The organism is Streptomyces sp. NPDC087215 (genome assembly GCF_044744885.1).
Lineage (GTDB): Bacteria > Actinomycetota > Actinomycetes > Streptomycetales > Streptomycetaceae > Streptomyces.
Map to the genome: position 1 here is coordinate 115,343 of NZ_JBIUZD010000002.1, position 108,651 is coordinate 223,993.

Genomic DNA, 108,651 nt, shown 5'->3' on the forward strand with positions numbered 1-108,651 from the left:
CTGGCGCCCTTGGCGTACGTGATCCCGTCGAAGTTGACGAGCACGTCCTCCAGGTCGTTGATCTCGGCCATGATCGGGTGCGTGGACGGCAGCTGGTCCTGGCGGTAGGCCCAGGTCTTCTCCGCGTTGGCGAAGGTGGTCCAGGCGTTCGGCCAGCGGGTGCCGGGCACCGACGCCTGGCAGGCGACGGAGGTGTAGGTGGCGAACGACTCGTTCAGCCACAGGTCGTTCCACCACTCCATGGTCACGAGGTCGCCGAACCACATGTGGGCCAGCTCGTGCAGGATGGTCTCGGCCCGCCGCTCGTACGCCGCGTCCGTCACCTTCGAGCGGAAGACGTACTGGTCGCGGATGGTGACCGCGCCCGCGTTCTCCATCGCGCCCGCGTTGAACTCGGGCACGAAGAGCTGGTCGTACTTGGCGAACGGGTAGTCGTACGCGAACTTCTCCTGGAACCAGTCGAAGCCCTGCCGGGTGACGTCGAAGATGTGGTCGGCGTCCAGGAACTCGGCGAGCGAGGGACGGCAGTAGATGCCGAGCGGGACGCTCTGGCCGTCCTTCTCGTACGAGGAGTGGACCGAGTGGTACGGGCCGACGATCAGCGCGGTGATGTACGTGGAGATGCGCGGGGTCGGCTCGAAGACCCACACGTCGTCCTTGGGCTCCGGCGTGGGCGAGTTGGAGACGACCGACCAGCCGCTCGGCGCCTTCACGGTGAACTGGAAGGTCGCCTTCAGGTCGGGCTGCTCGAAGGAGGCGAAGACGCGGCGGGCGTCCGGCACCTCGAACTGGGTGTAGAGGTACGCCTGGTCGTCGACCGGGTCGACGAAGCGGTGCAGACCCTCTCCGGTGTTCGTGTACGCGCAGTCGGCGACGATCCGCAGCTCGTTCGGCCCCTGGCGCAGATGATCGAGGGCGATCCGGGAGTCGCGGAAGACGGCGGCGACGTCGAGCGCGTGGCCGTTGAGGACGGCCTCGTGGACGGCGGGTGCGACGAGGTCGATGAAGGTCGAGGCATGGGCCTCGGCGGAATCGAAGCGGACGGTGGTGACGGACCTGTAGGTGCCGCCCTCCTGCGCGCCGGAGAGGTCGAGTTCGACCTCGTACGCGTCCACGGTCAGCAGCGCGGCGCGCTTCTGGGCCTCTTCGCGGGTCAGGTTTGTGCCAGGCACCCGGTCATCTCCTCGGTTTCGTGACGTTTGGGCCATCCTTCCACGCCCCGGTGCGGGGGCGCACGGCACATTTCGGCGTCCCCGCCCCGGTCAGCGGACGCCGGAGGGGCGGCCGTCCGGGTCCGGACGGCCGCCCCTCCGGGGACGTACGGTTCAGCCCTTGAGCTCGGCCGCGACCAGCTCCGCGATCTGCACGGCGTTCAGCGCCGCGCCCTTGCGCAGGTTGTCGTTGGAGACGAAGAGCGCGAGGCCGTTCTCGACGGTCTCGTCGACCCGGACGCGGCCCACGAAGGAGGCGTCCTTGCCCGCGGCCTGGAGCGGGGTCGGGATCTCGGACAGCTCGACGCCCTCGGCGTCGCCGAGCAGCTCCAGGGCGCGCTCGACGCCGATCGGGCGCTCGAAGCGCGCGTTGATCTGGAGGGAGTGGCCGGAGAAGACCGGGACGCGGACGCAGGTGCCGGAGACCTTCAGCTCCGGGATCTCCAGGATCTTGCGGGACTCGTTGCGGAGCTTCTGCTCCTCGTCGGTCTCGAAGGAGCCGTCGTCGACGATCGACCCGGCCAGCGGCAGCACGTTGAAGGCGATCGGACGCTTGTAGACGCCGGGCTCGGGGAAGTCCACGGCCCCGCCGTCGTGGGCGAGGGCGGCGGCGCCCTCGGCGACCGCCTTGATCTGGCCGTCCAGCTCGGCGACACCGGCGACGCCCGAGCCGGAGACGGCCTGGTAGGTGGTGGCGACCAGCGCGGTCAGACCGGCTTCCTGGTGGAGCGGCTTGAGGACCGGCATGGCGGCCATCGTGGTGCAGTTGGGGTTGGCGATGATCCCCTTGGGGCGGTCCTTGACCGCGTGCGGGTTGACCTCGGAGACGACCAGCGGGACCTCGGGGTCGCGGCGCCAGGCGGAGGAGTTGTCGATCACGACGGCGCCCTGGGCGGCGACCTTCTCGGCGAGGGCCTTGGAGGTGGCGCCGCCCGCGGAGAACAGGACGATGTCCAGACCGGTGTAGTCGGCCGTCGAGGCGTCCTCGACCGTGACGCCGTCCACGACCGTGCCCGCCGAGCGGGCGGAGGCGAAGAGCCGCAGCTCGTCGAGGGGGAAGTTCCGCTCGGCCAGGATCCTGCGCATGACTGTGCCGACCTGACCGGTGGCTCCGACGATTCCGACCTTCACGGGGACTCCTCCGTACGTGTGTGCAGGCTGCTGCCGGTCCATGATGCGTATGTCCCGGTGCGCCTTGTCCAATCCATTGTCCAAGGGCCGGGACGGTGAGGGCGAGCGCCGGACGGGACCGCCGCGGTACGGGCGCCTGGCGGAGCCGATCCCGTACGACGCCGGACGGACCGCCGCGGTACGGACGGGGAGCGGGGACGCTTCGGTACGGGTACGGGTACGAGTGCGGGGCGGGCCGCCGCGGTACGGGCGGGGGACGGGTCCGCCTCCGCGCGGGCCCGGTGAGCGCGAGCCCTCGCCCCCGTCGCCCCCGGGCCGTCTTCCCGGGTCGTCCCCGCCCGGCCGGCCCCGGCCGCCGCCGGAACCGCGACCACCGGCCCCGGGGGTGGCGAGCGTCACTCTCCGGGCGCCCCCTCCTGGGCGTTTATCGGCCTTCTCGCCGCCGCCCGCGCCGGGCCCTTCGCCGCCCCGCCCGGAGCCGCCCGGGGCGCGGCCCCCGCCCGTTCCGCGACCGGCCCCGACCTCGTTCCCCGAGGCAGGACTTGAGGTGGCGGCCCACGCCGTGTGCGTCCGCGACGGCGAGGTGCTGCTGGCCCGCCGGGCGGCCAGGGACGGCACGAAACGGTGGACCCTGCCCGGCGGCTCCACCGACCGGGCGGCCTGGCGGCCCCTCGACGCCGTCCCCGGGCTGTCCCGGGTCGCCCTCGTCGACATCGGCCTCGACCCCTGGCGGGAACGGCCCCCGGTGGGCCGCTCCCGGCTGGCCGGACGGGCGGACGACCGACCCCTCCGGGCCCGCCGGGGCGCCCCTTGCGCCGAACGGCCGAAACACACTCAACCGTCCCGCCGCCGCTCAACCCTCCCGCCCGGCCCCGCGGTCCTTCCCCGCGACCGCACTTCACGCACGACAGCCTCAGGGGAGCCCGCATGACCGCCGTACGCACCACCCGTACCGTCCTCGCCGCCGTCCTGGCAGCGGGGGTCGCCGCCACCGCCCTCGCCGCCCCCGCGTTCGCCGCCGCACCGGCCGCCCCGGCCGCTCCGGTGAAGGGTGACCACACCGCCACCCAGCGGGCGCTCCAGGCCGCGGTCGACGCGGGAGTGCCCGGCGCCGTCGCCCAGGCCCGCGACGGACGCTCCTCCTGGACCGGCACGGCGGGCGAGCGCGGCGGCGACGACCGCTTCCGGGTCGGCTCCATCACCAAGACCTTCACCTCCACCGTCCTCCTCCAGCTCCAGGCCGAGGGCCGGATCGACCTCGACGACCCGGTCGAGAAGTGGCTCCCCGGCGTCGTCAAGGGCAACGGCCACGACGGCCGGAAGATCACCGTCCGGCAGCTGCTCAACCACACCAGCGGCATCTACAGCTACACCAGCGACCCCGCCTTCCAGCAGAAGGTCTTCGGCCCCGGCTTCTTGCAGCACCGCTACGACACCTGGACCCCCGGGCAGCTCGTCTCCGTCGCCATGGCGCACCAGCCGGACTTCGCCCCCGGCGCCGGCTGGAACTACTCCAACACCAACTTCGTCCTCGCGGGCATGGTCATCGAGAAGGTCACGGGCCGCTCCTACGGCAAGGCCGTCGAGAACCGCATCATCAAGCCCCTCAAGCTCCGCTCCACCAGCGTCCCCGGGACCCGCTCGGCCATGCCGCGGCCCAGCAGCCCGGCGTACTCCACGCTCTCCGAGGACGTGAACGCCCCGGTCCACGACGTCTCCACGCTCAACCCGAGCATCGCGGGCGCGGCCGGCGAGATGATCTCCGACGCCCGCGACCTCCAGACCTTCTACCGCGCCCTGATCACCGGCAAGCTGCTCCCGAAGGCCGAGCAGCGGGAGCTGACCACCACGATCCCGGTCTCCGCCGACCTCCCGGACGTGGGCTACGGCCTCGGCCTGATGAAGCAGAAGCTCAGCTGCGGCAAGGAGGTCTGGGGCCACGGCGGCGGCATCCACGGCTCCTCCTCCGAAGCCGTGGTCACCAAGGACGGCCGGCACTCGCTGGCCATGAACCTCAACGCGGACTGGACGGGCGACAGCCAGGCCGTCCTGGAGGCCGAGTTCTGCGGCACCGCTCCGAAGGTCTGACCGGTCACCGGGGCAGGACGACGATCCAGGCGGCGGGCTGCCGGTCGGACGCGGCCATCAGGGCCGTACGCACCACGGTGGCCTGCTGGTCCATCGCCTCGCGCAGCTTGCGCGGCGTCAGATGGACCACCGTGACGCCGAGCCGCTCCAGGTGCTCCCGCTTGCGGGTGTACTCGGACCACAGCGCGTCGTCGTCCTGCCGGGGCGCCCGCGTGTCCAGCTCCACCGCGACCGCCTGGTCGGGCCAGTAGGCGTCCACCCCGCCCAGGTGCGGGCCGCCCGGCAGTCGCAGATCCACGTCCCACAGCGGGTCCGGCAGGCCGAACTCCCGCACCATCTCGTACAGGCGCTCCTCGGACCGCGACCGTCCCTCGGTGAGCAGAGCGTCCACCGCGTCCACCACGTGCGGCCGGTTCAGCAGCCGGGCCCGGTTCAACTCGCGCACCACCGGGCCCGGTTCGCAGTGGCCGCCGCGCACGGCCTCGGTCAGGAGGTCCCGTACGGTCTCCGCGTCCGAGAGGCCGGACACCGCGTCGGCGACCGCGCGGGCCACCGGGGCGACGGGGACCTCGGTCAGCTCCAGCGGCTCCGGGGTCTCGGGGGCGCGCACGACCCGCACCCAGCCGGTCGAGCGCAGCCGCCGGGTGCGCGGCACGAGGACGTCGATCCGCTCCAGGGCGGTGAGCGGGGGAGCGGAGGCGAAGCCGTGCAGGCTGAGCGCGGCGAGCCCGGTGATCATCGCGTCCGGGGCCCGGGGCGGTACGGTCCCGGCCCTGCGGGCGTAGAGCAGGGCGGCGCGCAGCCGGTCCTCGCTGGTGGGCGGGCCCGGCTGGAGCAGGAAGACGCCGGGCAGCAACTGCTGCCAGCCGCCGGGGCGGCAGCGGGCGGCGACCTCCCCGGCGGGAATGCCCAGGGCCCTCAACTGGGCGGCGGAAGCGAGTCGTTGCGTCCGTCCGGTGCGCGTGGAGAGGGGGAGCGGGCGGGGAGTGAGGGGGGTGTCGTGGTTCATGCCGGGGGTCTTCCGCTTCCGAAGGCTCCCCTAACCCCTGTTACACGCCCGTCGACGATTGAGGACAACCTCGCCCTAAAGTACGGGCGTTCGACCGCCGATGAGCGTCGGTCCGGACGGCCCCGGGCACGTGACCGGACGGCTTCGGGTGCTCGGCCGTACGACCCGGGCGGCCGGGGCCGCAAAGCCGACCGGCGCACATGGGGGGTCCGCCGGTCCCGGGGCCGTACACGTCGGAGGGGGCCGGTCCGCGCGTGCGGACCGGCCCCCTCCGGGCGGGGGTCAGGCCGCCCGGCCGTCGCACTCCTGCGCGCGCAGCGCCCGCGCCAGGTCGTCCCGGGCCTCCAGGACCAGCCGCCGCAGCGCCGGGGCGGCCGAGGCGTGCGCCGACAGCCAGTCGTCCGTCGCCGTGAGGGTCGCCTCGTCGTCCTGGAGCCCCGGGAACAGGCCCCGGACCACGTCCATGCCGATCTGGATCGACCGCTCGGCCCACAGCCGCTCGATCACCGCGAAGTACTTCTGCGCGTAGGGCGCGATCAGCTCCCGCTGCGAGGGCTGGACGAAGCCCGCGATCGTCGCCTCCACCAGCGCGTTCGACAGGGCGTCGGACTCGACGACCTGCGCCCACGCCTGCGCCTTGACGGCGGCCGAGGGCCGCGAGGCCAGCAGCCGCACCTGGTGGCGCTTGCCCGTCGCGGTGTCGTCCCGGGCCAGTTCCGCCCCGATCCGGTCCTCGTCCGCCAGGCCGTGCGCGGCGAGCGGGGAGAGCAGCGCCCAGCGCAGCTCCTGGTCGACGTCGAGCCCGTCGATCTTCGCCGTGCCGTCGAGCAGCCCTTCGAGGAGCTGGAAGTCGGCCTCGGAGGAGGACGTCGCGGCGAAGAACCGCGCCCAGGTCAGCTGGTGCTCACTGCCCGGCTCCGCGAGCCGCAGCTCCCGCAGTCCGCCCTCGGCGAGCAGTCGCCCGCCCTCCTCGCGCCACGCCGGGGTCGCGTAGAGGGTGACGGCCGACTTCGTCCAGGCGTGCACCATCTGGAGGACGCCGATGCCGGTCTCGCGGCCCGCGAAGGCGAGCGCGACCGAGACGAAGTCCCGGGCGGGCATCAGACCGTCCCGGGTCAGGTTCCACAGCGCGGACCAGCACAGGGCGCGGGCCAGGGGGTCGGTGATGTCGCCGAGGTGGGCGCGCAGGGTGGCGAGCGACTCCTCGTCGAAGCGGATCTTGCAGTAGGTGAGGTCGTCGTCGTTGACGAGGACCAGGTCGGGCCGCTCCTCGCCCGCCAGGTCGGCGACGACGGTCCGGGCGCCGGTGATGTCGGTCTCGGACCGCGCGTAGCGGACGAGCTCCCCGTCGACGAGCCGGTAGAGGCCGACGGCGGCGCGGTGCGGGCGCAGCTCGTCGCCCTCCTGGAGGACGGCCAGCTCGGTGATCCGGCCCTCCGCGTCGAGGGTGACGGCCGGGGTGAGGGTGTTCACGCCGGAGGTCTGGAGCCAGGACTTCGCCCAGGACCTCATGTCCCGCCCGGAGGTCTCCTCCAGGATCGTGAGGAGGTCGGCGAGCCGGGTGTTCCCGAAGGCGTGGCGCTTGAAGTAGCGGCGGGAGCCCTCCAGGAAGGCGTCCCGTCCCGCGTAGGCGACGAGCTGCTTGAGCACCGAGGCGCCCTTGGCGTACGTGATGCCGTCGAAGTTGAGCTTGGCGTCCTCCAGGTCACGGATGTCGGCCGTGATCGGGTGGGTGGACGGCAGCTGGTCGGCGCGGTAGGCCCAGGCCTTGCGGTTGTTGGCGAAGGTCACCCAGCTGTCGCTGAAGCGGGTGGCCTCGGCGTTCACGAAGGAGCCCATGAAGTCGGCGAAGGACTCCTTGAGCCACAGGTCGTCCCACCACACCATGGTGACGAGGTCGCCGAACCACATGTGCGCCATCTCGTGGAGGATGACGTTGGCCCGGCTCTCGTACGCGGCCTGGGTGACCTTGCCCCGGTAGATGTACTCCTCGCGGAAGGTCACCATGCCCGGGTTCTCCATCGCGCCGAGGTTGTACTCGGGGACGAAGGCCTGGTCGTACTTCCCGAAGGGGTACGGGTAGTCGAAGTTGTCGTGGAAGAAGTCGAAGCCCTGCTTGGTGATCAGGAAGACGTCGTCCGCGTCGAAGTGCTTCGCGAGCGACTTCCGGCACATCGCGCCGAGCGGGATCTCCAGCTCGCCACGGGTGTAGCTGTCCGTCACGTAGTGGTAGGGACCGGCCACGACACAGGTGATGTACGTGGAGATCGGCGCGGTCTCGGCGAACCGCCACACGCCCTCGGCGTCCCGCTCGCCCGCGCCGTTCGACCAGACCGTCCACTCCTCGGGCGCGGTCACCGAGAAGCGGTACGGGGCCTTGAGGTCGGGCTGCTCGAAGGTGGCGTACACCCGGCGCGCGTCGGCGGGCTCGTACTGCGTGTAGAGGTAGACCTCGCCGTCCTCCGGGTCGACGAAGCGGTGCATCCCCTCGCCGGTGCGGCTGTAGGCGCACCGCGCGTCCACCACCAGGACGTTCTCGTCGGCGAGGCCGTCGAGCGCGATCCGGGCCCCGTCGAAGACGGCCGACGGGTCGAGGGAGCGCCCGTTGAGGGTGACGGAGGTCACCGACGGGGCGATCAGGTCCACGAAGGTGCTCGTGCCGTCGCCGGTGCGGCGGAAGCGGATCGTGGTCTCCGAGCGGAAGGTGCGCACCTCCTCGGCCGAGTCGCCGACCGCCGAGCGGAGGTCGAGGACGACCTCGTACCCGTCGACGGACAGCAGCGCCGCCCGCTCGTGGGCCTCGTCGCGGGACAGATTCTCACCGGGCACGGTCACTCCTTCGTGGCGCGTTCGAAACAGGAGCGATTCTCCCATGTGCGGCTGTCGCCCGGGACACGGGAATGCCCCGGGGCGTCCCGGGGTTCCCTCCTTTCGGCGCACCACCCGCCGAAATTCCGACGGCCCCACCGAGGAGCGACATGTCCGAGAGCAGGATCACCGCCGATTTCTTCTTCGATCCGCTGTGCCCGTGGGCCTGGATGACCTCCCGCTGGATGATCGAGGTCGAGAAGGTGCGTCCGGTGGACGTGCGCTGGAAGGTCATGAGCCTGGCCGTCCTGAACGAGGACCGGCTGGACGAGGTGCCCGCCGAGTACCGCGAGATGCTGGAGACCCAGGCGTGGGGCCCGGTCCGGGTGGTCACGGCGGCCCAGCGGCTGCACGGCGACGAGGTCGTCGGCAAGCTGTACACGGCGCTCGGCACCCGTTTCCACAACAACGGCGAGGGCCCGACCCGCGAGGCGATCGTGGGCGCGCTGAAGGACGCCGGTCTGCCCGAGGACCTCGCGGACTTCGCCGACAAGGACACCTACGACACCGAGCTGCGCGCCTCCCACCAGGAGGGCATCGACAAGGTCGGCCAGGACGTCGGCACCCCGGTCGTCGCGGTGCCGGGTCCGGACGGTGACGAGGTCGCCTTCTTCGGTCCGGTCGTCACCCCGGCCCCGCGCGGCGAGGCGGCGGCCCGGCTGTGGGACGGCACGCTGCTGGTGGCGTCCACGCCCGGCTTCTACGAGATCAAGCGCACCCGGACGGCGGCCCCCAGCTTCGAGTGACCCGGTCCCGGTGACGGAACGGAAGAACCCCCGCGATCCATGTCATCGCGGGGGTTCTTCTTCGTTCCGTCCGCAGGTGAAGGTTGAGAAGACGATCACGAGCAGGACGTGCGGGGGAGCCCCGTGGGGCCCTGACCGGCCCCGGACCGGTCAGGAGACCGGTCCGGGGGACCGGATCAGAAGGAGATCAGCGGTACGGAGGCCTTGGCGGCGTGGTAGCGCTTGCTCACGTCCTGCCAGTTGACGACCTGCCACATGGCGTCGATGAAGTCGACCTTCTGGTTCTTGTACTGGAGGTAGAAGGCGTGCTCCCAGGCGTCGAAGACGAGGACCGGGACGGAGCCCTGGCCGACGTTGCCCTGGTGGTCGTAGACCTGCTCGACGATGAGGCGACCGCTGATCGGCTCGTACGCGAGGACACCCCAGCCGGAGCCCTGGGTGGTCGCGGAGGCCTTGGTCAGCTGGGCCTTGAACTTGGCGAAGGAGCCGAAGGACTCGGTGATCGCGTCCGCGAGGTCACCGATGCCGTCGGCGGCCAGCGGCTCGCCGCCGCCGCCCTCCTTCGGGCTGTTCATGTTGTTCCAGTAGATGGAGTGGAGGATGTGGCCGGAGAGGTGGAAGGCCAGGTTCTTCTCCAGGCCGTTGATCGCGCCCCACTGGTCCTTGTCGCGGGCCTCCTCCAGCTGCTCCAGGGTGTCGTTCGCGCCCTTGACGTACGCGGCGTGGTGCTTGTCGTGGTGCAGCTCGATGATCTGCGGATTGATCACCGGCTCCAGCGCCGCGTAGTCGTACGGCAGCTCAGGAAGTGTGTAGATCGCCATGTGCCCGGCCCCTTCGACTGCTCCTGCTTATTGCAAGTTATATGCAGGTGCAGGCTAACAGTAGGTGCTCTCCCTGTTGATCAGCCCTTCGCCCTAGGTCCCGTGTCGCACCCGTCCTCCGCCTCCGGCCCCGCCCCTCCGGCCCCGCCCCCGGGACCGGAGGACCTCCGCGCCCGAAGACCGCCGGACGGGGAAGAACCCCGGTCCGGGGCGGCCGGTCCGGGGTTCTCGGGTGCGGGCGTCGCCCCGTACGGGAGGGGCGGTGCGCGGGATCAGCCCCGGCGGGCCGCCGCCCGCTGGCGGGCGAAGCCGACGGCGGCGAGCAGCAGCGTCAGAGCGCCCGTCCCGTACAACTGCGTCCGGGTGCCCTCCTCGCGGGCCATCAGGACGAAGATCGCCGCCATGCCCGCGAGCGCCACCCAGGTCAGCGCCGGGAAGGCCCACATCCGCACGACCAGCTTCTCGGGCGCCTCGCGCTCGGTGCGGCGGCGCAGCACCAGCTGCGAGGCGGCGATGAAGAACCAGACGACCAGGATGACCGCGCCGATCATGTTGAGCAGCCAGAGGAAGATGTCGTCCGGGCGCCAGTAGCTCAGCAGCACGCAGCCGAAGCCGAAGACGGAGGAGGCCAGCACCGCCGGGCGGGGGACGCCGCCGGTCGTGCGGCCGAGCGACTTCGGCCCCTGGCCGCGCGCGACGAGCGAACGGGCCATCCGGGAGGCGCCGTAGACGTTGGCGTTCATCGCGGAGAGCAGGGCGACGAGCACGACCACGTTCATGATCTGTCCGGCCGCCGGGATGCCGAGGTGGTCGAGGGCGGCGACGTACGGGCCCTTCTCGACCACGGCCGGGTCGCTCCACGGCACCAGGGTGACGATGACCGCCATCGAGCCGATGTAGAAGAGCGCGATGCGCCACATGGCCGTGCGGACCGCCTTGGCCACCCCCTGGACCGGGTGCTCCGACTCGGCCGCCGCGATGGTGACCGTCTCCAGTCCGCCGTACGCGAAGACGGAGGCCAGCAGGCCCACGATCAGGCCCTCGGAGCCCCGGGGGAAGAAACCGCCGTCGCCGGTCAGGTTGGTGGCGCCGGGGGAGTCCGTGCCGGGCAGCAGACCGGTGACGGCGAGGACGCCGATGCCGAGGAACAGCACGATCGCGCCGACCTTCAGGGCGGCGAACCAGAATTCGAACTCGCCGAAGTTCTTCACCGCCGCCAGGTTGGTGACCGTGAAGACCACCATGAACAGCGCCACCCAGGCCCACTCCGGGCTGCCCGGGAACCAGCCTGTCATGATCTTCGCCGCGCCGATGCCCTCCAGGCCGACGGCCACACAGAGCAGGAACCAGAACGCCCATCCGGAGGTGAAGCCCGCCCACGGCCCGAAGGCCCGCTCGGCGTGCACCGAGAAGGAGCCGGAGGCGGGGTTCGCGGCGGACATCTCGCCGAGCATCCGCATCACGAGCATCACGAGCACTCCGGAGAGCGCGTAGGCGATCACGATCGACGGTCCGGCGGCGGCGATGCCCGCGCCGGAGCCGACGAAGAGCCCGGCGCCGATGACACCGCCGAGGGCGATCATCGACAGATGGCGCTGCTTGAGGCCGTGCGCGAGACCCTCGGAAGAGGCGGGGGCGCCGTCCTCGCGGTCGGTCGGCGCGGGCGCGGTGGTCCGGGACATGGGCGAACCCTGTTCACTAGCTGAGACGGGAGGAGCCCACAGTGTGGTCACGCACCCCGCTCACGGGGAACCCGAGTCCGCTATACGGGCACTGGCCTCACACAAGGTGAAGATCTAGTTCCGTTTTGTGCGCGGTTCCCGCTTCGTGCGCGGTTCCCGCACCCATGCCACCAGGAGCACCGCCCCGGTCGCCGCCGCCGACCACAGCAACTGCGGCCGGGCCGCCTCGTTCGTCAGCATCAGCACGAGGATCGCCCCCATCCCGGCCAGCGCCACCCAGGTCAGCCACGGGAAGCCCCACATCCGCAGCGTCAGCGTCTCGGGCGCCTCCCGCTCGATCCGGCGCCGCAGCCGCAACTGCGAGACCGCGATCAGCGCCCAGACGAACAGCAGCACCGCGCCGACCGCGTTGAGCATGTAGAGGAAGACGGAGTCCGGCCACCTCAGATTGAGCAGGACGGAGACGAAACCGAAGGCCACCGAGGCGAGCACCGCCCGGCGCGGCACGCCCCCGCGCGAGATCCGCAGCAGCCCCTTCGGCGCCTCCCCCCGCTCCGCGAGCGAGAACACCATCCGCGAGGAGCCGTACAGGTTCGCGTTGAGCGCCGAGAGCAGCGCCACGAACACCACCACGTTCATGATCTGGCCCGCCCCGGGCACCCCGATCGCGTCCAGCACCGCCACGTAGGGGGACTCGCCCGGCACCATCGAGGTCCACGGCAGCAGCGTCACGATGACCAGCATCGAGCCCACGTAGAAGAAGAGGATCCGCCAGACCGTGCTGCGCACCGCCCGCGCCACGTTCCGCGCCGGGTCGTCGGACTCCGCCGCCGCGATCGTGACGATCTCCAGGCCGCCGAAGGCGAAGACGACCACGAGGACCCCGGAGACCACCCCGGACCAGCCGTTCGGCAGGAAACCGCCCTGCCCCGTCAGGTTCGCGAGACCCACCGGTTCGGTGTCCGGCAGCCACCCCAGGATCGCCAGCAGCCCGAGGACCAGGAAGAGCACGATCGCGCCGACCTTCAGGGCGGCGAACCAGAATTCGAACTCGCCGAAGTTCCTCACCGCCGCCAGGTTGGCGAGGGTGAACACCACCATGAAGACCAGCACCCAGCCCCACTGCGGGACCCCCGGCACCCAGCCGTTCGCGATCCGCGCCGCGCCGGTCGCCTCCACCGCGAGGACCACCACGAGGAGGAACCAGTACAGCCAGCCCACCGAGAAGCCCGCCCACCGGCCCAGCGCCCGCTCGGCGTGCACCGAGAACGCCCCGGAGGCGGGCATCGCCGCCGACATCTCGCCCAGCATCCGCATGACCAGCATCGCGAGCGTCCCGGCGATCAGGTACGAGACGACGATCCCGGGCCCGGCGACCGCGATGCCCGCGCCGGAGCCGACGAAGAGCCCGGCGCCGATGACACCGCCGAGCCCCAGCATCGTCAGATGACGCTGCTTCAGACCGTGGGAGAGGGGCTCCGGTCCGCTGACCGGGGAGGACGACGGGTCGTCGCGCATGGTGGGGGCTCGCGCTCTCGGGGAGATGACACTTTATGGGGACTCCACAGTCTCTCCGCTGACCTCCCTCCGGAGCAAAAGGGACGTCTCCTGGCGAGTTGCCAGTGACGAGGGTCACGTGGTGCGAGGCATGGATCCCGCTCTTTGTCGAAACCTGATGAAGCGCTCGGCTCGGGCTTTGTCGGCGGCTGACGGTGATCGGGCGTTCACTCCTGGCATACCGTCAACCTGTCCCACCCACCCTCACCCCCGCGGAGTACCGATGAGCACCGCCGCCACCCCCGCCCGTACCCTCCGTGCGGGCACCGTCCTCGCCGATCTGCTCCCCGCGAGCCGCACCCGTGACATCGCGCTGGTCCTCGGCGGCGCCGCCCTCACCGGCCTCGCCGCGCAGCTCTCCGTCCCGGTCCCCGGCTCCCCGGTCCCCGTCTCCGGGCAGACCTTCGCCGCCCTGCTCGTCGGCACCGCCCTCGGCGCCCGCCGCGGCTTCCTCGCCCTCGCCCTCTACGCGGTCGTGGGCATGGCCGGCGTGCCGTGGTTCGCGCAGGCCTCCTCCGGCTACGCCATGCCGTCCTTCGGCTACGTCCTCGGGATGCTGCTCGCCGCGACCGTCGTCGGCGCCCTGGCCCGGCGCGGCGCCGACCGCTCGGTGCCGCGCACGGCGGGCGCCATGGTCCTGGGCTCCGCGATCATCTACGCGGTCGGCGTGCCCTACCTGGCCCTCGCCACCGGCATGACCCTCGGCCAGGCGGTCGCCGCCGGTCTCGTCCCGTTCCTCCTCGGCGACGCCCTCAAGGCGGCCCTCGCCATGGGCGCCCTCCCGGCCGCCTGGAAGCTGGCCGGTCGCAGGGGCTGAGACCCCGCACGGCATACGGAAGGGCCCGCGGCTCCGAGGAGCCGCGGGCCCTTCCGTATGCCGGAGCATCCGGCGGCTACCGGCGCGCGGCGGCCTTCGCGAACCGCTCGCGGACCAGCGCCACCACGATCACCAGCGCGGCCACCAGGAGCGAGAGCACGACCTGCTCCCGGGCGCTCCCGCCGTCGTACAGCATGTAGCCGAGCACGAAGACGATCATGGCGATGGTCGCCCAGGTCAGATACGGGAAGAGCCACATCCGCACCACCAGCTTCTCCGGCGACTCGCGCAGGATGATGCCGCGCATCCTCAGCTGGGTCACGCAGATGACCAGCCAGACGAAGAGCGCCACCGCGCCGGAGGCGTTCAGCAGGAAGGCGAAGACGGTGTCCGGCCACTTGTAGTTGAAGAAGACCGCGACGAAGCCGAAGACGACCGAGCCGAGGATCGCCGCCTGCGGCACGCCCCGCTCGTTGACCCGCGCGAAGGACTTCGGCGCGTCCCCCCGCCGCCCGAGCGAGAAGGCCATCCGGGAGGCGGTGTAGAGGCCCGAGTTCAGGCAGGAGAGCACCGCCGTCAGGACGATCACGTTCATCACCTGACCGGCGTGCGGGATGCCGATGGAGTCGAGGGCGGCGACGTACGAGCCCTTCTCCAGGATCGACCTGTCGTTCCACGGCAGCAGGGTCAGGACGACGAGGATCGAACCCAGGTAGAAGACGCCGATCCGCCAGATCACGCTGTTGGTGGCCTTCGTCACGGCCCGCTGCGGGTCCTCCGACTCACCGGCGGCCAGGGTGACGATCTCGCTGCCCATGAAGGAGAAGACGACCATCAGCACCCCGGTGAGGATCGCGCCCGCGCCCATCGGGAAGAAGCCCCCGGCATCGGTGAGGTGCGCGAACCCGGCGCCCGGGTTGTCCGAGCCGGGGAGCACCCCGAAGACGGCCAGCAGCCCGACCACGACGAAGGCACCGATCGCGACGACCTTGATCCCGGCGAACCAGAATTCGAATTCGCCGTACGAGGCCACCGAGGCCAGGTTCGTCGCGGTGAGCACCACCATCACGATCAGCGCCCAGGCCCACTGCGGGACCGCCGGGATCCAGCCCTCCAGGATCTTGGCGCCCGCCGTCGCCTCGACCGCGAGGACGACGACCCAGAAGAACCAGTAGAGCCAGCCGATGCTGAAACCGGCCCAGCGGCCCAGGGCCTGGTCCGCGTAGGCGGAGAAGGAGCCGGAGGACGGCCGGGCGGCGGCCATCTCGCCCAGCATCCGCATCACGAAGACGACCATGGTGCCGACGAGCGCGTACGAGAGGAGGATCGCGGGCCCGGCGGCGGCGATGCCGGAGCCGGAGCCGACGAAGAGCCCGGCGCCGATGACACCGCCGATGGCGATCATCGACAGATGGCGGTTCTTGAGTCCGGCCTTGAGGCCGTCGGGGGAGTCCGGAGCACCGGTGGTGCCGGTCCCCCCGTCGTCCTTCGTCAGGGTCGGTTGCGTGTTCATCGACGCTTCCTCATGAGTGGGGGGTCGCTCGGGGTACGAGCCCGAGCATGGAACCCCGGGGGCGGGGGTGATCGGAATGGTGTATTCCGAATCGTTGTAGGGCGACCTCGCGAGAGTCGAAGGTCCGTACCAGGCCGGGAGAACGTCCCGACCCGCTGCCTGCTACCCGGCCCCTGACGTGCCACACTCGGCATCATGCGCGTCTATATCGGTTCCGACCACGCCGGCTTCGAACTAAAGAACCACCTTGTCGAGTGGCTCACCGCACAGGGACACGAGCCCGTCGACTGCGGTCCCCACATCTACGACGCCCTCGACGACTACCCGCCGTTCTGCCTGCGCGCCGCCGAGCGGACGGCCGCGGACCCGGACGCCCTGGGCATCGTCATCGGCGGCTCGGGCAACGGCGAGCAGATCGCCGCCAACAAGGTGAAGGGGGTGCGCGCCGCCCTCGCCTGGAGCGAGCAGACCGCCGCCCTCGGACGTGAGCACAACGACGCCAACGTCGTCTCCGTCGGCGGCCGGATGCACACCCGGGAAGAGGCGACCAAGTTCGTCGAGATCTTCCTGAACACCCCGTACTCCGGTGACGAACGCCACACCCGCCGGATCGACATGCTCACCGCCTACGAGAACACCGGCGAGCTCCCCCCGATCCCGGCCCACCACCCGCAGGAGCCCACCGCCTGATGCCCGAAGGGCACACCATCCACCGACTGGCCGCCGACCACCGGGAACGGTTCGGCGGCCGGTCCGTGCGCGTCACCAGCCCCCAGGGCAGGTTCACCGGCTCCGCCGCCCTCCTCGACGGCGCCGTCATGGAGACCGCCGAGGCCCACGGAAAACACCTCTTCCTCGGCTTCCCCGGCACCGGCTGGGTCCACATCCACCTCGGCCTCTTCGGCAAGGTGGCCTTCGGCGACGCCCCCGCCCCGCCGCCCACCGACACCGTCCGGCTCCGTCTGGCGAACGCCGGGGGATACGTCGACCTGCGCGGCCCCACCACCTGCGCCCTCGTCACGGACGCGGAGAAGGCGGCGATACACGAGCGCCTCGGCCCCGACCCGCTCCGCGACGGCGACGACCCCGACCGCGCCTGGCGCCGGATCTCCCGCTCCCGCAGCACCGTCGCCGCCCTCCTCATGGACCAGAAGGTCATCGCGGGCGTCGGCAACGTCTACCGCGCCGAAGTCCTCTTCCGGCACGGCATCGACCCCTACCGCGCGGGGAAGGACCTCACCGCGCCGGAATGGGACGCGATCTGGACCGACCTCGCCGCCCTCATGCGCGAAGGCGTCCGGCTCAACCGCATCGACACCGTCCGCCCCGAGCACACCCCCGAGGCCATGGGCCGCCCCCCGCGCGTCGACGACCACGGCGGCGAGGTGTACGTCTACCGCCGCGCACAGCAGCCCTGCCTCCTGTGCGGCACCCCCGTCCGCACCGCGGACCTCGCCGCCCGCAACCTCTTCTGGTGCCCGACCTGCCAGCAGGCGTGACACCCGGAACACCCGCACCGGAGCCCGGACCAGCCCGGCGACCGGGACCGAGCCGGTGACCCGACCGGGCCCGTGCCCGTGACTCGTACGGGCACCCGGGACGGACACCCGTTACGGGCACGGCGGCCGGAACCGTGACCCGGGACGACCCGTACGACCCGCACGGGCCCGGCCGTCGAGAACCCGCCCCGGCCGGGGGCGGGCGGCACGGACGCCCGCCGCCCCCGAGGAATCCCTCAGAAACCGTGCGGCAGCCAAGGCGCCACCGGAGAGCCGAACGCCACGGACGCCTCCGTCAGCGCACCCTCCCGCAGCTCCCGCACCCGTCCGGCCGCCGCGAGCGACACCAGCGACACCCCGCCCAGATAGGCCGCCCCCAACTCCCGTACGGACAGGGCGAGATCCGGCGCGTCCCCGGTCCGCACGCACCGCGCGCCCTTCGCGTCCCCGGTCAGCCGCCACCGCCCCTCGTTCCACGGACAGAACGCGTCCGTCACCTCGAACACCACGTCCACCGGCGTCTGGTACGTCCGCGCCTCCAGCGCCCCGCCCACCTCCACGAGCCGCACGAACAGCGACTCCCGCAGCGTCGGCTCACAGCGCCGCACGTCCGACACCAGGTACTGCCAGGCGTCGTCCACCGGCCGCCCCATGAACCGCACCCGCGCCGTCAGGTCCACCGAGCACACGAACCGCCACAGCGCCGCCTCCGCCGCCGGGTCGAGCGCCGCGAGCTGATGCACCCACACCGAACCGTCCGGTCCCGCAGCCGACCATTCCGGCTTCACCGCGTAGTGCGCGAAACCCACCACCCGGCCGTCCCGCTCCGCCAGCACGACCTGCCGGGGCGAGGCCCCGTCCCGGCTCCCCGCCGGATCCAGCAGCGGCAGCCGCTCCCAGCCCGGCAGCCGCGCCAGCATCCCCGGCCGCGACGGCACGAGGCGCGCGTAGACCTCCTCGCACACCGCCGAGGACTCCGCCAGCGGAACGGCCCGCAGCGTCACCCCGTCCGTGCCCTCCGGCACCGTCAGCCGCACCCGTGTCATGTCGATCACCGCACGGGACGCGAACGCCGCCGCGCCGTACCCGAACCGGCCGTAGATCTCCGGCTCCGACGCCGTCAGCACCGCCAGCGGCTCGCCCCACGCCCGTACGTCGTCCAGCTGCCGCCGCATCATCGAGGTCAGGATCCCGCGCCTGCGGTGCGTCCCCGCCACGCTCACCATCGTCACCCCGGCCGCCGGGACCGAAGCCCCGCCCGGCACGGTCAGCCGGAACGAGAACGCGCCCGCCGTCCCCACCGGCAGATCCCCGTCCCACATCCCCAGGAACCGCTCCGGCTCCGTCAGGTCCTTCCAGAGCGCCCGCTCCTCAGGCTCCTCGGGCACCCCGCCGAACGCCAGCTCCAACACCTCGTACCAGCGGTCCCAGTCGTTCGGGTCCAGCACCCGCAGTTCATTCGTCATATGCCATCGATATCAGTGCCATCTGCCCGGGGCGACCCGATTTCCCGCACCTTGTCACCGGGGTACCCCTGCACGGAACCCGGATGGATCGATAGGGTCCAGGCCAATGGGACACCGCGCCGGAGTGAGCACGTACGCGGCCCGGCTGCGCAGACGCGTCCGCCGGGTCCGCACCGCGCTGCGCAAATCCGGCGTCGACTACTTCCGCGGCGACGGCTCCGACCGCCTCGCCCTCGCCGGACTCCTCCTGACCGTCCCCGCCATCGCCTGCGCCACCCTCTACGACCCCGTCTGGTGCGCACCCGCCGCCCTCGTCCTGCCCATCGTGGCGGGCGGGCTGCTGCTGCGCCCCGCCAGCCTGCTCGGCCTGTACGCGGCCGCCGCGGGCGCCCTCATCGTCGAGTCCGTCGTCCTCGGCCCCTACACCCAGGGCCCCGCCCGGGTCACCCCCGGCACCGTCCTCGTGGTCGCCGCCTGCGGCCTCTTCGGACTGCTCATCGCCCAGTTCCGGGCGAGGGTCGGCGTGCCGTGGCGGCGCGGCGGCACCATGCTCTTCGACCTCCGCGAACGCATCCGGGTGCAGAGCGCCCTGCCCCGGCTCCCCAAGGGCTGGCACCGCGAGATGGCCCTGCGCCCGGCCGGCGGCCAGTCCTTCTCCGGGGACTTCGTCGTCGCCGCCCGCACCCACGGCGGCCGCACCCTGGAAGTCGTCCTCACCGACGTCTCCGGCAAGGGCATGGACGCGGCCTCCCGCTCCCTGCTGCTCTCCGGCGCCTTCGGCGGACTCCTCGGCTCGCTCCCGCCGCACGGCTTCCTGCCCGCCGCCAACGGCTATCTGCTCCGCCAGGACTGGGACGAGGGCTTCGCCACCTCCATCCACCTCGTCCTCGACCTGGAATCCGGCGACTACGAACTCTTCTCGGCGGGCCACCTGCCCGCCCTCCAGCTCCACGCGGGCAGCGGACGCTGGGAGGAGAAGGCCGCCGAAGGCCCCCTCCTCGGCGTCTACGACGGCGCCGAGTTCCACCCCGTCAAGGGCTCCCTGCGCCCCGGGGACGTCCTGATGCTCTTCACCGACGGCCTGGTCGAGGCCGCCGACCGGGACATCGACGAGGGCATCGACCGCCTCACCGGCGAGGCCGACCGCTGTGTCGCCGAGGGCTTCGAGGGCGTCGCCTGGCACCTCATCGAAGCCGTCGCCAAGGACGTCAACGACGACCGAGCCCTGCTGCTCGTCTCCCGTCCGGCCTGAACGCCCAGGCCAGCTCGGGCTCGGTCACCGGCCTCATGAGGCGGCGCGCCGGTGGAGCGCACAGCAGGGTCATCACGCCGAACGTCACCAGGACCAGCAGCACCCGGCCGCCCGGTGTGCCCAGCCAGGGGAAGCGGTCGAAGAACCCCGAGTACTGCCCGCCGCGGATCAGGAAGCCGTGCAGGAGGTAGCCGCAGACGCTCCCGGCGCCCAGCCGCGTGCACCAGAGCGCGCGGCCGGGCACCAGCGAGAGGAAGGCCGCCGCCAGGACCGTCGCGCAGCCGAAGAGCACGCCGACCCGCAGGAGCCCCGGCGCCCAGGCCACCCCCATCTCCTGGGCGCTCACGGTCCGGTAGAACCAGGTCATGGGGATGCTGGGGGTCGCCCAGTACGTGAAGGGCAGGGCGCCGGCCAGGACCAGTACGGCCGCCACGCGCACCGGACGGCGCCGCAGCAGCCGGAAGTGCTCGGGGCGCGTGCGGAGTCCGATCACGAAGAACGGCAGGAACTGCAGCACCCGCTGCATACCGACGACCCCGTCCAGACCGGGCGTGACCGAGGCCAGCGCCCCGATCCCGAGGGACACCGCCACCGGCCACCGCAGGACCGCCCAGAAGGGGGCGGTCAGCCGCCAGACGAACAGGGCGATCAGGAACCACATGACATACGTGGGGTGGAGCAGGTCGTAGGGCCGCTCGGGCTGGAGGCCCCACCGCATCAGCAGCGTGTACGCGACCTCGAAGAGGAGGTACGGCAGCGCGACACCCGTGAGCAGCCGCCGGAGCTGGTCGGGCCGCCCGGTGAAGCCGCGCGAGAGGTGCCCGGACACCAGGACGAAGACCGGCATGTGGAAGGCGTACACGAGCATGTAGAGGGCCCGGGTGGCCCGGCTGCCCTCCACCACCACGGGCAGGACGTGCCCCAGGGCGACGAGCAGGATGGCGAGGTACTTCGCGTTGTCGAAGTAGGGGTCGCGGCTCTTGGGCAGCGGAGGTTCCCGCTGGTCGGATGGCCCGGTGAGGGCGGCGGGACGGCCCTCCGCCAGGAGCGGGGCCGGTTGAGTGCTGGACGACATTGCGGCGACGGTAATGGCGTGCCGTCCGGCTGAGAACAGAAGAGACGGTCACCCGGAATCTACGGACAGGTCGTCGGATGTCAGCTGATTCCCTGGAAGGCGAAAGCCTCCTTGAAGGGATGAAAGCCTCATGGTTGTGTGAGTATGACGATTCTCATCCGCCCTCTCCCGGGCGCACGACGATTCGTCACCGGGCAGCGGGGGCAGGGTGGTTGGTGGCACCATGGGAGGTGGCGGGGGGAGTTCGGGGTCCCGGGCTCCCCGGTGGGCAGAGCGGGACCGAGCGAGGGCGTGATCAGTCGTGGCCATTTCACTGTCTGTGGTGTTGCTGTTGGCAATCATCCTGGTGGTGCTGATCCGTGGGGGGAACCTCAAGGCGGGCCCGGCCGTGGTCGCCGTCCTCTTCGGTTTCTTCCTCGCCTCCACCGGCATGGCCGACGACATCCAGCGCTTCCTCGACTCGATAACGCAGACGGTCGCGTCCATCAAGTTCTGACAAGTTCTGAACGACGACGGGCCCCCGCCGGAGAAAACGGCGGGGGCCCGTCGGTCACGCCGGAGCGCGGGCCGGAACGGCGGGACCAGGGTCGCGGAACGCCTCGGGGCCGGTCCGGGAGGAACTCTCCGGACCGGCCCCGAGGGCGCGTGGAGCGGGTGACGGGAATCGAACCCGCGTAGCTAGTTTGGAAGACTAGTGCTCTACCATTGAGCTACACCCGCACGGCATCGCGCCGCAGGTCACGAGGACCGCGGCACGAGGAGCATGTTAGCGGTTCGCGGGGGGTTCGCGCACACCCGGAAAACGGGGGGCGCCGCACAGTCCCCGTCCATGTACCCTACGTGTCGCACCGACGGGGTGTGGCGCAGCTTGGTAGCGCGTCCGCTTTGGGAGCGGAAGGCCGTGGGTTCAAATCCCGCCACCCCGACCATGACGATCACGCGCGGACCCCGCGCGCTGCTTGATCACGTTGTGGGCGTCAACCCGCTTGCGGTTACTATGCAAGCTGCGTGCCCGTGTGTCTTTCTGACCGGGCCGACCCGCCGGGACCGCTTCACGCGGCACCGGTGGATTCCAGGAATCAGCCACAAGGAGACCGAACCGTGAAGAGCGCCGTGGAGACCCTGAACCCGACTCGGGTTCGGCTCACTGTCGAGGTGCCCTTCGAGGAGCTCAAGGACAGCCTCGACGCGGCGTACAAGAAGATCAACCAGCAGGTCACGGTCAAGGGCTTCCGTAAGGGCAAGATCCCTGCTCGCGTGATCGACCAGCGGTTCGGCCGCGGCGCCGTGCTGGAAGAGGCCGTCAACGACGCGCTCCCGAAGTTCTACACCGAGGCCGTCAACGAGGCCGAGGTCAACCCGCTCGGCCAGCCCGAGGTCGACATCACCGAGCTGAAGGACGGCGAGCTGCTGGCCTTCACCGCCGAGGTCGACATCCGCCCGACGATCGAGATCCCGGACTACTCCGGCATCGAGGTCACCGTCGACGCGGTCGAGGTCACCGACGAGGACGTCGAGAAGTCCGTGGAGCAGCTCCGCGAGCGCTTCGCCTCGACCTCCCCGGTCGAGCGCGCCGCCCAGGACGGCGACGTCATCACCGTGGACCTGCAGGCCAAGGTCGACGGCGAGGTGCTGCCCGACGGCGTCGCCGACGGCGTCTCGTACACCATCGGCTCGGGCGAGCTGCTCGACGGCATCGACGAGGCCGTCAAGGGCCTGGAGGCCGGTGGCGAGGCCACCTTCAGCTCCCAGCTGAAGGGCGGATCCGCCGAGGGCAAGGACGCGGAGGTCACCGTCAAGGTCACCGCCGTCGCCGCCCGTGAGCTCCCCGCGCTGGACGACGAGTTCGCGCAGCTCGCCTCGGAGTTCGACACCCTCGACGAGCTGAAGGCCGACAGCCGCAAGCGCCTCGAGAACATGAAGCAGTTCGACCAGGCCACCCAGGCCCAGGAGCGCGTCCTCGACGAGCTCCTCAAGCTGGTCGAGGTCCCGATGCCCGAGAAGCTCCTCGAGGACGAGATCAACACCCGCAAGCACAACCTGGAGCACCACCAGCTCGGCCAGATGGGCATCGACCTCGCCAAGTACCTGGAGATCCAGGGCAAGACCGAGGAAGAGTTCCTGGCGGAGACCCAGGAGCAGGCCGAGAAGGGCATCAAGACGCAGTTCATCCTCGATGAGCTCGTCAACAAGGAGAAGCTCGACGTCTCCCGCGAGGAGCTGACGGAGCACCTGTTCCGCCGCGCCGCCTCCTCCGGCATGAGCCCCGACCAGTTCGCCCAGGCCGTGGCCCAGGGCGGCCAGGTGCCGATGCTCGTCGGCGAGGTCGCCCGCGGCAAGGCCCTCGCGGTCGTCGTCGAGGCCGCCAAGGTCGTCGACACCAAGGGCGAGGTCGTGGACCTGTCGGACGACGAGGACGAGGTCGAGACCGCCGCCGAGGCCGTCGAGGCCGTCGAGGCCGTCACCGGCGAGGCCGAGGTCTCCGAGGACAAGTAAGGGCCTCCGCCACCCGGCGGACCCCGCCCCACGGGCCCGCGCGCACTCCGGTGCGCGCGGGCCCGTGGGCGTTCCCGCGGCCACGGGCCGCCCCCGCGGGCGCTTACACGTCCCCAACGACCTTGCGCTCCCAGCGAACAGTTCGGGAACCGGGATGGCGTTGTCCCACCTGCGCGTTAGGGTCCATGAATACGAGGGCAGTGCCCTCTGGACGAGACGCTGAGACGGCCTTTGCCGTCGGAGACGAGCAGGTGGATACGTGACGAATCTGAAGCCTTACGCCGCGGGTGAGCCGTCCATCGGTGGCGGCCTCGGCGACCATGTCTACAACCGGCTGCTCGGCGAGCGGATCATCTTCCTCGGCCAGCAGGTCGACGACGACATCGCCAACAAGATCACCGCTCAGATGCTCCTCCTGGCCGCCGACCCGGAGAAGGACATCTTCCTCTACATCAACAGCCCCGGTGGCTCGGTGACGGCCGGCATGGCCGTCTACGACACCATGCAGTACATCCCGAACGACGTCGTCACCATCGGTATGGGCATGGCGGCGTCCATGGGCCAGTTCCTGCTCACCGGCGGCACCCCCGGCAAGCGCTTCGCCCTGCCGAACACCGACATCCTGATGCACCAGGGCTCCGCCGGTATCGGCGGCACGGCCTCCGACATCAAGATCCAGGCCGAGTACCTCCTCCGCACGAAGAGGCGGATGGCCGAGATCACCGCGCACCACTCCGGCCAGACCGTCGAGGCGATCATCCGCGACGGCGACCGCGACCGCTGGTTCACCGCGGAGGAGGCCAAGGACTACGGCCTCATCGACGACATCATCACGCACGCCGCGGGTGTTCCGGGCGGCGGCGGCACGGGCGCCTGAGCGCCGGCCGCCCGCAGCAGAGCCCCAGCCCCCCGCCGAACGCCACCAGGACGGTGAACACCCAGATGCAGAACAACCTCTCCCCGAGCGGCCTCTACACCGGCGCGCCGATGGACAACCGCTACGTCGTGCCGCGCTTCGTCGAGCGCACCTCGCAGGGCGTCCGCGAGTACGACCCGTACGCGAAGCTGTTCGAGGAGCGCGTGATCTTCCTCGGCGTGCAGATCGACGACGCCTCCGCCAACGACGTCATGGCCCAGCTCCTCTGCCTGGAGTCGATGGACCCCGACCGTGACATCTCGATCTACATCAACAGCCCCGGTGGCTCCTTCACCGCGCTGACGGCGATCTACGACACGATGCAGTTCGTGAAGCCGGACATCCAGACGGTCTGCATGGGCCAGGCGGCCTCCGCCGCGGCCGTGCTGCTCGCCGCGGGCACCCCCGGCAAGCGGATGGCCCTGCCGAACGCCCGCGTGCTGATCCACCAGCCGTCCGGCGGCACCGGCCGCGAGCAGCTCTCCGACCTGGAGATCGCGGCCAGGGAGATCCTGCGGATGCGCGACCAGCTGGAGACCATGCTGGCCAAGCACTCGACCACGCCGATCGAGAAGATCCGCGAGGACATCGAGCGCGACAAGATCCTGACGGCCGAGGACGCCCTGGCGTACGGCCTGGTCGACCAGATCATCTCGACCCGCAAGAGCACGGCCTCCGCGGGAAACTGACGCCCGACCTTCCCCCGGCACGGTCCTCGTGGCCGAATCACGACCATGTGAACCGTGCCAAGGGGGGCCCGGACGAGGGGTCCGGCAAGGTACCGTCGAATATGAGGCACCAGGAGTCGCTGAACCAGGCGCTCCCAGGCGAAGGGGAAGCACCTCGTGGCACGCATCGGTGATGGCGGCGACCTGCTCAAGTGCTCGTTCTGCGGAAAGAGCCAGAAGCAGGTGAAGAAGCTCATCGCGGGTCCCGGTGTGTACATCTGCGACGAGTGCATCGACCTCTGCAACGAGATCATCGAGGAAGAACTCGCGGAGACGAGCGAGGTGCGCTGGGAGGAACTTCCCAAGCCCCGCGAGATCTACGAGTTCCTCGAGGGGTACGTCGTCGGGCAGGAGCCCGCGAAGAAGGCCCTCTCGGTCGCGGTCTACAACCACTACAAGCGGGTCCAGGCCGGTGAGAACGCCGGTGGGCAGAGCCGGGACGACGCCATCGAACTGGCCAAGTCCAACATCCTGCTGCTGGGCCCCACGGGCTCGGGCAAGACGCTGCTCGCGCAGACCCTGGCCCGTATGCTCAACGTCCCGTTCGCCATCGCCGACGCGACGGCGCTGACGGAGGCCGGGTACGTCGGCGAGGACGTCGAGAACATCCTGCTGAAGCTGATCCAGGCGGCCGACTACGACGTCAAGAAGGCCGAGACCGGGATCATCTACATCGACGAGATCGACAAGGTCGCCCGTAAGAGCGAAAACCCGTCGATCACCCGGGACGTCTCCGGCGAGGGCGTGCAGCAGGCCCTGCTGAAGATCCTGGAGGGCACCACCGCCTCCGTACCGCCGCAGGGCGGACGGAAGCACCCGCACCAGGAGTTCATCCAGATCGACACGACGAACGTGCTCTTCATCGTGGGCGGCGCCTTCGCCGGCCTGGAGAAGATCATCGAGTCGCGGGCGGGCTCCAAGGGCATCGGCTTCGGGGCGACCATCCGCTCCAAGCGCGAGATCGAGGCGAGCGACCAGTTCCAGGAGGTCATGCCGGAGGACCTGGTGAAGTTCGGGATGATCCCCGAGTTCATCGGCCGTCTCCCCGTGATCACCTCGGTGCACAACCTGGACCGCGAGGCCCTCCTCCAGATCCTCGTCGAGCCGCGCAACGCGCTGGTGAAGCAGTACCAGCGCCTCTTCGAACTCGACGGCGTGGAGCTGGACTTCGACCGCCCGGCCCTGGAGGCCATCGCCGACCAGGCGATCCTGCGCGGCACCGGCGCGCGCGGTCTGCGCGCCATCATGGAGGAGGTCCTCCAGTCGGTGATGTACGAGGTCCCGTCCCGCAAGGACGTGGCCCGGGTCGTCATCACGGCGGACGTCGTCCGCAACAACGTGAACCCGACACTGGTCCCGAGGATCGTGAAGAACGACGGCAGGCACGAGAAGTCGGCCTAGCCACCGGAACGGCGAAGAGGGGGTCCCGCCCGAGGCGGGACCCCCTCTTCCGTGTCCGTGTCCGGGACGACGGGGAGCGGAATCCGGTCAGAGCTTGACGCGGATCTCCTTGCGGAGCTTGGCGGTGAGGGCGGCGGCGTCCTCGGCCGAACCGGACTTGCCCGCGATCATGGACGCCATGTCGACGGGGACCACGAAGCCCACCGTCGAGCGGTCGGCCCAGACGCACATCGTCATGGAGAACGCGGGCGTGCCGTTCGCCGCGTTCGGCTTGGTCTTCGCCTGCTGGCACTTCAGGATCGCGCCGTCGAGGCCGGCCGGCGTGTACGCCTGCGGGCTGCCGACCAGCTCCGGCTCCTCCGGGTTGCCCTTGTCCTTGTCGGCCTCGGCCTTGGACGCCGCGAAGATGGCGTCGACGACCTTCTCCGGGTCGGCGATCTCGCCGTACAGACCGTTGAACGAGATCATCTTGCCGCTCAGCGGGTTGGCCGGGTCCTTCACCTGGTAGGAGGCCCCGGCCTCCTTGGCGTTCTTCACGCCGTTCTTCTCGGCTTCCTTCAAGGAGTTCTTGTCCGTGGAACCCTCCTTGCGGGGGGCCTTCTTGTACTCGCCGAGCACCGTCTCCGGGGTGATCAGCTTGTGCGGGCCGTCATCCGCGACCGAGGAGCCCCCGCCCCCACCGAGCACGAAGTACGCCCCGACGCCGAGCGCCGCGACGACCGCGACCGCGCCGATGATCCAGCCCGCCTTCGACTTCTTCGGGGCGGGCGGGTGCGGTACGTAGCCGCCGGGGCCCTGCGGGGCGCCGTAGGGCGGCTGCTGGCCGTACGGGTTGGGCTGCTGGGGCTGCTGCTGCGGATAGCCGCCGTACGGGCCCGGCTGCTGCGGCGGAACGCCCTGGGGGGCCTGCTGGGGGTACCCGTATCCCGGCTGGGGCGCCTGCGGCTGGCCGTACGGGCCCGGCTGCTGCGGCTGGCCGTACGGGCCCGGCTGGCCGTAGGGGCCGGGCTGCTGGGGCGGCTGGCCGCCGTACGGGCCCGGCTGGTTGTAGCTCATCGACAGGTTCCCCTCACAGAATGTTCATGCCTGCCGGACATCCTGGCGGAACCGCCGCCCGAGCAGTGCGGCGGGTGCCACACCGTTACCGAACAATCGCGTTTCAGGACCGTGCCCTGACACCCCTAAACTGGCCCCGTGACCGAGAACCCTCAGCAGCAGACAGCGCCCACCACCGAACTGCCGACCCAGTACGCGCCGGCCGAGGTAGAGGGGCCGCTGTACGAGCGCTGGGTGGAGCGCGGGTACTTCGAGGCGGACGCGAAGAGCGAGAAGCCCGCGTACACCATCGTCATCCCGCCGCCGAACGTCACCGGCTCGCTCCACCTGGGCCACGCCTTCGAGCACACGCTGATCGACGCCCTCACCCGCCGCAAGCGGATGCAGGGCTTCGAGACGCTGTGGCAGCCCGGCATGGACCACGCGGGCATCGCCACCCAGAACGTCGTCGAGCGCGAGCTCGCCAAGGAGGGCAAGTCCCGCCACGACCTGGGCCGCGAGGCCTTCGTCGAGCGCGTCTGGGAGTGGAAGGCCGAGTCCGGCGGGCAGATCGCCGGCCAGATGCGGCGTCTCGGTGAGGGCCTGGCGTGGAGCCGGGACCGCTTCACCATGGACGAGGGGCTGTCCCGGGCCGTCCAGACCGTCTTCAAGAAGATGTTCGACGACGGTCTGATCTACCGCGCCGAGCGCATCATCAACTGGTGCCCGCGCTGTCTGACCGCCATCTCCGACATCGAGGTCGACTACCAGGACGACGACGGCGAGCTCGTCTCGATGAAGTACGGCGAGGGCGAGGACACCATCGTCGTCGCCACGACCCGCGCGGAGACGATGCTCGGCGACACCGCCGTCGCCGTCCACCCCGACGACGAGCGCTACGCCCGTCTGATCGGCAAGCGGATCAAGCTGCCGCTGACCGACCGCACGATCCCGGTCGTCGCCGACACCCATGTCGATCCGGAGTTCGGCACCGGCGCCGTCAAGGTGACCCCGGCGCACGACCCGAACGACTTCGCCATCGGCCAGCGCCACGACCTGGAGTCCATCGAGGTCCTCGACGAGCGCGGTGTGATCACCGTCCACGGCCCCTTCGAGGGTCTGGACCGTTTCGAGGCGCGTTCCGCGATCGTCGCCGCGCTGCGCGCCGAAGGCCGGATCGTCGCCGAGAAGCGCCCCTACGTCCACTCCGTCGGCCACTGCTCCCGCTGCAAGACGACGCTGGAACCGCGTCTGTCGCTGCAGTGGTGGGTCAAGGTCGAGACCCTCGCCAAGGCCGCCGGTGACGCGGTCCGCGACGGCCGGGTCGACATCCACCCGGCCGACATGTCGCAGCGCTACTTCGACTGGGTCGACAACCTCAACGACTGGTGCATCTCGCGCCAGCTGTGGTGGGGCCACCGCATCCCGGTCTGGCACGGCCCGAACGGCGAACTGGTCTGCGTCGGACCGGACGAGGAGCCGCCCACGGGCGAGGGCTGGACGCAGGACACCGACGTCCTCGACACCTGGTTCTCCTCCGGCCTGTGGCCGTTCTCCACGCTCGGCTGGCCGGAGAAGACGCCGGACCTGGAGAAGTTCTACCCGAACTCCGTCCTGGTCACCGGCTACGACCTGATGTTCTTCTGGGTCGCCCGGATGATGATGTTCGGCCTGTACACGATGGACGGCCAGCCGCCGTTCCGCACGATCGCGTTCCACGGCATGGTCCGTGACGAGCTCGGCAAGAAGATGTCGAAGTCGTTCGGGAACACCGTCGACCCGCTGGACTGGATGGACAAGTACGGCTCCGACGCCCTGCGCTTCACGCTGGCCAAGGGCGCCAACCCTGGCGTGGACGTCCCGATCGGCGAGGACTGGGTCCAGGCGTCCCGGAACTTCGCCAACAAGATCTGGAACGCCACGCGCTTCGCGATGATGAACGGCGCGACGGTCGAGGGCCCGCTGCCGGACGCCACCGCCATGTCGGCGACCGACCGCTGGATCCTCTCGCGGCTGAACAAGGTCGTCGCCGAGGCGGACGCCTACTACGACGACTACCAGTTCGCCAAGCTCGCGGACGCGCTCTACCACTTCGCGTGGGACGAGGTCTTCGACTGGTACGTCGAGCTGTCGAAGACGACGTTCTTCGACGGCGGCGAGCAGGCCAAGGTCTCGGCGCGGGTCCTGGGCGAGGTCCTCGACGTCACCCTGCGGCTGCTCCACCCGATCGTCCCGTTCGTCACGGACACCCTGTGGACCACGCTGACGGGCCGGGAGTCGGTCGTCATCGCCGACTGGCCGAAGGACTCCGGATTCCGCGACGAAGCCGCGGAGAAGGAGATCGAACTGGTCCAGCAGGTCGTCACCGAGGTCCGCCGCTTCCGCTCGGACCAGGGCCTCCAGCCGGGCCAGAAGGTCCCCGCCCGGCTCGACCTGAGCGGTACCGCCATCGCTCCGCACGAGGCGGCCATCCGCCAGCTGCTGCGCCTCCAGCCCGAGGGCGAGGGCTTCGCGGCCACCGCCTCCCTGCCGGTCTCGGGCTGCACGGTCGCGCTCGACCTGTCGGGCACGATCGACGTGGCCGCCGAGCGCAAGCGGCTCTCGAAGGACCTGGCCGCCGCCGAGAAGGAGAAGGCCCAGGCCGAGGCCAAGCTCGGCAACGAGGCGTTCCTGGCGAAGGCGCCCGACAACGTCGTGGACAAGATCAAGGGCCGGCTGGCCAAGGCGGACGAGGACATCGCCCGCATCCAGAACCAGCTGGCGAACCTGCCGCAGGGCTAGCAGTCGGTCCCCAGGGACGCGCGCGTGCGGCGAAGGGCCCGGAACCGGTCGACGGTTCCGGGCCCTTCGCCGTACCTCCGGGGGACTCCGCTCAGGACTCCGTGGCGACCGGGCCGACGCCCGCCGTCTCGGCGTTGCGGCGCGTCTTGGCCCAGCCGGTCCTGCCCCGGAGCAGGCGGACGAAGCCACGGGTGGAGACGATGAAGAGGTGGTACGCGTAGAGCCAGAGCGCGAAGCCCCACAGGAGGCCCTTGAGGCGGGAGCGGTCGGGGGCGAACTCGCGGCGGTAGACCGGACCCCAGAGCAGGAAGGGGACGACGGAGATCACCGCGAGGGCGAGCGCCAGCGGCCAGAGGGTGAGGAGGACCTCGGCCGCGCCGCCGCCGGTCACCAGCGCCACCAGCATGATCAGGGTGATCAGCAGGGTGGCGAGGTGGGCGATGGGCTGGAAGAAGGTGTAGAGGGATTCGAGGACGCCGCGGGCCTTGTAGTGGCGGGAGCCGATGATGCGGGTGGCGTAGCGGACGCACTGGATGTTGCCCTGGGCCCAGCGGGTGCGCTGGGTGAGGAAGCGGCGGGTGTAGGGGAGTGCTTCCTGGGTGACCCAGGTGTCGTGGACGTGGGTGATCCGGTAGCCGGCGAGGCGCATGTGGAGGCCGAGTTCGTAGTCCTCCAGGAGGGCGTCGTGCTGCCAGGGGCGGCGTTCGGCGGCGGCGATCCGGTCGAGGGCGGTGAGGCGGGTGAACTGGCCGTTGCCGCCGAGGCCGACGGAGCCGGTGCGGCGGCGCAGCAGCTGCATTCCGGTGTTGGAGACGGCGAACTCGGCGTCCTGCATCCGGATCAGGAGGCGGGCGTAGGCGTTGGCGGCACGGCCGCCGTGTTCCAGGGGGCGTTCGTCCTCGACGTTGCGCATCCGGACGCCGATCTGCACCCCGCCCATGTCCGGGTCGCCGAAGGCGTCGGGGCCGCTGACGTGGGTGAGGGTGTCGGAGGACAACTGGCCGTCGGCGTCCACGACACAGACGATCACCCGGGAGCGGTCGAGGTCCGTCCTCAGGTGCTCGTTGAGCGCGATGTAGGCGGAGTTGAGGGCCGCGCCCTTGCCCGTACGGGCGTCGGGGCGGTGCCGGGAGACCAGGTGGACATGCGGGTCCTGGTCGGCGAGGGCGGTGACGATGGGGGCGGTGAGGTCGTCGCTGGCGTCGTCGATGACCCAGACGTGACTGCCGGGGAAGTCGCCGCGCAGCCGGGTGACGGTGGTGGCGATGACGGCCTCCTCGTCACGGCAGGGGACGAAGAAGTGCCAGTCGAACGCGGCCGGGTCACCGGGCCGGGAGGGTTCGCGCCGGTGGTGGGCGTGGCGCGAACCGGCCCAGTACACGAGGAAACCGGCGAGCAGCAGGAACGGGAAGACGTACAGCACGAGATGGAAGCTCATGGCGGTGCTCCGGGGGTCTCAGGCCGCGGTGGCGTGGGTGTGGCGGGGGGCCGGGACCGCCCGGTCCGCGCCCCGTTCGGCGATCAGGTCGCGGAGCAGAGCGGCGATCCGGTGGGACGCGGTGCCGTCGCCGTACGGGCTGGGCAGCGTGGCCAGGTGGCGCAGGCCGAGGCCGCCCTCGGCGAGCCTGCGGCGGGCCGCCGCGCCGATGCCGGGGCCCGGCTCGACGAGGTCGGCGAAGTCGGTGAGGGACTCGGGCCGTTCGGTGGAGCGGCGGACGACGACGAGGGGACGGCCGAGGACGGTCGTCTCCTCCTGGATGCCGCCGGAGTCGGAGACGATCAGGGCCGCGTGCCGGGCCAGCGCCAGGAAGGTGCCGTATCCGGCCGGGGGCAGCACGGTGAGGCCGCCGAGGAGGTGCGCCAGACCGGCGGCCTCCACCCGGGCCCGGGTGCGGGGGTGCAGCGGGAGGACGACCGGCAGTTCGCGGGCGAGCGCGGCCAGCTCCGTCAGGACGGCGGTGAGGGCGGCCGGGTCGTCGGTGTTCTCCGGGCGGTGGACGGTCGCCAGGACGTAGCCGTCGGGGACGAGGCCGCTGACCGCGAGCAGCCTGGCGCGCTCCTGGGGCGGCGGGAGGTGGTCCTGGACGGCTTCGACGACGGTGTTGCCGGTGACGGCGATCCGCTCGTCCGCGATGCCCTCGGCGAGGAGGAGGTCGCGGTTGTCGGGGGTCGCGGCGCAGAGGATGTCGGCGAGCCGGTCGATGAGGACCCGGTTGTGCTCCTCGGGCATGGCCCGGTCGTGGCTGCGCAGTCCCGCCTCGACGTGGACCAGGGGGAGGCCGCGGGCGTTGGCGGCGAGGGCGCCGGAGAGCGCGGCGTTGGTGTCGCCCTGGACGACGACCGCGAGCGGCGGATCGGCGGCGAACCGCTCGTCCAGACCGGAGAGCGCGGCGGCGACCTGCACGGCGCGCGGCTGCCCGCCGACCCCCGTCAGGTACTCGGGCTCGGGCAGCCCCAGTTCGTCGAGGAAGTCGCCGGAGAGGGCGTCGTCGTAGTGCTGGCCGGTGTGCACGACCCGGGCGGCCGGACCGAGGACCCGGATCAGCTCGGCGAGCTTGACCAGTTCGGGACGGGTACCGAGGACGACGGCGACACTGCGGGCGGGAAGGGTCTTCATGCTTGTGAAGTTGCCGGGTGTCGGTCGCGCGCTGCGGTGGCGCACGGTTGCGACACGGTTGTTCCCGGTGTCCCCGGGGCGTTCGGGACGCCCGCCCGGGACCTTCAGCCCCCGGGGCCGGGACTTCCGCCCCGGAAGGGGGGGGTGGTTCCGGTCACGCCGGGGCCCTACGGCCCGGGGCACGGGGGCCCGGTCCCGGGACGGGGGGATGTGCGGGGACGGGGCGGCTGCCCTGGGGCGGGGTGCGGGTGGCGGGCGGTGGCCGGTGAGGGGTGGCCGCCCCCGGACCCCGGGGCGGCGAGTCCGGGGGCGTGGCCTTGGCGCCGGGTGCGGGCCGGTCGGGTCGGGCGGAGGCCGGGCGGGCCGGTCGGACATCGCGCGGGCCGCGCGGCGGCGGGGCGGGCCGGACTCGCCCGGGTGCGGGCGCGGCCCGGGGCGGCGGGCGTGACGCCGGGACCGGGTACGGACGAGGCCGCCGCCCGGTGCGGGCGCGATGCCGGGGCGGGCGGTGGCCGGGTCGGCCGGGTGCGGGTCGGCCAGGGCCCGCCCGGGTCGAGCCGTGGCCGACCGCCGCCCGCACCGAGGCCGGGCGCGGGCCTGAGGTCAGGCGGCGCCGGAGACAGGACGCGGCCGGGAGTCGGAGGTCGGGAGTCGGGGGTCGGGCGTTGAGGCGACAGGACGCGGCCGGGAGCCGGGAGCCGGGGAGTCAGGAGTCGACGGTGACCGGGCGCGCCGGACGCCGGACGCCGGGCGCCGGGAGTCGGGCGCCGGGCGTCGACGGCGGCAAGGCGCGGCCCCGGGGCGGGCGGCGCCGGAGACCGGACGCGGTTCCGTCCCGGCGCGCGGGGCCGTCACTCGTCCGGGCCGGGTGCCTTCGTCGTACGGGAGGCGCTCTCGTAGCGGTAGCCGAGGCCCCGGACCGCCTCCAGCGGGTCGCGGGAGCCCGGCCCGCCCGCCGTGCGGAGCTTGCGGCGGAGCCGGAGCACCGCGAACTTGACCCGGTCCCGGCCGATCGTCGTCGTGTCGTCCCAGACCTGGTCGAGGAGCTGCTCGGTGGTGACGACCCGGCCCCGGTTGCGGACCAGGAGCTGGAGCAGCCGGTACTCGATGTCGCTCAGCCGGATCTCGCTGCCCTGCCAGAGCGCCGCCCGCCGCTCCGGGACCAGCCGCATGTCCTCCTCCACCGGCTCGCCCGCCCACTGCCGGGGCCCCGACCTGCGCAGCAGCGCCTCCACCCGGGCCAGCAGCTCCTCGTGCGCGAACGGCTTGACCAGATAGTCGTCGGCGCCCGACCGCAGCGCCCGCACCCGGTCGTCCACCTCCCCCAGGCCGGAGAGGACCAGGACCGGCAGGTCGCTCATGTCCCGGGTCCGGTCCAGCACCTCCCAGCCGTCCAGGGCGGGCAGCAGCAGATCGAGGACCATCAGGGAGGGACGCTCGGCGAAGAGCAGCCGCAGGCCCTCGCGGCCGTCGCCCGCGACGGACACCTCGTAACCGCGCCGGGCGAGCACCACCCGCAGCGCCAGCGCCAGATCGGGGTCGTCCTCGACGATCAGGAGCCTGGTCATGGGCGGGAGAGGGGCAGCCGTACGGTGAACACCGCGCCCGGCCGGTCCTCGTGGTTCCGGACGGTGATCGTCCCGCCGTGCAGCCGGACGGTGTCGAGGGCGCCCGCGAGCCCGAGCCCGGTGCCCGGGTAGCCGCCGCGCCGGGCGTTGGGGGCCCGTACGAACGGCGTGAAGATCTCCTCGTGGTACTCCAGCGGGACCCCGATCCCGTCGTCGCTGATCTCGATCGTCCAGTGGTCGGCGGCCGGTCTGCCGACGACCTCCACACGCCCCTCGTCCGGGGTGAAGCGCAGCGCGTTGCCCAGCAGTTCTTCGAGGGCGCCGGTGAGCAGTCCCCCGTCGGCGATCAGCGGCGGTCCGGCGACCGGGCACTCGGCCGTGATGTAGGGGCCGCCGCCCTCGGCCCGCTGGAGCGCTTCGAGGACCACCCGCTCGATCAGCTCGTGGACCAGGACCGGGCCGAGCCGGGGCTCGGGGGCGGGCCCCCCGGAGGCCGTCCTCGGCAGCTGTTCGGCCACCGACCGCATCCGCTGGGCACCGCGCCGGATGGCGTCGACGAACGCGGTCTGCTCCTGGCTGAGCGGGCCGCCCACCGGATCGAGGAGGAGCTCGGCGAAGCTCAGCACGGTGGCGAGCGGGGTGCGCAGCTCGTGCAGGGCCCGCCCGGCGAACGCGGCCCGCTCGTCGGCGAGCGCCGCCAGCTTCCGCACCTGCTCGTACAGGTTCTCCTCGGCCTCGCTCTGCCGCGTCACGTCCTCGACCAGCCACAGGTGCCCGTGGAGGAGGTTCCCGTCGGCGACGGGGGAGCGGCGGCGGCGCAGCGTCCGGCCGTCCCGCAGGTGGTAGTCGGTGGTGCGGGTGACGGGGCCGTGGGTCTCGCTCTCCTCCAGGAGCCTGCGCCGCTCCTCCGGCCGGTCCAGCAGTCCGGCGAGATGGCCGACGACCCGGTCCCGGGGGGTGCCGGGGGAGAGGTCGACCCCGGCGGGCAGCCGCAGGAGGGCGGCGAAGCGGTGGTTGACCTGGACCACCCGCAGCTCCCGGTCGAGGAGGAGGGCCGCCTGGGGGAGGGCGTCGAGGAGCGCGGCGGTGAGGGACGACTGCTCCGGTGAGGCTTCGTGCACGTCTCCGAGTCAAACAGCAAAAAGGACGAAGTGCCCGATGTCACAGCAGACGGGACTTCAGGTCCACCTCATCGGGACGAAAGACCCTGGATGATGGAGGGCATGTTCCGCCTCCCCGCCCTCCCCGCGCTCCGTCGTCGCGTGGACCGGTGGGCGGTGTCACCCCGCGCGCTCGACGTGATCGCCGCGCTCAGCGCCTTCGGTCTGATGGTGCTGGACGTGCCGGGGCTCGCCCGCGCGGACAACTCCCTCAGCGGTGTCACCGCGACCCTCGCCCTGGCGGCCGGGGCGTCGGCGCTCGTGCTCCGGCGGCGGCTGCCGTGGGTCCCCTACGCGGTGGCGCTCGGCCTGATGGGCTGGCTGCACGAACTGACCATGATCCAGTTCGCCCTGTACGCGCTCGGGCGGTACCGGGGGCGCCGCGCCGCCGTCGCCGCGACCCTGCTGTACGTCGCCGTCGCCTACGGCCTCTTCCAGACGCCCGGCTGGCCCGCCCGGCACGGCGACACCCTGAGCGACTTCCTGAGCCTGGTCGTCCCGATCGGCGTCCTCGCGGCGGGTGTCGGCGTCGCCGCGTACCGCCACGACCTCGTCCGCGCCCTGGAGGCGCAGCGCCGGGAGGCCGCCGCCCGGCAGGCCGTCCAGGAGGAGCGGATCTCGGTCGGCCGGGACGTCCACGACCTGGTCGGACGTGAGCTGACCGTGCTCGCGGTACGGGCCGAGGTGCTCGCCGTACGGGCCAGGGGGGACGCGCACCAGAAGGACTTCGAGGAACTGGCGGACACCGCGCGGCGCGCCCACCTCATGCTCAACGAGACGCTCGTGCGCCGCGCCGACCGGGACGTGGCCACCCCGGGTCTCGAAGGACTGACCGTGCTCGCCGCGGAGAGCGAACGGATGGGCAGCCCCGTGGAGCTGGCCGTCGAGGCGGCGGCGAAGGCGCTGTCGCCGCTGCGGCAGGCGGCCGTGCACCGGGTCGTCCAGGAGTGCCTGACGAACGCGGCCAAGCACGCGCCGGGGCTGCCGGTGACGGTCACGATCACCGTCGAGGGCCGCGATCTGCGCACCGAGGTCCGCAACCCGCTCCCGAAGACGCCGCCGGACCGGGCGCCCGTCTCGACCGGCACCGGCCTGTTCTCCATGGAGGAACGGGTCACGAGCATGGGCGGCACCCTGCACGCGCGTCCTGTGGACGGCACCTACACGGTGACGGCGCTGCTCCCGACGGGCCTGGACGACTGAAGGACTGCTCCTGAGGCGCGGACCCGCCGGGCCTGAGGCGCGGACCCGCCGGGGCCCGCTCCGGAGGGGCCGCCGGGGCCCTCGGGCCTGGACGCCTCGGACCCGGGCGGGATCCGTACGTCTCCGACCGGGGCGCGGCCCGTACGTCACCGACCCGGGCGCGGCCCGTACGTCTCCGACCGGGGCGCGGCCTCCACACCTCCGACCCGGGCGGGCACGGACCCCGGCCTGGGCTCTCACCTCACCGTCTCCGCCTTCCCCAGGACCCGCTGGAGCGCGTCGAAGTCCTCCACGCAGCGGCCCGAGCCCAGGGCCACGCAGTCCAGCGGGTCGTCCGCGACGAAGACCGGGATGCCGGTCGCCGAGGCCATCCGCAGGTCGAGGCCCGGCAGCAGCGCCCCGCCGCCGGTGAGCACGATCCCGTACTCCATGACGTCCCCGGACAGCTCGGGCGGGCACTCCTCCAGCGTCACCCGGACGGCGGCGATGATCGCCTCCACCGGCTCGTCGAGCGCCTCCCGCACCTCCGGCACCGTCAGTTCCACCGTCCGGGGCAGCCCGCTGACCTTCTCCCGGCCCCGCACGGTGAACGTACGGCGCTCGCGCTCCTCGTCGCCCGGCACCGGCCAGGCGCTGCCGATCGCCACCTTCACGTCCTCGGCGGTCCGCTCGCCGATCAGCAGCGAGTGCGCCTTGCGGACGTAGTCGGTGACCGCCGCGTCCAGCCGGTCGCCGCCCACCCGGAGGGACTGGGCGGTGACGATCCCGCCGAGCGAGATCACCGCCACCTCCGTCGTACCGCCGCCGATGTCGACGACCATCGAGCCGCGCGGGTCGGAGACCGGAAGACCCGCGCCGATCGCCGCCGCCATCGGCTCCTCGACGAGATGGACCGCGCGGGCGCCCGCCGAGAGCGAGGCGTGCACGATGGCCCGCCGCTCGACCTGGGTCACCCCGCTCGGCACGCACACCACCATCCGGGTGCGCGGCCGCCTGCGCCCGGGGAGGGCCTTGCGCACGAAGTACCGGATCATCTCCTCGGCGGCCTCGTAGTCGCTGATCACCCCGTCCCGCAGCGGACGGACCGCGGTGATCGAGCCCGGGGTCCTGCCGATGGTCTCCTTCGCCTCCGTGCCGACCGCGAGCGCGTGCCGGGAACCCTCCTGCATCGCCACCACGGACGGCTCGTTGAGCACGATGCCCCGCCCGCGCGCGTAGAGGAGCGTGTTGGCCGTGCCGAGGTCGATCCCTATGTCCATGATCGCCAATTTTGCCCGGCGGGTGGGACGGACGGCGGGCCGAAGGTCCCGAAACGACCGGGTCCATGGTCCTGTCGGTCGTGGTGTCGTGGCCGCTCCGTAGACTGGGCCCGTGAGTGAGCCCCGCGACCCGTCCGACACGCCCGACGCCTTCGACGCCATCGTCGACGACGAAACCACCCGTGATCCCGATCTGGCGGTGATCGAGGCCGGTAGCCGCACCCTGCGCACCCAGGCCGGGCCGCCGGTCGGAGACCCCGTGCCCGGCCGCCCCGAGGACCCGGAGCTGGACAAGGCCCTGCGCGAGGTGGAGACCGAGCTGTCCACCCGCTGGGGCGAGACCAAGCTGGAGCCCTCCGTCACCCGGATCGCGGCCCTGATGGACGTCCTCGGCGAGCCGCAGCGCGCGTACCCCTCGATCCACATCACCGGCACCAACGGCAAGACGTCCACGGCCCGCATGATCGAGGCGCTGCTCGGCGCCTTCGAGCTGCGCACGGGGCGGTACACCTCGCCGCACGTGCAGACGATCACCGAGCGGATCAGCCTGGACGGCGCCCCGATCTCCGCCCAGCGGTTCATCGAGACGTACCAGGACGTCAAGCCGTACGTGGAACTGGTCGACTCCCGCGAGGAGTACCGGCTCTCCTTCTTCGAGGTCCTCACCGGGATGGCGTACGCGGCCTTCGCCGACGCCCCGGTCGACGTGGCCGTCGTCGAGGTCGGCATGGGCGGCACCTGGGACGCGACGAACGTGATCGACGCGACCGTCGCCGTCGTCACCCCGATCGACCTCGACCACACCGACCGGCTCGGCGGCACGACCGGCGAGATCGCCGGGGAGAAGTCCGGGATCATCAAGCAGGACGCGACCGTCGTCCTGGCCCAGCAGCCGGTGGACGCGGCGCAGGTGCTGCTGAAGAAGGCCGTCGGCGCGGACGCCACCGTGGCCCGCGAGGGCATGGAGTTCGGTGTCGTCTCCCGCGAGGTCGCGGTCGGCGGGCAGCTCCTCACCCTGCGCGGTCTGGGCGGCGAGTACGACAACGTGTTCCTGCCGCTGCACGGCGCCTACCAGGCGCACAACGCGGTGGTGGCGCTCGCCGCCGTCGAGGCGTTCTTCGGGATCGGCTCCCAGCACGCCAGGACCCTGGACGTGGACACGGTCCGGCAGGCCTTCGCCCGGGTGGCCTCGCCCGGCCGCCTGGAGATCGTCCGCTCCTCCCCGACGGTGGTCCTCGACGCCGCGCACAACCCGCACGGCGCGCGCGCCACGGCGGAGGGCATCGGCGAGGCCTTCGGCTTCTCCCGGCTCATCGGCGTGGTCTCCACGAGCGGAGACAAGGACGCCCGGGGCCTCCTGGAGGCCTTCGAGCCGATCTTCGCGGAGGTCGTGATCACGGCGAACTCCAACCCCCGCGCCACCGACGTGGACGCGCTCGCCGCGATCGCGGTCGAGGTCTTCGGCGAGGACCGGGTCGTCGTCGAGCCGAGGCTGCCCGACGCCATCGAGGCGGCGATCACCCTGGCCGAGGAGGACGCCGAGTACGGCGGCGCGGGAGTGCTGGTGACCGGTTCGATCTTCACGGTCGGCGATGCCCGGCTGCTCCTCCGGAAGGGCTGAGCCCGATGCGTACGCTCTGTTCCTCGACGCTCATCGGCGAGTTCTTCGTGATCGGTTTCGCCGGTCTCGTGGCGATGAAGGACGACAGCCTCGCGATGTCCACCGTCTGGTGGGTCTGCGGTGTCGCCATGGTCCTGTCGGTGCTGCTGTGCGGCATGGTCACCCGGCCCGGTGGCGTGCAGCTCGGCTGGGCCCTCCAGATCGGCCTGGTCGCCAGCGGGTTCTTCGTCCCGACGATGTTCTTCCTCGGCGCGGTCTTCGCCGGACTGTGGTGGGCCTCCGTCCACTACGGGCGGCGGATCGACGAGGTGAAGGCGGGCTGGGCCGCGAACCAGGCCGCCGGGGCCTCGGCAGGACCTGACGCTGCGTGACCGAGGGGGGTGCGGGGCCTGTAGCCTCGGAGGTCCCGCACACCGCTTTTCCGAAGGAGTCCCCCCGTGAGCCAGCGCACGCTCGTCCTGCTCAAGCCCGACGCCGTCCGCCGTGGCCTGGTCGGCGAGATCATCGGCCGCATCGAGCGCAAGGCCGGCTGGACCCTGGCGGCCCTTGAGCTGCGCGAGCTGGACCAGGAGACCCTGGAGCAGCACTACGGCGAGCACCGTGGGAAGCCGTTCTACGAGCCGCTGATGGGCTTCATGGCCTCCGGCCCGGTCGTCGCGCTCGTCGTCGAGGGCGAGCGGGTCATCGAGGGCGTCCGCCAGCTGGCCGGACCGACCGACCCGATCGCCGCCGCCCCCGGCTCGATCCGCGGCGACTTCGGCACCATCGTCCGCGAGAACCTGATCCACGCCTCCGACTCCGAGGAGTCGGCCCTCCGCGAGCTGAAGATCTTCTTCCCCGGTCTCGTCTGACCGGCGCCGCCTCACCGGCACCGCCCTATCGGCACTGTTCTACTGGCACTGCCCTATCGGCACTGTTCTCCTGGCACTGCCTCACCGGCGCCGCTCGACCGGTGCCGGACGGCCCGCGCACCGGCCCGCGCTGACCGGGCGTCAGCCGAACGCAGCACCCTGATGGGGCGACCGAAGGAATTCGGTCGCCCCCAGGCATATGAACGCATATCCCGGGAACGGATCGCCGCGTCCTTCCGTCACCTGTACAGAGACGGACCACCGCGCGGTATCCGCGTCGGCGGCACTACGATGGAAAACTCCACGCCGCACCACTCTCAGCCATGGGAAACAAGGGGAACTCAATGTCGTTCATCGGCCGTGACATGGCTGTCGACCTCGGGACCGCCAACACGCTGGTGTACGTCAGAGGCCGGGGCATCGTCCTGAACGAGCCCTCCGTCGTCGCCATCAACACCAACACCGGTGGCATCCTCGCGGTCGGCGCGGAGGCGAAGAAGATGATCGGCCGGACCCCCGGCAACATCGTCGCCGTACGTCCCCTCAAGGACGGCGTGATCGCCGACTTCGAGATCACCGAGCGGATGCTCCGCTACTTCATCCTCAAGATCCACAAGCGGCGCTACCTGGCCCGCCCCCGGGTCGTCGTCTGTGTGCCCTCCGGTATCACCGGGGTCGAGCGCCGCGCCGTCATCGAGGCGTCCACGCAGGCCGGTGCCCGTCAGGTGCACATCATCGAGGAGCCCATGGCGGCGGCCATCGGATCGGGCCTCCCGGTCCACGAGGCCACCGGCAACATGGTCGTGGACATCGGCGGCGGCACCACCGAGGTCGCCGTCATCTCCCTCGGCGGGATCGTGACGGCCCAGTCGATCCGCGTCGCGGGCGACGAGCTGGACAACGCGATCATCCAGCACATCAAGAAGGAGTACTCGCTCCTCCTCGGTGAGCGCACCGCCGAACAGATCAAGATCACCATCGGTTCGGCGTACGACCTCGACAAGGACGAGCACACCGAGATCCGGGGCCGCGACCTCGTCTCCGGCCTCCCGAAGACCGTCGTCATCTCCGCCGCCGAGGTCCGCAAGGCCATCGAGGAGCCGGTCAACGCGATCGTCGACGCGGTGAAGACCACCCTCGACAAGTGCCCGCCGGAGCTCTCCGGTGACGTCATGGACCGCGGCATCGTTCTCACCGGTGGAGGCGCCCTGCTCCGGGGCCTGGACGAGCGCCTCCGCCGCGAGACCGGGATGCCGATCCACATCGCCGAGGACCCGCTCGACTCGGTGGCGCTCGGCGCGGGCAAGTGCGTCGAGGAGTTCGAGGCCCTCCAGCAGGTCCTGGACGCCCAGCCGCGCCGCTGACGGCGGCGGGGCCGTCGCCGCCGCTTCACCCGCACAGCCGAACAACCGAAGAACCGGACCACGAGGAAAGGCACGGCCGCCGCACGTGAGGGACACACGAGAGAGCCGGCTGCTCCTGGTGCTGCTGATCGCCATCGCGTTCGCACTGATCACGGTGGACATCCGGGGCGGCCAGGAGTCACCCGTCGACGGTGCCCGACAGGCCGCGGCCGCGGTCTTCGGGCCCGTCGAGAACGGTGTGGCGGCCGCCGTCGATCCCATCGGCAACGCCATAGGAGCCGTACGGGACTCCGGTGAACGGCACACCAGGATCTCCGCCCTGGAGAAGGAGAACGCCGAGCTGAAGGCGCGGCTCGGCAGCGACGACCGCAACCGCAACCGGCTCCGCGAGCTCGACTCCATGCTGAAGACCGCGGGCGCCGGACAGTACGGCATCAAGGGCGCGCAGGTCATCGCCATAGGAGCGGCCCAGGGCTTCTCCTGGACCGTCACCGTCGACGTCGGCGCCCGGGACGGCATCACCCGGGACATGACCGTGCTCAACGGCTCCGGACTCGTCGGCCGCGTCACCACCGTCGGTCCCTCGACCTCCACGGTCCTCCTCGCCAACGACCCCGACTTCACGGTCGGCACCCGGATGGAGAAGTCCGACGAACTCGGCTTCGCCACCGGCCAGGGCGACCGTCCGCTGCTCGTCCAGCTCCTCAACGGCAAGGCCAAGGTGAAGGCCGGGGACCGGCTCGTCACCTTCGGCTCCCGCGCCGACAAGCCCTTCGTGCCCGGCGTCCCGGTCGGCGAGGTCGTCCGCGTCGACCCCGCGGGCGGCGGCCTCACCCGCAACGTCTACGTCCGCCCGTACGTCGGCTTCACCAAGCTCGACATCGTCGGCGTCGTCGTCCAGGCCCCGCGCTCCGACCCGCGCGACGCCGTCCTGCCGCAGAAGCCGAAGCCCGCGCCGACCGTCACGGTCACCGTCACGCCGACCCCGGCGGACGGACAGCGCAACCCCGAAGGACAGCTGAACACCCAGCCGCAGGACCAGGCACAGGGCCTCCAGCCCGGCCGGAACCCGCAGGCACCCCAGAACCAGAACCCGAGTCAGAACCAGAACCCGCAGGCACCCCGGAACCAGAACCAGCAGGCGCCGCAGGACCAGGGGGACGCGACACCGTGAAGTTCAACCGCATCCTCCTCTCCGCCACCCTGATCGTGGTGGCCATGGTCGTCCAGGTCTCCGTCCTGGCCCGGCTCCAGCTCCCCGGCGCCGTCCCCGACCTGGTGCTGCTGACCGTCGTCGGCCTCGCCCTGGTGTACGGACCCGTCAGCGGCTCCCTCATCGGCTTCGCCGCGGGCCTCCTCGCCGACCTCGCCCCGCCCGCCGACCACGCCGCCGGACGGTACGCCCTCGTGCTCTGCGTCGTCGGCTACCTCGTGGGCCTCGCCCGGCCCGAGAACGGCAGACTGACCTCCGCGACCGGCCCGATGGCCGTCGTCGTCGCGGCGGCCGTCGGCTCCACCCTGCTGTACGCGGGCGTCGGCGCCCTCGTCGGCGACACTGCGGCCCGCCATGTCGGCCTGGGGTTCCTGCTCTTCACCGCGGCCGTGTACGACCTGCTCCTCGCGCCCTTCACGGTGCCGCTCATCATGGCGCTGGCCCGCCGCGCGGAGAACGACCCGCTCGCCGACGCGGGCGGCGGCAACGGCGCCGACGTCGCCTCCGGCTGGCTCTCCTCCGGCACCGGCCTGAGGATCGGCAACCAGCGCGGCGGCCTGCGCGTGAAGGCCGCCCGGGGCCGCGCCTCACGGGCCGGACGCATCAAGGGAGTCAAGCGACTGTGACCGAGGGGGCACCGGCGGTATGAGCAACATCCCCGAGACAGGGCGGACCCCCCGGGTCCAGATCCGGCTCGTCGTCATCCAGATCCTCGTCTTCTCGCTGCTGCTGACCCTGGGGGGCCGGCTCTGGTACCTCCAGATCCGCAACGGCAAGGAGTACACGGACGAGGCGAAGAACAACCACGTCCAGCAGGTCGTGCAGCCCGCCGTGCGCGGCTCCGTCCTCGACGCCCGGGGCGTCCCGCTCGCCGACAACGAGACCCGGCTCGTGGTCTCCGCGTCCCGCACCGAGCTGATGAAGATGAAGGACCGGGGCAAGGCCGTCCTCACCCGGCTCGCCGACGTCCTCGACATGAAGCCCGACGAGGTCATCAACAAGATCCGGCTCTGCGACTCCCAGACCCCCAAGCCCTGCTGGAACGGTTCGCCCTACCAGCCGATCCCGGTCACCGACGAGGCCACCACCCAGCAGGCCCTCCAGATCCGGGAACGCGCCGAGGACTTCCCCGGCATCACCGCCGAGCCCACCGCCGTACGCCGCTACCCGGCCCCCGGCAAGTCCCGCACCTCCCAGGTCCTCGGCTACCTCTCACCCGTCACCGACGCGGAGATCGAGAAGGCCAAGGACACCGACTCGCCGTTCCTCCGCTCCGACCAGGTCGGCCGCTCGGGCCTCGAGCGCACCTACGACAAGCAGCTGCGCGGCAAGGCGGGCGTCACCCGCTACGAGGTCGACAACCTCGGCCGGGTCATCGGCCGGGCCAAGAGCGACCCCGCCGTCCCCGGCTCCAACGTCGTCACCTCCATCGACGCCCGCGTGCAGGCGGTCGCCGAGTGGGAGCTGAACAACGCGATGGTCGAGGCCCGCAAGGTCTACGACAAGAACACCAGCGAGAACTACAAGGCCGACACGGGCGCCGTCGTCGTCATGGAGACGAAGACCGGCCGGATCGTCGCCATGGCCTCGCTGCCCGACTACGACCCCAACGCCTGGGTCGGCGGCATCTCCGCCAAGGACTACGCGGCCCTCACCGGCAAGGACTCCAACCTCCCGCTCCTCAACCGGGCCATCCAGGGCCAGGCCGCCCCCGGCTCGATCTTCAAGGTCATCCCGACCACCGCCGCCGTCAACGCGGGCTACGACTTCAACGGGCGCTACCCCTGCCCGTCCTCGTACTCCATCGGCAACCAGGTCTTCAAGAACTTCGAGTCCCAGGGCCACGGCAGCATCACCCTCGGCCAGGCCCTCGAAGTCTCCTGCGACACCGTCTACTACGCCCTCTCCCACCAGCAGTGGCAGAAGGACGGCGGCATGAAGCCGAAGAAGGACGCCAAGGACTGGTTCTACCGGACGGCCCACCAGTTCGGCCTCGGCGCCGAGACCGGCATCGACCTCCCCAACGAGGTCACCGGACGGGTCCCCGACCGCAAGTGGAAGCAGGACTTCTGGGCGGCCAACAAGGACTACTGGTGCAAGATCGGCAAGCGCGGCGGCACGTACGTCGAGCAGCTCTCGTACGAGAACTGCCTCGAAGGCAACCTCATGCGCGCCGGTGACTCCGTCAACTACTCCATCGGCCAGGGCGACACCCTCGTCACCCCCATCCAGATGGCCACCATCTACGCCGCCATCGCCAACGGCGGCACCCTCTGGAACCCCACCGTCGGCAAGGCGGTCATCAGCCCCGACGGCAAGCGGATCACCGAGATCGAGCCCAAGTCGCACGGCAAGCTCCCCATGAACGCCAAGACGCAGGGATTGATAGAGCAGGCCCTCGCGGGAGTCGCGACCCGTGGCACCGCCGCCTGGCGATTCGGCGGCTGGCCGCAGGACAAGATCCCGATGCACGCCAAGACGGGCACCGCCGAGGTCTACGGCAAGCAGACGACCTCCTGGTTCGCCACGTACACCGGGGACTACTCGATCGTGATGACGATCTCCCAGGGCGGCACCGGCTCCGGCGCCTCGGGACCCGCCGTGCGCAACATCTACGACGCGCTCTACGGACTCGACGACGCGGGCAAGCAGGACCTCAAGCGGGCCCTGCTGCCGCAGCCGCAGAAGAGCCTCCCCAAGATCGAGGCGGACGGCTCCATCGACGCCCCGAAGATCGCGCCGTACGACCCCGAGGCCCAGAAGGTCGACCCGAACGCGCTCCTCGGGACGCCGGACGGCGCCCAGCCCCCGGCCGACCCCGCCCAGCCCGACCCCACGAAGCCCGACCCCACCCAGCCCGGCCAGCGGGACCAGCAGGAACTCGCGGGCCCGCCCGCCGCCTGGCGGAGGGACTGACCCCATGAGCGCACCCCACGGCTTCTCCGTCTCCCGGTACGCCCCCGAGCGCGGCACGCTCGCGAAACTGGCCGCCCGCGACTCGGTGGTCCGCCGCCTCGACTGGCCGATACTGCTCTCCGCGCTCGCGCTCTCCGGGATCGGCGCGCTCCTCGTCTGGTCCGCCACCCGGGGCCGCACCGAGCTCAACAACGGCGACCCGTACTACTTCCTCTTCCGGCACCTGCTCAACACCGGCATCGGCGTCGCCCTGATGATCGGCACGGTCTGGCTCGGCCACCGCACCCTGCGCGGCGCCGTCCCCGTCCTCTACGGACTCTCGATCGTGCTGATCCTCGCCGTCCTGACCCCGCTCGGCGCCACCATCAACGGCGCCCACGCGTGGATCGTCGTCGGCGGCGGCTTCTCCCTCCAGCCCAGCGAGTTCGTCAAGATCACGATCATCCTGATCATGGCGATGCTGCTCGCCTCCAAGGTCGACGCGGGGGACCAGCTCCACCCCGACCACCGCACCGTCGCCAAGGCCCTCACCCTCGCCGCGCTCCCCATGGGCATCGTCATGCTGATGCCCGACCTCGGCTCGGTCATGGTCATGATCGTCATCGTGCTCGGTGTGCTGCTCGCCTCCGGCGCCTCCAACCGCTGGGTCCTCGGCCTGATCGGCGCGGGCGTCCTCGGCGCGGTCCTCGTCACCGCCCTCGGAATGCTCGACGAGTACCAGATCAACCGCTTCGCCGCCTTCGCCAACCCCGACCTCGACCCCTCCGGCGTCGGCTACAACACCAACCAGGCCCGCATCGCCATCGGCTCCGGCGGCCTCCTCGGCGCCGGACTCTTCAAGGGCTCCCAGACCACCGGCCAGTTCGTCCCCGAACAGCAGACCGACTTCGTCTTCACCGTCGCGGGAGAGGAACTCGGCTTCGTCGGAGCGGGCCTCATCCTCGTCCTCCTCGGGGTCATCCTCTGGCGCGCCTGCCGCATCGCCCGCGAGACCACCGAGCTGTACGGCACGGTCGTCGCCGCCGGCATCATCGCCTGGTTCGCCTTCCAGTCCTTCGAGAACATCGGCATGACCCTCGGCATCATGCCGGTCGCGGGGCTCCCGCTGCCGTTCGTCTCCTACGGCGGCTCCTCCATGTTCGCCGTATGGGTGGCCATCGGACTGCTCCAGTCGATCCGCGTCCAGCGCCCGATGACCGCCTGAGCCCGGCCCGCCCGCCCCTTCCGGCCCCTCCGGACGTCACCGGGCAAGGCCGCGGACCGGGCACGATCAGCGGGAGACGGCCTAGATTCGAGGTATGGCCGAGACCAGGCGCGGAACCAGGGGCGCAACCAAGCGCGGGACCAAGCGCGGGACCGGGCGCGAGACCAAGCGCGAGATCGAACGGAAATACGAAGCCACCCCGGACACCCCCGTGCCCGACCTCACCCGGGTCCCGGGGGTCGCCGGGGTCCTGGACCGGGGCGTCATGGAACTCGACGCCGTCCACTACGACACCCCCGGCCTGCGCCTCGCCGCCGACGGCCTCACCCTGCGCCGCCGCACCGGCGGCGACGAGGCCGGCTGGCACCTCAAGTTCCCCGTCGCCCCCGGCGTCCGCGACGAGATCAGGGCCCCGCTGGCCGACGCGCTCCCCGGCGAGCTGGCGGAGCTGCTCCGCTCACGGCTCCGCCGGGACCAGGCCGTCCCCGTCGTCCGGCTCCGCTCCGCACGGGCCGTCCGCCACCTCGTCGCCGCCGACGGCACCCTCCTCGCCGAACTCTCCGTCGACACCGTCCGCGCCCGACGCCTCCCCGACGGCCCCCGCACCGCCTGGACCGAGATCGAGGTCGAACTCGCCGACGGCGCCGACCCCGCCCTCCTCGACGCCGTCGCCGCCCGCCTCCGCGAGGCGGGCATCCACCCCTCCACCGCCCCCTCCAAACTCGCCAGGGCCCTCGCCGAGACCGGTACGCCCCCCGCCCCGGCCCCCGCTCCCGGCCCGCCCGGCACCGCCGGAGCCGCCGTGCTCTCCTACCTCCGCGCGGGGACCGACGCCCTCGTCACGTACGACCCCGCCGTCCGCCGCGACCTCCCCGACGCCGTCCACCAGCTGCGGGTCGCCTGCCGACGCCTGCGCAGCGCCCTGCGCACCCACCGGCGCCTCTTCGACCGGAACGTCACCGACCCCCTCGCCGCCGAACTGCGATGGCTCGCCGGAGAACTCGCCGCCGCCCGCGACGAGGAGGTCCTCGACGCCCGGCTGCGCGCCCACACCGCCGCCCTGCCCCGGACCCTCGTCCACGGCCCGGTCCGGGCCCGGCTGCGCCGCCGGAGCAGGACCCGGAGCGCCGAAGCCCGGCGGAGGGCCCTCGCCGCCCTCGACTCCCCCCGCCACCTCGCCCTCCTCGACGGCCTCGCCGCCCTCCTCGCTGACCCGCCCCTGCGCGGGGCCGCGCGGCGCGACGCCGGAAAGGCCCTCGCCCGTGCCGTCCGCGCCGACCACGCCCGCCTCGCCGCCCGGATCGACCACGCGCTCGCCCTCGCCCCGGGACACGAGCGCGACCTCGCCCTCCACGAGGCCCGCAAGGCCGCCAAACGCCTCCGGTACGCGGCCGAGGCCGCCCGCCAGGCCCTCGGGAAACCGGCCGGACGCCTGGCGGAACGGGTGAAGGCCGTGCAGAGCCTGCTCGGCGAGCACCAGGACGCCGTCGTCGCCCGCGCCGCCCTGCGCGGCCTGGCCGCCGACGCCCGCGCCGCCGGGGAACCCTCCTTCACCTGGGGACTCCTCTACGGGCGCGAGGAAGCCGCCGCCGCCACCGCCGAGCGGGAGCTGCCGGGAGCCTGGGCCCGCGCGGCAGCCGCCGGGACCGGAGCGGCTCTGGAGCGCTGAGCACCGGGGTACGCTTGAGAGTCGCCCGCCTGCCAGCTCACGAAGGTTCGACATGTCTAGTGCCGAGTCTGTCTTTCCCCAGCTCGAAGCTCTCCTCCCGCACGTCCAGAAGCCGATCCAGTACGTCGGTGGAGAGCTGAACTCCACGGTCAAGCCCTGGGAGGCCGCCGACGTCCGCTGGGCCCTGATGTACCCGGACGCGTACGAGGTCGGGCTGCCCAACCAGGGCGTCATGATCCTCTACGAGGTGCTGAACGAGCGCGAGGGCGTCCTCGCCGAGCGCACCTACAGCGTCTGGCCGGACCTCGAAGAGCTGATGCGCGAGCACGGGGTGCCGCAGTTCACCGTCGACAGCCACCGCCCGGTCGGCTCCTTCGACGTCTTCGGCCTGTCCTTCTCCACCGAGCTGGGCTACACCAACATGCTCACCGCCCTCGACCTCGCGGGCATCCCGCTGGAGTCGAAGGACCGCACGGTCGACCACCCGATCGTGCTCGCGGGCGGCCACGCGGCCTTCAACCCCGAGCCGATCGCGGCCTTCATCGACGCGGCGATCATCGGCGACGGCGAGCAGGCCGTCCTCGACATGACCGAGATCATCCGCGCGTGGAAGGCCGAGGGCAGGCCCGGCGGCCGCGAGGAGGTCCTCTTCCGCCTCGCGAGGACCGGCAACGTCTACGTCCCGGCGTTCTACGACGTCGAGTACCTCCCGGACGGCCGTATCGGCCGGGTCGTCCCCAACAGGTCCGGTGTGCCGTGGCGCGTCTCCAAGCACACCGTCATGGACCTCGACGAGTGGCCCTACCCCAAGCAGCCCCTCGTCCCGCTCGCGGAGACCGTCCACGAGCGCATGTCCGTCGAGATCTTCCGCGGCTGCACCCGCGGCTGCCGTTTCTGCCAGGCCGGCATGATCACGCGCCCCGTACGGGAGCGAAGCATCACCGGCATCGGCGAGATGGTGGAGCGCGGCCTCAAGGCGACCGGCTTCGAGGAGGTCGGCCTGCTCTCGCTGTCCTCCGCGGACCACTCCGAGATCGGTGAGATCGCCAAGGGCCTCGCCGACCGCTACACGGAGGACAAGGTCGGCCTCTCGCTGCCCTCCACCCGTGTCGACGCGTTCAACGTGGACCTGGCCAACGAGCTGACCAGGAACGGACGCCGCTCCGGCCTCACCTTCGCCCCCGAGGGCGGCTCCGAGCGGATGCGCAAGGTCATCAACAAGATGGTCTCGGAGGAGGACCTCATCCGGACCGTCTCCACCGCGTACGGCAACGGCTGGCGCCAGGTGAAGCTGTACTTCATGTGCGGCCTGCCCACGGAGACCGACGACGACGTCCTCCAGATCGCCGACATGGCGATGAACGTGATCGCCGAGGGCCGCAAGGTCTCCGGCCAGAACGACATCCGCTGCACCGTCTCCATCGGCGGCTTCGTCCCCAAGCCGCACACCCCCTTCCAGTGGGCGCCGCAGCTGTCGGCGGAGGAGACCGACGAGCGGCTGCGCAAGCTCCGCGACAAGATCCGCGGCGACAAGAAGTACGGCCGCTCCATCGGCTTCCGCTACCACGACGGCAAGCCCGGCATCGTCGAGGGCCTCCTCTCGCGCGGCGACCGGCGCATCGGCTCCGTCATCCGCGCGGTCTACGAGGACGGCGGCCGCTTCGACGGCTGGCGCGAGCACTTCTCGTACGACCGCTGGATGCGGTGCGCCGAGAAGACCCTCCCCGAGCAGGGGGTGGACGTCGCCTGGTACACCACCCGCGAGCGCTCCTACGAAGAGGTCCTGCCCTGGGACCACCTCGACTCCGGTCTCGACAAGGACTGGCTGTGGGAGGACTGGCAGGACTCCCTCGACGAGACCGAGGTCGAGGACTGCCGCTGGACCCCGTGCTTCGACTGCGGCGTCTGCCCGCAGATGGACACGTCCATCCAGATCGGCCCCACCGGCAAGAAGCTGCTGCCGCTGACCGTGGTCAAGTAGCGGCGGAACGGTCCGGCGTCGGCCCGGCACGGGAAGAACCCCGCGCCGGGCCGACCTGTCTCTCCCCCCCGTACGGCCCACTCCTTCCGGTGCCCGCCCGCGCCGCCCGCCCTCCCCGGCTGAGCCCGTCGCCCCGGCCCGGGGAACCCGATGCCGTCCGGGCGCGTACTCTGGGTAGTACAACGAACGCCCCCGGCGCGGCGCCCGCCCCCGAGATCTCCCCGCGAAGACGGGGGTGAACCGGGCGGCCCCCCAGGGCCACCGCACATCTCGTGGACGGCGCCCACCCGCGCCGCCCCGCACCGAGGAGAAGAACCACTGGGCAAGCGACAGCCCGAAGGCCCGCCGCCCGCACCGGCGGTGCAGCGCATCCGACTGCGCTACACCAAGCGCGGCCGCCTCCGGTTCACCAGCCACCGTGACTTCCAGCGCGCCTTCGAGCGCGCGCTGCGCCGCGCCGAGGTGCCCATGGCGTACTCGGCCGGCTTCACCCCGCACCCGAAGGTGTCGTACGCCAACGCGGCCCCGACGGGCACCGGCTCCGAGGCCGAGTACCTGGAGATCGCGCTCACCGAGGCACGGGACCCGGAGACCCTGCGGGCCCTGCTCGACGCGTCCCTCCCGACCGGCCTCGACATCACCGACGCCGTCGAGGCCCGGACCTCCGGACTCGCCGACCGGCTCACCGCCTCCGTGTGGGAGCTGCGCCTCGAAGGCGTCGCCGTCGAGGACGCGGAGAAGGCCGTCGGGACGTTTCTGGCGGCCGAGACCGTGGAAGTACAGCGCAAGACGAAGAACGGCGTCCGCACCTTCGACGCGCGCTCGGCCGTCACCGCGCTGACGGCGGCACCTCCCCAGGGCGATCCCCGGGATGACGCGCCGCTGGACAGCGCCTGTGCGATACTGCGGCTGGTTGTTCGGCACGTGACACCTGCCGTGCGACCCGACGACGTCCTGTCCGGTCTCCGAGCTGTGGCCGACCTGGCGCCGCCGGTCCCCGCAGCGGTGACCAGGCTGGCGCAGGGGCTCTTCGACGAGGAGTCCGGCACGGTGACCGACCCGCTCGCGCCCGACCGCGAGGCAGCCACGGCAGCGCCCGGCAGGGCCGCCGCGACCGCCCCGGCGACGGCGCCGGGTACGGACACCGCGTAAGGAGCGGTCGTCGTAGCGCAGCCCTGGTACTCGGGAGCCACCTGGGTCGGGCCGCGCACTGACCAGAAGACTTTCGCCAGGCCGTCCGCACAGGGCGTACGGAACCGGCGAGCCAGACATTCAGCTCCCGTGCGGCGCCCGCGCCCCGGACGGCGGCACCGCGCCCCACAGGCGCGACGTACCGCCGGACCGGAACCAGACGCGGCGCCCGGGAGCGTGACGGGAGAACCGCCCGAATGCTCGAGTCCAACGAAGACACCAACGCCCCCGGTGACAAGCTGCCGCCGCGCCGCAGGCGCCGCGCCGCTTCCCGCCCCGCCGGTCCGCCGGTGACGGACACCGCCGCCGGGACCACGGCGACCGACCCGGCCCCGGCCGTGGAGACCGCCGGGACCACCGACGAGGCGGCGGCGCCCGCGCCGCGCGCCCGCCGCCGTGCCACCCGCAAGACCGCCTCGCCCGAGCCGGTCGCCGCCCCCGCCGCCGAGGAGACCCCGGCGCCGGTCGCGGAGCCCGTGGCCGAGACCGCCGTGGAGGAGGCCCCCGAGGCCGCCCCCGCCCGTACCCGCCGCCGCGCGACCCGCAAGGCCACCGCCCCGGCCGGTGCGCCCGCCGCCGCGGAGGAGCCCGCCGAGGCCGCCGCCCCCGAGGCCGTCGAGGCTGTCGTGGAGGAGGCCCCCGAGGCCGCCCACGCCCGCACTCGCCGCCGCGCGACCCGCAAGGCCACCGCCCCGGCCGGTGCGCCCGCCGAGGCCCCGGCCGCCGACCCGGCCCCCGCCGCCGAGGCCCCGGCCCCGGTCGCCGAGGAGGCCGCGGAGGAGCCCCCCGCGCCGCGCGCCCGCCGCCGTGCCACCCGCAAGACCGCCTCGCCCGAGCCGGTCGCCGCCGAGCCGGTCGCCGAGGCCGCCCCCGCCGTCGAGCCGCTGCCCGTCGCCGAGGCCCCCGAGGCCGCCGCCGAGACCGCCCCCCGGGGCCGTACCCGCCGCCGCGCGACCTCCCCGCAGTTCACCTCCGAGCCCGCCCCGACCCGGGAGTCCCGCCGCGCCGGGCGTCCCTCCGTCGCCGTGTTCCAGGCCCCGGTCTTCACCGAGCCGATGTTCCAGACGCTGGAGAGCGCCGCCGCGGCCGCCGCCTTCGTGGCCGAGCCGGAGACCGACGAGACGGAGGCCGTCGAGCTCGACGAGACCGAGACCGTCGAGACGGTGGAGGTCGTGGAGCTCCCCGAGCCCGCCGAGCGTGCCGAGTCCGGCCGTCGCCGTCGCCGCCGCCGTGGCGAGCCGGTCGCCGTCGAGCCCGTACCGGCCACCGTCGCCGACGAGCCCGAGGTCGAGGCCGCCGCCGACGAGATCGACGAGGCCGAGGAGCACGAGGAGACGGACGAGTACGGGGACCGTCCCTCCCGCCGTCGCCGCCGCGGCGGCCGTCGCCGCCGCCGTGGCGAGCCGGCCGACGCCGACGAGACCGAGGAGGACGAGGAGCCCCGGTCCCAGGACGCCGAGGACCACGACGACTCCGAGCCGGACGAGGAGTCCGAGGAGGAGCAGGACGAGGCCGAGGGCTTCTCCGGCGGCTCCAGCAGCTCCCGTCGCCGTCGTCGCCGCCGCCGTCGCAGCGGGGACGCCTCCGCCGACGCCGAGGGCGCCGAGGAGGAGGGCGTCCGTACGGTCGTCAAGGTCCGCGAGCCCCGTCCGGCCCGCGAGAGGACCGAGGGCGGCACCGGCGCCGACGAGGTCCAGTCCATCAAGGGCTCGACCCGCCTGGAGGCCAAGAAGCAGCGCCGCCGCGAAGGCCGCGAGCAGGGCCGCCGCCGCGTCCCGATCATCACCGAGGCCGAGTTCCTGGCCCGCCGCGAGGCCGTCGAGCGGGTCATGGTCGTCCGCCAGAGCGGCGAGCGCACCCAGATCGGCGTCCTGGAAGACAACGTGCTCGTCGAGCACTACGTCAACAAGGAGCAGGCCACCTCGTACGTCGGCAACGTCTACCTGGGCAAGGTCCAGAACGTCCTGCCGTCGATGGAGGCCGCCTTCGTCGACATCGGCAAGGGCCGCAACGCCGTCCTGTACGCCGGTGAGGTCAACTTCGAGGCGCTCGGCATGGGCCACGGCCCGCGCCGCATCGAGAGCGCCCTCAAGTCCGGCCAGTCGGTCCTCGTCCAGGTGACGAAGGACCCGATCGGCCACAAGGGCGCCCGCCTGACCAGCCAGGTCTCCCTGCCCGGCCGCTACCTCGTGTACGTGCCCGAGGGCTCCATGACCGGCATCAGCCGCAAGCTCCCGGACACCGAGCGCGCCCGCCTCAAGACCATCCTCAAGAAGATCGTCCCCGAGGACGCGGGCGTCATCGTGCGCACCGCCGCCGAGGGCGCCAGCGAGGACGAGCTGCGCCGTGACGTCGAGCGCCTCCAGGCGCAGTGGGCCGACATCAGGAAGAAGGCCGACCAGATCTCGACGTCCTCGCCGTCGCTGCTGTACGGCGAGCCGGACATGACCGTCCGGGTCGTCCGCGACATCTTCAACGAGGACTTCTCGAAGGTCATCGTCAGCGGTGACGAGGCGTGGGAGACCATCCACGGCTACGTCTCGCACGTCGCGCCCGACCTGGCCGACCGCCTCTCGCGGTGGACCAGCGAGGTCGACGTCTTCGCCACGTACCGGATCGACGAGCAGCTGGCGAAGGCCCTGGACCGCAAGGTCTGGCTGCCGTCCGGCGGTTCGCTGGTGATCGACAAGACCGAGGCGATGATCGTCGTCGACGTCAACACCGGCAAGTTCACCGGCCAGGGCGGCAACCTCGAAGAGACCGTGACCAGGAACAACCTGGAGGCGGCCGAGGAGATCGTGCGCCAGCTGCGGCTGCGCGACCTGGGCGGCATCGTCGTCATCGACTTCATCGACATGGTCCTGGAGTCCAACCGCGATCTGGTGCTGCGCCGCCTCCTGGAGTGCCTGGGCCGGGACCGGACCAAGCACCAGGTGGCCGAGGTCACCTCGCTCGGTCTGGTCCAGATGACCCGCAAGCGGGTCGGCCAGGGCCTTCTGGAGTCCTTCTCCGAGACCTGCGTCCACTGCAACGGGCGCGGTGTCATCGTGCACATGGAGCAGCCGTCCACCGCCGGTGGCGGGGGCGGCGGCAAGCGGGCGAAGAAGCGCGGCCGCGGCGGCGACCACCACGAGCACGAGCACGCCGAGCACACCGAGACGGCCGGGCACAGCGCCCAGGACCTGGCGGAGACCGAGGCCGAGGTCGCGGCCGAGCTGGCCGCCCCGGTGGCCCTGCCCGAGCCGATCGCCCCGGACGAGGAGCTGTACGGCTCCGTCGCCGAGGCGGAGGCCGCCGCCACCCGGGGCCGTGGCCGCCGTCGCGCCACCCGCCGGGTGTCCGCGCCCGCGCGCCCGGTCGTGGAGACCGAGTCCGTGGTGTTCGAGCCGGACGAGCGGCCGGAGCCGGTCGTGGCGCCCGAGCCCGTCGTGACGCCCGAGCCGGTCGTCGAGGCGGCGCCGGAGCCGGTCGTGGAGCCCGTCGCCGAGGAGGCCCCGGCCCCGCGCGGCCGTCGCCGTGCCGTCCGCCGGGCGACCTCGCCGGTCGTCTCGACCACCGAGCCGGTGGCGGAGACCGCCGCCGAGCCCGTGGTGGCCGAGCCGGTCGCGGAGAGCGCCCCGGAGCCGGTCGTCGAGGCGGCGCCGGAGCCGGTCGTGGAGCCCGTCGTCGAGGAGGCCCCCGTGGCCGCCCCGCCGCGCGCCCGTCGCCGGGTGGTCCGCAAGGCCACCGCGCCCGCCGGTTCGCCCTCCGGAGCCGAGGAGGCCGCCGTCCTGGTGGTCGCCGCTGCCCCGGCCGCCGAGACGGCCCCCGAGGCCGAGGCCGAGCCCGCCCCCGTCAAGAAGACGGCGGCGCGCAAGACCGCGGCGAAGAAGGCCACGGCCAAGAAGGCCGCCACCAAGAAGACGGCGGCGACCAAGAAGACCGCGGCGAAGAAGACCACCGCCAAGAAGGCCCCGGCCAAGAAGGCGGCGGAGAAGACCACCGCCCCGGCCCAGGACTGACCGGCGGACGCGGGCCCGTCCTCCCCCGAGGGGGACGGGCCCGCACCGTACGGGCGAATTTGACCCTCCGAGGCAGCCGCCCGTAACCTAGACCGTCGGCGTGTCTATCGACACGTCGCGCCTCTGAGCACTTCCCTCCCGCCCGTCGGGAGAGGCCGCTCGTCCGATTCCGGAACGCCACGGACCCTCGGGTCCGTGTGAGTGGCTGGCTTCAGAGGTTTCCACCCCGAGTGAGAGAGAGATCCGCGTGTACGCCATCGTGCGCAGCGGTGGTCGCCAGCACAAGGTTGCTGTCGGCGACATCGTTGAGGTTGACAAGATTTCCACCGCCCAGGTCGGCGACACGGTCGAGCTCTCGACCCTGCTCGTTGTCGACGGCGACGCCGTGACCAGCGACCCGTGGGTCCTGGCCGGTATCAAGGTCACGGCCGAGGTCGTGGACCACCACAAGGGCGCCAAGATCGACATCCTGCGCTACAAGAACAAGACCGGCTACCGCCGTCGCCAGGGTCACCGCCAGCAGTACACGGCGATCAAGGTCACCGGTATCCCCGCGGCTGCGAAGTAAGAGGGACTGAGACATGGCACACAAGAAGGGCGCATCGTCCACCCGTAACGGGCGCGACTCCAATGCCCAGCGGCTCGGCGTGAAGCGCTTCGGCGGTCAGGTCGTCAACGCGGGTGAGATCCTGGTCCGCCAGCGTGGCACCCACTTCCACCCGGGCTCCGGCGTCGGCCGTGGCGGCGACGACACGCTGTTCGCCCTGCAGGCCGGTTCGGTGCAGTTCGGCACCCACCGTGGCCGCAAGGTCGTGAACATCGTTCCGGTCGCCTGATCGGACACTCTGCGGAGGCGGACCTCACTTCCCGTACCGGGAAGCGGGTCCGCCTTTCGCGTGTTACTAGATAGACATTCCGTACGTCCCCGGTCTTCGGCCGGGGGGACCCCCAGTAAGTGGAGGCACACCCATGACCACCTTCGTGGACCGCGTCGAGCTGCATGTCGCCGCGGGTAACGGAGGCCACGGCTGCGCCTCCGTCCATCGGGAGAAGTTCAAGCCGCTCGGCGGACCCGACGGCGGCAACGGCGGTCGCGGCGGCGATGTGACCCTGGTCGTCGACCAGGCGGTCACCACGCTCCTGGAATACCACCACTCGCCCCACCGCAAGGCGACCAACGGACAGCCCGGCGCGGGTGACAACCGGTCCGGCAAGGACGGCCAGGACCTGGTCCTGTACGTACCGGACGGCACCGTCGTCCTCGACAAGCAGGGGGAGGTCCTCGCCGACCTGGTCGGTCAGGGCACCACCTTCGTCGCCGGCCAGGGCGGTCGCGGCGGTCTCGGCAACGCGGCGCTGTCCTCCGCGCGCCGCAAGGCCCCCGGTTTCGCGCTGCTCGGCGAGCCGGGCGAGGCACGGGACATCGTCCTGGAGCTGAAGACCGTCGCCGACGTGGCGCTGGTCGGCTACCCGAGCGCGGGCAAGTCCTCGCTGATCTCGGTCCTGTCGGCGGCCAAGCCGAAGATCGCGGACTACCCGTTCACCACGCTCGTCCCGAACCTGGGCGTCGTCACCGCCGGTTCCACGGTCTACACGATCGCCGACGTCCCGGGTCTCATCCCGGGCGCCAGCCAGGGCCGTGGTCTGGGCCTGGAGTTCCTCCGCCACGTGGAGCGCTGCTCGGTCCTCGTGCACGTCCTGGACACGGCGACGCTGGAGTCCGACCGCGACCCGGTCACCGACCTCGACATCATCGAGGAGGAGCTGCGGCAGTACGGCGGCCTTGAGGACCGGCCGAGGATCGTCGTCCTCAACAAGGTGGACATCCCCGACGGCCAGGACCTCGCGGACATGATCCGCCCGGACCTGGAGGAGCGCGGCTACCAGGTGTTCGAGGTCTCCGCCGTGGCGCGGCTCGGCCTCAAGGAGCTGTCGTTCGCCCTCGCGGGCATCATCGGTGAGGCGCGCGCGGCCAAGCCCCAGGAGGAGGCGACCCGGATCGTCATCCGTCCGAAGGCCGTCGACGACGCGGGCTTCACGGTCGTGTACGACGAGCAGGAGGAGGTCTACCGGGTGCGCGGCGAGAAGCCGGAGCGCTGGGTCCGTCAGACCGACTTCAGCAACGACGAGGCCGTCGGCTACCTCGCCGACCGTCTCAACCGCCTCGGCGTCGAGGACAAGCTGATGAAGGCGGGCGCCCGCGCGGGCGACGGCGTGGCGATCGGTGCCGAGGACAACGCGGTCGTCTTCGACTGGGAGCCGACGATGATGGCCGGTGCGGAGATGCTCGGCCGCCGTGGCGAGGACCACCGTCTGGAGGCCCCGCGTCCCGCCGCCCAGCGCCGCCGCGACCGCCAGTCGGAGCACGACGAGTCGCAGCGCGAGTACGACGAGTTCGACCCCTTCTAGGCCCGATCCGCGGGGTCCCGCCCGATCGGCGGGGTCCCGCTGCCCGGCTGGTCCGCTGAGGGAGCGCGGATCGGCGGGGCGGGCCCCGTGCGGTGCTCCCGGGTGCCCTCGGCCCCTGTCAGGGGGGTCGGGGGGCTCCCGTAGGATCTTGTTGTGAGTACCGTTCCCCCGCCCGGAAACGCGGACAGGCTCAGCGTCGTCGTCATCGCCTACAACGACGAGGCCCTGGTCGGCGAGGCCATCAGGTCCGCGCTCGACCAGGGGCCCGTGGTGGCGGAGGTCGTGGCGGTCGACGACTGTTCGAGCGACGGGACGGCCCGGGTGCTCGACGAACTGGCCGCCCGGCACCCCCGGCTGCGGGTGGTGCGCCGCGCGGAGAACAGCGGCGGCTGCGGCACCCCCCGCAACGACGGCATCGCCGCTGCCACCGCCCCGTACGTCATGTTCCTGGACAGCGACGACATCCTGCCGCCCGGCGCCGCCGACGCGCTGGTCGCCGCCGCGGAGCTGCACCGGACTCCGGTGGCCGTCGGCGTCTGCGTACGGCGTGAACTCCCCGAGGGCCGGGACGTCCGCTGGCAGCCCGCGCTCTACCGGGAGCCGGCCGTCCTGGAGACCCCCGAGGACCTGCGACCGCTGCTCCACGACACCCTGTGCGTCAACAAGGTGTACGACCGCGCGTTCCTGACCGAACACGGCATCCGCTTCCCCGACGGCCGGTTCGTCTACGAGGACTTCCTCTTCACCGCCCGGGTGTACGCCGCGGCCCCCCGGGTCGCGGTGGTGCCCGACACCGTCTACGTCTGGCACGTGCGCAGGACCGCCGCCCAGCTGTCGATCTCCCTCGACCGTCAGGACGTCACCAACTGGGAGGCCCGGATCGCCGCCCACCGCGCGGCCGTCGAGACCTTCGCCGAGGCCGGCCGGGCCGACCTCGCCGCCGCCTGCCGCACCAAGTTCCTCGAACACGACCTGCGGATGTACGCCCGGGACCTGCGGCTGCGCGACGCCGCCCACCGGGCCGCCTGGTGGGACTCCACCCGCGCCCACCTGGCGGACTTCGAGGAACCGGAGCTCGCCGCCGCGGTCGCTCCCGCCCGCTGGATCGCCCGGTTCCTGCTGGCCGCGGCGGAACCGCGCGACCTGCTCCGGCTGTCCCGGCTGGCCGCGAACCCGGCCCGGCTGCTCCCGCCGTACGCGGGCACCCCTGCCGCCGCCGTCTGGTCCGAGGACCTTCCGGAGGCCCGGCTCGACGGCGTGGACCGTCTTCCGCTGGACGAGCTGCCCCTGGTCGTGGACGCCGCCCTGCGCACCGGCGGAGGCGGCGACCTGCACTTCACCGTCCGTGACCTGTACGGGCGGCTCGCCGAAGCCGTGCCCCGCACCGCCGAGCTGGCGTTCCTGCCACGCGGCGACGCCGAACCGGCCCGTACCGAGCGGGTCGAGCTGCGCGCCGGGGCGGAGTCCGCCCCGGGAGCCTGGAGCGCCCGGGTCCCGGTCCGGTTCGCCGGACTCGCCGGCACGGGCCGCCGCCAGGGCCGTCAGGGCGTCCAGCTGTGGGACGTCAGCGCCACGGTGACGTGCGAGAACGGCGAGACGTTCACCACCTCGCTGCGGTCACCGGACGGTTCCCAGCGGCGCTCGGTGCTCCCGAGCAGCCGGTACGGTGTACTTCTGGTGCAGCAGTACGCCACGGCGAACGGTTCGCTGGCCATGCGGATCGCTCCCGGCGCACGGGACGGTTTCCGGGCCGTCAGGGCCCGTCTCCGTCGGCTTGCCCGCAGTTCACAGTGAAAGGGTTTGGGGCACTATGACTTATCTGATCACCGGCGGCGCCGGATACATCGGCTCCCACGTGGTGCGCGCGATGACGCAGGCGGGCGAGCGGGTCGTCATCCTCGACGACCTGTCCACGGGATACGCGGAGCGGGTGCCCGAGGGCGTCCCCCTGGTGGTCGGCTCCACCCTGGACCGTGAGGTCCTGGACCGGACGATCGCCGAGCACGGTGTGACGGGTGTCGTGCACCTCGCGGCGAAGAAGCAGGTCGGCGAGTCCGTCGAACTGCCGCTGCACTACTACCGCGAGAACATCGTCGGCCTCACCGTCCTCCTGGAGGCCGTGGCCGCCGCCGGAGTGCGCAACTTCCTCTTCTCCTCCTCCGCAGCCGTCTACGGGATGCCGGACGTCGACCTCGTCACCGAGGAGACCCCGTGCCTGCCGCTGAGCCCGTACGGCGAGACCAAGCTGGCGGGGGAGTGGCTGGTACGGGCCACGGGCGCCGCGCACGGCATCTCCACGGCCTGCCTGCGCTACTTCAACGTGGCAGGCGCGGCCACCCCCGAGCTGGCCGACACCGGGGTGTTCAACCTGGTCCCGATGGTCTTCGAGCGTCTCGACGCGGGCGAGTCCCCGCGCGTCTTCGGCGACGACTACGCCACCCCGGACGGCACCTGCATCCGTGACTACATCCACGTCGAGGACCTCGCGGACGCGCACCTGGTCGCCGCCCGCAAGCTCGCGGAGTGGGCGGACCGCGGCGAGCCGCGCGACCTGACGGTCAACATCGGCCGTGGCGAGGGCGTCTCCGTCACCGAGATGGTCCAGCTGATCAACGAGATCACCGGCCACACCACCGAGCCGCTGGTCACTCCGCGCCGCCCCGGTGACCCGGCCCGGGTCGTCGCCGCGGCCGACCGCATCGAGTCGGAGCTGGGCTGGAAGGCCCGTCACGACGTCCGCGACATGATCAGCTCGGCCTGGGCCGGATGGGTCGCGCGCCGGGGCGCCACCGTCTGACCGGGACGCGCGAGCCGCCGGGCCCGACCGGGCCCGCGTGAGCGGACGCATCGGCCGGAACGCGTGAGCCACCGGATCGGACGGCCCGCGTGAACCGAAGGGAAAGGGCCGGGGAGTCGAACTCCCCGGCCCTTTCGCCGTACTTCCGTGCCCGCTCCACCGTGACGGCGGGCGTCAGCGCTCCAGGAAGGCGAACAGCGCCTCCCAGCGGCCGGTGATCTCGTCGGCGGAGTACCGCTTCACGTTCTCGAAGGCCGCGTCGCCCATCCGGTCGCGCTGCTCCTTGTCGGAGATCAGCGTGCTGATGTGCCCGCCGAGCTCCATGGTGTTGCCGAGGCGGGCGAGCAGACCGTCCTCGCCGTCCCGGATGATCTCGCGGACACCCGGGGCACAGTCGAAGGCGGCACACGGCACACCGGCCGCCATCGCCTCCAGGAGAGTGATCGGGAAGCCTTCGGCACGGGACGCCTGGGCGAAGACGGAGGCCTCGGAGAGCGCCCCGAGGACGTCGTTGGTCCGCCCCATCCACTCCACGGACCCGTCCAGACCGAGGGTGGTCGTCCGCCGCAGCAGCGTCTCCTCCTCGTCACCGGTCCCGTAGATCCGCAGCTTCCAGTCGGGGTGGCGGGGCGCGATCTCGGCCCAGCTGTCGAGCAGCATGTCCACGCCCTTCTCGTGCGAGAGGCGGCCGATGGAGACGACGACCTTCTCGGCGCGGGACACCGGACGCTCGGGCATGAAGGGCAGGGCGTTCGGCATGTGGCCGACGTTGTCCATACCCGCCCGGATCCACTGGTCCGCGTCACCGGGGGTGAGGACGAGGAGCCGGTCGGCGCCCTTGTAGTACCGCTTCACCCGGGCGAGCCGGGAGGAGGCGGCACTGGCGGCGTACGACTCGTGGCTCATGCCGATGACCACGAGCCCCTTGGTGTCGGCGAGGGAGACCCACTCCATCGCCCACACCTGGGTCACGATGAGGACGGCCCCGGGCCGGGCGGCGGCGAAGAGGGCCGTCATCCGGTCGGCCCGCTCCTGAGCCCCGGCGGCACGGGCCGTGTGACGTCGGCGCTCGGCGGCGTTGAGCTTGCCCTTGAGGCCGCGCAAGGGGCGGACCTGCGGCGGATGCGCGTCGTACAGCGTCGTCGTGGAGTAGGGCAGCGGGTCCGGGAACTCGTGCTGACGTCCGGCGGGGGCCGGGGTGATCCCGATGACGTGGACGCGGTTGCCCCGGTCGGTGAACTCACGGGCCATCTGATGGGTCCAGGTCGTCACACCGCCCATCTCGTCCACGCTGTTGGAGACGATGAAGATGTCACGGCCGTCGGACAGGGTGGTCTGGTCGTTCACTTCCCGCTCCTGTCGAAGAACTTGGCGACGATCTGACGGGCCGCGTCGCCCCGGTCGCACTCGCTGAACTCGGCGTTGAACCGCTGCCGGGCCGCCGCGAACTTCGTGTCGGCCTCTTCCCTCAGATTGGCGACCACCTCGAAGAGCTCGTCCTCCGTGGCCACGACGGGGCCGGGAGCGCGCTCCTTCAGGTCGAAGTAGGTGCCCCGGTTCTCCTGCGCGTACTCCTCGTAGTCGTACGCGAAGAAGATCATCGGGCGGTCGAGGAGCCCGTAGTCGAACATCACGGACGAGTAGTCGGTGATCAGCCCGTCCGCGAGGGCGAGCAGCGGAGTGATGTCGTGGTGCGAGGAGACGTCGACGACCCGTCCCCGGACCGACGGCGGGAGCGTCACGCTGTTCAGGTAGTGCGTCCTGATCAGCAGGGTGTGGGTGTCGCCGAAGCGCTCGGCGAACTCCTCGACGTCGAAGGGCGCCTGGAAGGCACGCACCTTGCCGCCCGCGCTGGCGCGGAACGTCGGCGCGTACAGCAGCACCTTCTTCTCCGGGTCGATGCCCAGCTCGGCCGCGAGCGCGCCCCGCTCCCGGTGCCCGGTCCCGGCTTCCTCCTGGCGGGCCCGGACCAGGCCGTCGTTGCGCGGGTAGCCCACCGGCAGCAGCACCTCGTCGCGGAGCCGGAAGCCCTTCGCGAGGGTGCGCCGGTCGTGCTCGCCGCGGATGAGGAAGTGGTCGAAGCGGTCCAGGGCCTGCTGGAAGGACGCCTGGGCGGCCAGACCGCGGGACTTCGTGTTGGGCTCGTCGAAGCCCATCCGCTTGAGGGCGGTGCCGTGCCAGGTCTGGATGTACGTGGTCCCCGGGCGCTTGGTGAGGCGCAGCGGGAAGCCCTGGTTGTCGATCCAGAACTCGGCCTGGGCCAGTGCCCGCAGGTACTGCCAGCTCCAGCGCTTGACCAGCGTGGCGTCCTCGGGGAAGCCGGTCGGCTCGGCTCCCGCGTACGACCAGACGGCCTCGAACGGGACGCCCTGGCGGCGCATCTCCTCGTAGATGGCCTTGGGGCTGTCGCTGTACTGCTTGCCGAGGTGGCTCTCGAAGACGACGAGCCCCTTGCGGATCGGCAGCTTGCTGTAGAAGTCGTGGTAGACGCGGAGCTTGGTCTCGCCGGAGTTCAGGTCGCGCTTCGCCTTGAGCAGGCGGCGCAGGCTGGTCTTCGCCAGCCCGGCGGCCCGTCCCTGGATGGCGCCCTCGATCATCTCCGAGGTGTGCACGGCCATCTTGCCCTCGGCGGCGAGGACGTACGACAGGTTGCCCTTCTTGGTGATCTCCGGGACGAAACGGTCGGAGACCAGCTGGGTCAGCCGGGGGCGGATGCGCAGCGCCTCGGCCTCGTCGATGGGCGTACCGCTGACGGACACCCGGGTCCTGAGCCGCTGGCCGTCGACCGTGAGGATCAGCCGGACGTCCCAGACGGCGTCGATGATGCCGAGCGGACGGACCGTACGGGCGATGTCGGCCAGGCTCTCCCACTCGATCCAGTCGCCCGCGTGACGGACCGTCGTGACCGGGATGCGGGCGGTCTTGCCGCCGACGCTGCGCCGGGCGGAGAACTCCAGGACGGCGCTGAGCCGCGCTTCCGGGCTGATCCGGCCCAGCGGGTTGATCACCCGTCCGGCGAGCCGGACGATGCCGTCGTCGCTGCTGTACGAGGTCAGCCGGTTGCCCAGGGCGAGCGAGGTCAGCGGCCTGGTGTGGTAGCCGGCCGAGGTCATGTCGAGGATCTGCCGGCCCTGCTCGGTGTCCAGGTGCTCGGCGCACCAGTAGACCTGGCCGTCCTTCTCGGCGAGCGGGACGGTCAGGCGGCCCGGGTTGGTGAGCGCGTCGGTGGCCGGGAGCAGGTTGGCCCAGTCCTCCTTGCTCAGCAGGTAGGCGCAGATGGCGTGCAGGCGCTGCACTTCCTCGTAGGCCCGGGGGTCGATCTCGGCGAGGTAGCCGTTGGCCAGTTCGGCGAACTCGCGCCGGTAGTCGTCGCCCAGCAGCGGCAGGTCACGCAGGTGGAGGACGAGGTCGTGCTTGAGGAACTTGATGTCCTTGCGGTACTTCAGCTCGTCGTAGCCCTTGCTCTCCAGCAGGGCGTCCACCCGGCGGTGGATCTCCATCCGGTGCACGAAGTTGGCGATCTCGTGGCGCCGGTTGCTGATCGACTTCGAGGCCGCGCTCTCCTGCACGTTCCAGTAGTACACGTGGTTGGGGATGAGCGTGATCCGGCTCGCGGCGACATAGGCCTGGGCCGAGAACAGCAGGTCCTCGTAGTGGATGCCGACCGGGAACTCCAGCCCCTGTTCGAGGAGGAACTCTCGCCGGTAGCACTTGTTCGTCGACAGCGTGTCGAAGACCAGCAGGTCGGACAGCTCGGTGATCGAGTCGATCGTCCGGGTCCTGGAGTAGAGCCACGGGTACCACTCGGTGGTCTTCTTGTGGCGGCTGTCCAGGTGGACGCGGACGCACAGGCCGGACACCAGGTCGGAGCCGGTGCTCTCGGCGGCGTCGAGCATGTTGCGGCAGGCGTTCCGCTCCAGCACGTCGTCGCTGTCGAGGAACATGACGTACGTGCCGGTGGCACGTTGGATGCCGTAGTTGCGAGGTGCGCCGCAGCCACCGCTGTTCTGCGGCAGCTGGAACGCCCTGACCCGGTCCGGGTTCCCGGCGGCCAGCGCCTGGGCCACCGCGAAGGTGTCGTCCTTGCTGCAGTCGTCGACGATCACCACCTCGACGCCGTGCAGGGTCTGATCCAACACCGACTGCACGGCCGCCGGCAGACGCTCTGCGTCGTTGTAGGCGATGACGACCACGGAGACGTCAGGCACTTGCTCCTCGATCCACTTGTCTTTCCTCCAGACACACACAAGCTACCTGGTGTTCCCCGCCTGCCCTGCCGTGCCTCCGGCCGCCACAGCGGACGCCGTGTTCCGATTGTTACGAGACCGGGCGGATACCGGGGGCAACCATCGGTCCCTGTGCGGTGTCGCCCTAAAGGGCGTCCCGGTGGAAACCCGCCGAAGGCGGCTCCACCAGGGGAGGAGCACCTCTCCGGGCCCGCCCCGCCGCCGTCCCTCGGAACGTGACGGGGGACACAGCGGCGCGGGCGTGGCGGGCGCGCGGATCAGGGCCGCACGAGCCGCTCGACCCCGTAGTACGCGGCGGCGCAGCGGGCCGCCCAGTCGTCCGCGTACACCTCGGTGAAGAAGGGCTCGGCGAGCCCGCCGATCAGCAGCGGGCGGTACGTCACCTCCCGCCGCCCGGCCGCCGCCTCCGCCCGGATGCGGACGTCCTGCCGGTCCCACGCGATGCTCCGCGCCACCGTCTTGGTGGTCAGGGTCCGCACCGGGAGCACCAGGGCCGTCAGGCTCGCCACGGCCACGGCACCGGTGACGACCAGCACGACGAGCCCGGCCGCCCGTGCCCCGCCGGTCGTCGGCGCCCGGCCGAGCCGACGGCCGATCCGGTGGCCGAGCCAGGCCCCGTAGCCGCAGAGCGCCAGCAGGAACGGGACGAGGAAGCTGGTCCACGTGCGCGCGTAGGTCCAGCCGCCCGGCCCGTAACCGCCGCGCAGACCGTACGCGGCGACCAGGCTCCCCAGCGCGATCAGCGGGACCGGCAGGGCGACGGCCACCAGAAACGTTCCTCTTGAGGGAGGGGCGTCCGGTGAGGGGTCGTACGGCGAAGGGGCGTCCGGCGAAGGGGCGTCCGGCTCGCTCTTCCGGTGCGGGGGTGCGCCTTCCCGGTCCGGGTGGGCGTCCTTCGGACCTGGGGACGCGATCCTCCGGTCCGGGGACGCGTTCCTCCGGTCCGGGGAGGGGCCGGGGGCCGCGAACGCCACCGCGAGCCCCAGGAGCACCCCGGCCGCGAGAGCGCCCGCGTACGCCCACTGCCCGCCGACGGTCTCCCAGATCCGGTACCAGTCGCCGAGTGTCGCCCGGACCTCCGCGAGGGAGAGCGGAGTCCCCGGCCGCTGCGCCCGCCGCCAGCGGGCGCCCGGCGAGGTGGACAGCAGCACCAGACCGATCAGGAGCCCCAGACACCAGGCCGCGCACCACGTCGGCACGAACCGGTCGCGCGTCCTGCCGAACCGGGGGAGGCAGAGCACCCCGACGGCCAGCGCGATCAGTCCCGACATGGCGACGAACGGCTCGCTGAGCATCCCGATCGCCGCGCCGAGCAGTACCGCCGCGCCGACGGCGGCGCTCCGCGCCCAGCGCCGACGGCTGCGGGCCGCGACCACGGCGGAGAGCGCCGCCCAGACGCCCACCACGCTCGGGAGGGTGTGGGAGACGGTGGCCGGGGCCCAGAGCAGCACCTGATAGGGGCGCGTGCCCGCGAAGAACAGCAGTGCCTCGACGACCAGGGTGGCGGTCAGCGCGGCCACCCGGGGGAACGGCAGGCGCAGCGCCCGCAGCGCGGCCCGGCCGAGGAGGTACAGACCGATGCCGAGCGTGACCACCAGGAAGGCGGGCAGCAGGGAGGGCCCGAGTATTCCGTCGGAATAGAGCAGACCGGTCAGGAAGGCGTTGGTGACCCGCCCGTTCTGTGTCAGGTAGAAGTCACCGGTGATGCCGAGGACGCCCAGGTCACGGGCCTTCCAGAGGGCACACCAGTCGTCCGACGTGGGGCGTACGTAGAGGCCGAGGAAGGCGCCGACGGAGAGCAGCGCCCCGGCGCCCGCGGTGACGACCAGGGCGACCGGGGGGAGTGCCCGCCGGGGGCCGTTCCCCCCGTCGTCCGGTCCGCCGCCGTCCTGTCCGTCGTCCGCCGCCGGTGCGTCACCGCGCTCCGAGAGGGTCGTCCTGCTCACCGGTCATCGCTCCACGGGGCTCTACGAGTGACAAATAGGTATAAATGCCACGTATATGAGTATCTTCCTTGCATGATTTTCCGCATGGACGACATGCCGACCGGGAGCGGTCACCCGGGCGACGCCGGACGGTCACCGCCGTTCCGTACCGTGGCCGCGCTGCTCGAAGAAGAGTTCGGTGGCGGTCCCTCAGGACGTACTCCCGCCCATCCCTCTGGAGTGACCGTTCCATGACCAGGCTTTCCGTCGTCGTCCCCTGCTTCAACGAGGAGGACGTCGTCGAACTCTTCGACGCGCGGATGCGCCAGGTGCTCGACGCCCTCCCCGTCGGTTACGAGATCTGCTACGTCGACGACGGCAGCTCCGACGGAACACTGACCAAGCTGCGCGGGATCGCCGCCCGGCACCCCCACCGCACCCAGTACGCCTCCTTCAGCCGCAACTTCGGCAAGGAGGCGGCGATGCTCGCCGGACTGCGCAAGTCCACCGGCGACGCCGTGGTCATCATGGACGCCGACCTCCAGCATCCGCCGGAGCTGCTCGCGCGGATGCTCGACCTGCACCACCAGGGCCACGACCAGGTCATGGCGCGACGCACCCGCGAGGGCGACAAGAAGGTCAGGTCCGTCCTCAGCCGCGTGTACTACCGGGCCGTCAACCGCTGGGTGGACGTCGAACTCACCGACGGCGTCGGCGACTTCCGGCTGCTGTCCCGCCCCGCCGTCGACGCCCTGCTCTCGCTCCCCGAGTACAACCGCTTCTCCAAGGGGCTGTTCTCCTGGATCGGCTTCGACACCGTCACCTTCGACTACCAGAACGCCGCGCGCGAGGGAGGCGAGACGAAGTGGCGGTTCAGCTCGCTCGTCAACTACGGCATGGACGGGCTGATCTCCTTCAACAACCGCCCGCTGCGGATCGCCCTCTGGCTCGGCATGATGCTCACCGGCTTCGCCGCCCTCTACGCCGTCTGGGTGACCGTGGCCGCCCTCAGCCAGGGCGTCACCGCCCCCGGATACGTCACCCTGGTCGCGATCATCGTGGGTCTCGGGGGCGTGCAGATGGTGATGCTGGGGCTGATCGGGGAGTACATCGGCCGCATCTACTACGAGACCAAGCGCCGCCCGCACTTCCTCGTGAAGGAGACGCACCGCTCCTTCGGCCGGGGCGCCGCCGAACGCGCCGTCGCCGGACGCGCCGCCCGGGTCGTGGCCACCGAGGGGGAGCGCTGATGGGGCCGGGGGGGCCGAGCGGGCCGGGTGGGCCGGGTGGTCCGTCCGGACCGGGTGGTCCGGGTGGTCCGGACGGGGCCGGTGGTCCTGGTGGTTTCTTTGGCCCCAGCGGCCCCAGCGGCCCCAGCGGCCCCAGCGGCCCCAGCGGCCCCAGCGGCCCCCGTGGCCCCCGTGGCCCCAGCGGGGCGGAGGACCGGAGCGCGGGGGAGGCGGCCGGACCGGGCGGACGCGCGGAGGAGACAGCCGGACGGGAGACGCCCGGACCGGTCCGGGGCGCGGAGGGGACGGGCCGACGGCCCCGGCGCGCGCGGCTAGCCGAGATCTTCCGCTTCGCCCTGGTCGGCGGGGTCAACACCGCCACCTTCTTCGGCTGTTACCTGCTGCTCCACCCCTGGATGCCGTACTTCGCCGCCTACTCCCTCGCCTTCCTCCTCAGCATGGTCGGCTCCTTCTTCCTCAACACCTACTTCACCTACCGCACCCGGCCGACCTGGAAGAAGTTCGCCCTCTTCCCCCTCACCAACGTCACCAACTACCTGGTGCAGAGCGTCGGCCTGTACGCCCTGGTCAGCTGGGCCGCGATGGACGACAGGATCGCGCCGCTCGTCGCCGCCGTCGTCGCCATCCCCTTCACCTACCTCATCTCCCAGCGCATCCTGGTGCCGCGCGGCACCGGCCAGGACCCCACCGCCTCCGGTCCAGGGAGCGAAACGGACGAGCGGCAGCCCTCCCGCCTCGCGTAGATTGCCTGGCAGCCGCCGCCCGGGAGCGGGCGCCGCGCAGGACAGCCGAGTGAGGACGACGCAGGTGGCGACGCACGTGACGACGCAGCAGAGCACGCAGGTGACGGGAGAGGCGGCCCTCGCGCGACCGTACGTGACGGAGGCCCGCAGGATCGTCGTCAAGGTCGGCTCCTCCTCGCTCACCACCGCGTCCGGGGGCCTCGACGCCGACCGCGTCGACGCCCTCGTCGACGTCCTCGCCAAGGTCCGCAGCGGCGGCGAGAAGGAGATCGTCCTCGTCTCCTCCGGAGCCATCGCCGCGGGCCTCGCCCCCCTCGGACTCACCCGCAGGCCCAAGGACCTCGCCCGCCAGCAGGCCGCCGCCAGCGTCGGCCAGGGCCTCCTCGTCGCCCGCTACACCGCCTCCTTCGCCCGCTACGGCGTCCGCGTCGGCCAGGTCCTCCTCACCACCGACGACACCAGCCGCCGCGCCCACTACCGCAACGCCTACCGCACCCTCGACCAGTTGCTCGCCATGGGCGCCCTGCCGGTCGTCAACGAGAACGACACCGTCGCCACCGACGAGATCCGCTTCGGCGACAACGACCGCCTCGCCGCCCTCGTCGCCCACCTCGTCCGCGCCGACCTCCTCGTCCTCCTCTCCGACGTCGACGGGCTCTACGACGGCGACCCCGCCAAGCCCGGCACCTCCCGGATCGCCCGGGTCACCGGACCCGAGGACATCGCCCACGTCGAGATCGGCGCCGCGGGCAAGGCGGGCGTCGGCACCGGAGGCATGGTCACCAAGGTCGAGGCAGCGCGGATCGCCGCAGCCGCGGGCATCCCCGTCGTCCTCACCTCCGCCAGCCGCGCCGCCGACGCCCTCGCCGGCCGGGACACCGGCACGTACTTCCACCGCACCGGCCGCCGCTCCGCCGACCGGCTCCTCTGGCTCGCCCACGCCTCCACCCCACAGGGCTCCCTCACCCTCGACGACGGAGCCGTCCGTGCCGTCGTCGAAGGCAAGAAGTCGCTGCTCGCGGCCGGTGTCGCGGCCGTCGAGGGCGACTTCGTGGCGGGCGACCCCGTCGAACTGCGCGACACCGGGGGCCGGGCCGTCGCCCGTGGCCTCGTCCACTTCGACGCCAAGGAACTGCCCCGGATGCTCGGACGTTCCACCCACGTCCTCGCGAAGGAACTCGGGCCCGAGTACGAGAGGGAGGTCGTCCACCGGGACGACCTGGTCGTCATCGGTCACCCCGCGCGCCCCACCCGAAACGGCTGAAAGTACGGCCATCCGGAAGGGACGTTCACCAAAACCGCCCCAAGTACGCCCTCGGACTGGTCAACTTTGTCCCGGGGGCAAGAGCAGGGCGGGGACAGCACCACACGCATCACACAGGAGGCCGCCGGTGAGACGAGCGCGCCCAGGGGCACCGCCCCGAGGGACTGCCGAACGCGCCCTGACCAGTGTCGAGGCCGGAGCCGACTTCGACGAGACACGGGCCAGGTCAGAGGACAGGAAGACCGAACCCGGCACGGAGCCACGGGAGTCACGCGAGGTACGGGAGGTGCGGGCCGAACAGCGGCCCGTGTCCAAGCTCTGGCACATCACCCTCAGCGTGTCCGGGGCGGAGTCGCCCCTGAAGGAGGTGCGGCGCGGGCTCGAACAACTCGCCCACGACCACCCCTTCCTGCTGACCAGCCGTTACGCCAACGACCACGCCGAGATCCGGTACTGGGAGGAGGCCCGCGACCTCCACGACGCCGCGGCCGTCGCGCTGCGCCTCTGGGGCGAGCACCGGCAGACCGCGAAGCTGCCGCCGTGGGAGATCGTCGGCCTTGAGGTCATCGACCGCGAGACCTACCACCAGCGCATCGCGGAGGGCTACGGCCCGCCCCCGGCGGCCCCGGTCGGCGTCCACCCGTACTGACCGCCGCCCCGGCACCGGCCGACCGGGAGGCCCGCCGCCCGGGAAGGCCGCCGTCCCGTGCCGCGGGGCGCCCGTCTCGGAGTGCGGGATACGTGAGGGATGTCCGCGGGGCTGCCAGTACCCTGCGGGCATGACCTCGCTCACGCCCCTCGACAACCTGTCCCCGGTCACCCGGGCCGCCTACCGGGCCCGTGGCGCCGCCGCCGAAATCGCGCCACTCCCGCGCGCGGCCAAGGACGACGCCCTGCTGGCGATCGCGGACGCCCTGGAAGTGCGCACCGCCGAGATCATCGAGGCCAACGCCGAGGACATCGCCAAGGCCCGCGAGGCCGGGACCAGCGAATCGGTCGTCGACCGGCTGACCCTCACCCCCGAGCGCGTCCGGGCCATCGCCGCCGACGTCCGCCATGTCGCCGCGCTGCCCGACCCCGTCGGCGAGGTCGTCCGGGGCTCGACCCTCCCCAACGGCATCGACCTGCGCCAGGTCCGCGTCCCGCTCGGCGTCGTCGGCATCATCTACGAGGCCCGCCCCAACGTCACCGTCGACGCCGCCGCCCTCTGCCTCAAGTCCGGCAACGCCGTCCTGCTGCGCGGCTCCTCCTCCGCCCACGCCTCCAACGCCGCCCTGGTGAAGGTCCTGCGCGACGCCGTCGGCGGCGCCGGACTGCCCGCCGACGCCATCCAGCTCGTCCCCGGCGAGTCCCGCGAATCGGTCCGCGAACTGATGCGCGCCCGTGGCCTCGTCGACGTCCTCATCCCGCGCGGCGGCGCCTCCCTGATCCGTACGGTCGTCGAGGAGTCCACCGTCCCCGTCATCGAGACCGGCACCGGCAACTGTCACGTCTACGTCGACGCGCAGACCGACCTCGACATGGCCGTCGACATCCTGATCAACTCCAAGGCCCACCGGGTCAGCGTCTGCAACGCGGCCGAGACCCTCCTCGTCCACCAGGACGTCGCCGAGGTCTTCCTGCCCCGGGCCCTCGACGCCCTCGCCGAGGCGGGCGTCACCGTCCACGCCGACGAGCGGGTCCTCGCCCTCGCCGAGGGCTCCAAGGCCACCGTCGTCCCGGCCACCGCCGAGGACTGGGAGACCGAGTACCTGTCGTACGACATCGCCGCCGCCGTCGTCGACTCCCTCGACAAGGCCGTCGAACACATCCGGATGTGGTCCTCCGGCCACACCGAGGCGATCGTCACCACCTCGCAGGCCGCGGCCCGTCGTTTCACCCAGTTGGTCGACTCGACCACGGTCGCCGTGAACGCCTCCACCCGGTTCACGGACGGCGGACAGTTCGGCTTCGGCGCGGAGATCGGGATCTCCACCCAGAAGCTGCACGCCCGGGGCCCCATGGGCCTTCCGGAGCTGACCTCGACCAAGTACATCGTCACCGGTGACGGTCACGTGCGGTAATCACCTCCTTTCGGTACGGGCGGGGAGGGTTCGCACTCTCCCTGCCCAAAACCCCCGCGCGGGTCTACTCTGAATCCGTGCCGGACGACGTGGGGGGCAAGCCGTTCCAGGACGGCGGGGACCCCGAGGACGCTGTCGACCGCGGAGGCGCCGACGAGGTCCACGCCGACGTGGTCTTCGACGAGGACTTCGTACGGGCCGCGGCCTTCCACGAACCGACCGCCGTCGAGCGGCTGCTCGCCGCGGCCCAGGCCCGTGCCGAGGCCGAGGCCGCCCGAGCCCGCGCGGGCGGCGGACCCGCCGACGACGACCCCTGCGGGGAGCGCCGAGACCTTCCCGGCCTCACCTACGAACCCGACGACGTCGGGGACGACGCCAGCCCCTACGGCCGCCACGGCGGCGCCCTGCGCCCCTACCGGGGCAGCGCCCGCTGGCACCGGCCGGTGGCCTGGCTGCTCGCCCTCGTCATGGGTGTCGGCATGGTCGCCCTCGCCTTCAGCGCCGTCTACCGGGGCGCGGCCGCCAGTCGGCAGGACCAGGTCCCGCCGCCCGCCACCACGGGCGTCGACGCACCCAACCCGAATCCGGCCCCGCCCGTCGCCCAGGTACCCGCCGTGCGGTCCACATCACCCGGATAGCGGTCGGAGCCCCCACAACTCTTGGCGGCCCCACCACCCCCGGACGGCGAATTCTTCCGAACTTGTCGTGTACCTGGGCGTTTACCGAAGCCCCCGCCGACCTACCCTGAAAGTATGGCAAGCCGTGGCGACCCACCCGAGGGGACGCCCGAGGGGCTCCCCGGCGGTGGTGAGGACGAGTACCGATCCGTCGTCTTCGACGAGGCGTTCGTCCGTGCTGCCCGCCTCCAGGAGTTCTCGGCCAGCGAGCGCATGGGCGAGCCCGCCCGTGCCGTCCGCAGCGTCCCCGCCGTCCGGGACGGCCGCAGCGGCTCCCGCCCCACCGTCCTGCTGGTCCTGCTGATCCTCCTCGCCTTCGGCACCGCCCTCTACCTGGGCGTCCGCAACCCCTACCAGCCGCCCGCCGACCAGCGGGCCGAACCGCTGCGGACCACCGTCGTCCCGCTCGCCCCGCGGGGCCCCGTCGTCGGCGGTACGCCCGAGCGGCTCTTCGACCACAGCCCGGCGGCCGAGTACGGGGTCGGCGCCGCCGGGATCAACCTGCCCCTCGCCGGGCGCACCTCCCACTTCGCCGAGAGTCAGGTCGTCACCGCCCTCAGCATCGCCAAGGACTACCTCGTGGCCTCCGGCCTGGAGCCCGACGTCCTCTCCGGGGCGACCGTGCGGCCCCCGCGCGTACTGCTCGACCCCGACCAGCTGGAGCAGTTCGACCGGAGCGTCGAGACACCGACGAACGACGGCAGACACGCCCTCGCCGCCTGGCTCGTCCGCTTCGACCCCCGAGAGGCGGTCCTCGCTGACCCCGGCGTCCGGGTCCAGGGAGTCCTCCACTACGAGGAGACCGGTACCGAAACCCTCGACGTCCTCGCGGACCACACGTACACCTACGCCCTCCGTCCGGCCGCCCAGGCACCGGGCGCCGCGGCCTCCCTCTTCACCGTCCACCGCGTCGTCCGTTTCCGCTTCGACCGCGACGACCTGCGTATGCACCGGGCCGAGCTGCTGACCAGCACGGCCGAGGCGGGCCCCCAGGCCTGCGGCCCGGACAGCACCGGAACCCTGCGACCGCTCCTGGCGGGCGCACGGGCCCCGGACGGCGGCCGGCCTCCGGTCACCGACCCGTACGCCACGGCCCGGCCCGCCGCCCCGTCCCTCTGCGGAACGCTGGCCCCGGCCGCCCAGCCCTCCCCGTAGCCCGTCCGGGAGCACCCACCGGCGATCGCGCTCACCTGGCGGGCGCCGGGCGATCGGTGCCATGGCCGCCGGTCGGCCCGATGCCGGACGGCCGGTGTGATGCCTGCCGGACGGCCGGTGCCCGATGCCGGGAAGCGCCGACGACCGGTGTCCGGAGCCGGGAAGCACCGGGCGGGCGGGTGCTGGCGGGTGGGGAGCGCCGGGCGACCAGCGGGCCTACTTCTCGGTGCTTCCGGTGCTTCCGGTGCTTCCGGTGCTTCCGGTGCTTCCCGTGTCTCCGCCGTCGCCGTCCGTTCCGTCGGTCGACGTGCCCCGCTCGCCCTCGGCGGCCTTGCCGCCCTGCGCGCTCTTGTCCCCCTGGCCGCCGCCGAAGCGGTTCCGCAGCCGTCCGCCCAGGTCGCCCGCCAGGTCACCGGCGCCACCGGCTATGTCCCCGACCAGCTTCAGCAGGGGATCCTTGCTGGTCCGCACGGTCTCGGCATAGTGCCCCGCGGACTCGCGGAAGGCGTCCGTGACGGAGGTGTCCTTGTCCTCCGTGCGCTTCGGGTAGTGCCCGTCCATGATCCGCTGGAAGTCGCGGCTCTCCGCCCACTTCTTCAGCTCCGCCGCCCGGACGGTGGTGAAGGGGTGCGTCCTGGGCAGCACATTGAGGATCTTCAGGACCGAGTCCCGCAGGTCACCGGCCTTCTCGTACTCCTCGGCCTGGGCCAGGAACGCGTCCACGTTCATCTCGTGGAGGTGGTTGCCGCCCGCGATCTTCATCAGCCCGCGCATCGAGGCCCGCACGTCCTGCCCGACGAGGAGCCCGGCCCGGTCGGCGGAGAGCTCCGACTTGCGGAACCACTCGCGCAGCGCCGTCACGATCGCGGTGATCGCCACGTTCCCCAGCGGGATCCAGGCGACCTTGAGCGCGAGACCGGTCAGGAAGAGCAGCACCGTGCGGTAGACGGAGTGCCCGGAGAGGGCGTGGCCGACCTCATGGCCGACGACCGCCCGCATCTCCTCCTCGTCGAGGAGCTCCACGAGACCGGTGGTGACGACGATGATCGGCTCGTCGAGGCCGATGCACATCGCGTTCGGCTTCGGGTCCTGCGTCACGTACATCGGCGGGACCTTCTCCAGGTCCAGGATGTGACAGGCGTCCCGCAGCATGTCGTTGAGGTGGGTGAACTGCGCGTCACTCACCCGGACGGAGTCCGAGAGGAAGAGGAGTCGCAGACTGCGCTCGGGCAGGAGCCCGCTGAGCGCCTTGAAGACCGTGTCGAAGCCGCTGAGCTTGCGCAGCGCCACCAGCGCCGACCTGTCGGCCGGATGTTCGTAGGCCCGTGAGGAGATGCCGGGGAACCGCTTGCGCTGCCTGCTCGGCGCGCTCCCCTGGTCGTTCTCGGTCATGGATGCCCCCTGTTCGTACGAGTCGGTGCTCGTCCCCCTGACCACACCCACCCTAGGCGCTGGCGCTACCGTGTGCCGGGGCCCTGTGGATAACTCGGGCACCACGGACGACCGAGGAGCACGACCGACATGCCGGACACCGCAGACTCCGTGACCACCCTGCTCGCCGCCACCGCGCAGCAGGGGCCCGGCGACACCCTCCGCATCGTGCTGCTCGTCTCCATCGTGGGCGGCGCCCTGCTCGCCTGGTTCCTGTTGCGCGGCTACCGCACCGAGGACCCCGACACCACCGGTACGACGAATGCCCCCGCCGCCACGGAACCCACCGCCGCGGGGAAGCCCACCGACAGCGGGAAGCCCGCCGGCACCGCCGACGACAACACGGAGCGCGACGCCAACGCCTGAGTCGGCGTGGGCCTCTCCTGACCGCCCGCATACGATGTGCGCGAAGTCTCCGCTCCCATCCCCGATCGATAGGTCTGTCGAAGATGAGCCTCCACAGCACCGCCACCCACCTGGTCTCTCTCGCCGAGGGGGCCGAGCACGGTGGCAACCACCACAGCCTCAACCCCTACATCATCGGCTTCGGCGCGCTCGGTGCCCTGCTCCTGCTGCTGTGGATCACCACCCGCTTCAACCGCGACCGCTGAACCGGAGACCCTGATCAGGCGTCCGCCGCCGTGCCAGTAGGCTCTGCACGCATGGGAGAGCAGGAAGTGCCTACTGGCGGGCGCGGCAAGCGCCGACTCGGCGTGATGGGCGGGACCTTCGACCCGATCCACCACGGACACCTGGTGGCGGCCAGCGAGGTCGCCGCCCTGTTCCACCTCGACGGGGTGGTGTTCGTGCCGACCGGGCAGCCGTGGCAGAAGAGCGACAAGGCCGTGTCCGCGGCCGAGGACCGCTACCTCATGACGGTCATCGCCACCGCGTCGAACCCGCAGTTCTCGGTCAGCCGGATCGACATCGACCGCGGCGGAGCGACCTACACCATCGACACCCTGCGGGACCTGCGCTCCCTCAACAGCGACTCGGACCTCTTCTTCATCACCGGGGCCGACGCGCTGTCGCAGATCCTCACCTGGCGCGACGCCGAGGAACTCTTCTCGCTCGCCCACTTCATCGGCGTCACCCGGCCGGGCCACGACCTCACCGACGACGGTCTGCCCAAGGGCGGCGTCTCGCTGGTCGAGGTGCCCGCGCTCGCCATCTCCTCCACCGACTGCCGGGCGAGGGTCGCACAGGGCGATCCCGTCTGGTACCTGGTCCCGGACGGCGTGGTGCGCTACATCGACAAGCGCCAGTTGTACCGCGGCGAGTGAGCCGGCGCGGCGAGTGAGCTTCGGGGAGGGGCACCGGTGAACGACCAGCAGCATCCGTACGATCCGTACCATCCGCAGCCGCAGATCATCGGCTACGACGAGTACGGCCAACCGGTGTACCAGCAGCCACAGACGCCCCCACAGGCATCCGGGCAGCACTACGACCCGTACGGCGGACAGCAGACCCAGCAGCCTCAGCAGACCTACGGCTACGACCCCTACGCCCAGCAGCCGGGCCAGACCCAGCAGCCCTCCTACGACCCCTACGGGCAGCAGGGCTACACCTACCCCGGCTACGACACCGGACAGCAGTGGGCCGCCCAGCCCGAGGCCGCCCAGGCCCCCGCACAGGCCCAGGCCCCCGCGCAGACCCCGCCCGCCGCGCCCGTCGCGGCCCCGGCGGGCGTCCCCGGACAGCGCCCCGCACCCGAACGGCCCACCCCGGCCCGTACCGCCGAAGGCCCCGCCGAGACCGACGCCGAGGACCGCGACCACCGCAGCGAGCAGTTCTCCTTCATCGAGGAGCCCGACGAGGACTCCGAGGACGTCATCGACTGGCTCAAGTTCACCGAGAGCCGCTCGGAACGCCGCGAGGAGGCCAGGCGCCGGGGCCGCAACCGGATCGTCGCCCTGGTCGCCGTCCTCGTCCTCGCCGTCGTGGGCGGCGTCGGCTACCTCTGGTCCGCCGGCCTCCTCCCCGGAACGTCCGACGGCGAGGCCAAGACCGGCGGCACCGCCACCGGCCCGCAGAAACGCGACACCATCGTCGTCCACCTCCACGAGACCAGAAGCGGCCGGACCTCCACCGCCCTGCTCGTGGAGAACACGACCACCCGCCAGGGCACCACCGTGCTGCTCCCCAACTCCCTGGTCGTCGCCGACGACGAGGGCGTGGCCACCACCCTCGGCGCGTCCGTCGAGGACGACGGCTCCGGCGGGACCCGGCAGGCGGTCGACAACCTCCTCGGGACCGACGTCACCGGCACCTGGCGCCTGGACACCCCGTACCTGGAGAACCTCGTCGAGACCCTCAGCGGCATCGAGGTGGACACCGACGTCGACGTGCCCGACACCAAGAAGGGCGCGGATCCGCTGGTCCGCAAGGGCGAGAAGCAGACCCTCAACGGGCGCGCCGCCGTCGCCTACGCCACCTACCGGGTGCCCGGCGAGCCCGAGGCCGCGCAGCTCCAGCGCTTCGGACAGGTCATGTACGGCGTGCTGCGGAAGTTCTCTTCCGACCCCGGAGCCGCCACGGTCACGGTCCAGACCCTCCAGCAGATCCTCGATCCCTCCCTCCCCGAGAAGGACCTGGGCGCTTCCCTGGCCAAGCTCGCCGAGCACGCCAAGATGGGCGCGTACAAGACGAGCGTCCTCCCGGTGGCCGAGGACGGCACCCTGACCGAGGGCGCGGGCGAGAGCCTGGTCAAGGACGTCCTGGGCGGCAAGGTCACCGCGCCCAAGTCCGACGGCGTGCCCCGGGTCTCGGTCCGTGACGCCTCGGGCAGGAAGGCGACCGAGTCGGCCCGGGTCGTCCTGGCCAACGGCGGCTACTCCTTCGTCGGTGGCGTGGAGGCGGCGACACAGGAGAAGTCGCAGGTCGTCTACGGCGACGACACCCAGAGGGCGACGGCCGAAGAGGTCGCCAAGACAATGGACCTCCCGGCCTCCTCGGTCACCAAGGGGAAGCCCGCCCGAGGAGCCGTGGTCACCGTGGTCCTGGGCCAGGACTACAAGGTCAAGAAGTCCGGCCGGTAACAGGCGCCCGGACCGGTGCCGGGCGGCCCCGAGCCGCCCCCGAGGGGCCGGTCCTGGCCGCCCGGCACCGGCCCCCGGAAAACGTTGGCGGTGCCGTCGGCGGTCCGTGAGACCCTGGAGGGGTACTGGACCGCCGACGAAAGCCTGCTTGTGACCGCCACGGATCGTTCCATCGAACTCGTCAACGCCGCCGCTCAGGCGGCCGCCGACCGGCTCGCGCACGACATCATCGCGTACGACGTCAGCGATGTGCTGTCGATCACCGACGCCTTCCTGCTCGCCTCCGCGCCCAACGACCGCCAGGTCAAGTCGATCGTCGACGAGATCGAAGAGCGCCTCAACAAGGACCTCGGCGCCAAGCCGGTCCGCCGCGAAGGCGACCGCGACGCCCGCTGGATCCTGCTGGACTACGTCGACATCGTCGTCCACGTCCAGCACAGCGAGGAGCGCGTCTTCTACGCGCTCGAGCGCCTGTGGAAGGACTGCCCCGAGCTGCCCCTCCCCGAGGACGCCCGGAAGACCCACGGCAAGGGCGCCGAGCACGCCGCCCTGACCGGTGTCGACCTCTCCGAGCACGCCGCCGGGCTGCCCGACGAAGTGGACGGTGAGCTGAACTGAGCATCACCGAGGGCGGCAGGGGCCGTCGCATCGTCCTCTGGCGCCACGGCCAGACCTCGTGGAACCTGGAGCGCCGTTTCCAGGGCTCGACCGACATCGAGCTGACGGAGACCGGCGTCTCCCAGGCGCGCCGGGCCGCCAGGCTGCTCGCCGCGCTGGAACCGGACGCCATCGTGGCCTCCGATCTGAAGCGGGCGGCTGCCACCGCCGCCGAGCTCGCCACGCTCACCGGCCACTCCGTCGCCCACTACTCCGCGCTGCGCGAGACGTACGCGGGGGAGTGGCAGGGCCTGACCCACGACGAGATCGTCACGCGGTACGGCGATCAGTACGCGGCGTGGAAGCGCGGCGAGCCCGTGCGCCGGGGCGGCGGCGAACTGGAGAGCGAGGTGGCCGACCGGGCCGCACCGGTCGTCCTGGACCACGCCGACAAGCTGCCCCGGGACGGCACGCTCGTCGTGGTCAGCCACGGCGGCACGATCCGCACCACCATCGGCCGGCTCCTGGGCCTCGAAGCCCGCCACTGGGAGAGCCTCGGCGGCCTTTCGAACTGCTGCTGGTCCGTTCTCGGCGAGGGCGCCCGCGGCTGGCGGCTGACGGAGCACAACGCGGGCACGCTGCCCGAGCCCGTGCTCGGCGACGACGCCTGAGCCCCCCGGTCGGCCGACCGGACCCGGATTTCACTTTCCGGCAGGTCACAGGCTAAAGTTCTTCTTGTTCGCAGCGCAGAGCGCGAAGAACACGAGGGGCTATAGCTCAGTTGGTAGAGCGCCTGCATGGCATGCAGGAGGTCAGGAGTTCAATTCTCCTTAGCTCCACAGTCACCGGATCCCGTCCTCTTCAGGGGGGCGGGATCCGTCGTTTCCGTCGTCGCCCCGCACAGGGACGCGACCCGGAGACGGCTCTCCTCGTCGTCCGGGGTGTGGACCACGATCCGGCACTCCGGCATCCCGTTCACGGAGAGGGAGACCGAGGTCATCCGGACCTCGCCCACCCGCGCGTGCCGGAAGACCTTCACCCGGGCCCCCGGCGGCGCCACGTCCGCGCCCCGCCACAGCCGGGCGAAATCTGGACTCGTCTCCACCAGCCCCCGTATGAACTCCTCCCAGGCGCGCTCGTTCACATGGCGCCCGTACGCGCCCCGCAGCCGGGCCACCATCAGCGACAGTTCCCGCCGCCGGTCGACCACCGGGCACACCGCCTCCGGGGCGCTGCACAGCGCCCACAGCGCGTTGCGTACGCCGAACGGGCCCGTGTCCAGCTCCTGTCCGTCCCGGAAGAAGAGCCGCTCGTACACGCCGTTGGTGGCGAGCACGTCGTACCGCGCGTTGTAGAGCACCGCCGGGTGCGGCTCCAGGGCGTCGAGGATGCCCTGGAGCTCCCGGCCGACCTCGGGGAGGTCGGACGCGGACGGCTCCGGGGCGTACGGCACCTCGGCCAGCCGGTAGAGGTGCTCGCGCTCGGGGCGGTCGAGCCGCAGCGTACGGGCGACCGCGTCGAGGACCTGCGCGGACGCGTTGATCGGACGCCCCTGCTCCAACCACGTGTACCAGGTCACGCCGACCCCGGAGAGCCGGGCGACCTCCTCGCGGCGCAGACCGGGCGTGCGGCGGCGGAGCCCCGGTGGCATCCCGACGTCCTCCGGTGTCACCCGGGCCCTGCGGCCCCGCAGGAAGGCGGCCAGTTCCGGCCGTCGGCGTCGTTGTGCCGGTACGGCGGTCACGATCGTCCCACCCCCATGGTCGAGTCCCCGTGCCGCCGTCGCCGGGCACTGTCGGTACCGGCATCGGCGGGCTCCCACCCGTGCCGGACCCCGGTCCCGCTCCGCGCGCGACCTCGACCACGGCACGTCCCGCAACCAGTAAAGACGGTGGCACCGACAACCGGCCCGGACCGCCGCCGGGGGTGGTGGTGCCGCCCGGTCCATGGCACCCCCCGGCGCCCTCGCCGTCAACCTCGCGGCGCCGACGACCCGCGCCGGACTCCCCACGCGCGCGCGTGGACCCGACCCGCCCGCCACGGGGCGGCCCGTCCCGCGGAACGCGCTCGTCCTGGAGGTGACGCCGCAGGCCCCGGCCGTCGCCGCGCTCGTGGGCGGGCAGGTCCGGCCACCACACCGAGCGGGCCGCCCCCTTGCGGGGCCATGGCAGAATCGGACGGCCGGAGGGGACGAGATTCCGGATGGGAGGGTGACCCAAGTGCTCGGTGACAACGGCGGGGTGTGTCCCATGGGCGGACGGCGCGCGGTCGCGGCCGGAGCCCACTGATGGGTGCGCACAGGCGGAAGTGCGACTGGTGCGGCAGCGGGACGCCCATCGTGCGCGACATGGAACCCGTCAACCCCGGATTCCAGTACTGGTGCGAGGAGTGCGCACGGGCGCTGATCATAAAAGGCGACCCCATCGAGACGTACCGCGAACTCGAGGGGGAACCGATCTACGGCCGGCTCCTCGACGAGCACTGCACCCTCAAGCGGTTCTACTCCTTCGCCACGGCCTGACGCCGCAGCAGGCCCTGACGCCGCAGCGTCAGCGCGTACCCCACGAACACCGCGGTCGCCGTCAGCGGATAGACGGCCGAGAGCAGCATCTGGCCCGCGTTCTGGTCCAGTTCGGGCCGCCCAGGGTCGTGCGGGACCCACCACAGCATGAACGAGGCGAACGCCAGGGCCACCGCACCCGTCACCGGCCACACGCGCGTGGAGCGGTCCGCGAGCAGGATCAGCAGCGGCACGCACCAGACCCAGTGGTGGGACCAGGAGATCGGGCTGATCATCAGCGCGGTGAACGCGCAGACGACCACCGCCACCGCCTTGTCGCCGCGCACGGCCGCCCGTACCGCCAGCACCATCGCCGCGCCGCCGAGGAGCGCCGCGGTCACCGCCCACCACATGCCCGGATCGTCGGTGTGCATCAGCCGGGCCAGCACCCCGCGGATCGACTGGTTGGCCGTCTCCTCGGCGAAACCGACCCGCCCGGTCTCGAACAGGGTCTCCGTCCAGAACCGCCGGGAGTCGGCGGGCAGGGCGACCGCCACCACCAGCGTCGTCCCGAGGAACACGCCCGTCGCCGTCGCCGCCGTGCGCAGCCACTGGTTCCAGGTCCGGTCCCGCCGCCACAGGAGGAACCCGGCGACGAGCAGCAGGACCACGAAGAGCCCCGGTGTGAGCTTCACCGCCGTCGCCAGACCGATGCCGAGACCGGCCCAGCGGCTGCCCTCCCGGCGCGTCAGGTCCCAGAGCACCGCCACGGCTATCAGCAGGTTGATCTGGCCGTACCGCAGCGTCGTCCACACCGGCTCGCACCAGACCACGACGGCGGCGACCCACAGCGTCGTACGCCACAGGTCCGTACGGGACAGCGACGGGCGGACCAACTGGAGCGACAACTGCACCAGCGCGACCACCAGGAGCAGGTTCCCCGCGGTGGCCAGCGTCCGCATCAGCGGCACGCCCACCAGGGTCAGCGGGACGAACAGCAGTGCCGCGAACGGCGGGTAGGTCATGCCCAGGTTCGCGGAGGTGGCGCGCATCGCGTACAGATCGCCGCCCGCGAGGACCGTCTCGCCCTCGGCGCGGTAGACCATCACATCGAGCATGTTCACGTGGGCCAGGCGTTGCGCCGCCCAGAAGGCCACGAACGAGAACAGACAGACCGCCGCGGCGGTGGCCAGGGGCCACGGCCGGGCGCGGGTTCGGGAGAGCACGGAGACGGACACAGTCGGCGACCCTACCCGGCAGGTCAGAAGAGCCCCGAGAATCGATTTGGAGATCTGCCGGGGAGCCGGTTAATGTTCTGTCTGTCGCCGCGAGGGAAACCGGAACGGAGACGGAAAGCAAGGGGCTATAGCTCAGTTGGTAGAGCGCCTGCATGGCATGCAGGAGGTCAGGAGTTCAATTCTCCTTAGCTCCACAGAAGATCCACGGAAAGAAAGCGGGTCACCCGGATCGGGTGGCCCGCTTCTTCGTGTCCCTCTCCCTCCGGCCCGTGCGCGCGACCGCTCCCCGGAACGCCGGTGCGGCCCGCGCGGGCCCTGCGGTACCCTGGCGCCATGCGTGCCGTACGCCTTCTGCTTACCGAGCCGCGCTGATCAGTCCCGACGGACGACAGACATTCCGTCGGAGTCGGCGCGGCGTCCCCTCCTGTGCGAGGGGATTTTTCATTTCACGGCAGTCCGTGGCAGTGGGCAGAGACGATCGATGGAGCTTCAAGGACCATGACCGAGATCAATACGGCCGTCGAGACGGCGGCCCCGCATCGCTACACGGCGGCCATGGCCGCCGACATCGAGGCACGCTGGCAGGACTTCTGGGACGCCGAGGGCACCTACGAGGCGCCCAACCCCACCGGTGACCTGGCGGGCGACCCCGAGGTCGTCGCCCGCCCCAAGAAGTTCATCATGGACATGTTCCCGTACCCCTCGGGCGCGGGACTGCACGTCGGCCACCCGCTCGGCTACATCGCCACGGACGTCTTCGCCCGCCACGCGCGCATGACCGGCCACAACGTGCTGCACACCCTCGGCTTCGACGCCTTCGGCCTGCCCGCGGAGCAGTACGCCGTGCAGACCGGCACGCACCCGCGCGTGTCCACCGAGGCCAACATGGAGAACATGAAGGTCCAGCTGCGCCGGCTGGGCCTGGGCCACGACAAGCGCCGGTCGTTCGCCACGATCGACCCCGAGTACTACAAGTGGACCCAGTGGATCTTCCTGCAGATCTACAACGCCTGGTACGACGACGAGGCCGGGAAGGCCCGTCCGATCGCCGAGCTGATCGAGCGGTTCGAGAACGGCACCCGTGAGATCCCCGGCTCCACGCGCGCGTGGAACGAGCTGACCGCCACCGAGCGCGCCGACATCCTGGGCGAGTACCGCCTGGCGTACACCTCCGAGGCACCGGTCAACTGGTGCCCCGGCCTGGGCACCGTCCTGGCCAACGAGGAAGTCACCTCCGACGGCCGCTCCGAGCGCGGCAACTTCCCCGTCTTCAAGGCCAAGCTGCGCCAGTGGAACATGCGGATCACCGCCTACGCGGACCGCCTGCTCGACGACCTGGACGCGCTGGACTGGCCCGAGGCCATCAAGCTGCAGCAGCGCAACTGGATCGGCCGCTCCGAAGGCGCCCGCGTCGACTTCCAGGTCGGCGACACCGGCGCCATCACCGTCTTCACCACCCGCCAGGACACCCTGTTCGGCGCCACCTACATGGTCCTGGCGCCCGAGCACGATCTGGTCGACCGGATCGTCCCGGCCGCCTGGCCCGAAGGCACCCACGACGTGTGGACCGGCGGACACGCCACCCCGTCCGAGGCCGTCGACGCCTACCGCAAGCAGGCCGCCTCCAAGTCCGACGTCGAGCGGCAGGCCGACGCCAAGGAGAAGACCGGCGTCTTCACCGGCGCCTACGCGACCAACCCGGTCAGCGGCGACCGCGTCCCGGTCTTCATCGCCGACTACGTCCTGATGGGCTACGGCACCGGCGCCATCATGGCCGTCCCCGCCCACGACAGCCGCGACTTCGCCTTCGCGCGCGCCTTCGAGCTGCCGATGCGCTGCGTCGTCGAGCCCGACGACGAGCGCGGCACCGACCCCACCACCTGGGACGACGCCTTCGCCTCGTACGACGCGAAGCTGGTGAACTCCGCCAACGGCGAGATCTCCCTGGACGGCCTGGGCGTCGTCGACGCCAAGGCGAAGATCACCGCCTGGCTGGCCGACCGGGGCATCGGAGAGGGAACCGTCAACTTCCGGCTCCGCGACTGGCTGTTCAGCCGCCAGCGGTACTGGGGCGAGCCCTTCCCCATCGTCTACGACGAGGACGGCGTCGCCCACGCGCTGCCCGAGTCGATGCTGCCGCTGGAGCTGCCCGAGGTCGAGGACTACTCGCCGCGCACCTTCGACCCGGACGACGCCGACACCCGGCCGGAGCCCCCGCTGTCCCGCAACGAGGACTGGGTCGACGTCACCCTGGACCTCGAGGACGGCAACGGTCCGCGCCGCTACCGCCGCGAGACCAACACCATGCCCAACTGGGCAGGTTCCTGCTGGTACGAGCTGCGCTACCTGGACCCGCACAACTCCGAGAAGCTGGTCGACCCGACGGTCGAGGAGTACTGGATGGGCCCCCGCGAGGGAATGCCCACCGGTGGAGTCGACCTGTACGTCGGCGGCGCCGAGCACGCCGTACTGCACCTGCTGTACGCGCGGTTCTGGTCCAAGATGCTGTTCGACCTGGGCCACATCTCCTCCGCCGAGCCGTTCCACAAGCTGTACAACCAGGGCATGATCCAGGCCTTCGTCTACCGCGACGCGCGCGGGATCGCCGTCCCCGCGGTCGAGGTCGAGGAGCGCGACGGAGCCTTCTGGCACGAGGGCGAGAAGGTCAGCCGCGTCCTGGGCAAGATGGGCAAGTCCCTGAAGAACGCCGTGACGCCCGACGAGATCTGCTCCGAGTACGGTGCCGACACCCTGCGCCTGTACGAGATGGCGATGGGCCCGCTGGACGTCTCCCGCCCCTGGGACACGCGCGCGGTGGTCGGCCAGTACCGGCTGCTCCAGCGGCTGTGGCGCAACATCGTCGACGAGGCGACCGGCGAGGCCACCGTCGTCGCCGCCGAGCCCGACGAGGACACCCTGCGTGCCCTGCACAAGGCGATCGACGGCGTCGCCCAGGACATGGCCGCGATGCGCTTCAACACCGCCATCGCCAAGGTGACCGAGCTGAACAACCACCTGACGAAGTCGGGCGGCGCGCTGTCCCGGTCCGTCGCCGAGCGGCTGGTCCTGCTGGTGGCCCCGCTGGCCCCGCACATCGCCGAGGAACTGTGGCGCAAGCTCGGCCACACCGACTCGGTCGTCCACCAGGACTTCCCGGTCGCCGACCCGGCGTACCTCGTCGACGAGACCGTGACCTGCGTCGTGCAGATCAAGGGCAAGGTCAAGGCCCGCCTGGAGGTCCCCCCGTCGATCACCGACGCCGACCTGGAGGCACTGGCCCTGGCCGACCCCCACGTGGTCGGCGCACTGGGCGGCGCCGAGATCCGCAAGGTGATCGTGCGCGCGCCGAAGCTGGTCAACATCGTCGCCGGCTGACGAACCCAGGGGTTTCCCCTACGGGCAGGTTGGGGGTTCCGATGGAACCCCCGACCTGCCTCTTCCGTTTACCGTGGAGGAACCACATCAGTGGGGACTCGACGGACGCCGGAGGGGCGCACATGGAAGCCGCGATTATCACGATCATGGCGCTGCTCTTCTTGTCGTTCGTGGCGCTCGGCGTCTACGTGACGGTCAAGGCGGTCAAGGCGGCCAAGCGCGGGGTCGACCGCACGATCGACCAGGCCCGGCGCACGGTCGAGGACACCACCCTGCGGGCCAAGAGCTTCGGCCAGGCGGGAGTCGCGGGCGAGCTGGCCAGACTCCGGCTCTCCCTGCGCACCTCGATGCGGGCCACCCAGGAGGCCCTCCAGGCCGGTGTCGGAGAGGACGCCTCCCTGAAGGAGTCCCTCGACCTGTTCCACCGGCTCAGCGCGCACGGGCTCGAACTGGACGACGACCTCAGGCGCCTCGAACGGGAACCCGACCGGGCCTGGGTGTCCGGGCAGCTCCCCGACCTCACCGCCCGCACCGAGCGGATCACCGGCTCCGCCGACGCGCTGCGCCGCGCGGCCCGGGACCGGGCCCTGAAGTTCGCCGAGGACGACCTGTCGGCGCTCAGCGACCAGATCGACGTCGAGGCGGGAGCCCTGCGCCACTGGACCGGCCCCGAGACCACGTCGGCCGGGACCGGCGCCACCGGCACCGCCCCCGGAGGACGGACCGGATGGGGACAGTCCTCGGAACAGCACACACAGCACGAACAGCACGGGCAGGCGGGACAGGCCGCTCCGGGCCACGAGGACGAACGGCCCGCGATCACCGCCCCCGACCCCCGGCGGACCCCCTACTCCTGGGAGAAGTCGGCCCGCCCCGAGACGACCACCTGACCCCCCGACCGGCCCGGGACCGCCCCGGGTCCACACCCCCGGACGGACCCGCCGGACATCGGCGGTGGGGGCCGGGCTGCCACACCGAGGCAACGCCGGGTAACCTCCCGCTCATGTCCCGGCATGTCGCGATCGTCACCGATTCCACGGCCTACCTGCCACGTCGGACGAGGGAGCGGCACGCCATCACCACGGTGCCGCTGACCGTCGTCATCGGCGACCGCGCCCTGGAGGAGGGCACCGAGATCTCGGCGCAGGCACTCGCCGAGGCCCTGCAGAAGAGACGGCCCGTCACCACCTCACGGCCGAGCCCCGAAGTCTTCGCCGAGGCCTACCGGGAAGCCGCCGAGGCCGGGGCGAAGGGCGTCGTCTCGCTCCATCTGTCCGCCGAGGTCTCCGGCACCTATGACGCCGCCGTGCTCGCGGCGAAGGACGCACCCCTGCCCGTACGGGTCGTCGACACCCGGATGATGGGCATGGCACTCGGCTTCTGCGCCCTGGAGGCCGCCAGGGTCGCCGAGGCGGGCGGCTCCCTCGACGAAGCGGTCGCCGCCGCGGAGAAACGCGCCGAGGGAACCAGCGCCTACTTCTACGTCGACACCCTCGACTATCTGCGCCGGGGCGGCCGGATCGGCGCCGCGCAGGCACTCCTCGGCTCCGCGCTCGCGGTGAAACCGCTCCTCGAACTCCACAACGGACGGATCGAACTACGGGAGAAGGTGCGGACGGCCTCGAAGGCCATCGCCCGCCTGGAGGAGATCGCCGTGGAACGGGCCGGTACCGGCGCCGTGGACATCGCCGTCCACCACCTCTCCGCGCCCGAACGGGCCGCCGCCCTCGCCGACCGGCTCAGGGAACGCGTACCGGGCACGGCAGACGTGCAGGTCAGCGAAGTGGGCGCGGTTATCGGCGCGCACACGGGCCCCGGGTTGCTCGCGGTCGTCGTCTCCCCCCGCTGAGGCTGTCCATCCGCCAGGAGGGTGACGGGGTTTTCCACAGCGGGGCGCCTGTCCACGGAACCCGAACGCGCCCCGCACGGCGGGGTCGCGGTCCCTACCGTCAGCCGTATGACTCTTCACACACGTACGGCAACGACTCTTCCCGATCGTCCGATGGACCTTCCCGACGCCCCGGGTCCGGCGCACCCACCGACGAGCGTGGCCAGGGGCAGGGCCAGGACCGTGGCCATGAGCGGGGTCACGAGCGGGCCGGGCAGGGCGCCCAGGGCAGACGACCGGAGCCGCCCCGGAGCGCGGGATACGGCCACGGGACGCGGTACGGAGCCTGGGCACGGTCCGGCGGCAGGGCATGGCGCGGTATCCGGGCACGGTACGGCCTCCGGGCGGGTCAGGCGGCGGGTTCGCGTCCGGCGGGTGGTCGTGGCGCCGGTGGACGGCGCCCGGCACCGGGGCGACGCGCTGTTCCCGGGAGCGGCCCCGCAGGAGACTGCGGCCGAACCGCTGCGGGGAACCCCTGAGGAACCCGAGGCATGGCAGCGCGGCTCGCCGCCCGGGGCCCGCCGACGACTCGCGGCGGCACTGCGCGAGCGGACCCCGGTGTGGGTGCAGACCCGGTGCGGCCTCGAACCGAGGACACTGGCCGCCCTGACGGTGGTCCTGGTGGTGGCCGGTGGCCTCGCGGGCGGCTACTTCTGGACCGGGCGACCGGAGCCGGTGCGCGCTCCCGACCTCGTACGGGCCGCCACGTCCATGGACCCGTCCGCACCAGGGCCCGTGCCGCGCGCCGGGGCGGCAGCGGGACGGGGCGCGCTTCCCGCCCAGGGCGGGGCGAATCCGGGCGGGGCGAAGGTGATCGTCGACGTCGGTGGCAAGGTCCACAGGCCCGGGGTGCTGACGCTGCCCGCCGGGTCCCGGGTCGCGGACGCCCTGCGCGCGGCGGGCGGCGCGAAGGAGAACACGGACCTCACGGGCCTCAATCGGGCCCGGGTGCTCCTCGACGGCGAACAGGTCCTCGTCGGACTGCCGGGCATCTCCGCCACAGGGCCTGGCTCCGGTCCCGGTACGGGCAGCGGCGGGCCGGGGGTGCCGCTGAGCCTGAACACGGCCACGGTGGAGCAACTCGACGCTCTCCCGGGGGTCGGCCCCGTCCTCGCCGGGCACATCGTCGACCACCGGGCAGAGCACGGAGGCTTCCGCTCGGTCGGGGAATTACGGCAGGTCAACGGCATCGGTGAGCGCCGGTTCGCCGACCTCGAACCACTGGTCCGGCCATGAGGCGGAGCGAGGGGCAGGGCGGGGCGCGGGGCACGGAGACGGTTTCGGGGCACGGGGAAGCGGCGGTCGAGGAACGAGACAGGACGACGGCCCGGAGTCCCGGAAGGGACGGGGACCCGACGGACTCGGGGAGGACAGAACGCCCCACGACGTACCGGAGGGACGAGGGGCCGACGGATCTGCGGCTCGTACCGCTCGCGGTGGCGGCATGGGTGGCCGCCGCCTGGGCACTGGGCGCCACCGGGTGGTGGACGTTCGCCGGTGCCGGGGGCTGTCTGGTGGCGGCCACGGTCCTGCTGGCGCCGGTCGTGGCGCGGTGGCGGCACCGTGGCGGGGGGCGGGACGGGGAGCGGCGCGGCGACGGCCCGGTGGGACGGTCCGGCAAGGAGGGGCGGGGAGGCGACCGGGAGCGGAAGGGGGCAGCGGGGTGGGGACTGCGGACGACCGCGTGCGCCGGGGCGTTGCTGTGCGCCGCTGCCGGGGCGACCTCGGCGGGACTGCACGCGGCGGACCTGCGGAGAGGACCCGTCCCGGCACTGGCGGAGGACGCCGCGCGCGTGCACCTGGAGGTGACGGTGGCCTCCGACCCGAGGCTCACCAGGCCCAGGGTGCGGGGAAGCGGGACGGTCCCCGTGTCCGTCGTCCTGGACGGCGTGGTGACCGAGGCGCGGCGGCCGGTGCTGCCGGACGTCTGGGCGCACCGCCGGACGGGCGCGGCACCGGACGACGGGGCCGTCCGGACCAGGGCCCCGGTCCTGGTGATCGTGCCGCCGGGGGAGGGCCGGTCGGAATGGCTACGGCTCCTGCCCTCCACCCGGCTGAGGATCACCGGACGGCTGGGTCCGGCACGGCCGGGCGAGCCGTACGCGGGGGTGCTCAAGACGGACGGGGCCGGGCCGCCCAGGATCGTCGGGCCGCCCACCGCGCCGCAACAGATGGCGGGGGAACTGCGCGCCGGACTGCGCCGGGCGACCGAGGGGCTCGCACCGGACGCGCGGGCCCTGCTGCCGGGCCTGGTGGTGGGGGACACCTCCCGGATCGGGCCGGAGCTGAGAGACGCCTTCGAGGCGACCGACCTCACTCATCTTCTGGCCGTATCCGGGAGCAACCTCTCCATCGTGCTGCTCCTGCTCGTCGGACGGCCGGGACGGGCCCATCGGGTGGAGCGCGGTGGACTCGCACCCCGGCTGGGACTCTCGCTGCGGGGCACCGCGTTGGCGGGCGGAGCGCTGACGCTCGCGTTCGTGGTCGTCTGCCGACCGGATCCGAGCGTGCTGCGGGCGGCGGCCTGCGGGCTCGTCGTCCTCCTCGCGATCGGGACCGGCAGGCGGAGATCGCTGATCCCCGCACTGGCCGCGGCCGTGCTGCTCCTGGTGCTCTACGACCCCTGGCTCGCGCGGAGTTACGGCTTCCTGCTCTCGGTCCTGGCGACCGGGGCGCTGCTCACCCTCGCACCCCGGTGGAGCGAGGCGCTGCGGCGGCGCGGGGTACCCGGCGGACTCGCTGAGGCGCTCGCGGCCGCACTGGCGGCGCAGGCGGTCTGCGCTCCGGTCGTGGTGGTCTTCGCCGCCCGGGTGAGCCTGGTCGCGATCCCCGCGAACCTGCTGGCCGAACTCGCGGTGGCGCCCGCCACGGTGCTCGGTTTCGCCGCGCTCGCGGTGGCGCCGCTGTGGGCGTCGGCGGCGGAGTGGCTGGCGTGGCTGGCGGGGTGGCCGGCCGGGTGGATCGTGCGGGTGGCCCGTACCGGCGCGGCGCTGCCGGGGGCGGAAATGGCCTGGCCCGGCGGATGGTGGGGTGGTCTCGCCCTGGCGGCGCTCACGGTCCTGTTGGTGTTCGGGGCGCGCGGGCTGCCGTACCGGGGGCCGATCGGATCGTTGCTGGCGGTGGTGCTGTTGCTCGTGGTGACGCGGCCGGTGCCCCTGACCCGGTGGGCCACCGGGTGGCCGCCGCCGGGCTGGGTGTACGCGATGTGCTCGGTGGGACAGGGGGACGCGACGGTGCTCGCGGCGGGCGGGGACGCGGGCGTCGTGGTGGACGCGGGCCCGGACCCGGCAGCCGTGGACCGGTGCCTGAGCGAACTCGGGGTCCGGAGAGTGCCGTTGCTGCTGCTGACCCACTTCCACGCGGACCATGTGGCCGGGCTCCCGGGAGTGTTGCGGGGGAGGGAAGTCGGAGCGATCCAGGCGACGAGTCTCGAAGAGCCGCCCGCCCAGGCCGCGTTCGTCCGGCGGACGGCGGCGGCGGCACGCGTGCCACTGATCCGTGCCGGGCCGGGCGAGCGGCGACGAGTGGGGAGCCTGGAGTGGCGGGTGCTCTGGCCGATGGCGGGGGCAGGAGCAGGAGGCGGGGAGTTCTTCGAGGGGCCGAACGACGCCAGTGTCGCCCTGCTGGTCCGGGCGGCCGGTGGACTGACCCTGTTGCTGCTCGGGGACCTGGAGCCACCGGCGCAGCGGGCACTGCTGAGAGCCCATCCGGAGCTCCCGCCGGTCGATGTGCTCAAGGTCGCCCACCACGGTTCCGCGTACCAGGACCCGGGGTTGACGCGGGCCGTGCGGCCGAGGCTCGCGTTGGTGTCGACGGGCCGGGACAACCCGTACGGTCACCCCTCGCCCCGGACGCTGGACCTGCTGCGGGACGGCGGAGCGCGGGTGCTGCGGACCGACCGGGACGGGGCCGTCGCGGTGGTGGGGTCGGGGAACGGGCTCGTGGCGGTGCCGAGGGGCGGATGAGGGGCAGATGAGGGGCGGGGTGGGTGGGGGGCGAGGGGGAGGGGGGGAGGGCCCCCTCGCCCTCTGGGCCTCGCCCCTCCCCGTACATCTAAAGAAATGCTTGTAAAGAAATCTTTCTAAAGATATCTTTACATCATGTCGGAGAACAGTGATCCCCAGTCCGAGGGCGAGCGGTCCGAGGGCGAACAGCCCCGCAGTGTTCGGCTCACCGACCCGCGCGCCCTGCGGGCCTACGCGCATCCCCTGCGGATGACCCTGGTGGGGATGCTGCGTACCAACGGGCCGTTCACGGCCACCCGGGCGGCCGAGCTGACGGGGGAGTCCGTCGCCAGTTGCTCCTACCACCTGCGGATACTCGCCAAATACGGGCTCGTGGAGCAGGCGCCCGGCGGCAAGGGGCGGGAGAAGCCCTGGCGGGCCACGGCGCTGTACACCGAGTGGCCGGAGTACAGCGAGGACCCGGCGGTCGCGGAGGCGGCCGACGCGCTCGGTTCGGCCATCGCCGAGCGTTACTTCGAGCGGGTCACCCGGGCCATGGAGAACCGGCGACAGCTGTCGAAGGAGTGGCGGCAGGCCGAGCAGTTCGGCGACACGATGCTCCACCTCACCCCTGAGGAGCTGACCGCCCTCGGCGCCCGGATCGACGAACTGATGCGGCCCTACGAGGCGCGCGCGTCCGACCGGTCCCTGCGGCCGGAGGGCTCGCGGCCCGTCAGCATCGTGCGCATCGCCTATCTGGACCAGGAAGTCACCGAGAGCGGAGCGGAGTGAACCGCATGGCCCTGAGGGACCGGGTGCCGCCGCTGCTGCGCGAACGCACCTTCCGGCGCTACTGGACCGGACAGACCGTGTCCCTCGCGGGGGACCAGATATCGCTCATGGCGATCCCGCTCGCCGCCGTCCTCGTCCTGGGCGCGGACGCCGCAGCGATGGGCTGGCTCAAGACCGTCGAACTCCTGCCGGCCCTCCTGCTCAACCTGCCCTTCGGGGCCTGGGCCGACCGGCAGACCAGCCGTCGACGGGCCATGGTGGCGACCGACATCGGGCGGGCGGCACTGGTGCTGTCCCTGCCGGTGGCCTACGCGCTGGACGCGCTGACGCTGACCCAGCTGTACGTGGTGGCGTTCGGCGTCGGGGCGCTCACCGTGCTCTTCGAGGCCTGCAACACCACGCTCTTCGTGGCGCTCGTACCCCCGGATCAGTACGTACAGGCGAACTCGCTGGTGAACGGAAGCCGTTCGACGGCCTGGCTGGCCGGGCCCGGGGCCGGCGGGCTCCTGGTGCAGTTCCTCACCGCCCCCTTCGCCCTGGTCGCGGACGCCGTCACGTATCTGGTGTCGGCCGGATACCTGGCGCGGATCAAGACGGTCGAGCCGCCGCCCGCGCCGGTCGTCAAGGGGCATTTCACCGAAGGGCTGCGGTGGGTGGTCCGGGAGCCTTCGATGCGGGCCCTGTTCGCCGCGTCGGGCACGGTCCAGTTCTTCAACTACATGTTCCACACGCTCTTCGTGCTCTACGTGACCGTCGAACTCGGCCTCGGGGCCGGGATGCTCGGGCTGGTGCTCGCCACCGGCGCCGTGGGCGGACTGCTCGGCGCGGTGTGCAGCGGAGCGGTCGTACGGCGGCTCGGCATCGGCGGGGCGCTCGTCGCGGGCTTCCTCGGCTTCACCCTCCCGCTGCTCCTGGTGCCGCTGGCGGGCGGGCCGCTGCCGGTGCTGGTGGGCGTGCTGTTCCTGGCGGAGTTCCTCTCCTGTATCGGGGTGATGGTCGTGGACGTCGCTGCGGGCTCCTTCCAGATGGCTCTGATACCCGACGCGGTGAGGGCCCGGGTCATGGGCGCCTTCCGGACGCTCAACCATGGGTTCCGGCCGCTCGGCGCACTGGTCGGCGGACTGCTCGGGACCGCGATCGGGCTGCGTCCGACCCTGTGGATCGCCACCGTCGGCGCCGCCTTCGCCGTGCTGTGGCTGCTGCCCTCCCCGCTGCCGTGGATGAGGGAGCTGCCCACCAGGGACGAGGAGCCGGTGCCCGTCCGGAAGGCGGCCTGAGGCTCCGTCAACGTCACTGGGCGGCGGCCTCGTTGATCGAGCGGCTGTCGAGGTACGGCCCGGGGGTGCCGGTGGCGGCGACCGAGAGCATCGCCCGGCCGATGGCCTCGGTGGTGGTCACCTGGTGGGGCGCCAGCCGTCTGATCAGCGGGAAGAGGGGAGCGGTGACGGCGTAGAGGGCCCGGTAGAGGGGCGTCCTGGAGGTGATGCCGTGCAGGGGCTGGATGTATCCGGGGCGGAAGAGGTAGGTGGACAGGGGCAGGGCGAGCAGATCGTTCTCCGTCCTCCCCTTCACCCGGGCCCATCTGCTCCTGCCCCGTTCGCTGGTGTCCGTCCCCTGCCCCGAGACGTACACGAAGGTGAGGCCGGGGCTCGCGTCGGCCAGGACGCGGGCCACGGTCAGGGTCAGGTCGTGGGTGATCCGCCGGTACGCCTCCGGGCTCAGCCCGGCGGAGGAGACTCCGAGGCAGTAGAAGCAGGCGTCGTACCCGGACAGCTCGTCCTCGATGCCGGGGCGGTTCATCAGCTCCGCGAGGTCGGGGTGGGTGATCTCCCTCAGCTCGGGGTGCGCGAGCCCGGTCGGGGTGCGCCCGACCACCAGGACCCGGTCGATCTCCGGGGAGCGGAGGCATTCGCGCAGGACGCCCCGGCCGACCATGCCGGTCGCTCCGAAGAGGATCACTCTCATTCGCTGGTCCTTCGCTGTGCGGGTGGGGCGGCGCGTCGGCCACGACCGGCGGCCGGTGCGCCCGGGAGGGAGTGCGGGGTGGCGTGTGGTGGGACGCCGGGACGGGTCATACGGGGTAGGTGACGCCGGTCAGTTCCTCGGACACGGTCCAGAGCCGACGCTGGGTCGCCCGGTCGTGGGACCTGGCGCTGGACGTCACGGGCCGGGGGTGTCCGCGCATACCGGTGATGCCGTCCGGGCCGTAGTACTGGCCGCCGGTCGCCCGGGGATCGGTGGCGGCACGCAGGGACGGCAGGGCCCCCTGCTCCGGACCCTGGGCGAACAGCGGCACGAGGACCTTGTCGAACAGGAGCCGTACGGGCGGGCTGAAGTCGCGGCTCAGGTCGGTGGCGGCTCCGCCGGGGTGGGCCGAGAGCGAGACGGTGGTGCCCCGGTCGGCCAGACGGCGCTGCAGCTCGTAGGCGAACAGCAGGTTCGCCAGCTTGGACTGCCCGTAGGCGCGCGCCGGGCTGTAGCGGCGCTCGGAGTCCAGGTCGTCGAAGTCGATGGAGGCGCCCAGCCGGTGGGCGCCGCTGCTGACGGTGATCACGCGTGAGCCGGGGACGGGCAGCAGACGGTCGAGGAGCAGTCCGGTGAGTGCGAAGTGGCCGAGGTGGTTGGTGCCGAACTGCAGCTCGTGGCCGTCCGCCGTCGTCGATCGGGGAGTCCACATCACCCCGGCGTTGTTGATCAGCAGATCGATGCGCGGGAAGTCGTCGCGCAGTCGCGCGGCGGCGGCGCGGACCGATGCGAGGGCGCTCAGGTCGAGCTTCTGGACGGTGACGGCGGCGCCCGGGGACAGTGCGGTGATCCGCTCGGCGGCCGTGCGGCCCTTGTCCGTGTTCCGTACGGCGAGGACGACGTGCGCGCCCTTCGCGGCGAGCGCCGCCGCCGTCTGGAAGCCGAGGCCGGTGTTGGCGCCGGTGACGACGGCGGTGCGTCCGGTCTGGTCGGGAATGTCTGCGGTGGTCCAGGGGTGCTTGCTCATGGATCCAATGTAGGCATCGACAACAATGATGTCAACGACAACATGCGGGGGGTAGGATGCCGCCATGGCGTACCACCACGGAAATCTGCGGACCGAACTGCTGGCCCGAGCCGAGACCGTCCTCGCGGACAGCGGCGTCGAGGCCCTCTCCCTGCGTTCGCTCGCCCGTGACCTCGGCGTCTCGCACGCCGCCCCCGCCCGGCACTTCCCGGACCGCCAGGCCCTGCTCGACGCCCTGGCCGTCGAGGGCTTCGGCCGCCTGGGTGAGCGGCTGCGGGGCGCGGTGTCCGACGACGGCCGGGACTTCGAGGAGCGGCTGACCGACACGGCCCTGGCCTACGTCCGCTTCGCCACCGCGCACCCCGCCCTGCTGGAGGTGATGTACGCGCGCAAGCACGACGAGCGGGCCCCCGAGGTGCGCGCCGCCTCCGACGCCTGCGGGGGTCTCCTGCTCGGCCTCTTCGCCGGAGGCGGTGCGTCGCTCGGCGACCCGGAGCGCTTCGGAGTGGTCCTGCTCGCCGGGCTCCACGGCATCGCCGCCCTCGCCGGGAGCGGCGCCCTGCCCCCGGCCCACCGCGCCGAGGACCTCGCGGTCGACATGGTCCGACGCCTCCTGCGCGGCTCGCGCGCGGACTGAGACCGCGGGCTCACACAGCCCGGCCCCCGGGGTCTGCCCCGCTACGGCTCTCGGCCCGCCCCCCCCCGACGGCCCCGACGGCCCCTACGGGGCCTCCAGCCACCCCTCGTACTCGGCGGCGAGACCGTCCAGTGCCGCCGGGTCGAGCCTGCCTTCCGGGTCCTCGACGACCACCAGCCACTGGGCGTCCTCGGCGTCGTCCTCACCCGCCAGGGCGTCCCGTACGAGCTGGGGTTCCTCGGCCAGGCCGAAACGGTCGGGGAGCTCGCCCGCGACCTCCTCGGCGGCGTCGCGGTCGGGCAGTACCAGTACGTGTCGTTCGCTCACCCGGCCATTCTCGGGCATCGCTGTCAGTGGCCCGTGGGATGCTGGAACGCGATGGCCACCAGAAAGACTTCTCCCGACGACCTCCTCGGTCCCGTGACGCTCGCCGTGGGGCAGGAGGACCTGCTCCTCGACCGTGTCGTGCAGGCGGTGGTGGCGGCCGCCCGCGCCGCCGACGCCGACACCGACGTGCGCGACCTCATGTCCGACCAGCTCCAGCCCGGGACGCTGGCCGAGCTGACCAGCCCCTCGCTCTTCGCCGAGCGCAAGGTCCTGGTCGTGCGGAACGCGCAGGACCTCTCCGCCGACACGGTCAAGGACGTCAAGGCGTACTTCGACGATCCGGTCGAGGACATCTCGCTGGTCCTGCTCCACGCGGGCGGGGCCAAGGGCAAGGGCCTGCTCGACGCCGCGCGGAAGGCGGGCGCGCGGGAGGTGGCCTGCCCGAAGACGACGAAGCCCGCGGAGCGGCTGACGTTCGTCCGGCAGGAGTTCCGGGCCGTCGGACGGTCGGCGACACCCGAGGCGTGTCAGGTGCTCGTGGACGCGATCGGCAGTGACCTGCGGGAGCTCGCGGCCGCAGCCGCGCAGCTCACGGCCGATGTGGACGGCACGATCGACGAGGCGGTCGTCGGCCGGTACTACACCGGACGGGCCGAGGCCTCCTCCTTCAACGTCGCGGACCGCGCCGTCGAGGGACGGGCGGCGGAGGCCCTGGAGGCCCTGCGCTGGTCGCTCTCGACCGGGGTCGCGCCGGTCCTCATCACCAGCGCGCTCGCCCAGGGAGTCCGGGCGATCGGCAAGCTGTCGTCGGCCCGGGGCGGACGGCCCGCCGACCTCGCCCGTGAGCTGGGAATGCCGCCCTGGAAGATCGACCGGGTGCGTCAGCAGATGCGGGGCTGGACCCCGGACGGGGTGTCCGTCGCGCTGCGGGCGGTCGCCGAGGCGGACGCCGGGGTGAAGGGCGGCGGGGACGACCCGGAGTACGCCCTGGAGAAGGCGGTGGTCGCGGTGGCCCGCGCGGCGAGGATGCGGCGCGGGGAATAGCGGGCCCGCGCGGTCGGCCCGGAGGACTCCGGGCCGCCCCGGAAACCCCTGGAGGCGGCGGCGCTCTCCGGCGTACGGACGGGACGGCACCCGCTGAAGAACCCCGCGCACCGAGCCGTACGCCCTCCGACGTCGGAGTCCGCTACGCGCGCGTCACGCGCGCACCGGTCGAAGCTCTACGCGAGGGGGCCTGACCCGCCTGCGCCCCCTGACCCGCGCCTGCCCCTGACCCCGTCTGGCGTGCGCCCTGGGGCCCGTGGAGCACGGGAAAGAGTCCCCTCCCCCCATGCCGAAGGCCCCGCTCTCCCCCGGGGAAGGGGAAGGAGCGGGGCCTCGGGTGAAGAAGATGGGCTCGCACCCGCGTGGCGAACGCGTCCGCGTGCGAGTCCTGGGTGGCCGGGCGGGAGCGGGAGAGAGGGCCCGCTGGGTCCCGTACGGCCGATCACATCAGAGCTCAGCCCTGGAGAGCGGCAACCTTGGTGGCCAGCGCCGACTTCTTGTTGGCGGCGGCGTTCTTGTGGATGACGCCCTTCGAGACAGCCTTGTCGAGCTGACGCGCGGCGGCACGAGAGGCAACGGTGGCCTTCTCGAAGTCGCCGGCGGCGACGGCCTCGCGGGCCTTGCGGATCGCGGTCTTGAGCGAGGACTTGACGGCCTTGTTGCGCAGGCGCGCCTTCTCGTTCGTCTTGTTCCGCTTGATCTGGGACTTGATGTTCGCCACGAAAAGAGCCTTTACAGGTTCGGTGTTCCTTCTGGATGCGCCTCGCAGCTGAGAGGGCATACGAGACACAGCTGTCCACAGTATCAGCGACCCCCTCGGCCGCCCAAACTCGGGCGTCGGGCGGCGGGCATGGGACCATGGAACCTACGTATCGATCCGACATCGCCCCGAGACGAGACCCTGCGTGCCCGCGACTCCTACCCACGTGCCCGAGCCGAGCCGTACCGACCCGGCTCTGATCCGCAACTTCTGCATCATCGCGCACATCGACCACGGCAAGTCCACGCTCGCCGACCGGATGCTCCAGCTGACCGGTGTGGTCGACCAGCGGCAGATGCGTGCCCAGTACCTCGACCGCATGGACATCGAGCGGGAGCGCGGCATCACGATCAAGTCCCAGGCGGTGCGGCTGCCGTGGGCGCCGACCGACGGGCAGGGTGAGGGCAGGACGCACATCCTGAACATGATCGACACCCCGGGGCACGTCGACTTCACGTACGAGGTCTCGCGTTCGCTCGCCGCCTGCGAGGGCACGGTCCTGCTGGTCGACGCGGCGCAGGGCATCGAGGCGCAGACGCTGGCCAACCTGTACCTGGCGATGGAGAACGACCTCACCATCGTCCCGGTCCTGAACAAGATCGACCTGCCCGCCGCCCAGCCGGAGAAGTTCGCCGAAGAGCTGGCGAACCTCATCGGCTGCCAGCCGGAGGACGTCCTCAAGGTCTCCGCGAAGACCGGCGTGGGCGTCGAGGCGCTGCTGGACCGGGTGGTCCGGGACATCCCCGCCCCGGTGGGCGACGCGGACGCCCCCGCCCGCGCGATGATCTTCGACTCGGTCTACGACTCGTACCGCGGTGTCGTGACGTACGTACGAGTGGTCGACGGGCAGCTCAACAAGCGCGAGCGCATCAAGATGATGTCGACCGGCGCCAGTCACGAACTGCTGGAGATCGGCGTCTCCTCGCCCGAGATGACCGCGTCCGACGGTCTCGGCGTGGGCGAGGTGGGCTACCTCATCACCGGTGTGAAGGACGTCCGCCAGTCCAAGGTCGGTGACACGATCACCTCCCTGCACAAGGGCGCCACCGAGGCGCTGGGCGGCTACAAGGACCCGAAGCCGATGGTCTTCTCGGGGCTCTACCCGCTGGACGGCTCGGAGTACCCGGACCTCCGCGAGGCCCTCGACAAGCTCCAGCTCAACGACGCCGCCCTGGTCTACGAGCCGGAGACCTCCGCCGCGCTCGGCTTCGGCTTCCGCGTCGGCTTCCTCGGTCTGCTCCACCTGGACGTGATCCGCGAGCGTCTGGAGCGCGAGTTCGGCCTCGACCTGATCGCCACCGCCCCCAACGTGGTCTACCGCGTGGTCATGGAGGACGGCAGCGAGCACACGGTCACCAACCCGAGCGAGTTCCCCGAGGGCAAGATCGACGACGTGTACGAGCCCGTCGTGCGCGCCACGATCCTCGCCCCCAGCGAGTTCATCGGCGCCATCATGGAGCTGTGCCAGACCCGCCGGGGCACGCTCATCGGAATGGACTACCTCTCCGAGGACCGGGTCGAGATCCGCTACACCCTGCCCCTCGCGGAGATCGTCTTCGACTTCTTCGACCAGCTGAAGTCCAAGACGCGCGGTTACGCCTCCCTCGACTACGAGCCCACCGGCGAGCAGGCGTCCAGCCTGGTCAAGGTCGACATCCTGCTGCACGGCGACAAGGTCGACGCCTTCTCCGCCGTCACGCACAAGGACGCCGCCTACGCCTACGGCGTGCGGCTGGTCGCCAAGCTGCGCGAACTCATCCCGCGGCAGGCGTTCGAGGTGCCGATCCAGGCGGCCATCGGCTCCCGGGTGATCGCCCGCGAGACCATCCGCGCCATCCGGAAGGACGTCCTCGCCAAGTGCTACGGCGGTGACATCTCCCGCAAGCGGAAGCTGCTGGAGAAGCAGAAGGAGGGCAAGAAGCGCATGAAGATGGTCGGCTCGGTGGAGGTGCCGCAGGAGGCGTTCATCGCCGTCCTGTCGAGCGACGAGTCCTCCGGCAAGAAGAAGTAGCCGGACCGCCAGAAGTAGCTTCATGATGCAACGAACGGGTCCACGCGCCGGGTGCGCGTGGGCCCGTTCGTTATCAAGCGACGCCCTGCAAGGCCTTACGCGCCGGTCCCCGGGCCTTTAGTCTGATCCCGGCTCGAAGGTTACTCGCCAGTTTTTTACGAACCGCCAGAAGGCACCGCCGCCGCCCGGAGGACGTCGTGAGCGACACACAGACCCAGATCGAGAACCGACCGCCCTCCGTGGCGACCCTCTTCCTTGAGCGCGTCGAGCGGACTCCGGACGCGGAGGCCTACCGCTACCCGGTGCCCGCCGCCTCCGGAACCGGCCCGGACGACTGGAAGTCGCTCAGCTGGAGCCAGGCCGCCGACCGGGTCTTCGCCATCGCCGCCGGCCTCGTCGACCTCGGCGTACGGCCCGAGGAGCGGGTCGCCCTCGCCTCCTCCACCCGCGTCGAATGGATCCTCGCCGACCTCGGCGTGATGTGCGCGGGCGCCGCGACCACCACGGTCTACCCGCAGACCAATGCCGAGGAGTCGGCGTTCATCCTCTCCGACTCCGAGTCCCGGGTGCTGATCGCCGAGGACGCGGCCCAGCTCGCCAAGGCCGTGGAGCGCCGTACCGGACTGCCGCACCTGCGCCATGTGGTCGTCGTCGACGCCACCGGGGTGGAGGGCGACGGCGAATGGGTCCTCAGCCTCGCCGATCTGGAGGCGCGCGGCCGGGCCCACCTGGAGAAGCACCCCGAGGCCGTCAAGGAGCGGGTCGGGGCGATCACCGCCACCCAGCTCGCCACCCTCATCTACACCTCCGGCACCACGGGCCGCCCCAAGGGCGTCCGCCTCCCGCACGACAACTGGTCCTACATGGCCAAGGCCATCGCCGCCACCGGCCTCGTCACCCAGGCCGACGTCCAGTACCTGTGGCTGCCGCTGGCACACGTCTTCGGCAAGGTCCTCACCTCCGGCCAGATCGAGGTCGGGCACGTCACCGCCGTAGACGGCCGCGTCGACAAGATCATCGAGAACCTGCCGGTGGTCCGGCCGACCTACATGGCCGCCGTCCCCCGCATCTTCGAGAAGGTCTACAACGGCGTCGCCGCCAAGGCCCGCGCCGGAGGCGGCGCCAAGTACAAGATCTTCCAGTGGGCCGCCGGGATCGCCCGCGCGTACGCCAAGGCCACCCAGGACAGCTTCCGCCGCACCGGCACCGCCTCCGCGCCCTTCGGCCTCACCGCCCAGCACAAGATCGCCGACGCCCTCGTCTACGCCAAGATCCGCGAGGCCTTCGGCGGCAACCTGCGCGCCTGCATCTCCGGCTCCGCCGCCCTCGCCCCCGACATCGGCTACTTCTTCGCCGGTGCGGGCATCCACATCCTGGAGGGGTACGGCCTGACCGAGTCATCCGCCGCCTCCTTCGTGAACCCGGGCGAGGCCTACCGCACCGGCACCGTCGGCAAGCCGCTCCCCGGCACCGAGGTCCGGGTCGCCGACGACGGCGAGATCCTGCTGCGCGGCCCCGGCATCATGGAGGGCTACCACGGGCTGCCCGAGAAGACCGCCGAGGTCCTGGAGTCCGACGGCTGGTTCCACACCGGCGACATCGGCGAGCTGTCCGCCGACGGCTATCTGCGGATCACCGACCGCAAGAAGGACCTGATCAAGACGTCCGGCGGCAAGTACATCGCACCGGCCGAGGTCGAGGGCCGGTTCAAGGCCGTCTGCCCGTTCGTCTCCAACATCCTGGTGCACGGCGCCGACCGGAACTACTGCACCGCGCTGATCTCCCTCGACGAGCCCACCCTCCTCGGCTGGGCCGCCGAGCACGACCTCGCGGGCCGTACGTACGCCGAGGTCGTCGCCGCGCCGCAGACGGTGAGGATGGTCCAGGGCTACGTCGACCGCCTCAACGAGGGCCTCCAGCGCTGGCAGACGATCAAGAAGTTCCGGCTGCTGCCGCGCGACCTCGACATCGAGCACGGCGAGCTCACCCCCTCGCTCAAACTGAAGCGGCCGGTGGTGGAGCGCGAGTACAGGACGCTCATCGAGGAGATGTACGCGGGCTCCCGGGAGTCCTGACCGGACGGGCCCCGACCGGAGCCGTGGACCACGCCGGGCGGGCGCCCCGGGCGGCTCCCGGGCGTCCCGGCGGTGCCTTGGCGGTGTCCTGGAGGGGGCGGCGACCGGGCCGACGGCCGTGATCGGCCGCACCCAGGGGTGACCGGTTCGTCCACAGGCGCCCGCCCGTCCACAGGGGCGGGCGCCGACTCCGGGCGGTACGGGACAATGGGGCCATGCCTTCCGTACTGCCCGATGGTGAGACCGTTCCCGACGACGGGTCGCTGCCCCCGCACGCCCTCGAAGGGGCCGGGGAACGGCCGCTCGGTTTCTATCTGCACGTGCCGTACTGCGCGACCCGCTGCGGCTACTGCGACTTCAACACCTACACGGCGAGCGAGCTGCGCGGCACCGGAGGCGTGCTCGCCTCCCGCGACAACTACGCCGAGCAGGTCGTCGAGGAGATCCGGCTCGCCCGGAAGGTGCTCGGCGACGACCCCCGCCCGGTGCGGACCGTGTTCGTCGGCGGCGGCACGCCCACCCTGCTCGCCGCCGGGGACCTCGTCCGGATGCTGGCGGCGGTCAGGGAGGAGTTCGGGCTCGCCGACGACGCCGAGGTGACCACCGAGGCCAACCCGGAGTCCGTCGGCCCCGACTACCTCGCGGAACTGCGGGCGGGCGGCTTCAACCGCGTCTCCTTCGGGATGCAGAGCGCCCGGCAGCACGTCCTGAAGATCCTCGACCGCACCCACACGCCCGGCCGGCCCGAGGCCTGTGTCGCCGAGGCGCGCGCCGCCGGGTTCGACCACGTCAACCTGGACCTGATCTACGGCACGCCCGGTGAGTCCGACGACGACTGGCGGGCCTCCCTGGAGGCGGCCATCGGCGCGGGCCCCGACCACGTCAGCGCCTACGCCCTGATCGTCGAGGAGGGCACGCAGCTCGCCCGCCGCATCCGGCGCGGCGAGGTCCCCATGACCGACGACGACGTCCACGCCGACCGGTACCTGATCGCCGAGGACGTCCTCTCCCGGGCCGGATTCGAGTGGTACGAGGTCTCCAACTGGGCCACCTCGGAGGCCGGGCGCTGCCTCCACAACGAGCTGTACTGGCGGGGCGCCGACTGGTGGGGCGCGGGACCGGGCGCGCACAGCCACGTGGGCGGGGTCCGCTGGTGGAACGTGAAGCACCCGGGGACGTACGCGGCCGCCCTCGCCGCCGGGAAGTCGCCGGGGGCGGGCCGGGAGCTGCTCCCGGCCGAGGACCGGCGGGTGGAGCGCGTCCTGCTCGAACTGCGGCTCAGGGAGGGCTGCCCCCTGGAGCTGCTGAGACCCGCCGGACTCGCCGCCTCCCGGAAGGCCCTGGCGGACGGGCTCCTCGACCCCGGCCCCTACGCGGACGGGCGGGCCGTCCTGACCCTGCGGGGACGGCTGCTCGCCGACGCGGTGGTCCGGGACCTGGTGGACTGAGCGAGGGCGACGCCCGACGGCGGCCGTACGCCCGCCGTCGCGGGGGAGGGGGAGCCGCTCGGCCGCGCGGACGGACCGGCCGGCGGAACACCTCCGCCGAGTGCGGACAGGGGCCGGGCTCCGGGCGTCACGGCGAGCCGACCGGAGTCCCCGGAGTTCAGGGCACGGTCACATGGTCGATCAGCCGTTCCACCGCGCCCAGCAGCTCCGGTTCCAGGTCCTTGTAGCTCGTCACCCTCGACAGGATGTGCTGCCAGGCCGCTCCCGTGTTCTCCGGCCAGCCCAGGGCCCGGCACGCGCCCGTCTTCCAGTCCTGGCCGCGCGGGACCGTCGGCCAGGACGGGATGCCGAGGGAGGACGGCTTCACCGCCTCCCAGACGTCGATGTACGGGTGCCCCACGACCAGGACGTCCGGAGAGGTCACCCGGGCCGCGATCCTCGACTCCTTCGAGCCCGGGACCAGGTGGTCCACCAGGACGCCCAGCCGGGCGTCCGGGGCCGGACCGAACTCCGCCACGATCGCCGGCAGGTCGTCGACACCCTCCAGGTACTCCACGACCACGCCCTCGATCCGCAGGTCGTCGCCCCAGACCCGCTCCACCAGCTCGGCGTCGTGACGGCCCTCCACGTAGATCCGGCCCGCCCGCGCCACCCGGGCCCGCGCCCCCGGTACGGCGACCGAGCCGGAGGCCGTCCGCGCGGGGCGCGCCGGGGCCGGGGAGGCCGGGCGGACCAGGGTCACCACCCGGCCTTCGAGCAGGAAGCCGCGCGGGTCGAGCGGGAACACCCGGTGCTTGCCGAAGCGGTCCTCCAGGGTCACCGTGCCCGCCTCGCAGCGGATCACCGCCCCGCAGAAACCGGTGGTGACCTCCTCGACGACCAGGTCCGGGTCGGCGGGGACCTCGGGGACGGGGGCCGACCTCTTCCAAGGGGGCGTCAGATCCGGGTTGTAGCTGCGCATTCGGGCGACGTTAGGCCACGGAGAACCGCCGTGCCAGTTCTTCGCGCTGGCGTCGCACGAACGGGGCGTCCACCACGGCCCCGTGCCCCGGCACGTACACCGCGTCCTCGCCGCCGAGGGAGAGCAGCCGGTCCAGCGCGTCCGGCCAGCGCGCCGGGACCGCGTCCGGGCCCGCCTGCGGCTCGCCCGACTCCTCGACCAGGTCGCCGCAGAACACCACCTCCCGCTCGCCGGGTACCAGGAGCGCCAGATCGTGGCCGGTGTGCCCGGGGCCCACGTTCGCCAGGAGGACCCGGCGGCCGCCCAGGTCGAGCGTCCACTCGCCGCAGACCACGTGCCGGGGGGCCACCAGGACGTCCGCCGCCTCCGCCGCGGCGGCCGGGTCGAGCCCGTGCCGCACCGCGTCCGCGAGCAGGGCCTCCCGCTCCCGGGGGCGGCGGAGCAGTTCGTCCGTGCCGACCGCGCCGAACACCTCGGCGCCCGCGAACACCGCCGTGCCGAACACGTGATCGAAATGGGGGTGGCCCAGTGCGATGTGCGTCACTCCCCGGCCGCCGGTGAGGCCCGCGACCTGCGCCCGCAGCTCGGCCCCCTCGGCGAGCGAGGACCCCGTGTCGTACAGGAGCACCGCCCGTTCTCCCAGCACGAGACCGGTCGTGGCGTCCCAGCCGGGGAGCCGTCTGCGGCCCACCCCGTCCGCGAGACGCTCCCATCCGTACGCTTCCCATTCGACGTCCATGCGGCGACGCTAACCGGTGGGGGCGCCGCCTCCTTGCCAGGAGCGACGCCCGCCGCCGTACACTGGCCGGGGATCTCTGGCACTCGGACCGGTCGAGTGCCAAAAGCGGAGCAACCGGAACGACGACGGCAGCTGGAGGTGTGCACGATGCTCAGCGAACGCAGGCTCGAGGTGCTGCGGGCCATCGTCCAGGACTACGTCGGGACGGAGGAGCCCGTCGGGTCCAAGGCGCTCACGGAGCGCCACAGGCTGGGCGTCTCGCCCGCCACCGTCCGCAACGACATGGCCGTCCTGGAGGACGAGGGCTACATCGCGCAGCCCCACACCAGCGCGGGCCGCATCCCCACGGACAAGGGCTACCGGCTCTTCGTCGACCGGCTGGCCGGGGTGAAGCCGCTGTCGACGCCCGAGCGCCGGGCCATCCACAACTTCCTCGACGGCGCGGTCGATCTGGACGACGTCGTCAGCCGTACGGTCCGGCTGCTCGCCCAGCTGACCCGCCAGGTGGCCGTCGTCCAGTACCCCTCGCTGACCCGTTCGACCGTGCGGCACGTGGAGCTGCTCTCGCTGGCCGCCGCCCGACTGATGCTGGTGCTCATCACCGACACCGGCAGGGTCGAGCAGCGGGTCGTCGACTGTCCCGCGCCCTTCGGGGAGACCGCGCTCGCCGATCTGCGGGCCCGGCTCAACAGCCGGGTCGTCGGCCGCCGGTTCGCCGACGTGCCGCAGCTGGTGCAGGACCTCCCCGAGTCGTTCGAGGAGGCGGAGGACCGCGCGACGGTCTCGACCGTGCTCGCTACCCTCCTCGAAACCCTGGTCGAGGAGCACGAGGAGCGGCTGATGATCGGCGGCACCGCCAATCTCACCCGCTTCGGACACGATTTTCCTGTGATGATCAGGCCGGTGCTCGAAGCCCTTGAGGAGCAGGTCGTGCTCCTCAAGCTGCTCGGCGAGGCCAAGGAATCGGGCATGACCGTACGTATCGGGCATGAGAACGCCCACGAGGGACTGAGTTCCACGTCCGTCGTCTCGGTCGGCTACGGTTCGGGCGGCGAGGCAGTCGCCAAACTCGGCGTGGTCGGACCGACCCGCATGGACTACCCCGGAACGATGGGAGCGGTACGCGCAGTGGCACGTTACGTCGGACAGATCCTGGCGGAGTCGTAGTGGCCACGGACTACTACGCCGTGCTCGGCGTGCGCCGCGACGCGTCCCAGGACGAGATCAAGAAGGCTTTCCGGAGGCTCGCCCGCGAGCTGCACCCGGACGTCAATCCCGATCCGAAGACGCAGGAACGATTCAAGGAGATCAACGCCGCCTACGAGGTCCTCTCGGACCCGCAGAAGAAGCAGGTCTACGACCTGGGCGGCGACCCGCTGTCGGCCTCCGGCGGAGGCGGCGCGGGCGGCTTCGGAGCCGGTGGCTTCGGCAACTTCTCCGACATCATGGACGCCTTCTTCGGCACGGCCTCGCAGCGCGGCCCGCGCTCGCGGACCCGGCGCGGCCAGGACGCCATGATCCGCCTGGAGATCGACCTCAACGAGGCGGCCTTCGGCACCACCAAGGACCTCCAGGTCGACACGGCGGTCGTCTGCACGACCTGTTCCGGCGAGGGCGCCGCACCGGGCACCTCCGCGCAGACCTGCGACATGTGCCGCGGCCGTGGCGAGGTCTCCCAGGTCACCCGGTCCTTCCTGGGCCAGGTCATGACCTCCCGCCCCTGCCCGCAGTGCCAGGGCTTCGGCACCGTCGTCCCGACCCCGTGCCCCGAGTGCGCGGGCGACGGCCGGGTCCGCTCCCGCCGCACCCTCACCGTGAAGATCCCGGCCGGTGTCGACAACGGCACCCGGATCCAGCTGGCGGGCGAGGGCGAGGTCGGCCCCGGCGGCGGCCCCGCCGGAGACCTGTACGTCGAGATCCACGAGACCCCGCACGAGACCTTCCAGCGGCGCGGCGACGACCTGCACTGCACGGTCACCATCCCGATGACGGCGGGCGCGCTGGGCACGCAGGTGCCGCTGCAGACCCTCGACGGCATGGAGGAGATCGACATCCGGCCCGGTACGCAGTCCGGCCAGTCGGTCCCGCTGCACGGGCGCGGCATCACCCATCTGCGCGGCAACGGACGCGGTGACCTCATCGTGCACGTCGAGGTGCAGACCCCCGGCAAGCTGGACGCCGAGCAGGAGCGGCTGCTGCGCGAGCTGGCCAAGCTGCGCGGCGAGGAGCGGCCGACCGGCCAGTTCCAGCCGGGGCAGCAGGGGCTGTTCTCGCGCCTGAAGGACGCGTTCAACGGCCGGTAGGGACACCGGCCGGTACGGCGAGGGGGGGGCGGCCGGGGGGCCGGGGGCCCCCCCCCCCCCCCCGGCGCGCCCCGCCCGCGCCCCCCCCCCCGCCCCCGGGCCCCCCCCCGG

At 72.0% G+C, this 108,651-nt stretch carries 87 protein-coding genes and 4 tRNA genes (1 of these 91 running past the window's edge); 62 read left to right on the plus strand and 29 right to left on the minus strand.

The genetic code is table 11. From position 1 onward, the window contains the following. On the minus strand, positions 1-1,172 hold the start of the coding sequence (pepN, locus tag ACIO92_RS05185; protein WP_366440600.1) for an aminopeptidase N. It extends 1,402 nt beyond the left edge of the window; the window shows 1,172 of its 2,574 coding nt (coding positions 1-1,172); its start codon is at positions 1,170-1,172; the stop codon falls past the left edge of the window. A gap of 153 nt (positions 1,173-1,325) precedes the next feature. After that, a complete protein-coding gene (locus ACIO92_RS05190) occupies positions 1,326-2,342 on the minus strand; it encodes an aspartate-semialdehyde dehydrogenase (RefSeq protein WP_366440599.1) in 1,017 nt (338 codons plus the stop codon). 547 nt (positions 2,343-2,889) lie between these two features. On the opposite strand from ACIO92_RS05190, the gene ACIO92_RS05195 reads away from it, so the two are divergent. Then, positions 2,890-3,273 carry an NUDIX hydrolase gene (locus ACIO92_RS05195; protein WP_402596694.1) on the plus strand — a complete coding sequence of 128 codons (384 nt, stop codon included), beginning with the start codon at positions 2,890-2,892 and terminating at the stop codon, positions 3,271-3,273. After that, positions 3,270-4,430, plus strand: coding sequence for a serine hydrolase domain-containing protein (locus ACIO92_RS05200; RefSeq protein ID WP_366440598.1), 1,161 nt, complete (start codon positions 3,270-3,272; stop codon positions 4,428-4,430). The genes ACIO92_RS05195 and ACIO92_RS05200 overlap by 4 nt, the downstream gene beginning before the upstream one ends. A gap of 4 nt (positions 4,431-4,434) precedes the next feature. Here ACIO92_RS05200 and ACIO92_RS05205 read toward each other — a convergent pair whose 3' ends face one another. Together ACIO92_RS05205 and pepN (ACIO92_RS05210) are read right to left on the minus strand one after the other, a co-directional pair. Then, positions 4,435-5,439, minus strand: a complete 1,005-nt coding sequence (locus tag ACIO92_RS05205; RefSeq protein ID WP_402055179.1) for a hypothetical protein — start codon at positions 5,437-5,439, stop codon at positions 4,435-4,437. A gap of 282 nt (positions 5,440-5,721) precedes the next feature. Then, the gene (gene pepN, locus ACIO92_RS05210) at positions 5,722-8,268 is read right to left on the minus strand and encodes an aminopeptidase N (protein ID WP_366440596.1); all 2,547 of its coding nucleotides are present in this window, start codon (positions 8,266-8,268) and stop codon (positions 5,722-5,724) included. Positions 8,269-8,417: 149 nt separating this feature from the next. Here pepN (ACIO92_RS05210) and ACIO92_RS05215 point away from each other — a divergent pair, with 149 nt between their 5' ends. Continuing rightward, the gene (locus tag ACIO92_RS05215) at positions 8,418-9,053 is read left to right on the plus strand and encodes a DsbA family protein (RefSeq protein ID WP_366440595.1); all 636 of its coding nucleotides are present in this window, start codon (positions 8,418-8,420) and stop codon (positions 9,051-9,053) included. Positions 9,054-9,229: 176 nt separating this feature from the next. On the opposite strand, the gene ACIO92_RS05220 is transcribed toward ACIO92_RS05215, so the two are convergent. The 3 genes from ACIO92_RS05220 to ACIO92_RS05230 all read right to left on the minus strand — a co-directional run bounded on the left by ACIO92_RS05220 (position 9,230) and on the right by ACIO92_RS05230 (position 13,074). Beyond that, entirely contained in the window at positions 9,230-9,874 is a 645-nt protein-coding gene (locus ACIO92_RS05220) for a superoxide dismutase (RefSeq protein ID WP_351791942.1), read from the minus strand. Positions 9,875-10,146: 272 nt separating this feature from the next. After that, positions 10,147-11,556, minus strand: a complete 1,410-nt coding sequence (locus ACIO92_RS05225) for an amino acid permease (RefSeq protein WP_402282300.1) — start codon at positions 11,554-11,556, stop codon at positions 10,147-10,149. A 114-nt stretch (positions 11,557-11,670) separates the two neighbouring features. Further along, positions 11,671-13,074, minus strand: coding sequence for an amino acid permease (locus ACIO92_RS05230; protein WP_401237953.1), 1,404 nt, complete (start codon positions 13,072-13,074; stop codon positions 11,671-11,673). 262 nt (positions 13,075-13,336) lie between these two features. Here ACIO92_RS05230 and ACIO92_RS05235 point away from each other — a divergent pair, with 262 nt between their 5' ends. Then, positions 13,337-13,930, plus strand: a complete 594-nt coding sequence (locus ACIO92_RS05235; RefSeq protein WP_366440592.1) for a biotin transporter BioY — start codon at positions 13,337-13,339, stop codon at positions 13,928-13,930. 76 nt (positions 13,931-14,006) lie between these two features. Here ACIO92_RS05235 and ACIO92_RS05240 read toward each other — a convergent pair whose 3' ends face one another. Next, positions 14,007-15,443 (minus strand): amino acid permease, encoded by a 1,437-nt coding sequence (locus tag ACIO92_RS05240; RefSeq protein ID WP_402282302.1) that lies wholly within the window; start codon positions 15,441-15,443, stop codon positions 14,007-14,009. Positions 15,444-15,638: 195 nt separating this feature from the next. On the opposite strand from ACIO92_RS05240, the gene ACIO92_RS05245 reads away from it, so the two are divergent. Together ACIO92_RS05245 and ACIO92_RS05250 are read left to right on the plus strand one after the other, a co-directional pair. After that, complete coding sequence (locus ACIO92_RS05245; protein ID WP_366440590.1) at positions 15,639-16,133, plus strand: ribose-5-phosphate isomerase; 495 nt, start codon at positions 15,639-15,641, stop codon at positions 16,131-16,133. Beyond that, a complete protein-coding gene (locus tag ACIO92_RS05250; RefSeq protein ID WP_402282304.1) occupies positions 16,133-16,942 on the plus strand; it encodes an Fpg/Nei family DNA glycosylase in 810 nt (269 codons plus the stop codon). The genes ACIO92_RS05245 and ACIO92_RS05250 overlap by 1 nt, the downstream gene beginning before the upstream one ends. Positions 16,943-17,178: 236 nt before the next feature. Here ACIO92_RS05250 and ACIO92_RS05255 read toward each other — a convergent pair whose 3' ends face one another. Continuing rightward, positions 17,179-18,408, minus strand: a complete 1,230-nt coding sequence (locus ACIO92_RS05255) for a GNAT family N-acetyltransferase (protein ID WP_366440588.1) — start codon at positions 18,406-18,408, stop codon at positions 17,179-17,181. A gap of 106 nt (positions 18,409-18,514) precedes the next feature. Between ACIO92_RS05255 and ACIO92_RS05260 the strand changes: the two genes are divergently transcribed. Continuing rightward, positions 18,515-19,660 (plus strand): PP2C family protein-serine/threonine phosphatase, encoded by a 1,146-nt coding sequence (locus ACIO92_RS05260; RefSeq protein WP_366440587.1) that lies wholly within the window; start codon positions 18,515-18,517, stop codon positions 19,658-19,660. Here ACIO92_RS05260 and ACIO92_RS05265 read toward each other — a convergent pair. Then, a complete protein-coding gene (locus ACIO92_RS05265; protein WP_402282306.1) occupies positions 19,617-20,735 on the minus strand; it encodes an acyltransferase family protein in 1,119 nt (372 codons plus the stop codon). The two genes, ACIO92_RS05260 and ACIO92_RS05265, sit on opposite strands and share 44 nt — an antisense overlap. A 301-nt stretch (positions 20,736-21,036) precedes the next feature. Here ACIO92_RS05265 and ACIO92_RS05270 point away from each other — a divergent pair, with 301 nt between their 5' ends. After that, a complete protein-coding gene (locus tag ACIO92_RS05270) occupies positions 21,037-21,231 on the plus strand; it encodes a hypothetical protein (RefSeq protein ID WP_056558898.1) in 195 nt (64 codons plus the stop codon). A gap of 150 nt (positions 21,232-21,381) precedes the next feature. Here the strand turns inward: ACIO92_RS05270 and ACIO92_RS05275 are convergent. Beyond that, positions 21,382-21,455: transfer RNA gene (locus tag ACIO92_RS05275), tRNA-Gly, on the minus strand. A 132-nt stretch (positions 21,456-21,587) separates the two neighbouring features. Between ACIO92_RS05275 and ACIO92_RS05280 the strand changes: the two genes are divergently transcribed. The 5 genes from ACIO92_RS05280 (at position 21,588) to clpX (ending at position 26,276) form a co-directional block, all read left to right on the plus strand. Continuing rightward, positions 21,588-21,664 (plus strand) — tRNA-Pro (locus ACIO92_RS05280). A 172-nt stretch (positions 21,665-21,836) separates the two neighbouring features. After that, positions 21,837-23,231, plus strand: a complete 1,395-nt coding sequence (gene tig / locus ACIO92_RS05285; RefSeq protein WP_366440585.1) for a trigger factor — start codon at positions 21,837-21,839, stop codon at positions 23,229-23,231. Positions 23,232-23,490: 259 nt separating this feature from the next. Then, positions 23,491-24,108, plus strand: a complete 618-nt coding sequence (locus tag ACIO92_RS05290) for an ATP-dependent Clp protease proteolytic subunit (protein WP_366440584.1) — start codon at positions 23,491-23,493, stop codon at positions 24,106-24,108. Positions 24,109-24,173: 65 nt separating this feature from the next. Continuing rightward, positions 24,174-24,836, plus strand: coding sequence for an ATP-dependent Clp protease proteolytic subunit (locus tag ACIO92_RS05295; protein WP_366440676.1), 663 nt, complete (start codon positions 24,174-24,176; stop codon positions 24,834-24,836). Positions 24,837-24,992: 156 nt separating this feature from the next. Beyond that, positions 24,993-26,276, plus strand: a complete 1,284-nt coding sequence (gene clpX, locus ACIO92_RS05300) for an ATP-dependent Clp protease ATP-binding subunit ClpX (RefSeq protein WP_366440583.1) — start codon at positions 24,993-24,995, stop codon at positions 26,274-26,276. Positions 26,277-26,363: 87 nt separating this feature from the next. Here clpX and ACIO92_RS05305 read toward each other — a convergent pair whose 3' ends face one another. Beyond that, a complete protein-coding gene (locus tag ACIO92_RS05305) occupies positions 26,364-27,332 on the minus strand; it encodes a hypothetical protein (protein ID WP_402282310.1) in 969 nt (322 codons plus the stop codon). Positions 27,333-27,470: 138 nt separating this feature from the next. Between ACIO92_RS05305 and ACIO92_RS05310 the strand changes: the two genes are divergently transcribed. Then, entirely contained in the window at positions 27,471-30,092 is a 2,622-nt protein-coding gene (locus tag ACIO92_RS05310) for a valine--tRNA ligase (protein WP_366440581.1), read from the plus strand. Between the two features lie 91 nt (positions 30,093-30,183). On the opposite strand, the gene ACIO92_RS05315 is transcribed toward ACIO92_RS05310, so the two are convergent. The 4 genes from ACIO92_RS05315 to ACIO92_RS05330 form a co-directional block, all read right to left on the minus strand. After that, positions 30,184-31,530, minus strand: a complete 1,347-nt coding sequence (locus tag ACIO92_RS05315; protein ID WP_402282313.1) for a glycosyltransferase family 2 protein — start codon at positions 31,528-31,530, stop codon at positions 30,184-30,186. A gap of 18 nt (positions 31,531-31,548) precedes the next feature. Beyond that, positions 31,549-32,709, minus strand: coding sequence for a non-hydrolyzing UDP-N-acetylglucosamine 2-epimerase (wecB, locus tag ACIO92_RS05320; RefSeq protein ID WP_401237967.1), 1,161 nt, complete (start codon positions 32,707-32,709; stop codon positions 31,549-31,551). Between the two features lie 851 nt (positions 32,710-33,560). Continuing rightward, entirely contained in the window at positions 33,561-34,277 is a 717-nt protein-coding gene (locus ACIO92_RS05325; protein ID WP_366440578.1) for a response regulator transcription factor, read from the minus strand. Continuing rightward, entirely contained in the window at positions 34,274-35,398 is a 1,125-nt protein-coding gene (locus tag ACIO92_RS05330; RefSeq protein ID WP_366440577.1) for an ATP-binding protein, read from the minus strand. The genes ACIO92_RS05325 and ACIO92_RS05330 overlap by 4 nt, the downstream gene beginning before the upstream one ends. 102 nt (positions 35,399-35,500) lie before the next feature. On the opposite strand from ACIO92_RS05330, the gene ACIO92_RS05335 reads away from it, so the two are divergent. After that, a complete protein-coding gene (locus ACIO92_RS05335; RefSeq protein WP_401237971.1) occupies positions 35,501-36,640 on the plus strand; it encodes a sensor histidine kinase in 1,140 nt (379 codons plus the stop codon). 236 nt (positions 36,641-36,876) lie between these two features. On the opposite strand, the gene ACIO92_RS05340 is transcribed toward ACIO92_RS05335, so the two are convergent. Then, positions 36,877-37,899 (minus strand): rod shape-determining protein, encoded by a 1,023-nt coding sequence (locus ACIO92_RS05340; protein WP_366440575.1) that lies wholly within the window; start codon positions 37,897-37,899, stop codon positions 36,877-36,879. 112 nt (positions 37,900-38,011) lie between these two features. Here ACIO92_RS05340 and ACIO92_RS05345 point away from each other — a divergent pair, with 112 nt between their 5' ends. From ACIO92_RS05345 to galE, 17 genes are all read left to right on the plus strand, one after another. Next, a complete protein-coding gene (locus ACIO92_RS05345; RefSeq protein ID WP_366440574.1) occupies positions 38,012-39,520 on the plus strand; it encodes a folylpolyglutamate synthase/dihydrofolate synthase family protein in 1,509 nt (502 codons plus the stop codon). A gap of 5 nt (positions 39,521-39,525) precedes the next feature. After that, positions 39,526-39,891 carry a DUF4233 domain-containing protein gene (locus ACIO92_RS05350; protein ID WP_351792787.1) on the plus strand — a complete coding sequence of 122 codons (366 nt, stop codon included), beginning with the start codon at positions 39,526-39,528 and terminating at the stop codon, positions 39,889-39,891. Positions 39,892-39,957: 66 nt separating this feature from the next. After that, entirely contained in the window at positions 39,958-40,371 is a 414-nt protein-coding gene (ndk, locus tag ACIO92_RS05355; RefSeq protein ID WP_351792789.1) for a nucleoside-diphosphate kinase, read from the plus strand. Between the two features lie 344 nt (positions 40,372-40,715). After that, the gene (locus tag ACIO92_RS05360) at positions 40,716-41,735 is read left to right on the plus strand and encodes a rod shape-determining protein (protein WP_125753625.1); all 1,020 of its coding nucleotides are present in this window, start codon (positions 40,716-40,718) and stop codon (positions 41,733-41,735) included. 85 nt (positions 41,736-41,820) lie between these two features. Further along, positions 41,821-42,909 carry a rod shape-determining protein MreC gene (gene mreC / locus ACIO92_RS05365; protein WP_402282318.1) on the plus strand — a complete coding sequence of 363 codons (1,089 nt, stop codon included), beginning with the start codon at positions 41,821-41,823 and terminating at the stop codon, positions 42,907-42,909. Next, the gene (gene mreD / locus ACIO92_RS05370) at positions 42,906-43,574 is read left to right on the plus strand and encodes a rod shape-determining protein MreD (RefSeq protein WP_366440572.1); all 669 of its coding nucleotides are present in this window, start codon (positions 42,906-42,908) and stop codon (positions 43,572-43,574) included. Before mreC ends, mreD begins: the two co-directional genes overlap by 4 nt. A gap of 19 nt (positions 43,575-43,593) precedes the next feature. Continuing rightward, the gene (gene mrdA / locus ACIO92_RS05375) at positions 43,594-45,864 is read left to right on the plus strand and encodes a penicillin-binding protein 2 (protein ID WP_366440571.1); all 2,271 of its coding nucleotides are present in this window, start codon (positions 43,594-43,596) and stop codon (positions 45,862-45,864) included. Positions 45,865-45,868: 4 nt separating this feature from the next. Continuing rightward, positions 45,869-47,068 (plus strand): rod shape-determining protein RodA, encoded by a 1,200-nt coding sequence (rodA, locus tag ACIO92_RS05380; protein WP_366440570.1) that lies wholly within the window; start codon positions 45,869-45,871, stop codon positions 47,066-47,068. Between the two features lie 94 nt (positions 47,069-47,162). Next, on the plus strand, positions 47,163-48,737 hold the full coding sequence (locus ACIO92_RS05385; RefSeq protein ID WP_402282321.1) for a CHAD domain-containing protein: 1,575 nt from the start codon (positions 47,163-47,165) through the stop codon (positions 48,735-48,737). A gap of 52 nt (positions 48,738-48,789) precedes the next feature. After that, positions 48,790-50,718, plus strand: a complete 1,929-nt coding sequence (locus tag ACIO92_RS05390) for a TIGR03960 family B12-binding radical SAM protein (protein WP_366440568.1) — start codon at positions 48,790-48,792, stop codon at positions 50,716-50,718. Between the two features lie 360 nt (positions 50,719-51,078). Further along, complete coding sequence (locus ACIO92_RS05395; RefSeq protein WP_366440567.1) at positions 51,079-51,870, plus strand: TIGR03936 family radical SAM-associated protein; 792 nt, start codon at positions 51,079-51,081, stop codon at positions 51,868-51,870. Between the two features lie 236 nt (positions 51,871-52,106). Further along, the gene (locus ACIO92_RS05400; RefSeq protein WP_402282324.1) at positions 52,107-55,910 is read left to right on the plus strand and encodes an Rne/Rng family ribonuclease; all 3,804 of its coding nucleotides are present in this window, start codon (positions 52,107-52,109) and stop codon (positions 55,908-55,910) included. Between the two features lie 247 nt (positions 55,911-56,157). Next, the gene (gene rplU / locus ACIO92_RS05405) at positions 56,158-56,478 is read left to right on the plus strand and encodes a 50S ribosomal protein L21 (protein ID WP_147986440.1); all 321 of its coding nucleotides are present in this window, start codon (positions 56,158-56,160) and stop codon (positions 56,476-56,478) included. A 13-nt stretch (positions 56,479-56,491) separates the two neighbouring features. Then, entirely contained in the window at positions 56,492-56,746 is a 255-nt protein-coding gene (rpmA, locus tag ACIO92_RS05410; protein WP_029387501.1) for a 50S ribosomal protein L27, read from the plus strand. Between the two features lie 133 nt (positions 56,747-56,879). Continuing rightward, positions 56,880-58,319 carry a GTPase ObgE gene (gene obgE / locus ACIO92_RS05415; RefSeq protein ID WP_366440565.1) on the plus strand — a complete coding sequence of 480 codons (1,440 nt, stop codon included), beginning with the start codon at positions 56,880-56,882 and terminating at the stop codon, positions 58,317-58,319. 153 nt (positions 58,320-58,472) lie between these two features. Continuing rightward, the gene (locus ACIO92_RS05420) at positions 58,473-60,113 is read left to right on the plus strand and encodes a glycosyltransferase family 2 protein (protein WP_366440564.1); all 1,641 of its coding nucleotides are present in this window, start codon (positions 58,473-58,475) and stop codon (positions 60,111-60,113) included. A 16-nt stretch (positions 60,114-60,129) separates the two neighbouring features. After that, positions 60,130-61,116 carry a UDP-glucose 4-epimerase GalE gene (gene galE, locus ACIO92_RS05425; protein ID WP_366440563.1) on the plus strand — a complete coding sequence of 329 codons (987 nt, stop codon included), beginning with the start codon at positions 60,130-60,132 and terminating at the stop codon, positions 61,114-61,116. Positions 61,117-61,290: 174 nt separating this feature from the next. On the opposite strand, the gene ACIO92_RS05430 is transcribed toward galE, so the two are convergent. The 3 genes from ACIO92_RS05430 to ACIO92_RS05440 form a co-directional block, all read right to left on the minus strand. Then, positions 61,291-62,397, minus strand: coding sequence for a glycosyltransferase (locus ACIO92_RS05430; protein ID WP_366440675.1), 1,107 nt, complete (start codon positions 62,395-62,397; stop codon positions 61,291-61,293). Between the two features lie 62 nt (positions 62,398-62,459). Next, on the minus strand, positions 62,460-65,324 hold the full coding sequence (locus tag ACIO92_RS05435; protein ID WP_401237986.1) for a CDP-glycerol glycerophosphotransferase family protein: 2,865 nt from the start codon (positions 65,322-65,324) through the stop codon (positions 62,460-62,462). Positions 65,325-65,620: 296 nt separating this feature from the next. After that, complete coding sequence (locus ACIO92_RS05440; RefSeq protein ID WP_366440561.1) at positions 65,621-67,309, minus strand: hypothetical protein; 1,689 nt, start codon at positions 67,307-67,309, stop codon at positions 65,621-65,623. Between the two features lie 230 nt (positions 67,310-67,539). On the opposite strand from ACIO92_RS05440, the gene ACIO92_RS05445 reads away from it, so the two are divergent. The 7 genes from ACIO92_RS05445 (at position 67,540) to ACIO92_RS05475 (ending at position 74,440) form a co-directional block, all read left to right on the plus strand. Next, positions 67,540-68,538: a glycosyltransferase family 2 protein gene (locus tag ACIO92_RS05445; protein ID WP_366440560.1), complete on the plus strand. Its 999-nt coding sequence runs from the start codon at positions 67,540-67,542 to the stop codon at positions 68,536-68,538. 320 nt (positions 68,539-68,858) lie between these two features. Then, positions 68,859-69,281: a GtrA family protein gene (locus ACIO92_RS05450; protein ID WP_366440674.1), complete on the plus strand. Its 423-nt coding sequence runs from the start codon at positions 68,859-68,861 to the stop codon at positions 69,279-69,281. A 133-nt stretch (positions 69,282-69,414) separates the two neighbouring features. Next, positions 69,415-70,545: a glutamate 5-kinase gene (proB, locus tag ACIO92_RS05455; RefSeq protein ID WP_366440673.1), complete on the plus strand. Its 1,131-nt coding sequence runs from the start codon at positions 69,415-69,417 to the stop codon at positions 70,543-70,545. A gap of 127 nt (positions 70,546-70,672) precedes the next feature. Beyond that, complete coding sequence (locus ACIO92_RS05460; RefSeq protein WP_366440559.1) at positions 70,673-71,194, plus strand: hypothetical protein; 522 nt, start codon at positions 70,673-70,675, stop codon at positions 71,192-71,194. Between the two features lie 130 nt (positions 71,195-71,324). Further along, positions 71,325-72,608, plus strand: a complete 1,284-nt coding sequence (locus tag ACIO92_RS05465; protein WP_366440558.1) for a glutamate-5-semialdehyde dehydrogenase — start codon at positions 71,325-71,327, stop codon at positions 72,606-72,608. A gap of 77 nt (positions 72,609-72,685) precedes the next feature. Beyond that, on the plus strand, positions 72,686-73,246 hold the full coding sequence (locus ACIO92_RS05470; protein WP_366440557.1) for a hypothetical protein: 561 nt from the start codon (positions 72,686-72,688) through the stop codon (positions 73,244-73,246). A 114-nt stretch (positions 73,247-73,360) separates the two neighbouring features. Next, positions 73,361-74,440 (plus strand): hypothetical protein, encoded by a 1,080-nt coding sequence (locus tag ACIO92_RS05475; RefSeq protein ID WP_366440556.1) that lies wholly within the window; start codon positions 73,361-73,363, stop codon positions 74,438-74,440. 216 nt (positions 74,441-74,656) lie between these two features. Here the strand turns inward: ACIO92_RS05475 and ACIO92_RS05480 are convergent, their stop codons facing one another. Beyond that, on the minus strand, positions 74,657-75,832 hold the full coding sequence (locus tag ACIO92_RS05480; RefSeq protein WP_402282329.1) for a M48 family metallopeptidase: 1,176 nt from the start codon (positions 75,830-75,832) through the stop codon (positions 74,657-74,659). Between the two features lie 129 nt (positions 75,833-75,961). Here ACIO92_RS05480 and ACIO92_RS05485 point away from each other — a divergent pair, with 129 nt between their 5' ends. From ACIO92_RS05485 to ACIO92_RS05515, 7 genes are all read left to right on the plus strand, one after another. After that, positions 75,962-76,237, plus strand: coding sequence for a hypothetical protein (locus tag ACIO92_RS05485; RefSeq protein ID WP_366440682.1), 276 nt, complete (start codon positions 75,962-75,964; stop codon positions 76,235-76,237). Positions 76,238-76,320: 83 nt separating this feature from the next. Continuing rightward, on the plus strand, positions 76,321-76,482 hold the full coding sequence (locus ACIO92_RS05490) for a hypothetical protein (protein WP_351792857.1): 162 nt from the start codon (positions 76,321-76,323) through the stop codon (positions 76,480-76,482). Between the two features lie 51 nt (positions 76,483-76,533). After that, positions 76,534-77,154 carry a nicotinate-nucleotide adenylyltransferase gene (nadD, locus tag ACIO92_RS05495; protein ID WP_366440554.1) on the plus strand — a complete coding sequence of 207 codons (621 nt, stop codon included), beginning with the start codon at positions 76,534-76,536 and terminating at the stop codon, positions 77,152-77,154. Between the two features lie 36 nt (positions 77,155-77,190). Then, positions 77,191-78,909 carry an LCP family protein gene (locus ACIO92_RS05500; protein WP_402282332.1) on the plus strand — a complete coding sequence of 573 codons (1,719 nt, stop codon included), beginning with the start codon at positions 77,191-77,193 and terminating at the stop codon, positions 78,907-78,909. A 150-nt stretch (positions 78,910-79,059) separates the two neighbouring features. After that, entirely contained in the window at positions 79,060-79,527 is a 468-nt protein-coding gene (rsfS, locus tag ACIO92_RS05505; RefSeq protein WP_366440552.1) for a ribosome silencing factor, read from the plus strand. Continuing rightward, complete coding sequence (locus tag ACIO92_RS05510; protein WP_366440672.1) at positions 79,524-80,177, plus strand: histidine phosphatase family protein; 654 nt, start codon at positions 79,524-79,526, stop codon at positions 80,175-80,177. Before rsfS ends, ACIO92_RS05510 begins: the two co-directional genes overlap by 4 nt. A gap of 95 nt (positions 80,178-80,272) precedes the next feature. Beyond that, positions 80,273-80,345: transfer RNA gene (locus ACIO92_RS05515), tRNA-Ala, on the plus strand. Here the strand turns inward: ACIO92_RS05515 and ACIO92_RS05520 are convergent. Then, positions 80,327-81,250, minus strand: coding sequence for a helix-turn-helix transcriptional regulator (locus ACIO92_RS05520; protein ID WP_402282334.1), 924 nt, complete (start codon positions 81,248-81,250; stop codon positions 80,327-80,329). The two genes, ACIO92_RS05515 and ACIO92_RS05520, sit on opposite strands and share 19 nt — an antisense overlap. Positions 81,251-81,793: 543 nt before the next feature. Here ACIO92_RS05520 and ACIO92_RS05525 point away from each other — a divergent pair. After that, a complete protein-coding gene (locus ACIO92_RS05525) occupies positions 81,794-82,027 on the plus strand; it encodes a hypothetical protein (protein WP_056559019.1) in 234 nt (77 codons plus the stop codon). Here the strand turns inward: ACIO92_RS05525 and ACIO92_RS05530 are convergent. Continuing rightward, positions 82,006-83,244: a glycosyltransferase 87 family protein gene (locus tag ACIO92_RS05530; RefSeq protein ID WP_366440550.1), complete on the minus strand. Its 1,239-nt coding sequence runs from the start codon at positions 83,242-83,244 to the stop codon at positions 82,006-82,008. The two genes, ACIO92_RS05525 and ACIO92_RS05530, sit on opposite strands and share 22 nt — an antisense overlap. 121 nt (positions 83,245-83,365) lie before the next feature. Between ACIO92_RS05530 and ACIO92_RS05535 the strand changes: the two genes are divergently transcribed. From ACIO92_RS05535 to ACIO92_RS05570, 8 genes are all read left to right on the plus strand, one after another. Continuing rightward, positions 83,366-83,438, plus strand: a tRNA-Ala gene (locus ACIO92_RS05535). A 304-nt stretch (positions 83,439-83,742) separates the two neighbouring features. After that, complete coding sequence (leuS, locus tag ACIO92_RS05540) at positions 83,743-86,619, plus strand: leucine--tRNA ligase (RefSeq protein ID WP_402282337.1); 2,877 nt, start codon at positions 83,743-83,745, stop codon at positions 86,617-86,619. 122 nt (positions 86,620-86,741) lie between these two features. Continuing rightward, positions 86,742-87,509 (plus strand): hypothetical protein, encoded by a 768-nt coding sequence (locus ACIO92_RS05545; protein ID WP_401238002.1) that lies wholly within the window; start codon positions 86,742-86,744, stop codon positions 87,507-87,509. 113 nt (positions 87,510-87,622) lie between these two features. Further along, complete coding sequence (locus ACIO92_RS05550) at positions 87,623-88,468, plus strand: DegV family protein (RefSeq protein WP_366440547.1); 846 nt, start codon at positions 87,623-87,625, stop codon at positions 88,466-88,468. A gap of 414 nt (positions 88,469-88,882) precedes the next feature. Then, positions 88,883-89,743 carry a helix-hairpin-helix domain-containing protein gene (locus ACIO92_RS05555; RefSeq protein ID WP_402282340.1) on the plus strand — a complete coding sequence of 287 codons (861 nt, stop codon included), beginning with the start codon at positions 88,883-88,885 and terminating at the stop codon, positions 89,741-89,743. Continuing rightward, positions 89,740-92,472: a ComEC/Rec2 family competence protein gene (locus tag ACIO92_RS05560; protein WP_402282342.1), complete on the plus strand. Its 2,733-nt coding sequence runs from the start codon at positions 89,740-89,742 to the stop codon at positions 92,470-92,472. Before ACIO92_RS05555 ends, ACIO92_RS05560 begins: the two co-directional genes overlap by 4 nt. 135 nt (positions 92,473-92,607) lie before the next feature. Then, the gene (locus ACIO92_RS05565) at positions 92,608-93,243 is read left to right on the plus strand and encodes a helix-turn-helix domain-containing protein (RefSeq protein WP_366440544.1); all 636 of its coding nucleotides are present in this window, start codon (positions 92,608-92,610) and stop codon (positions 93,241-93,243) included. 5 nt (positions 93,244-93,248) lie between these two features. Next, on the plus strand, positions 93,249-94,520 hold the full coding sequence (locus ACIO92_RS05570) for an MFS transporter (protein WP_402055242.1): 1,272 nt from the start codon (positions 93,249-93,251) through the stop codon (positions 94,518-94,520). A 13-nt stretch (positions 94,521-94,533) separates the two neighbouring features. On the opposite strand, the gene ACIO92_RS05575 is transcribed toward ACIO92_RS05570, so the two are convergent. Together ACIO92_RS05575 and ACIO92_RS05580 are read right to left on the minus strand one after the other, a co-directional pair. Continuing rightward, positions 94,534-95,208 carry an NAD-dependent epimerase/dehydratase family protein gene (locus tag ACIO92_RS05575; protein ID WP_402282344.1) on the minus strand — a complete coding sequence of 225 codons (675 nt, stop codon included), beginning with the start codon at positions 95,206-95,208 and terminating at the stop codon, positions 94,534-94,536. 106 nt (positions 95,209-95,314) lie between these two features. Next, entirely contained in the window at positions 95,315-96,235 is a 921-nt protein-coding gene (locus tag ACIO92_RS05580) for an oxidoreductase (RefSeq protein WP_402055245.1), read from the minus strand. 64 nt (positions 96,236-96,299) lie between these two features. Between ACIO92_RS05580 and ACIO92_RS05585 the strand changes: the two genes are divergently transcribed. Then, the gene (locus tag ACIO92_RS05585; RefSeq protein ID WP_366440540.1) at positions 96,300-96,872 is read left to right on the plus strand and encodes a TetR/AcrR family transcriptional regulator; all 573 of its coding nucleotides are present in this window, start codon (positions 96,300-96,302) and stop codon (positions 96,870-96,872) included. A gap of 84 nt (positions 96,873-96,956) precedes the next feature. Here ACIO92_RS05585 and ACIO92_RS05590 read toward each other — a convergent pair whose 3' ends face one another. Beyond that, positions 96,957-97,217 (minus strand): hypothetical protein, encoded by a 261-nt coding sequence (locus tag ACIO92_RS05590; RefSeq protein WP_384860157.1) that lies wholly within the window; start codon positions 97,215-97,217, stop codon positions 96,957-96,959. Positions 97,218-97,250: 33 nt separating this feature from the next. Between ACIO92_RS05590 and holA the strand changes: the two genes are divergently transcribed. Continuing rightward, a complete protein-coding gene (gene holA / locus ACIO92_RS05595; protein WP_366440539.1) occupies positions 97,251-98,243 on the plus strand; it encodes a DNA polymerase III subunit delta in 993 nt (330 codons plus the stop codon). 454 nt (positions 98,244-98,697) lie between these two features. Here holA and rpsT read toward each other — a convergent pair whose 3' ends face one another. Next, complete coding sequence (rpsT, locus tag ACIO92_RS05600) at positions 98,698-98,964, minus strand: 30S ribosomal protein S20 (protein WP_351792905.1); 267 nt, start codon at positions 98,962-98,964, stop codon at positions 98,698-98,700. A gap of 184 nt (positions 98,965-99,148) precedes the next feature. Here rpsT and lepA point away from each other — a divergent pair, with 184 nt between their 5' ends. From lepA to hemW, 3 genes are all read left to right on the plus strand, one after another. Then, positions 99,149-101,014, plus strand: a complete 1,866-nt coding sequence (lepA, locus tag ACIO92_RS05605; RefSeq protein ID WP_366440538.1) for a translation elongation factor 4 — start codon at positions 99,149-99,151, stop codon at positions 101,012-101,014. A gap of 197 nt (positions 101,015-101,211) precedes the next feature. Next, positions 101,212-103,089 carry an AMP-dependent synthetase/ligase gene (locus ACIO92_RS05610; protein ID WP_402282348.1) on the plus strand — a complete coding sequence of 626 codons (1,878 nt, stop codon included), beginning with the start codon at positions 101,212-101,214 and terminating at the stop codon, positions 103,087-103,089. Positions 103,090-103,304: 215 nt separating this feature from the next. Further along, positions 103,305-104,537 (plus strand): radical SAM family heme chaperone HemW, encoded by a 1,233-nt coding sequence (gene hemW / locus ACIO92_RS05615; RefSeq protein ID WP_366440536.1) that lies wholly within the window; start codon positions 103,305-103,307, stop codon positions 104,535-104,537. Between the two features lie 157 nt (positions 104,538-104,694). On the opposite strand, the gene ACIO92_RS05620 is transcribed toward hemW, so the two are convergent. Both ACIO92_RS05620 and ACIO92_RS05625 read right to left on the minus strand, forming a co-directional pair. After that, positions 104,695-105,498 carry a DUF3097 domain-containing protein gene (locus ACIO92_RS05620; protein WP_401238015.1) on the minus strand — a complete coding sequence of 268 codons (804 nt, stop codon included), beginning with the start codon at positions 105,496-105,498 and terminating at the stop codon, positions 104,695-104,697. Positions 105,499-105,508: 10 nt separating this feature from the next. Next, the gene (locus ACIO92_RS05625) at positions 105,509-106,237 is read right to left on the minus strand and encodes an MBL fold metallo-hydrolase (protein ID WP_402282351.1); all 729 of its coding nucleotides are present in this window, start codon (positions 106,235-106,237) and stop codon (positions 105,509-105,511) included. Between the two features lie 147 nt (positions 106,238-106,384). Between ACIO92_RS05625 and hrcA the strand changes: the two genes are divergently transcribed. After that, complete coding sequence (gene hrcA / locus ACIO92_RS05630) at positions 106,385-107,404, plus strand: heat-inducible transcriptional repressor HrcA (protein ID WP_351792922.1); 1,020 nt, start codon at positions 106,385-106,387, stop codon at positions 107,402-107,404. Beyond that, the gene (gene dnaJ / locus ACIO92_RS05635) at positions 107,404-108,540 is read left to right on the plus strand and encodes a molecular chaperone DnaJ (RefSeq protein WP_366440533.1); all 1,137 of its coding nucleotides are present in this window, start codon (positions 107,404-107,406) and stop codon (positions 108,538-108,540) included. Before hrcA ends, dnaJ begins: the two co-directional genes overlap by 1 nt. Positions 108,541-108,651 lie beyond the last annotated feature (111 nt).

Coding starts and splice junctions, on each gene's coding strand:
- ACIO92_RS05255 (WP_366440588.1), bottom strand. CDS start 18,408: ATGACGAATGAACTGCGGGTGCTGGACCCGAACGACTGGGACCGCTGG.
- ACIO92_RS05475 (WP_366440556.1), top strand. CDS start 73,361: ATGGCAAGCCGTGGCGACCCACCCGAGGGGACGCCCGAGGGGCTCCCC.
- ACIO92_RS05265 (WP_402282306.1), bottom strand. CDS start 20,735: ATGTCGTCCAGCACTCAACCGGCCCCGCTCCTGGCGGAGGGCCGTCCC.
- galE (WP_366440563.1), top strand. CDS start 60,130: ATGACTTATCTGATCACCGGCGGCGCCGGATACATCGGCTCCCACGTG.
- ACIO92_RS05340 (WP_366440575.1), bottom strand. CDS start 37,899: ATGGACATAGGGATCGACCTCGGCACGGCCAACACGCTCCTCTACGCG.
- ACIO92_RS05225 (WP_402282300.1), bottom strand. CDS start 11,556: ATGTCCCGGACCACCGCGCCCGCGCCGACCGACCGCGAGGACGGCGCC.
- ACIO92_RS05560 (WP_402282342.1), top strand. CDS start 89,740: ATGAGGCGGAGCGAGGGGCAGGGCGGGGCGCGGGGCACGGAGACGGTT.
- ACIO92_RS05295 (WP_366440676.1), top strand. CDS start 24,174: ATGCAGAACAACCTCTCCCCGAGCGGCCTCTACACCGGCGCGCCGATG.
- ACIO92_RS05570 (WP_402055242.1), top strand. CDS start 93,249: ATGGCCCTGAGGGACCGGGTGCCGCCGCTGCTGCGCGAACGCACCTTC.
- ACIO92_RS05580 (WP_402055245.1), bottom strand. CDS start 96,235: ATGAGCAAGCACCCCTGGACCACCGCAGACATTCCCGACCAGACCGGA.
- ACIO92_RS05390 (WP_366440568.1), top strand. CDS start 48,790: ATGTCTAGTGCCGAGTCTGTCTTTCCCCAGCTCGAAGCTCTCCTCCCG.
- mrdA (WP_366440571.1), top strand. CDS start 43,594: ATGAGCAACATCCCCGAGACAGGGCGGACCCCCCGGGTCCAGATCCGG.
- ACIO92_RS05545 (WP_401238002.1), top strand. CDS start 86,742: ATGGAAGCCGCGATTATCACGATCATGGCGCTGCTCTTCTTGTCGTTC.
- ACIO92_RS05430 (WP_366440675.1), bottom strand. CDS start 62,397: ATGGGCGGTGTGACGACCTGGACCCATCAGATGGCCCGTGAGTTCACC.
- ACIO92_RS05360 (WP_125753625.1), top strand. CDS start 40,716: ATGTCGTTCATCGGCCGTGACATGGCTGTCGACCTCGGGACCGCCAAC.
- ACIO92_RS05335 (WP_401237971.1), top strand. CDS start 35,501: ATGTTCCGCCTCCCCGCCCTCCCCGCGCTCCGTCGTCGCGTGGACCGG.
- hrcA (WP_351792922.1), top strand. CDS start 106,385: ATGCTCAGCGAACGCAGGCTCGAGGTGCTGCGGGCCATCGTCCAGGAC.
- ACIO92_RS05525 (WP_056559019.1), top strand. CDS start 81,794: ATGGGTGCGCACAGGCGGAAGTGCGACTGGTGCGGCAGCGGGACGCCC.
- ACIO92_RS05220 (WP_351791942.1), bottom strand. CDS start 9,874: ATGGCGATCTACACACTTCCTGAGCTGCCGTACGACTACGCGGCGCTG.
- ACIO92_RS05305 (WP_402282310.1), bottom strand. CDS start 27,332: ATGAGCTACAACCAGCCGGGCCCGTACGGCGGCCAGCCGCCCCAGCAG.
- ACIO92_RS05215 (WP_366440595.1), top strand. CDS start 8,418: ATGTCCGAGAGCAGGATCACCGCCGATTTCTTCTTCGATCCGCTGTGC.
- ACIO92_RS05200 (WP_366440598.1), top strand. CDS start 3,270: ATGACCGCCGTACGCACCACCCGTACCGTCCTCGCCGCCGTCCTGGCA.
- ACIO92_RS05565 (WP_366440544.1), top strand. CDS start 92,608: ATGTCGGAGAACAGTGATCCCCAGTCCGAGGGCGAGCGGTCCGAGGGC.
- wecB (WP_401237967.1), bottom strand. CDS start 32,709: ATGAAGACCCTTCCCGCCCGCAGTGTCGCCGTCGTCCTCGGTACCCGT.
- ACIO92_RS05445 (WP_366440560.1), top strand. CDS start 67,540: ATGACCAGGCTTTCCGTCGTCGTCCCCTGCTTCAACGAGGAGGACGTC.
- rodA (WP_366440570.1), top strand. CDS start 45,869: ATGAGCGCACCCCACGGCTTCTCCGTCTCCCGGTACGCCCCCGAGCGC.
- ACIO92_RS05235 (WP_366440592.1), top strand. CDS start 13,337: ATGAGCACCGCCGCCACCCCCGCCCGTACCCTCCGTGCGGGCACCGTC.
- ACIO92_RS05490 (WP_351792857.1), top strand. CDS start 76,321: ATGAGCCTCCACAGCACCGCCACCCACCTGGTCTCTCTCGCCGAGGGG.
- ACIO92_RS05625 (WP_402282351.1), bottom strand. CDS start 106,237: ATGGACGTCGAATGGGAAGCGTACGGATGGGAGCGTCTCGCGGACGGG.
- ACIO92_RS05325 (WP_366440578.1), bottom strand. CDS start 34,277: ATGACCAGGCTCCTGATCGTCGAGGACGACCCCGATCTGGCGCTGGCG.
- ACIO92_RS05315 (WP_402282313.1), bottom strand. CDS start 31,530: ATGAGCTTCCATCTCGTGCTGTACGTCTTCCCGTTCCTGCTGCTCGCC.
- ACIO92_RS05480 (WP_402282329.1), bottom strand. CDS start 75,832: ATGACCGAGAACGACCAGGGGAGCGCGCCGAGCAGGCAGCGCAAGCGG.
- ACIO92_RS05485 (WP_366440682.1), top strand. CDS start 75,962: ATGCCGGACACCGCAGACTCCGTGACCACCCTGCTCGCCGCCACCGCG.
- ACIO92_RS05230 (WP_401237953.1), bottom strand. CDS start 13,074: ATGCGCGACGACCCGTCGTCCTCCCCGGTCAGCGGACCGGAGCCCCTC.
- ACIO92_RS05205 (WP_402055179.1), bottom strand. CDS start 5,439: ATGAACCACGACACCCCCCTCACTCCCCGCCCGCTCCCCCTCTCCACG.
- ACIO92_RS05465 (WP_366440558.1), top strand. CDS start 71,325: ATGACCTCGCTCACGCCCCTCGACAACCTGTCCCCGGTCACCCGGGCC.
- leuS (WP_402282337.1), top strand. CDS start 83,743: ATGACCGAGATCAATACGGCCGTCGAGACGGCGGCCCCGCATCGCTAC.
- obgE (WP_366440565.1), top strand. CDS start 56,880: ATGACCACCTTCGTGGACCGCGTCGAGCTGCATGTCGCCGCGGGTAAC.
- ACIO92_RS05250 (WP_402282304.1), top strand. CDS start 16,133: ATGCCCGAAGGGCACACCATCCACCGACTGGCCGCCGACCACCGGGAA.
- ACIO92_RS05245 (WP_366440590.1), top strand. CDS start 15,639: ATGCGCGTCTATATCGGTTCCGACCACGCCGGCTTCGAACTAAAGAAC.
- nadD (WP_366440554.1), top strand. CDS start 76,534: ATGGGAGAGCAGGAAGTGCCTACTGGCGGGCGCGGCAAGCGCCGACTC.
- ACIO92_RS05620 (WP_401238015.1), bottom strand. CDS start 105,498: ATGCGCAGCTACAACCCGGATCTGACGCCCCCTTGGAAGAGGTCGGCC.
- hemW (WP_366440536.1), top strand. CDS start 103,305: ATGCCTTCCGTACTGCCCGATGGTGAGACCGTTCCCGACGACGGGTCG.
- rpmA (WP_029387501.1), top strand. CDS start 56,492: ATGGCACACAAGAAGGGCGCATCGTCCACCCGTAACGGGCGCGACTCC.
- ACIO92_RS05260 (WP_366440587.1), top strand. CDS start 18,515: ATGGGACACCGCGCCGGAGTGAGCACGTACGCGGCCCGGCTGCGCAGA.
- holA (WP_366440539.1), top strand. CDS start 97,251: ATGGCCACCAGAAAGACTTCTCCCGACGACCTCCTCGGTCCCGTGACG.
- ACIO92_RS05585 (WP_366440540.1), top strand. CDS start 96,300: ATGGCGTACCACCACGGAAATCTGCGGACCGAACTGCTGGCCCGAGCC.
- ACIO92_RS05385 (WP_402282321.1), top strand. CDS start 47,163: ATGGCCGAGACCAGGCGCGGAACCAGGGGCGCAACCAAGCGCGGGACC.
- ACIO92_RS05575 (WP_402282344.1), bottom strand. CDS start 95,208: ATGAGAGTGATCCTCTTCGGAGCGACCGGCATGGTCGGCCGGGGCGTC.
- ACIO92_RS05590 (WP_384860157.1), bottom strand. CDS start 97,217: ATGCCCGAGAATGGCCGGGTGAGCGAACGACACGTACTGGTACTGCCC.
- ACIO92_RS05550 (WP_366440547.1), top strand. CDS start 87,623: ATGTCCCGGCATGTCGCGATCGTCACCGATTCCACGGCCTACCTGCCA.
- ACIO92_RS05240 (WP_402282302.1), bottom strand. CDS start 15,443: ATGAACACGCAACCGACCCTGACGAAGGACGACGGGGGGACCGGCACC.
- ACIO92_RS05400 (WP_402282324.1), top strand. CDS start 52,107: ATGCTCGAGTCCAACGAAGACACCAACGCCCCCGGTGACAAGCTGCCG.
- ACIO92_RS05350 (WP_351792787.1), top strand. CDS start 39,526: ATGCGTACGCTCTGTTCCTCGACGCTCATCGGCGAGTTCTTCGTGATC.